Here is a 97,908-nt window from a genome sequence, read left to right as displayed (position 1 = left end):
TGCCTTGATTGACGCTTTTTCAGCTCACAACAGAGGAGGAAATGAGAGATAAACACGCCCTAGGGTCTGTTGACCTTTGTAAATCCAGTAATTATTGCCGGCAATCCTGGTTCAGGATTGTCGGCATTAATTTATTCAGTAGTTACCTGCCATCCTGTTGATGCTTCCACACTACCGCCTCCAAACGTGAAGTAAGATTCAGTTTGCGCAGGATATTTTTGATATGCACTTTGACAGTGGTATCACGAATGTCCAATTTTCGGGCAATGGTTTTATTATTCATCCCCTCAGCCAGACATTCCAGAATTTCGTTTTCACGCACCGTCAGATTGACCTCATCCGCACTCACTTTATGCTGCGGGTCTATGAATGCTTTCTTTAATATTTCGGTCATGCTGTCCTGTAACACGGTGACGCCTACAGCGGCTTTAAGCAAATGATTCCTTAAATCCTCTGGTTCCATATCCTTAAGCAAATAACCATCAGCGCCTATTCGCAATGCCTCAAGCAGATTCTCTTCCGCATCCGAGACCGTCAGAACGACATAATGAGCATCCAAGTCTGTCTCTTTGAAACGTCGTAATGTTTCCAGCCCATCCATGCCTTTCATATTAAGGTCCAATAAAACCAGATCCGGTTTAACCTCAAGGGCCAGATCTATCCCTTCCTGACCTGAAGCTGCTTCACCCACAATTTCAAAACTCGGATCATCCGAAATGATCTGTCCAACACCCTTACGAAATAACGGATGGTCATCAATCAGAAGTACTCTTATTTTCTCAGTCATGTTTTTCTCTCGCTATAATTATTGTACTGACTTTGGTGTAAACACCAATCGAACTCGAGTGCCTCCATGGCGTTTGGCCATCACTTCAAGATCCCCTCCCAGGCTATTGGCACGTTCCTTCATGATGATCTGACCATGATGATCATAGGTGTTGGTATTAGCCGTAAAACCTATACCGTCATCTTCTATGGTTAATACAACATTTCCATTTTTACGTAGCTCCAGGAATATCGCTACATTCTTTGCTTTAGAGTGCCGCACGATATTGGATAGTGCCTCCCGGAGCACGTGTAACATATGAAATTCTTCATTGACCGTCAGACGGCAGTTAACAAGTCGATAATCAAGATTGATGTTGATACTGGAACGCTGTGAAAACTCATCAATCGTGGTTTGAATAGCATAACCCAATCCCCGTAAGTCCATATGCACCCGGAAGGTGGTAAGCAGTTCACGTAGCTCGCGATAAGCCGAATCAAGACCTTGCCGAAGCTCACCTATCATCTCTGCACTTTTTATCTTGTTATCGCCAGCCGACTGAAGCCGAGCCAGTTGGATCTTCATAAAGGATAAGGATTGTGCCAGGGAGTCATGCAGTTCTCGGGCAATGGCGGCACGTTCCTCCAAGACAGCCAGTCGACGTCCCTCTTCATCATGACTGTGAAATTTGGTGGCCATCGTCAGTAGTTTTGCAGTAATTTCCAGTACCTGGATTTCGGTATTTTCCAGAAATCTGTCTTTTTCTGTCTCAATCAACAAGATCCCAAGTGCTGACGCGGGCCCACTGAATGTCACTCCCACACAGCGAATTTCTTCACCTTCCGAATTCTGTTCCATATAACTGGACATGTTGTTACGGTGCAATTCATCGAATCTTTGATTATCCAGTTTTGGCGGCGGATGATGCGAAAAAATGATTTGTTCACTGGAAATAACCGCGGCGTCATCGGTGTAAATAATCGCAACATTAGAAAAATTCATCGCTCGTTCAAGTGAATAAATCACTTTGAGCAACGTTTTTTCACTTAGAATTTCATGACTGGTCGTCTCAATGAAATTAAGAATAAACTCATGAGAACGCAATAAAATAAGCAGTTTTTCATTGGTACGTTCGGCCCATGCAACCTGTGAGGCATAGCCTTCTATTTTGGCTGTCATTTCAAAAATACGTTGCTCAAGGCGAGTAAATTCATCAGCATTTGGTTCCTGCTTTTGAGCAGGGAACTTGAACATCAGGAAGGTCTGTAACCTATCCATGCGTTCAACCAGAAAATTTTTCGCTCCCAACATAATGGCAATGATGCAGCTATAGAGAAATAGCAGGCTGATGATATTAAGCAAAGCGATCACTGAAATTTTGATTTCACTATCCCGATGCAAAGCATCCGCCAGCTCTTTATAAGAATCCAAAACATTTTCAGCCAATCTGAGCTGAGTGGCCATACGAATGTTCAGTTCTGCTACGCCATCAAAGTTTTTCTGGGCTTGTTTAATATCCTCAAGCGCCACTTTTAATGCATCATTTTCCTGATTAAGCATCCAGGCAACAGATTCATCCTCAATATCCAGGTAATTTTTTTTCATTTGAGCCAATGTTTTCTGTGCATCAGACGGTCGCAGGCTATTCAAATAAAATAAATGTTTATCCCAATAAATCTTATGTACATTAACCTTTTCAATTGCACGCTGGCTTGAAATCATATAATCCAACAAAAATAAAGTTCCTGCCTGAATTAAAAGCACTGTCATTGCAATACATAAAAGCAACGTAATCAGCTTGGAAAAAACAGCTCTTTGGCGTATGCTTTTAAAAATATATTTCAGGTCAAATTTCTTCAAAACCGGGCTTCCCGATAAAGCTGTTCTCAAGGGTCAGAACAATGGGTCTCATTATATTTACCATGATCATGTTAAGCATGATCACAGCCATCGTATTTGGTACATGGTGGGACAGCACAGCCCCATTCAAAATACATTTTGCGGTGGCGGCAGCCATATTTGCAGCATTATTTTCTGCTGTACTTACCATTGCCTTTTATCCTCGTAGCCAACGGAAACTGATGCTGGCTGGCAATCAGCCATCAGACAAGAATCTCGGTTGGGCAAATGATGTTGCAAAACGGCTATCAACACCCTCTGCCGTTATTGATGGTTTTAATATCATTTTTGCCAATAATGCCTTCCTACGTGAGCTGGGAATGAATGGTATGCGCGAACTGGTCACTAATATGCCACTGACCAATATGGTGCACCCCAGTAATCATGCTGCGTTGACTAATTTCATGCGACATATGAAAACCAACCATGAACCACATCAGACACTTACGCTACGTATGCTATATGTCGATGGCACGACCATACCCGTACATATATCACTGTCACCACTCAACTCCGAGGGTCAATCAAACCTTAATTTGCTCCAATTTTCTTCCATCACACAAGCGCAAAATGATTCAGAATTAAAATCAGAAAAATTCAATTTCCCAAGCCTCTTAAATAATATCAGACAAATCATTTTTATAAACAATGTCGATCAGGATATTATATATGCAAATACGGCCTGGGAAATACTGACTGACTTTAGTGTTTCAGAATCAATAAACAAACCTTTTTTAAGTTTTATACACCCTGAAGATATTTTACTTGTTGAATCAAGAATGAATTCACTTATTCAGGGAAAACGTCAATATTTTCAAATCGAATGTCGTGTCATTACTAAAAACGGTTCATATCGATGGATCGAAATCCGTGCTTCCCGCAGTTCCAATTTTAAAGGTGAACGTTCCAGTGTCATTGGCACGTTGACCGATATCACTCAGCTCAAGCAACTTGAAGCAGCGCAGAAACATAATCGTCACTCACCCGTAGATATGATTATGACCAATATTCCCAGCATGGTTTACCGTTGTAAAAATGATCGTGACTGGACGTTTGAATTTGTCAGCGATAGTTGCCTTGAAGTCACTGAATATCAGCCTTACGAGCTGATAAACTCAAACAATGTCACCTATATGCAGCTGATTCATTCCGAAGATCGACCTCGTTGTTGGGAACACGTACAGGAACAAATAGCCAAACAGCGAAAATTCCAGATGATCTATCGTATCTGTACTCGCACCAACAAAACCCGTTGGGTGATGGAACAAGGTGAAGGTATCTTTTCTGCCAGTGGTGAATTGCTAGCCCTGGAAGGTGTTGTTATCGATCTGAGTAACGATACTTCCTCTCAACTTGAGTTTGGACTACGTGAAATGCTTGAAAACAGACCCGATTTAATAAAATAACAGCCCCCCTTAATTAAGGGGAGCTGTGACTGTGATACATTTAGTAAGCTAAATCAGAAACTGCGTGAGATATATCCGATAAATTGGTCATCCCCACGATCGCCCCACCAATCTTCATCAGCGTTGGTATCGGTATAGTTCACACCTACAGTCCAACCTTCAGAACCAGCAATCGTTAGGTCTTTACTCAGACCAATCAGGTAGTCTGTGTAATCATATTCACTGTAATTTTCGACATCCAGACGACCAACGTGCGCTGATAAATTGAAGCCCATTGGCAAACCGTAAGCGAAATTCAATTCATAGTAACCTGTGCCTTTGGAATCACCATTTGCGTCAGCGCCCATAGTATTGTTATTGACACCGCCCCAATCTGTCAGCGTACGACTATATTTAGCAGTAAACCATTTCCAAGTCCCAGCCACATAGGCTTCTGTGGTATCAAAATCTTCATCACTACCACCGGCCAAGCCTGGTACTTTCTCACGATCAGGATAGTAGAACTGCAATATACCCACATCGACACTAAAGTCATCGGTAAACTGATGGTAATAACCACCATAAAAGTCTACTTCAAGACTGTTACCCACATTAAGATCTTCTTCCAGACTGGAAGCCCATACGCCCGCATACCAGCCACTGGTATGAGCATAGTCAAAGCCACCCTGCAGAGCCACGTCTTCATCACTAAAATCAATACCACGGAAATTGTATTGACTGAACAGACCGACATTGGCACTGACACTATGTGGCGAGGTTGTTTCGGCAAATACTGATGCGCTCGTCATTAAGCTCATCCCGGCCAACCCGGATACCACCATATTTCTCATTTTCATTTTTGTTTCCTTCTGGGTTTTTAAAGGTAATGCGAACCGCTGGCCGGCATTAGCCAGCGGCCAGTGCTATGGACGAAAGCCCATATTCTTTGAAAGGAAATTTATTCCGGCTGGGTACCCAATCCCAGTTCGGCTCCGTCTTCTAATGGTTCCAAATAATCGATGACGGTTTGTCGATAAAGATCCAGGCCCTTATATTCGGAGAGATCAGGATGCAGATTAGTCAGCACCCGACGTAGCCGTTTTGCCCATTTTGGATAAGTGATCAATTCATCGAGGCTGATAAGATAACCACGCACACTGAAGGCAATCGCATTACTACGTGGCAGACGGAATAGCGCCTGCAATTCAACACGAAGGTGCACTTTCTCTCCGACATTTTCCGGAGTAACAGAAGCGTTATCCGGTCCCCATAATGGAAACTCTTCAGGAGAAGTATCAAGACGTGGATTCACCGTCATGGTCCAGTTAAGTCGGCGCACCGGACTGCCATATTGCAGATGCAGCAAATATTTCAGTGCCCGGTCAAAAATGCCGATTTCATTCGCTTGTGGAACCGGGCCATGCCACTCTTTGAAAGACATTCCGGCATCAAAAGCGATTGACCAGTCGGCCTGACTGGTGACCATACCCATATCAGCAAACAAGTCGTCGTCGCGATGATCCATGATGATCCAGTCACCCTGCACCTGACGGCTGATGTATTCAAACGGCTCCATTGGCAATGTACTGGTATCACCAAAAGTAAAGGTCTGATCAATTTCCAGTGGTTTGTTAATCCAATGCCATTGATTGCCATTTTTGGTCAGTTCAAACCATTGGGGATAATCTGTCGACAATGAATCCATGATCAGTTCGACCATGTCCCATTGAGCGTCCATCATGTGTGGCAATGCAATATAACGCGTAGGATCGCGTTCAAGAGTCAGACGTCGATCCTCACATTCGGCGATGTAATGCTCATCAATATCGATGGCATATTCAAAAACCGATCCCGGGTTGGTTGATACATGCTGCTCGATATTGACGCTGTACATGTATTCATCTTCGGCAAACGGAAATGGAAAACGCCGTATTGCCTCAGGTGAATTACGGAAAGTGTAATCGTCACGGAAAGTTTCTTTTTTAAAGGCTGGAGTATTCATAAGACGTCCTCAGATATTGAGTAATAATTTCTGACAGCGGGCCCTGGAGACGCAGGGCATGATTTTGTTGCCAGACGCTTTCTCGGCATCAGACAGATAATGATCGTTATGCATCAGTGCACCATCGCACTCCAGAACTTCCACTTCACAGCGCCCACATGCACCGCCACGGCAGAGAAAATCAGGTTCCAGACCAGCCTCTTCCATTGCTTCGAGCATGCTCATATCACCAGGGACTTCAATTTCCATATTGGACTTGACGAGTTGCACTCGAAACGAATCACCGATAGGTGGTGCCAGGAACTGCTCGCTATGAACATGCGTTTTTGGCCAGCCTAAATCTTTGGCTGTCAGTAATAATGCATTGACCATCGGCTCTGGACCACACACATAAATATGGGTACCAAGAGGTTGGTTGGATAGAAGGTTATGGAAATTAATTCGCTGTCCTTCACTTTCAATATGCAGATGCAATCGATCACCACACATTTGTTGTAGTTGTTCTACAAAAGCACCATGCTCAGCTGAACGGAAGGCGTAATGCATTTCATAGTCATCACCGAGTCGGTTTAAATCAGCGATTTGCGACATAAAGGGCGTAATACCGATACCGCCGGCAACCAGAATGTGTTTTTTTCCTAACTTGGAAAGACTGAACAGATTGACGGGATAGGTTATCTGCAACGTGGATCCTACTTCGACGCCGTCATGCATGAATACCGAACCACCACGCGAATTTTCCTGTCGACGCACTGAAATATGATAACTATCAGTATTTTCCGGAGATCCCATCAGTGAATAAGGATTACGATGGATTCGACCATTGATGTTCATCGACACTACTACATGACTGCCACCGGAAAACCTCGGTAACGGCTGGCCATTTTCTTGAACCAGCGTGAAATGTTTCACCATATCGGTGACCTGTTCGACATCGGCCACTTTTACGTTCAGGATACTCATGGATAAACCTCTTCAATCTGTGGAATGTTGCCAGGCTCCTCTGCATCCACCATCACCCCCATGTACGCACCAAGACGCCGGGAAAAATGGTCACGGACAAACAGATGTCGACCACAATTGCTACATGGGAAGACATTGTGATGAACATCACGTGTAATGGTTTTGCAATGAACGCAATACACCGGCCTTGCCAATGTGCCGCACAACTCTTTCTGCACATCAACATCTTGAACACCAGCAGCACGGGTTTTCTGCAAAACTTGCCACATAAAAGCTTCGCTGCCTGCCACATAAAAGTGGGTTCCCATCGTGCAGTCTTTTAGTCGTTGTTCCAGATTTGCCAGCAAGCTTTCTTCTGAATCACAAATATCAAGCTCCTCCAGTACGATTTGCTGCAGGATGTCTGAATAATTTTTTTTGGCCGTTGGTAAATCTGCATAAAGCACCTGAATAGGCTCTTTGGGGTACATCTGCTGAAATAATTTAAGAACAGCAATACCACCCTCGCCCCCGGCTACCACCAGATGTGCAACCGCAGGGGTTTGCCATACCAGTGAGTCGTACAGTGGTTTGCTTCTTATCCAGTAACCTCTTTGCATAATGATTTCCTCATTAAATCTGGCTAAGCGCGACCAGATTCCTGGCTGGCGCTGTGCAGACTATTTACTTTTGTTGTTCCGGATGAGTACGCAGGCGCATCGGATCATAGAAAGGCATTTTGGCAACATAGGCTTTGACCGGTTGTTTGCCTTCCACCATCACTTGAGTCCCTATCGCGAGATGATCAGGATGCAAATGCACCAGCGCCAGAGATTGCATCAGGTAATTGCTGTAACTGGAACTGGTCACCACCCCAATATCTTTACCGTCATGGGTAATACGAGAACCAGGCTCAACAGCCTCGGCGGTCATACAGGTAATACCGGCCTGCTTGAAGCGTTCTTTGCCTTTAGAGGCCAATACAGCTGCTTTGCCGATATAATCGCCAGGTTTATCCAGATCGACACCCCAGCCCATATTGACTTCCCAGGGGGTGGTATCGCCCTCAGGCATCTCATAGGGGAAAAACAGCAGACCTGCTTCTACACGGGTAAGATCAAGCGAATCCCAGGAGGCGGCAATCACACCAAATGGTTTGCCTTTTTCCAGAATCATGTCCCAGATATGAATGGCATCATCGGCACTGCAGTAGACTTCATAACCACGCTCGCCAGAATAGCCGCCACGGGCAATTTTGATAGCACAGCCAAACAGTTTCGCGTCAACATGACGGAAATAAGGCAGCGTTTCCAAATCAAAGTCCAGATGAGGATTCAGCACTTCCAAGGATTTTGGTCCCTGCAATGACAGGATATGTACATCCAAGTCCGCTGCGATCTGAACATTTTTACCCTGAGAGAGCTTCTCCAGCTGCTGTGGGGTGGCACCGCTGCCATGTGACAGGCGGAATTGATTCGGCGCATCGCAAATTACCATAATGTCATCACATAACGCACCAGTCTCATCCACTTCAGCTGCCAGCCTTGAGGTACCTGGTTCCATTTTGGTGACATCAATGGTGACCAGTTGGTCCACTACTGCCGTTGCATCAGGACCGCTCACATTCAGAATATTCAAAGCAGATACGTCATACAGACCTGCCCGAGTACGAACAGCAATCACCTCTTCATCAGCATCCGATTTATAGCTCCACGGAATCGGCATATTGTTCCAGGTGTCCCCATTCAATAACGAACCGAGTTCCTTATGACGTACATTCAGGATTGAATTTCTAAGCATTGCGATCTCCACAGTCATTAAAATTTATGGCATAGACAAACCATAGCCCAGCAAGCAATGCTCGAAAATTCCCAAGATGGCGTACTCCCAATGGAGTAAATAGCCATACTCGAATTTGAACTCGTTGAGATCTTCTACAAGATCAAGAATATTTATTAAGCCGATATAGATTTTGGGAGTTGCTGTAATCGTTGCAGGGTTTGAATCATTTCCAGCACAACCTGGGCTGACTCTTTGCCTTTGACACGAGCTCGGGTACTCGCCTGTTCTTCGTTTTCGGTCGTCAGAATGGCATTGGCAATAGGGACACGGTAATGCTGCTGTATTTCCGTAATGGCCCGAGCTGATTCATTGCAAACCACCTCAAAATGGTAGGTTTCACCGCGAATCACACAGCCTAACGCTATCAGACCATCAAATTTTCCGCTCTCCGACAGTTCTGATAAAACCAATGATATTTCTAGTGCGCCTGGTACGGTAAACAGCACAATATCGTTGCTGGCTACCGCCGCTCGATTAAGTTCATCGATACAGCCGCTGACCAAGGCGCTGCCAATGGCCGGATTAAAGCGGGACTGAACGATACCGATCCGTAGACCTTTGCCATTCAAACCAGCTTTCGTTGCTGACACTTTTAGATCATCTGTCATACCGATTTTCCTTCATATAGATCGCGAAACCAACGGGGATGTCTGCCAAGGCAGACACTGCCAGTAACCCCGCCAGCCCACGAATTTAGGAGGGTCAATTGTTATTCCATCACTAATTGTTGAATGTTCTGAGAGAACAACAATCCCTATAAATCCAGCCTATTCAAAATGGCTGCGCAACTCTTCTTCGATTTCGAAAATATCGCCGACAATGCCGTATTTGGCGATAGTAAAAATCGAAGCGCCTGGATCACTGTTTACAGCAACAATAGTCGGCACATGTTTCATGCCCGCCATATGCTGAATCGAACCGGAAATGCCCATCGCTACATACAGTTTGCAGGATCCAACCACCTTGCCTGACTGACCGACCTGACGGGATTTTGGTAACCAACCGGAATCGGCAATAGGTCTTGAGCAACACAAAGTGGCATCAGCCATCTCAGCCAGCTCACGGAACTGTTCAACATTGGCTTCTTCGGCAATACCCCGGCCTATCGACATAATGAAATCGACCGTGGTGATATCAATATCATCTGCCCCACCAGCCTCAACAAATTCCAGGTTAGTACTGCGTGATTCGATATTGGTCATATCTTCTGACGATACCGATGGAGAAGCTTTTTCCTCAGTCGGTTTGAAAACGCTTGGACGAATGGTCAACAACACACATTGCTTGCCTGGAAAATCCAGCTCTACATTGACCTTCTGGTCATAGCCGGATCGTGTCGCCACCAGTTCATCGCCATCATATTGCAGTCCATATACATCGGTAGCAAAGCCATAATTACCCTTGCGTGCCAGAGTGGCTGCGTAGCCTAGAGAATCGACACTATGAGGGAGCAGAACCACTTCGGGATCCAGCTTTTCCATCAGCGAAGTGATTGCAGCTTCAAAGATATCCGGATCAAACTCGACAGTGGCCGTTTTTACCGTGATGATTTCATCTACACCGGCCACTGACAGATCGGCAACATAATTTTCAGCCTGTTCGCCAATCACAGCTACCACAACCTTGTCATCAGCCTGTCTTAGTTCCTGTGCCGCAGCAATAACTTCCAGTGAGATAGGTCGCAGTTCGCCACGACGGTGTTCAGCAATTAATAAGAATGTTTTCATGGTTATTCCCCTTTGAACTCACGAATAATTTCAGCCAGTTTTGCTGCCTGTTCAGCAGGTGTACCTTCAATCATTGAGGCCATCCCTTTTTCAGGAATATACATGCGCCGTACACGTGATAAAGCAGCATCAACACCAACATCACTCTCACTCAAACCCAAATCACTCAGGCTGATTTCATCTACAGGTTTGGCAGCTGCCTGCTTGATGCCACGTAATGAGGCGTAACGCGGGGTATTGATACCAAGCTGGATGGTGAGCACTGATGGGCAGTCAATTTCCACTTCCTGTGAAAGTCCGCCTTCCAGTTCCCGGGTGATTTTGGCTTTATTACTGCCAGGCTGATATTCAAGTCCTGCAACCACTGCCGCATGAGGCCAATTAAGGCTGGCTGCCAGTGAAATACCGGTTGAACCAGCTGCTTCATCTGATGACTGCACACCAGCAAATACCATATCCGGTTTTTCTTTTTCGACGACAGCGGACAGGATGCGACCAATCGTGACAGAATCAGAACCTTCCATTGCATCATCCCAGACTCGAATAGCGCGATCAGCACCTTTAGCCAGGCATTTTCTCAGGACGTCATCGACCCTTTCCGGTCCGACCGATACCACCACCACTTCAACTTCGGTGTCAGATGATTCTTTGATAACCATCGCTTCTTCAAGTGAAAAATCATCCCACTCGTTGAGGTCGTAAAGCAGAAAATCCTCATCGACATCAAGTTGATCATCACGAATTTCGAAGTCTTCATCTAATGCAGCGACTTCTTTAACTGCAACCAGTATTTTCATCAGATTTATCTCCTAGTTGACTGTATAAAACAGCATTTCTAATGCAGCTAAGGCTGCAAATATTTTTGTGTAAACCATTTGAACACCATAAAACGGACGGATAGATCAGGATCGTCATGCAGGCTCCAGCGGTCGTGATCATTCAGTGAAGGGTTGGATACCAGCATTAACCGATGCAAGTAATACGGGTCTTCCAGCAGAGGCAGCAGAGTGTCTCGCTCGGCCTTTGGATTAATAATTACGCCACGACGTATATCAGTCTGTTGAGAACCCGACAGTCTTATCAAAATGGCTTGCGGGGTATTAGCGTTGCTGGCCACTCCGCTCAGCACGTCGACATCATCTTCAGCAGACAGCATGCCGAGCACATCTGCAGGGGTGTTCTTTTGATACGCCACACCGGCTCTGACCCAGACGCTGTTATCTACAGAAAGCCGTCTGAGAATATCGATAGATGTCAGTGGGTTTCGCGTTACTGCACGACGAACTTCATCATTCTGGTCCTGGGCCAGTTTATTAAGCAGCATTTCATCTAATTGGGGATGACGGGCTACTCTCTGTCTAACCCAGTGATCTTCATCATTAGCCAGCTGCTGCAAATTTTCATCTGTCAGGTCAGTTCGACTCGCCAAAGCCCGACGCACAATATTGGTACTGTTATGGATCATCTGGTTTGCGAGCTCTTTGCTCAGAGATGGATTACCTGCCAGAGTACGAAGCACGCTGACGTCATCATGTTGCGCCAGAATGGCTAATTTTTCCGGGGATAACCGGGGATTTGCCGCCAGATGTCTTAGAATGTTTATGTCTGTTTCATTAAATGCCAAATCCAGCAAAAACTGTGGACATCGGATATGAGTCACCACAGCGGATCGGATAAAACAGTTACCTCGCTGATAGAGCTTTTCCAGTAATTCAGGGGGTGTTTCAGCATGGACAGCCAGTTCGTTATCAAACATATCGGGATAACGTTGTTCAAGGCGATTCAATGTATTTGCATCGGTATTTGGATGCGCAGCAATGGATTTGAGAATTGGAATGTCATCCTCGCTCATAGCCAGACTGTTCAGTAATGTCGATGAGCTGTGTGCATGCTGAGTCAGCAGGCTGATCAACTGCCGATCATGACCACCTTTTTTATAGATAGTGTTCAATGTGCCGGCACGACTGGATGGATTTTTATCCAATCTTAACCGGATTGTTTCATCCTCGATTTCCGCCAGCATTTGCAGCACTGCTGCAGGTGTATGCTCCCAGCGAGCCAACAGAAGTGTGTTGCGACGCTCCTTACAAAGTATGTCGCTCAACTGCTGTTTTTGCTCACCCTCAGCCAGTTCATACACTGCTGCTGCACTATGCAGATCGCCACTGCTTATCGCACAGTTAATCAGTGCATCGGCAGTCTCCGGCAGGCAGATATCAGGCGGAAACAACATCGGCATCGATGACCTCAACTTCATCAAACTCGACACATTCATTGACCAGCTCAATTAACTCTTTCACGACGAATTTGCCTTCATATCCAGCGGTTTTGAGTGCATCTTCAAACATGGTCAGATCTTTCGGGCATGACACGATAAAGACATCAAGCTCTTCAATTTCTGCTGCCTCACGCATCCGGTTCTCAGACGGTTTTTCAATACCGACCGGATCCGGAATCCAGATACGACCACCACCGGCACCACAGCAGAAGGAGTTGTCACGATTACGATCCATTTCGATCAGTTCACATCCCAGCAACTTGATCAGTTCACGAGGTGCGTCATAGCCTTTGTTATAGCGTCCAAGATGACATGGGTCATGGAATGTCACGCGGTAATCGAGTTTTTTGTTGAGCTTGAGTTTGCCCTCTTCAAATAACTGCTTGAGCAAGGTGGTGTAATGCTGAATTTCAAATTCACCACCGAAATCCGGATACTCATTACGAATCGTGTTGAATGAGTGAGGGTCGGTGGTTACAATCGAATTGAAATCACATTTTTCAAGGGTGCTAATGTTGGCATTCGCCAGGAACTCGTAGAGCCCTTCCTCACCGACTCGACGCACATCATTACCGGCATTCATTTCTGCTTCGTAAAGCAAGCCGAAATCAACGCCTGCCTGTTTCATCAACTTGGCAAAAGAGCGGGTCACTACCTGGTTTCGGGGATCAAAAGAAGCGTAGTCGCCGACAAACCACATCACATCAACCGGTTCTTTACGTGCATCTTTAATGGTGAACGGTAATTCTTTGGTCCAACGTGGACGTTTACGCTTCGATTCATTCATCGAGTTGCCGTTTTTATGGATTGACTGCATGGTTTTCTGCAGAATCGGTTCCATATTGCCTTCATCTACCAGCTTGCGACGCATCTGCACAATGATCGGAACATGCTCGATCGCTACCGGACAAATCTCCACACAGGCCATACAAGTTCGACATGACCAAAGTGTTTCCATGAATACCTGACCGACATCCTTGCCATGAACATCCAGCTCGGCCTGTTCTGGCAGCTCCTTGGATTGCAATGATTTATTGGCAAATTCACGTAATGACAGGATCACATCACGCGGTGATAACGGTGCACCTACAGCAGTTGCCGGACAAGCTTCATGGCAACGGCCACACTTGGTACAGGAATCCAGATGCAGCAACTGTTTCCAGGTAAGGTCAGTAATGGTTTTGATACCAATATCTTCCTGATCTTCCGGCACACTCGGCAACCGCTTACCGGCCATCGGATCACGGAACATCAAAGACGCTGATGCGGTGAAGATATGTTTTACTTTGGTGTATGGAATCAGTGCGACAAAGGCCAAAGCCAACACACCATGGAACCACCACAGTCCAGTGCGGAAATTGCCTGCTGCTTCTGCCCCCATGCCCAGGCCAGCCATTACATGTGCCATCAGTGCTCCGATGGGTGACCACCAGCGATAATCCCAGACAGTTGCAGTTTCACTTAACCAGACCAGACGTGCGGCTTCCAGTAAAAAGCCTGTGAAGCCAATCAGGATAAGCGCCCATAAAAAAGCCCAGTCTTCGCGGCGGTAACCACTGCGATCATAATCGGGGTCGCCGGGCTCACGATCCGGGCGAGCATAGTCAAGTTTGGGCAGCTTTAACCATTTTCTGCGGTACATCATATAAAGCAGTCCCCCAATCAGGCCGACACCAGCCAAATCCAGGACCAAGGAGAACCACAGATAAAAATCGCCATACCAGAACGTGATACCAAACAGGGGTTCCAGAATGTCGTATTCGAGGGTAATCGTGGCTGTGCCGATAAACAGCAGCACAAAGCCAAAAAATATCAGTGCATGGGCACGACCAGCTGACTTATCACGCCGTTTAAGGGTGCGATGCGTAGCCATGGTCTTGCACATGTCTTTAAAGCGTGCAAAAAACTCACCCCAAGAAGCATCAGGCTTGCCGCGACGATACTTGCGGATCTGCACATAAACACCGTAAAGAAATATACCGATAGCGGTATAGCCAATTACGTAGAAAAGATAAATTGACCAGTTTGAAAAGCCTTCAAACAGAATTCGAGTAATTTCATGTGCTTCATTCATGACACACCTACTTTCCTGGGAAATTCATAATGATTGAGCAAACGGTAGGTGTGCTGCCACAATTGACAGCACACAACCGGTTCCTGCTATTTAGATCTTGTACTCGATCTCATGGTTACCACCCGGCATATGCGGTGTGCCCCAGGCAATCGTTTCGCGTTTGTATGGCAGCGGGAATTGAGGATTTTCAGACTCAATCTCACGTGCCACACGATGACCGGTAAAGGTGGCATCAGCGATATAACGAGGCGCTTCAGCATCACCAATCAGGTACACGCCTTTGATATCGTTCTCAGCCCATTCACTTTCACGAGCCTTGAGTTCCTGATAAAGCTTGTTATCAGATTTACGACCTGTGACCAGTACCAGAGAATCAAACTCCAGCCAGCGATGCGTTTTGTTCTCGTCACGTGGCAATTTGCCAGGGCCACGGTAGCTGCGACGTGAGCCATCACCCCACATGTTGTAAATTTCCAGACGTCCGGTTTCAATGCGGCTGCAGAAATGATTGCCAATTTCTTCGATATTCAATTCGTGCAAACGACGCATCATATTTGGATATTCCAGGGTGAATTCCATATATTTCGCCAGGTGGACACCCGTAACGATGGTGACTTCATGACCGTCATTAACCAGTTTTTCAGCCAGACTTGGCGCCATGAAATAACTGTCAGCATTGAGAATAACGACACGCTTACCGATTTTCTTTTCACCTGACATAACTTGTTCAGGTGTTAATTGATCCGGTAATGACGCATCAGCCCCGGGAATGGCATCATGAGTCAGACAGTTATCCCCATTGGTATGCCATTTGGCACCGGTAGCGATAATGACTTTTTCTGCACCATATTCCAGTACATCATCGGCAGTGAGCGCTTTTTGCCCCAGCGCCAACACACTGTTTTTGTTTTTCTTGACCAGTTTCTGCAACTGGGTTTCACGATAATCACGGTGATATCCCCATTCACCCAGGCCTGGTAAAGATGCAATCTGGTTCAAATGGCCACCGACTTTTTCAGCGGTATCGTAAACGTGAACCACATAGCCTTGCTCCATCAGTACACGCGCAGCCTCAGCACCTGAAGGTCCTGCACCAACAACCAATACTGAATCAGAGGAAGTGGCTTTCTTGAATTTTTCCGGATGCCAACCGCGGCGATACTCTTCACCCGCTGTCGCATTCTGCGTACAGATCATTGGCGGGCCACCAATTTCCCAACGGGAAATACAGACATTACAACCAATACATACTCGAATATCGTCGTAACGCCCTTCTTCGATTTTCTTCGGTAAGAACGGATCTGAAATAGATGGACGTGCCGCACCAATAATATCGGCATAGCCTTTGGTGACGATTTCAGTCATTTTTTCCGGATCGGTAAAACGGCCTACGCCGAGTACTGGTTTTTTGGAAACTTCTTTAACAAACTTGGTCCACGGAACCTGATGACCTTGCTGATAGAAGCGTGATGGACCGGCATCTTCACCCCACTCAGCGATATCACCGACATCCACATCCCATAAATCAACCAGAGGATCAGCCATCTGAATGAACTTCATACCATCTTCTTCAACTTCGATTTGGCCCGGCCCATACAGGGTATCAACGGCAAATCGAGTCGCAATGGCACAATCACTGCCAACTGCATTACGTACTTTTTCTAATGTTTCAAGCCAAAAACGTGCCCGGTTTTCCAGTGAACCACCATATTGGTCAGTTCTTTTATTGTAATAAGGATTTAAAAATTGCAGTGGCAGGTATGAGTGCGCGCCGTAAACATAAATAATGTCAAAACCGGCATCACGTGAGCGATAAGCTGCATCAACGTAGTATTGCTGGACCCGTTGGATATCGCTCAGATCCATCTCTTTACAATAACTAAGAGTTTCAAATTCTGAAGCAATCTGACTTGGGCCCATCGGGGTTGCCCGACTTTCCAGACAAGGCGCATGAGCACCGCCGTACCAAAGTTCCACACCGGCTAACGCGCCAAATTTATGGACTTCATCGGTCATGGCTTTTAGATTACGTACGTCGCCTTCATCCCAGATACGGGCAGACAACCGCATGGTGTCGTCAGATTCAGGGTGGATCGAGCAATATTCAGTATTCATTGCAGCCCAGCCACCCTCAGCTTTCAATGAGCGATGAGCGGCCTGGAAGCCAGGTTTATCTGAACCGGCACCAATACAATGTGGTACCTGATAAAAACGATTTCGAAGGGTTTTGGGACCGATTTGAATCGGTTCAAATAATATATCGTGCTTAGGATCGCGTGCCATATTCTGTTCTCCATTATTGTGAGTTCGGGCAAGCTTATTTTCAGCCTTGCCAAAGACCACAACAATTCTCCTGATGTGTTACCACCTAGGAAGTACGTGAGGCTTGAGCGAAGTGGTTACTATGTCGGAGAGAGTATATGGGCTGTCAGATATGACTTAATGAGCACAAATTCCGCCATGCGTTGAAATTGATTCGAATACATGAATTTTGAAAGAAAAAATGCTGGGAGTTGGCACTACAGATCAGCCACCAGCAAACTGCTGTAAAAGACAATAAGAATGCCCGTCAGCACGACCAGATAAGGCAGAATACCGGCACGGCAAATAATATCGCCTCCATTTTCATCCAGTGACATGTCTTCACGCATGGCTTTGGGAAATACGCCTTTATCTACCAGGTAATGTCGCCAGATAAAAATCGGAATCACCAGCAATGCCAGCAGAATGCCACTCATCAATGTTCCCTTTCCCCAGACATTCGCCCCCATGCCCATCAGCACCATATTTACGTATGACAATAGCGTACCAATAGCAATCAGCACTGTTGGCGCACGGTATGGTCGTTCCCAATTTGGTCGATCCAGTCGATGAATCCAACCAGCATTGAGATTGAGAAAATTAAAAATGATATATCCCACATTGGAAGCAGCAAGCAGGAATACATAATCAGACATGCTAAGCAGCACCAGATTGACAATCAGGTTGGTCCACATTGCTGCAGTCGGCGCTCCCTGTTCATTTACCTTGGATAGATAACCGGGCAACATACCGTCAATAGATCCCTGATAAAGAGTGCGTGATGAACCGGCCATAGTGGTCATCACTGACAACAGCAACGCCAGCACCAGCATCACCACAAACACATTGGCAAACATACTATCCCCACCCAGAATACCGGCCAGCACATTCGCCACCCCCATACCACTGTAGATTTCTGCCGATAACATTCCATCATAAACTGCCGGCGCCACAACCTGACCGGCACTATTGAGCGTTTCCCGCTCTACAAGCTGTCCAAGTCCCAGGTGACCCTGAAATGCCAGTGGTACCAGTGAAAACACTGCAATACACAATAAACCTGAAAAGAAAATGGCCTTGAAAGTATCGCTTTTGGGATTTTTGAATTCCCGCGTGTAACAAACCGCCGTTTCAAATCCATAAGTTGACCAGGCTGCGATAAACAGCCCTCCGGCCATCAGTTTCCAGCCTTCAAGGTTCCATTCACCATCGATCACCTGACCGATTGAATCATAGGCCAGAGGTGTCAGAGGGGTAATATTGGATAATGGTAAATCCCCGGTAATCAGTGGCACCAGGCCGACCAATATTAATGGCAACAAACCGGTCAAACCAAAGATCATGGTGGCACGTGCCGATCGAAGTATGCCGCCATTCTGTATAGCAAACACCACCAGCATCAGGGCACTACCGATGATAAATGTCGCGTTGATTCGCAAACTCAAACCGTCTTTCAGGTAGGACAGATCGACCAGCGTGATTTGCCAACTATTGATGACGGCATCAGGGGCAAACAGGGCGGAGAGAATATACCCTGCTGCCAACCCCGATCCGATAGCGAGTACCGGCCCCCAGGCTATCCAGTTGCACCATACTGATATCGGCGCAACAATCTTGATATATCGAATCCAGGCTACCGCACCATAAACCGATGCTCCGCCTGTTTTATGTGGAAATAATCCGGCGATTTCAGCATAGGTAAACGCTTGCAGAAAACCAAAACTGATAGAAATGATCCAAATCAGCCAGGCTGGCTGGCCGACTGTTGCTGCTACCGCCCCCATGGAAAACAGCACAAGTGCCGGTACGCCACTTGCTACCCAGAAGGCTCCGGTCCAGTTAATTCTACGGTGCAAAGTTGATGGATCTGCCCGATTTTCGGCCAGCAAATCAACGGCTGCCACATTGGCAATTACTGAAGGCTCACTCACCCGTTTACCCCTGTAGTTACAGCTCTTTGGCCGTATTATTTAGTTGTTATTGCTTACATTATCACGCATTGAAGAGGGTCAAAATACAATTCACAAACAGCTCAAAGCTGGGTATCTGACAATATGATTGTTATAGACATGGTATGGCAACACACCTTTAGGCGTACTTCCAAGGTGGTAGATGAATAGCTGACGTGAGTTATAGAGACTTAATACGTTTTGACAAATATTCTTGCACACACTAAAGCCACAAGGCTTAGCCCAAATATAATTACAAAAGCCAGCACATCGGCGTAAGGATATCCCCAGAATTCAGTCATTGGTTGTTACTCCATCTAATAGACCGGTATCCAACATGCGTTGTCGACCAAAGTCAGACAAAGCAAACTCAAACAATAAACGATCCTTCGCAATCGCTTCACCATCATCAAGCCGATACCCGATACGGTTAATGAGTCCGGCTGAGGCCAGCTCATCCAAAGCAATACTAAAATGATTAATCCAGTAATGGCCCTGCAGCTCATATTCAACCATTGCCCGTTGAATCAGTTCAAAATCCCACAAACTCGGGGACTGATTTAACGTGATCAGCAAAAAACCCTTTTGTGGTGGTTTCATGATTTCACCTCACGAAGAGTAGAAATGTTCTCAGCCGGTTCACGATACATAACAAAGCTGCCGGTTACGGTCAGAATCAGGCCCAACACGAAATACCATTCGGGTAGTTCCAGCGTGAATGCCATAACAAACAAGACAGCAAACACCCCGTATAAATTACCGATAGCCTCACCCCGGCCCACACCAATCAGTGAAAAACTCTTATAAAATGAGGTATAACAATATGCATGAGCAATCGAAGCCAACACCATCCAGATCATCACCATAGGGCTGGTCAGCATATCTACCAGTAATGTAATAATGGGTAAATCTGTCAGCAGGTAGATCATTGGCAATACCAGAATGCCCCAAAACAGAATTTCAAAGCTGAAGCGACATTGAATACCAACATCAGGATCAGTAACGTCCATTGCACGCGACGCTACTGCCCCCTCAGCCCCCCAACCAATCGCTGACATGATGCCACCCACATACCCAAGCCAGGCATAGTTTTCGCTTATATCAATTTCCCCAAACAATCCTGGACCATAAATGACCATGCCGCCCATGATAATAATTGCCATGCCAAGTGCAGCACGGCCGGAGATTTTTTCGTGATACCAGAGTCGCGCAATTATTGCTCCGACAACGGGATAAAATAGCGAGGTAATCGCTGCAAACACAGGGCCGACATAGCCCATCGCCATATATGAACCGAAAATGGCCATCGGACCACCACACAAAGAAGCGAGTGCATACCATTTAGAGATTCGTCTGAAACGCACAATAGTGCGTCCATAATCACGTAACTTGCCCAGCATTCCGTTCCAGATAACTAGAAACAGTAATACTACAACAGCGTGGATCCAGGTCATCACAGCCGTGGCAGCCAGACGCATGCCATGATCTCCGCTATGAATACTGACAAAGGGTTCTTCATACCACATTGCTGTACCGGGTACATACCAGGCACCCCACAGCACAGCGGTCCATAAAGCCCAGGTAAAACCCCAACGCTGACTGCGTTGGAAATGATTGTGCAGTGCTTTATCCAACGATAATGACATTAAATTTCCCTACAACGCCTGTATCAGTTCTGCAAGAGCAGCATCCATCCCCTTTTCCGACTTTTCAGGTAATACATAGTCTTCCACTACCAGACCAAACCCCGTCATATTGTGGATTTTGCGTGGGCGTGTCATCAGACGCATACGTCTGATTCCGAGATCCAGCAGAATTTGAGCACCGATGCCATAATCCTTCAACTCAATACTGGCGACAGGCAAAGAATCCGGACTGCTGATTTGCCTGAGAATGTCCTGTTCGGACTCATCACGTCGTAACAACACAATCACACCGGCCCCCTCGCTGGCGATTTTCTGCATTGCAGCATGAATACTCCAGCTATGGGAGTGTTGCTTGGCATCAAGTAATTCAATGACTGATAACGGTTCATGAACTCTGACTAACGTGCTGGCAGATTTTGTTGGATCTCCATACAGCATGACCAGATGCGTTTTATCCGTTGTAATATCCCGGTAACCGATCAACTCAAAATCACCAAACACCGTATTGATCAGACGACTGCTTTTGCGTTCAATCAATGTTTCTGTCTGATGCCGATAGGCAATCAGATCAGCGATGGTGCCGATTTTCAGGCCATGCTCACGGGCAAATCCCTGCAGATCAGGCAATCTCGCCATGCTACCGTCCTCATTCATGATCTCGCAGATCACTGCGGCCGGGGTTCTATCAGCCATTGCTGCAATATCGCAACCGGCTTCAGTATGGCCTGCCCGTGCCAGCACACCGCCAGGTTGTGCCATTAACGGAAAAATATGCCCTGGCCGAACAATATCGGTTGGAGTGGCATTCGCTGCCACTGCAGCCTGAACAGTTCGAGCACGGTCTGCAGCAGAAATACCAGTGGTCACGCCTTCTGCGGCTTCAATGGATACCGTAAAGTTGGTGCTTAACTGCGCTCGATTATGTTTGACCATCAAGGGCAGTTCCAACTGACGACAACGTGCTTCGGTCAATGTCAGACAAATCAGTCCCCGGGCATAACGGGCCATGAAGTTGATATGTTCTGCTGTGACGGCATCGGCTGCTATCACGATATCCCCCTCATTTTCCCGATCCTCATCATCAATCAGAATAACCATTCTGCCCTGGCGTATTTCATCAATGATTTCTTCTACCGGAGAGATTACTGTCGATTCAGAAAGCGGAAAACTGGGTGGCTGTAATGGATAGTTCATAGCGATCCCCTGCTTTTCTGCAACATGGCATAAGCCGAATGGTTATGTATCGACTCGAAGTTTTCACATTCAATAATGTAATCGACAATGGCTTCACAGCTATTTAACGAGGCAGCCACATCACGCACCAGATCTTCGACAAATTTTGGATTATCGTATGCATATTCGGTGACGAACTTTTCATCTGGGCGTTTGAGCAAGCCGTAAAGCTCACTGGAAGCCTGTTTTTCAATCTTCTCAATCAGAGATTTTAGACTGATAATCTGTCCCAATTCCGCAGTCACGGTAATCATTGAACGCTGATTGTGAGCACCATATTCGGAGATTTTTTTCGAGCAGGGACATAGACTGGTTACTGGAATCGCTACTTTGAGTTTAAGACTGAGCGTTTCCTGCATATTGGCAATCAGCGTGATATCGTAATCCATCATACTGCTGACGCCGGAAACCGGTGCCTGCTTACGAATAAAAAAAGGAAACTGCATTTCCAGGTGACCGCTATCTGCTTCAAGCTGAGTCAGCATAGTTTCCATGAAATCGCCGATAGTATCCGATGACATCACCAGATCAGGCGTTTCCAGCAGCTCGATGAAGCGTGACATATGCGTGCCTTTCACATCATGGGGCAACTTCACATACATATTGAAGTCAGCTACCACACGAATAGGCGCTTCATCAGCATCACTCTGAAAAAATATGGGATAACGCAGAGATTTTATACCAACTCTATCGATGATTAGGCAGCGTTTATCTGGCGTATTCTGAACATCTTCCAGTTGAATATGCAGGGGTAGGTTCATCGATCTATCCTTCTGTTTTTAGATTGCTGGTTAATCACCTGCTGTATTCCTCAAAAAAAAGGTGGATCAGCCTTTGATAACAAAAAACTGCTAATTTTGTTATCTGGCCTGATCCACCCAACGCCTCAACGAGAGAACGGATCGAGGAAATTAAATGAAGCTGAATTTAAGCTGTAACTCAGCAACGATTACATTATTACGTCGAGCAAGGGCACTAACAATTCCAAAGAAGGATTACTCCCAAGTAGTTAGAAAATCACTGTAAATTTGTGATCAAAATTACACTTCATTAGAACTGCAAAGTTCCCATTTTTACTATATGACCCGACGACTTTATTAATCTCCCGCTGCAGCATTTACAACGATCTCTGGCTGCGAGCGTGCTTCATATTGAGTGTAAAGCCAGATAGGCAGATACATTCCCAGAACAATAAAACCAACCCATGTAGAAAACCAACCCACTTCAAGACTGTTCAGATACACCACACCGATCAGGCAAAGCGGAATATTGAACAAACCGAATAGCAGAGCAACGTTCTTCCAACCTTTTGGCGCTTTGAATGGTCTGTCCAGATTGGCAAAGTTAGGATTATTTTTAGCTTTGACATAAGCAAACAGGCTGATGCCATTGGCACAGGTATAACCAATAGCTGAAGCAGCTAAGATGGCCGCCGGTGTACCCATCGAAATTAATATCAGGTTAAAAAGACCGATAACCACCATTGCCACAACGGGTGTTCCTCGTGAATTCAATTTGCCAAATACTCTCGGTAAATTTCCTTCACTCGCCATTGAGTGCATAGCTCTGGCAGAGCCAAGATAGGCTGTTTGAATAATCAGAATCATTGCAGCAATCAGCATAATAATGGCAATCATTGCACCCGCCTTACCAAAGGCAGCTTCAGCAACTGGAATCATTGGTGACAAGGGTTCAGCAAGAACACCATCAACTCCTAAAACGCCGATAACAGCCGCCTGGACCAGTACAAAGGAAAATAAACAGATTGCCCCACAGACAAACAATGCCTTGGGAACGTCCGTGCCTGGTTTTTTATATTCAGGACCATAAATCGCTGCGGTTTCCCATGCACAGGCACTCCACTGGGCAATCGCAAACAAACCGAATAAAATCAATATATGGTGCATATCCCAGGACCAATCTGCAGGCAACCAGCTGTTTGTGATATTACTGATTTCCACTGCCCCGGTAGCAAAAGGGGTAACAGTCATTACCACCAGTGGTATCAACGAAATGGCTGCCAGGATGTAACCTAAAATCGCACTGTCTTTAAGACCAAAGCTGTTGATGATAAGCAGTACACTAAAAATCACACCTCCTGATATCAAAGAGAGCTGATATTCGGTAAACATCGTTCCCAGCACCGGAAATAGTCCATGCAGATAACTACCGACAAGTATGGCAAAAATCGCCAGTACTGGATTCCATGCAAACCAGTAACTCCAGGCACTGAAACCACCGATAAGCTTTCCTTTGTCATAATTTCCATCGTAATTCTGGGTTTTGAATACATTTTGGGCAAAACCAGGTAAACCCGAGGCTTTAGGAAAGGTAGTGGCCAATTCAGCATAGGCAAGATTTTGCATAAAGCCCTGCAGTACCGATAAACCCCAGATAAGGATTGCTGCAGAGGCGACCCAGAGGGGAAAGTAACCCAATGAAGGTAAAATCAGTAACGGTACGCCGGACGCAATAGCCAGCCCCTGCTTCCAGTCTATGGAGCGTTCAAGGTCATTAGAATGCTCTCCTGTGACGGAGGCACTTGTAGTGCTCATGTTATTTTCTCTCATAAGAATCATCTCCAGCTTATTAAGCGTGTAATTTCTTGTAGTTATTATTTTGATAAGTAATTTAAAAAAAACATTTAACATGTTGAATACAGGTTCATTTCAAACCCGCTTTGAACTTAGCTTAATAATGAGGGATTGATAATTCTCCTCAATAAGTACTCCTTTAGGTGTACCTGTCAGCCGATATGCAATGCAAACTATTAAGAAAAATGTCCAGCTCCATCGCTCTATAAACTATTTCTGCTTTGCCATAGTCCAGTGCAACCGCGCCCACATATACGCATCCATGATAGATATGGCATAAATAAAAACCCCACCGGCAAACTTGCCAACCAGCGAAATATCCGGCGCAGCCAGATTGAAAGTAATGACCCCCAGAACCATCATAAAAAACACCATCATCAGACCTCTTATAGGTGCATGATTCAGTACCTGACCTACCCCGGGCAATAAAATAGCGACGAGCAGTACGAGGTATGGATGAACGGGGCGGAATGGTTTTCGCAAAGTCTCGCTCATGCGTTTTTGCCTCCAGTTAAATGCTGTTGTAAACGCTGTAGTTGACGCGTCAATGCTGCTATCTGATCAGAATCGATCGGTTCGTCATCAAATTGCACCGATCGCAAAAGTAAATAATTACCCCTGTCAGCCTGACGAATCAGATATGTCAGTCGAACTGCATCGGGGGTTATAAGAAGTTCTTTGACTTTTTGATCGGCAAATATCGTCCTGACATCAGCGTCAATTGCCTGTAGTTCTGGCGTCACACCCCGACTCATATAACGGGCATGTTCCGGCCAGCCAGACAATGGCTTAATCGGTTGAGACCATTGCCATGACGGACTGTAAAACTCGGTATTCTGTGGTCGTACCAGAATATCGAGACTGCCGTTTATGGCAGGAGTGTTAGGCAGTTGAATATGCAACCACATCACCGGAATCTTACGGGCAGTAAGGTTATCCACCTCAACCCTTAAACTCAGCGGTGTCTGATTAAAAACACCTTTTAATGAGGCATAACCGGCAGTATTAAAGTGAGTTTCACTTACATTCATGACCTTTGCGAAACCATTAAGCAAATTCGCACGCGATTGAATCACCTGTCGATGATGTTGTTTATATAGCCACCACAGGGAAAAACTAAACACAATGACCAGCGTAAAAACACCGAGCTCAGACATAATATCCTCCCCACCCTAGGGCTTGTTGATCTTTCATATACACCTCTGTTGTGAGCTGAAAAAGCGTCAATCAAGGCACGAGGAGCGCCTTTTAGTTATTCTAAATAAGCGACGAGCAACGCAGAGTGGCGCTTTTTCAGTCACAACCCGAAGGGCTGGGACTATTTTTGCGACCACCTGCGTTGTCAATCACTTGTGTAGGCAGCTACACGGCGTGCTTTCCGCCTTGTTGGACACAAAAATAGCCGCCAGCAGTGGTGGATATGAAAGATCAACAAGCCCTAATACAAAAAATAATTGACTGAACATTGAGAAATCCTCTGCAAAACAGTAAAAAATCGTGAAAAAAGACCCCGCAGTCAGCTTTTCACTCACTGCGGGGTCAACGATTAACGCACCACCGTTACCGGGCAATGCGCCTTACTGATAACCTGCTCGGCAATAGAACCAAGCAGTACCTTAGAGACACCGGTGCGGCCCACAGACCCGGTTATCACATGGTCATAATGATTTACATCAGCAAAATGGATAATTGCTGCTGCCACATTATGTCCCTGTACCGTGGTGCAGGACACCGATCCGAGCCCCTTCTGTTGGGCCTTATCAAAAGCTTGCTGCAACTCCCTCTGTATCTGCTCATCAGCTGCTCTGAGCATAGTAGAGTCCCAGAAGTAGGTTTTAGTAACATCTTCTCCAGTCGGCCTGATCACATGAATAAATGTCAGTTCAGCCTTCGCCAGAAGTGCCATTTCAACGGCAAACTCAACGGCTTTTTCAGCACTGTGAGAACCATCTGTTGCACATAGTATTTTTTTCATTTCCGCCTCCTCCTTTAATAACCTTTCGGCCGTGGCCAAGGCATGGTGAACTGATCACCGCGTTTCACAAACTGATAACGACGTTTTACAAACCACACTGAAGCAACAATGTAGAACGCCATAATTGACAGCAATGAAGCGCCGTAACCGAGGAAAGTAGCAAAATAAACCACCGAACAAAGCGCTAGCAGTGTAAATGCCGGAATAGGATGAAACGGATGAATGTAGCCACGCTTAATCACATCCAAAGGCCACATTTTTCTGAATCGCATCATATTGAAGGACATAAAGGTATAGCCCAACAAACCTGACAGAATCGAGAATGTAATGACCTGATCCAACAGACCGGTGAATGCAAATGAAACAGCTATTGGGATCAGGAAGATGATGGCCCGGAATGGCGTTCGGTAATGAGGATGAATGGCTCCGAACCAGGTTGGCATATAACGGTCACGCCCCATTGAAAACCAGGCTCTTGCCGCATCATTGATACATCCGTTAGCAGAAGCAATCGCCGCAAACATGGTGCCGATAAACAACACTATCTGCAGCGATGGATTACCAATAATGGATGCCGCATCATACAAAGGAGTAGTTGCCTGTCCCAGATATTGCCATGGCATCAGACCCGTGGAAACATACCAGGTTAAAGTCGCAGCCACCAGCAGGGTTAGAATTCCACCAATAGTACCTAATGGAATAGCTCTTCCAGCACTACGTACCTCTTCTGCAGCCTGACAGGTTCCTTCAATCCCCAGGTAATACCACATGCCGAACTGCAATGCCGCAACCACCCCAATCCAGCCATAGGGTAACTCAGTTAATAAATCACTATGCTTGAGAATATTGCCAGGATTCAGTGGATCACTGCCAATAAACAAAGCAATAATGGCCAGAAAAGCAAACAGCGTAATGACAAAATTTACCGTCAGGGTCATAAACACCCCCCGGTAATTCAGCCAGGCCAGAAAAGCGATGGTCAACACCACAAACGGCTGGGGATTCAGATCGGCATAACCTGTGGCTGAAGCCACCGCAGCCATCAAATCTCCAACAATCAGTGCATCGGCAGCTTCCAGCATGGTATAAGCCATGACCAGATACAGACCCACATTAAAGGCCATAAGCGGCCCAATAATGTGTTTGGCCTGAGTATACTGCCCACCCGCTGCTGCCACAGTTGATGTCACTTCAGAGTCGATCATCGCCACGCAACTGTATAACAACCCAATTACCCAGCATGCAATCAAAGCACCATATGCACCACCTTTGGCAACTGAAAAGTTCCAGCCCATAAACTCACCGACCAGTACGATACCGACGCCAAGTGCCCAGACATGAAATGGATTCAACACTTTCAGCATTGAAATACGTTTTTGATCTCCACCAGTAGAAGTAGATTGGCTCATTTGTCTTCTCCCTCGTGTTTGATTTGCTCCAATAATTCATCAGAGCCTTCTCGAGAACTGACCAGTAGCTCCTCATCAAACTGACGAGAGACGCTCACGGCATCGACTACAATCCATAACAGCAGCCCGGCAGAAATGATCCAGGCGGCATAGCTCAATAAATCCCAATAAATCATCTCGCGTCCCCCTGTTCGTTATTTGCCTGGCTACCAGCAGTACCGAATTTTTCCGCAATCACCTCGCGGTATTGCCTGTCTGAAACTCGGAGAACAAAAAAGAAGTAACCGATAATGACTAACGCCGTGATAATCAGCATGACCGGGTCGATGGTGTAATCAAATCGGTCGTTAATGATCTCAGCAGCAGCTACCTCATCAAAGCCTAGCTTTTGCCACTGTTCCTGTTCCACGGGTGAGACATCAAGAGACTCCCAGGTGATTACCTGGGCAGACGTTGTTTCATCGGCTGATTTGGTATCAGACTCCAGAAACAAAGGGATATAAAGACTTACGTAAACTAAAAATAGAATAAATAAACTGTCAAATAGTTGACCGCGTTTATGCTGAGTTTTGGGGATATAGTTAGTCATAGCCTTTCCTCATTAGTAGACTCTTGCATTAATTTTTTCGCTTCTCGATTTTCATCAAGATGCTTAATGTCTAATTCGTAAATGAAATTCTTATCTTCAGCGTAGTGTTTGGTCATTGCTGCCACTGACGCCGTATTGAAAATCACTAACAATGCACTGGAAATTATCAACACCACTCGGATGAAGGGATCTTCCACAATGCTCAAGATACTAATGAGGACAAAGCCTATTGCCAGCCAGAGTAAAACGATATCTGACCAGGCCATAACACAGTCCCTTTTGTACATACTTTCTATACGTTTTTTTAAATTATTATTCATAGTTATGTCTCTCTCTGATTTAAAGATAGTTAATGACTACACTTTTGCCTCCTCTGTGAAATGAAAAAAAAAGGGCTGATGCCATCATGAATAAACTGACTTAAATTGACGGGGTAAGGATCTCTTTAAGTAGGTTTAATCAAAACAGCATCAGCCCTTGTCTCGATTACTCTTAGTAATGCGTTATCAGAACTGCTGTTGGCCTGGTATCCAGTTAGTACCAGCGAGTGGTACTCTGGCCATTGCAGCGGATTCCACTGTTAAGGCCACCAAATCTTCAGGTTCAAGGTTACGCATATCATTTTTGCCACAGGCACGTGCCAGTGTCTGTGCTTCCAGTGTCAGCACACGAAGATAATTGGCCAGACGACGTCCACCTTCAACTGGATCCAGCCGTTTGCTGAGCTCCGGATCCTGGGTTGAAATACCTGCCGGATCACGACCTTCATGATAATCATCATAAAAACCGGCAGCTGAACCAATCGCTTTGAACTCTTCATCATATTTAGGATCGTTACATCCCAATGCGATCAAGGCTGCTGTACCGATGGCAACTGCATCAGCACCCAATGCCATACATTTAGCTACGTCAGCGCCGTTACGAATACCACCGGAAACGATCAGCTGTACTTTACGATGCATGCCCATTTCCTGCAGCGCCTGAACGGCCTGTGGAATAGCGGCCATAGTTGGAATACCAACATGTTCGATAAAGACTTCCTGGGTTGCCGCCGTACCGCCCTGCATACCATCAACAACGATGACATCAGCACCGGCTTTAACCGCAAGCTTCACATCGTAGTAAGTACGTGTGGCACCGACTTTGATATAGATAGGCACCTGCCAGTCTGTAATTTCACGCAATTCAAGGATCTTGATTGCCAGATCATCCGGACCCGTCCAGTCTGGATGACGGCAGGCACTGCGTTGATCAACGCCCATCGGCAAGGTACGCATTTTGGCGACCCGCTCAGTAATTTTCTGGCCCAACAACATGCCACCACCACCTGGTTTAGCACCTTGTCCCAACACCACTTCGATAGCATCTGCCTTACGCAGATCATCCGGATTCATCCCATAACGCGATGGCAGGTATTGATAGACCAGTTTGGTTGATTGACCACGTTCTTCAGGCGTCATACCACCGTCACCGGTTGTGGTTGAAGTGCCTACTGCAGACGCACCACGGCCCAGAGCTTCTTTTGCATTGGCCGATAAGGCACCAAAACTCATACCGGCTATGGTTACCGGTGTTTCGATAACGATCGGTTTTTTGGCAAAACGGGTGCCCAATGTCACTTGGGTATTACATTTTTCACGATAACCTTCCAACGGATAACGAGACATACTCGCACCCAGAAATAACAAGTCATCAAAATGTGGCAACTTACGCTTGGCACCCCAGCCACGGATATCATAGATACCAGTTTCCGCTGCCCGACGAATTTCGGACATGGTCGACCGATCAAATGTCGCTGACTCACGGAGCTCGGTAATGTATTTCTTTTTTTCACTCATAATAGATTCCTCGTAAAATCAGCATTAATACGCAGAAGCGTTATCGACTTTGAAATTGTATAGTTGACGGGCTGAACCATAACGTTTGAAGGCATGGGGATCTTCATCCACCCCGGCACGCTTGAGTAAATGACTCAGTTCCTGGATGTGTTCATCACGCATTTCTTTGGCAATGCAATCCGCACCCAATGATTTCACTTCGCCTTTGACGTAAATGTGAACTTCATACAGTGAATCACCCAACGCATCTCCGGCGTCACCACAAACCACGAGGGTACCGGCCTGTCCCATAAAGCAGCTCATATGGCCAACATTGCCTGTTACGACTATGTCCGAGCCTTTCATTGAAATGCCACAGCGTGAACCAGCGTCACCTTCTATAACCAACAGCCCACCGATAGAGGTAGCGCCTGCAGAAGATGAAGCATTACCTTTAACGCGGACACTGCCAGACATCATGTTCTCTGCTACGCCTTGACCCGCACTACCGTGAACCACGATATCGGCTTCTTTGTTCATGCCCCCACAGTAATAACCGGCATGTCCCTTGATATCGACTCTGAGTTTCTGATCAAGACCTACGGCCAGGTTGTGCTGTCCTTTTGGATTAAGCACTTCCCACTCTGTTTCAGTACATGCAGCAGCCTGGTCATGTAACGCCTGATTTAAATCACGCACTGTTTGTTTTGCTAAATCAATAGTTTTCATTGTGTTCCCCTTAAGCACTTCTGGTCAGTTACTGCCACGTTCCCAGGCATAGATAGTTGACGGTTCAGGTTCCCAAACCTTGGCATTTTCGATTCCTGGCAAAGTGGTTAATGCCTGATATTCAGAGGCCATCGCCACATAATCATCGGTTTCTGCAATAACAGCCGGTTTGCAGGCGATCGGATCACGAACTACTGCAAAACCATCTTTGGTGCCAATAGTAAAGGTGTAAAAACCATCTAACTCTTTTAAAGCGTGTTCCAGGGCTTGATGCAAAGAATCACCTTGCTGCAAGCGATAGGTCAGAAAACCCGCCGCTACTTCAGTGTCATTATCGGTATCAAAGTGAATACCATTACGTTTCAATTCCTGACGCATACGGTTGTGATTCGATAGAGAACCGTTATGTACCAGACACAGATCCATTCCGGTTGAGAATGGATGACTACCCGCCATAGTCACCGCAGATTCAGTCGCCATACGGGTATGGCCAATGATGTGAGTTCCCTGCATTTTGTCCAGGTTGAACATATTCACGATACGTTCTGGCAGGCCAACTTCCTTGAGGATCTCAATCGAAGTACCGGCACTCATGATCAACACATCAGGATGATTTTCATGCAAATAGTTTTCGACAAAGTCAGCATCAGTTTTAACTTTAAAAATGGCTACCTTGCTGTTTTTAAACCAATCGACCTTGGTAACCAGTGCTTCTTCAATATCTTTTGCCAATTTTTCCCAGTCATAATTTTCATCTTCATGACGCAGGGTAAATTTGATACCGCTATCGACGGCATCGCCATAGATGGCAAAGCCGGCACTATCAGGCCCACGTTCTGTCATCGCAATCATCATTGGGGAAAACAGTTCACCCAAACGACTTTGATACTTATCATTTTTTAAATAAAGACCAACAATTCCACACATTAGATTTCTCCTAAAAATTCCGACTAGTCGGCTGCTTAATAAAATTCAGCGTAACGATCAATTTCCCAGTCAGAGACGTGCCGCATGTATTCCACCCATTCCATGTGTTTCAGTTCCAAAAACTCATTTGCCAGACCATCGCCTAAAGCGCCTTTTACAACAGTGTCTTTTTCAAGTGCCAGCAATGCTTCATGCAGGTTCTGAGGTAAGATATTGATACCCTTTTCTCTCAACTCCATCGGGCTGAGGTCATAAAGGTTGGTGTTATGACCCTCGCCGGGATCGAGCTCTCTTTCAACACCATCAAGGCCTGCAGCGATAATCGCCGCAGTGGTCAGGTAAGGATTGCATGAACCGTCCGGGAGTCGCATTTCAATACGTCCGTAAGGAATGCGAACCATAGTTGAGCGATTGTTATCGCCATAAGTGATGTACGCAGGTGCCCAGGTAGCTCCAGATAAAGAACGACCCACTACCAGACGTTTGTATGAGTTAACGGTAGGTGCTGCCAAAGCGCACAATGCCGGAGCATGTGCCAGCAGACCGGCCATAAAGTGATAAGCCAACTTGCTCAGGCCATGCCCTGCCGGATCACTGTCATCATGGAACAGGCATTTTTCGCCATCACCGATCGAAATATGCAAATGCATGCCATTGCCGGGACGGTTACTGAACGGTTTAGGCATATAAGTACAAATCATGCCTAATTCATTGGCGATCTCGCTGGCCGCCATCTTGAACATAATGAAATCATCGGCACTTTTCAGGCAGTCTGCGTAGGTATAGTTAATCTCGAACTGGCCATTAGCGTCTTCGTGGTCAATTTGATAAACATCCAGACCGACTTCAATCAGCGATTCCGTTAATTTTTCCAGGAAGACACTCTGACGCGTAATCCCTTTATAGTCGTAGCAAGGTTTTTGTAATGTATCGCTATCTTCAAACGGATGAATATGACCATATTCATCTTTTTTGAGCAGCGAAAATTCAGGCTCAAGGCCGGTAAACATGGTCCAGCCCTTTTCTTCAAGACGCTTTATCTGGTTTTTCAATACAACACGAGAATCGAAGTTATAGGGTTCGCCGTTGACATGTCCGTTACAGATAATTCTTGCATAACCAGGTTGCCATGGGATCAGTGACAATGTCGACAAATCGCCCATCGCCATGTAATCAGGGCCGTTTGGCTGAATGCCCATGCCACAGATAGCACCACCAGCAAAACCGGCACCGGTTTTAATGATGTCTTTAAGATGTGCAGAAGGGACCGATTTAACCTTGGCCACACCATGAATATCGACAAACTGTGCTAAAACATATTTGACGTTGTTGTCTTTAATAAATTGTTCTGCCTGTTCTAAAGTTTTCATCACTTTTGCTCCTGGTTATCGGTGATAGGCTCACTTAGGTTTGTTTCTGGCTCAAATTTCATTGCCTGACCTATGGATTAATTTATTCAGCGCCGGATGGCTTAATTACTATTGAAAAACTGGTTGATACCAACCGGTCCGCCGCCTAGCTCTTTAATAATATTCAACAGGGTCTCCCACAAATAAACGCCAAAAGTGCCATCGCACCAGAGACGCAATAGAGATTGACCTGCCACTTCCTGTCTGAGAACAACCACAGAGACACCTGCAATTGAGGTCATCGCCAGTTGATTGTCTGCCAACATTGGCCCGCTCAGATTAATTGCACATACCTGGGCCAGTAACTCTTCAAGCAACTCGCCACTTAAAATAAAAGACGCATCATTACGCAGCACGACATGAACACCGTCACCACTTTGCAACTGTTCAGTTAATTCTTTGCACTGCTGTACGCCAATCGGGTCTTCCAGCAGAAATTCACTATTTCCAAGACGCATGACCAGCGTTGCATCATGACGACTCCAGCTGTTTGCTGAACCGGGTAATTCAATCCCTTTTGCTTTTAAAGAATCAGTTGCTGCAGGGCCTTTGATAGCGAAACGTGTCAGGCAACTGACATCGCAAATGGCCAGTGTTGCAGCATGACGACTTTCCACATCCGGATCGGAATAGCGATTAACAATCGCCATGCCGTTAATAAAACCCATTTCCGGTTTCAGAGACGTCTGGGCAAACGCAACTGGACTTTGTAATACAACATTTTGCATATGCTGGCTCCTTAGCCCTGATTCAAACTTAGAAAAGAGTGCTCAACTACTTCAGCCATTTCGATCCGTCCACTATCCGTGCGAATCGCAAAGCGATGACCAGCCTTGGCTTGTTCTGGCAGGACAAAGGCAAAGCCAATGACCCGATTTACATATTCACTGAAAGAAATACTGGTCACCCGACCGGCAATCTCACCCTTTTCTATTACCAGATTGCATTCCTTGGGCAGTTCACCAAAATCCGCATCCAATACAAAGGTAACCAGTTTTTTCTTAACAGGTTTCTTCTGCAGGATTTTCAGGCTGCGTTGACCAATGAAAAAGGCTTTATCCATTGCCACCAGTGATTCAGCATGTGCTTCAAACGGATTCGTTAAACCATCAGTATCGTGACTAATCAGATGATGTCCCATTTCCAAACGCAGCAGACGCTGGGCATCAGTACCAAAAGGCCGTAGTCCATAGGTTTTGCCTGCTTCCATAATTTTCTGCCATACATGCAGACCGGCACTCGATGGAACATGAATTTCAAAAGCCAGATCCGAAACAAATGCCACTCGCATCACTCTGGCTTTGACACCGGCCACTAAAGCCTCGCGATATGCCCCTTGTGGAAAAGCTTCTTCCAAAAGGTCCAGATCAGTCAGTTCACTGAGTATTGAACGGGATGAAGGACCAGCCAATGTCATGGCAGACATCACACCAGTCAGATTCACCAGAGTGACCTGCATGCCCCAAAGCTGCAGATTACGTTGCATTTCACGATATACCGTGGCTGCATTGGAGGAATTGGTCGACACGTAAAACTTGTCTTGATCCAGACGGACTGCTACGCCGTCATCAACAATTACGCCGGCTTCATCAAGTAACATGGCGATACGGCTATTGCCGACTTTCTGACTGGCAAATTTACCGGTATAGAAACGTTCCAGAAACGCAGCAGCATCTTTGCCAAAGACTTCGATTTTGCCCAACGTACTGCCATCAATCATGCCAGCAGATTTACGAACAGCCATCGCTTCCTGTTGCACTGCCTGCTGACTGGTTAAATTAATACCCAGTGGCAGGTAATAAGCAGGTCGCAACCACACACCAGCTTCCATCATCACCCCGCCTTCTTTCACATGCCATTCATGCATCGCTGTATGACGATGTGGATGAAAACCGCGTCCGCCTAAATGACCGATCGGAGTTGGATGAAAAAACGGTCTTGCTGTAGTGGAGCCAATTTTTTCAACTGGTAAATCCCGTATGCGAGCCAGAATACGAATAGCATTCATATTGGAATGCTTACCCTGGCTTGGTCCCATACCAACAGTGGTAAAGCGTTTCATTAACTCAATGTTGTCAAAACCTTCCTTGGCAGCATTGATAAAATCTTTTACCTGAATATCTTCATCAAAATCGACAAAGTTTTTGCCTTTTGGATGATTCACAATTGGGTAAGGATGACTGGGCGAGTTACCACGATGTGCCATAACAGCAACGGGATCAGCAGTACTCTTGCCAAGATAGCGTGCAGCTTCAGCACCGGCCCGTTTTCCGTCCAGCAACCGTTGCTCAAGTTCAAAGATGCCATTGACTTTACCGGCAGCAAATACCCCTTCTGGCAGCTGATTCGGCACAAACTGCTGAACCGCCTGGTCATAGCGCATCTGAGTACCAGCCTGATAAAGCAAAGCTGCAGCCGGGGCCCAGCCAGCGCTCATCGCAACACCATCACAATTCAATACGACTTGCTGATGCAGGTCAGCCTCGGCAGTAGCCTCATTATAAGGACATACAATAACGGCACTGACACCCAGTTTGTCGGATGAAGGCACTACTTCATAAATACAGCTGCCCAGATGAACGGCGATACCAGCCTGTTTAACCTTTTCAGTCAAATCACCTTCGGCACCAGTTTGACGCATATCAATGACGGCAACTATTTCGACTTTGGCTGCAGCCAGATCCAGTGCCGCCCGATAGCCATAATCATTCGCAGTGACCAATACACCTTTTGTAAAGGGTTTAACCGAGTAACGATTCACCAGACGTTGTGCAGCTGAGCTCAGCATCACTCCTGGTAAATCGTTATAACGAAATACTGGAGGTTGTTCAAAAGCACCGCTGGCAACAATTACTGTACCCGCACGAACTTTAGTAATGCCACGTTTTTCAACAATTGGCACCAGATGATCAGTGTAATAACCACCGGCATAGGCATCAGCAATCACCTGAATATTGGCGTGATTGAGTACATTTTCTGTTAGCTGTTTCAGCAAAGAACCGGTATTCACATCAGTGGCCATGTCATAGGTCAGACTACCGCCAATTTTGCGATTTTCATCCACCAGAATGACCTGGCTGCCAGCTTCGGCTGCTTCGAGTGCTGCAGAAAGTCCTGACGCACCCGCCCCGACAACCAGCACATCACAATGTGCATAGCGTTTGGCACGGGTGATTCGTGGATAGTTGAAATTGACTTCACCCAAGCCGGCCGCCTTACGGATCTTGTCTTCCCAGAAGGGAAACATCCATTTAGGTTTATGGAAAGTTTTGTAATAAAAGCCCACCGGCAGAAACGCCGATATCTTATCGATATAACGACCTTTATCTTTTATTACACCACCATCGGTATTGACTGCTGTCAGCTGCATATTATGAGTAACCGGGATCACATCAGCACGGATATTGGTGTCAACACCATCCGTCATCAACGCATTGACATCATGATTGGCAAAACTCAATAAACCACGCGCACGGTGATATTTGAAACTACGACCCAAAACCTTAATGTCCGCAGCCCAGAGTGCACTACTAATGGTATCGCCTTCATATGCTTCGATTTGTTGGCCTTCATATTCGAAGGTCAAAGGCATATCACGGTTGATCCATTCATTCTCTTGTTCAGCGATACGCAATGTCATGCCTTATTCTCCTGACCGTAAAGATAGGTCCGGCTGACTTTATCTGTCAGCGTGTTTCTTTCTGCGATAAACCAGGTGCCGCTCGGACCGTGGTACCACCACTCTTTTTTCAAACCCGGCGCCCCATGCCGGTAATGCACATAACCAGCCCACTCTTTATCACTGCAGGTATCTGGGTCGGGCATCTCTCTGTATTCCCCACCGTAGGTAAATTCACTCACCGGGCGGATGCCGTTAACGGGGCATTGAAGTAATTTCATCTTGCTATCCCTAAATTAGTGGCCGACCGAGGCTGCGCCTTTTTCACCGGTCAGCTCATAATCTTCAAATCGTGATAGACGGAATGATTTGATCATATCCGGGGCCATATCTCGGGCGATGGTTTCAGCCATTGTCTTGCCGCTAATGGGAGTGGCTTTAAAGCCCCAGGTACCCCAACCGGCATCAATGTAAAATCCTTCGACTTCAGTTTTGCCCATGATCGGAGCAAAGTCCGGCGTCAAATCAGCCATCCCTGCCCATTGCCGTACGACTTTCACATTACCGAGGAATGGAAACATATCAGTGATATGCGACGTCAGGCCTTCAACAAAATCCAGTGATGAACGGGTTGAATGAATTTCGTAAGGATCCAGTGATGACCCCATAACCAATTCACCGCGAGAGGACTGGCTGACATAAACATGCAAGCTGCCGGAAACCAGGATAGTGTCTAACCAGGGTTTCATTGGCTCAGTCACACATGCCTGCAGCGGATGGATCACAATGGGTGTTTCAATATCGACCATTTCGCAAATGCGTGGCGTAAAACCAGCGACTGCTGATAACACGCGGTTGGTACTGATATAACCCTTGTTAGTCTGCACACCAACGACCTTGCCGCTTTTCACATCAATACTGGTTACTTCAGTGCTCTGGAATATTTCCACGCCCATGCGATCAGCTTCCTTTGCATAGCCCCAGGCAACAGCATCGTGACGGGCAACTGAACCTGGTGCGTGATATAACGCGCCAAGAATAGGTGCCTGACCACTGCAGGAAATATCCAGTTGTGGGCATGCTTTTGAAATCTCATCAGGGCCAACCACATAGCTTTCAACGCCTACATGTTTGTTGACTTCTGCACGCCAGCGCATGGTACGCATGGCAGAATCGGTATGCGCCAAAGTGAAATGGCCACGGTTAGAATAAAACAGGTTGAGATCGAGCTCTTCTGAGAGATCTTCAAACAACTTGACACTGGCATTGTAAAAATTGACACCTTCCGGAGTCAGGTAGTTGGAACGAACAATAGTGGTATTGCGTCCGGTATTACCGCCACCGATATAACCTTTTTCCAGCACTGCAACATTAGTGATGCCGTGATCTTTAGCCAGATAATAGGCTGCAGCCAGACCATGCCCGCCGCCGCCAATAATGACCGCATCATAGGTTTTTTTCGGTTCAGTACAGTCCCGGAAAAAACGGGGAGCCGGATGTTCTCGACTGACTGCATATTTCAAAAGTCTTAATGGCATTTTTGCCCCTCATTAATATGTTTGCCATTCCATCTACTACCTAATAGGTATAGAGAACTACCACCTTTTAGGTAAACTTTGTTTCACATGATGAAACCATGGGTTCATTTACTCACGTGAGAAATCGGATGTCAACACCTCAAAGAAACTTTTTTTCATCATATGAATCTTTCGTGACCTTCCACAAAAAAAATTCGTGTATGATCAAGGTTCTATTAAGGGAAAAGGCAGGGAGATTTAAACGGCGTGAACGATAAACTAGACATGAATGGAATCGAAAGCACTATAAAATCGCTGGACAAGCACCTTGGCAACACGCTGCGCCATATTCGTCTTGATAACGGACTGACTATTGCCGAAGTTGCCAAACGGGCCAGCCTGAGTCGGGGGATGCTTAGTAAAATTGAAAATGGCTTAACGTCACCGAGCCTGGAAAAACTGGAACATTTAGCGAATGCGCTAGGCGTTACCCTGTCCAAACTGTTTCATGATTACGATACCCCCAGAGGTGGTGCGCAATATGTTAAAAATGGTGAAGGGATGGAAGTGGTCAGACGTGGCACAAAATCCGGCCACACCTATCATTTGCTCGCCTACGATCAGGGGCCAAAAAAGTTATTTGAGCCTTTTTTAATTTCGCTGGAAGAAGAAAGCGAAGTATTTGCCCCATTTGAACACTCTGGAGTCGAATTTATCTTCATGCTGGAAGGAAGGCTTGAATACACTGTCGGTGATGAACGCTATATTCTGAATCCAGGCGATTCACTGACATTCAATGCTGAACAACCACATCGTCCTGAAGCCAAGTTAAAAATGCCTATCCGCTATCTGGCGATCATTTATTACGACAGTTTGGATGCTATGGAGCATGAGCAGGATTAACCAGATTTAAGGGGCAACAGCCCCTAGTTGTTTAGTCTCACCTAGTGCTTGACCAATAAACCGGCCATGCGCTCAAAGTTTTCCATTAGAAGTTGTTTCATCTCGGGGTCGTAATTCAGTTTTTCGATGGCCAGTTGCATGGAAGCTAACCAGGCATCCTTGTGTGCTTCGGTGATTTCAACATGCTCATGGATTTGTCGCACATTGGAATGCCCCCACTTCTCAGCATAAAGCTTCGGCCCGCCAAACATACCCGAGAAAAAATTGAACTGTTCCATACGGGCGTGTGCCATACCATGACCGCGTAAATGCAGCAGATGAATCGGCCGTCCGACTTCTGTTGTTTCCAATACATCACAAAAGGTATTAACCAGCTTTCGAATACCCTCAGCTCCCCCCAAATTATCGTATATTGAGGGTTTTCTACGCTCAGCCGTCAGTGTCATTATGCGACTCCACAATACTTATCTGTATCATCGAGTCTAGCGCCAGAACATCTAATAAGTTAATACACAGGACTAAGTACTACTTAGATAGTAATACGCCGTCACAATCGCTAAGGATTAAACCAGGCTTTAAGCCAGCCAAAAAAAAAGTGTTAACCAATTTCGATCAGCACCTCTCCAGGTGTCACCCGATCCCCTTTAGTGACATGGATCGCTTTGACTTCCCCATCGATATTAGCCAGCAACTCGGATTCCATTTTCATGGCTTCGATAATCATCGTCGATTGTCCGGAGTTCACTTTGTCGCCAACATTGACAAGGACTTCAACCACATTACCTGGTAATGGTGTGGTGACATGACCAGGATCGCTGGCTTTTTTGCGGCCTTGCTGAGCACCACCAGAAACAAATTCGCTGATGGTTTCAAATACGACTTCTTCGGGCATACCATCGACTGACACATACATTTTGCGTTTGCCGCCACCAACGTCGCCGACACCGGTAATGGCAACATCATATGTTTCACCATGCACATCGACTTTAAACTCGGTTGATACCGTGCCTGGTGCTTTACCTTTACTCTCAGGAATCAAAGGCTCTGGTTGCAAGGTTCCATCCAGGCGTTGCTGCAGGAATTCACGGCCGATATCGGGGAACATGGCAAACGTTAATACATCTTCTTCGCAGGTTGCCAAATCCCCTACCTTGGCACGTAATTTATCCATTTCAGGGGCAATGGAATCGGCTGGACGTGATTCCATCACGGTTTCATTGCCAATGGCTTTGCGTTGTAATTCGGCATTAATCGGTGCCGGTGGCTGGCCATAGCCACCCAGTAAATAACGTTTCACTTCATTAGTGATGGTTTTATAACGCTCACCACTTAATACGTTATAAACCGCCTGAGTACCGACAATCTGTGAGGTTGGCGTGACCAATGGTGGAAAGCCCAGATCTTCACGGACTCTTGGGATCTCGGCAAATACTTCACGGATACGATCCAAAGCATTCTGCTCTTTCAGCTGATTGGCCAGATTGGACATCATGCCACCGGGCACCTGATTGATTTGAACCGAAACATCTTCACACGTGAATTCGCTTTCGAACTGATGGTATTTTTTACGCACTTCACGGAAATAATCGGCAATTTCCGACAATAAATTCAAATCCAGACCGGTATCCCATTCGGTTCCATTTAACGCCGCCACCTGGCTTTCCGTGGCAGGATGACTGGTGCCGCCAGCAAAGGCTGATATGGCGGTATCAATCCGGTCAACGCCCGCCTCAATGGCTTTCAACTGACACAACGGTGCCAAACCAGAGGTGGAATGACTATGAATCACTAATGGTAAATCCACAGCGGATTTAATGGCTTTGACCAGCTCATAAGTGGGATACGGAGCCAGCAGACCGGCCATATCTTTTATCGCAATGGAATCCGCGCCCATATCACGCAGCGTTTTAGCCTGTTCAACAAACAATTCAGGTGTGTGTACCGGACTGGTGGTATAAGCGATAGTGCCTTGAGCATGTTTACCGGCATCCTTCACCGCTTTTATTGCGGTTTCCAGATTACGCATATCATTCAACGCATCAAAAATCCGGAACACATCAATGCCATTCTCAGCGGCTTTGGCCACAAAAGCCTGCACCACATCATCCGCATAGTGACGATATCCCAAAAGATTCTGACCACGTAACAGCATTTGCAATCGTGTGTTGGGTAACATGCCACGTAACAACCGCAACCGTTGCCATGGATCTTCTTTCAGGTAACGCACGCAGGCATCAAAAGTCGCCCCGCCCCATACTTCCAACGACCAGTAACCCACCCGATCCAGCTTTTCGCAGATCGGTAACATGTCATCAGTACGCATGCGGGTGGCAATCAATGATTGATGTGCATCACGCAGCGTCACATCAGTAACTTGAATTTGTTTCATTACAATTCTCCGGCTAACTTGTTTTACCAGCCTGCATGCGCGGCGATGGCCGTAGCCAATACCAGTGCCAATGCGGTGGGATGACGTTTATCTGAATAGGTCAGTAATTCGGGATGAGCAGCTACAAAGCTGGTATCAAATTTTCCTGCTCTGAAATCGGGATGTTTGAGGATCTGTTGATAGTAACTGGCCGTGGTTTTAATGCCATGCAAACGCATATCATCCAGAGCACGACGACCGCGATCGACTGCATCTTCCCAATCCAGTGCCCATACCACCAGCTTCAAACACATCGAGTCAAAATAAGGCGGGATTTCATAGCCGGTATAAATCGCGGTATCGACACGAACACCCGGGCCACCCGGTGCATAGTAATGTGTGATGCGACCGAAACTGGGCAGGAAATCATTTTTCGGATCTTCAGCATTGATCCGGAACTGCAGGGCAAAACCCCGGTAATGAATATCTTCCTGACGATATCGCAAGGTTTCACCGGCGGCGATGCGCAATTGTTCGCGAACAATATCAATACCGGTGATCTGTTCGGTAATGGTGTGTTCGACCTGGATCCGGGTATTCATCTCCATGAAATACACCTGATTTCCGGTCAGCAAAAATTCAACGGTTCCGGCATTTTCATAACCAACGGCTTCAGTGGCTTTCACCGCCAACCCACCAATATAGTTACGTTGTTCTGGTGTTAACTGAGGACTTGGAGCAATTTCAATCAATTTTTGGTTTCGGCGTTGGATGGAACAATCACGTTCGTATAAATGCACCACATTGCCATGACTGTCTGCCAACACCTGTACTTCAATATGCCGTGGGTTAACGATGCACTTTTCCATAAACACTTCAGCTGAGCCAAAGGCTTTGGTCGCTTCAGAAATAACCCGCGGAAACTGTTGTTTCAGTTCAGCCGGTGTATCACAACGGCGAATACCTCGACCACCACCACCGGAAGTGGCTTTGATCATGATGGGGTAACCAATCTCGTCAGCAACCGTTAATGCTTCTTCAATATTTTCAAGGTTACCGTCAGAGCCTGGCGTAATAGGAACACCGGCTTTACGCATGCTATCGCGAGCGGCAGTTTTATCGCCCATCTTTTCAATGACTGAGGCTTTAGGGCCAATAAAGATAATGCCGTTTTGTTCGCACAAGCGGGCGAAACGAGCATTTTCAGACAAGAAACCATAACCAGGATGAATCGCATCACAGCCGGTTTCGACGGCCAGATTTACCAGCCGGACCGGGTCCAGATAACCTTCCAGCGGGTCGTCGCCAAGTGAATAGGATTCATCAGCGCGTTTCACGTGTAAGGCATAACGATCCGGTTCAGTATAAATTGCCACTGAACGAATCCCCATTTCCGAGCAGGCCCGGACAATTCGAACAGCAATTTCGCCGCGATTGGCGATCAGGATTTTTTTCAACATAGCTCAGCCTCGGCCAGATTTGTTGGCAAAGCGTAAAACAAATTACTGATAAACAAAAATCAATTAAATATAATTCACCGATAAGTAAAAACTTATCACTCAATATACAGGTGCAGTAAATGGCGCTCAGTCTTCAACAATTAGTATCCCGTTTGTCATTCAGACAAATGCAGGTTTTTCAGGCGGTCTACCAACATAAAGGTTATCGCAAAGCAGCGGAATATCTGGGTCTTACCCAACCTGCGGTCAGCTCACAAATGCGGCATCTGGAAAATGCACTTGAGCAGCCACTGTTTGAATATATCGGACGCCAACTGTATTGCACCGAAGCAGGTGAACGGGTGGCAGTGTTTATAGAACGTTTATTTGGTCAAATGAGTGAACTACAAAGCGAATTGAATTTATTGCGGGAAGCGCTCTCAGGCGATTTACGCTTAAGTATTGTCAGTTCATCGCAAACTGTCGTGCCCTATTTACTAAGCAGCTTTCTGAAAGAATTCCCAGCGGTAAATGTTCATATCGACGTTGTAAACCGTACCCAGGCCTTGGAAAGATTAAAACTGAATATTGATGATGTGGTCATTATGGCAATGGTCCCTGAAGGACGCTCATTAAGCACATTACCTTTCCTGGATAATGAACTCATTGCTGTAATCAACAACCAACATCCTTTGAACAAACAAAATCAGGTCTCAGCAAAGCAGTTTTTTGCCGAGCCCATGTTGATACGAGAAAATGGTTCAGGAACTCGGTTTGCCGTTGAACATCACTGTCAGCAACATCGTCTGCAAATTAAACCGACTATGGAATTAAGTTCCAATGAAAGCATTAAACACGCTGTTATTGCCGGTCTTGGAGTAGCCATCCTGCCAAGGTTAAGTGTGATTGCTGAGTTACGAACCGGACAATTGAAGATGTTGGAAATTCAAGACTTTCCCATTCGCCGTTCATGGTGTCTGGTTCACCCAATGGGCAAATATCCGTCACGTGTAGCCCAGTCTTTTATTGATCATGTGTATGAACGACTGGAACAGATCCACACGCATTTTCAAGAGGTCTGATAATGCAAAGTTGATAACGAAGGCCTAATCATAATCTCTTAATAAACACTTAAACTTGCCGCTCATATACTAGGGCTTGTTTATCTTTCATCTCCGCCTCTGTTGTGAGCTGAAAAAGCGCCAATCAAGGCACAAGGAGCGCCTTTTGTGAGATACATCCATGTATCTCACCCCATTGGGGCTTACGCTCAAAAACGCTCCCGGCGTTTTTGTAGTTGTTCTAAATAAGCGACAAGAAACGCAGACCGGCGCGCGCCTCCCTGGCGCGCCGGCATACCGTCCGTCCGTGGACATAAGTGGCGCTTTTTCAGTCACAACCCAAAGGGCTGGGACTATTTTTGCGCCCGCCAGCGTTGTATGAAATACATCCCTGTATTTCACCGCTACGCGGCCAGCTAAGCTGTTCAAATGAGTTCCAGACTCATTTGTCAATCACTTATGTAGGAAGACTACACTGCGTGCTTTACGCCTTGTCGGACACAAAAATAGTCTCCAGCAGTGGTGGATATGAAAGAAAAACAAGCCCTAAGCGAGATAACGTTCTCGTAAATATAAAAAATGATGGCAAACAAAGGAGAGAGAAATGTTACATGACGATAACCAACGCTATGGCTCCATCACGCGTTTTTTTCATTGGGTAATCGCCGTATTGGTGTTGCAGCAGTTTTTTAAATTTGCTGATCGGATTAATGAAGGTGAACATTGGCTGGGTGATACCTTTGGTCCATGGCATGTCTCCATGGGTGCCATTATTCTGATTCTCACAATCGCGCGCCTATTGTGGACGATGAAACAAAAACCTCAGCGCCCAACTAACCCGGGAATGGACGGCACTATGGCCAAACTGGCACATCGTCTGATGTATCTATCCATGCTTGTTATGCCTTTCCTTGGGGCCTTATATATTTACGGTAAAGGCTATCCGGTCAAAGTGTTTGGTGTTGAACTGATTGGCAAACCTGCTGGTGAAGTTCCGTGGGCACTTTCCCTTGGTGAGTGGCACTCTCCTTTTGCATTTTTATTAGTCTTTCTGGTGATCGCCCATATTACCGGGGCGCTATATCATCACTTCATCCGAAAAGACGATGTTTTAAAACGCATGGCAGGTTAAAACTTCGCATAAAAAAGCCCTGTAGATTAAGTTCTGCAAGGCTTTTTTTAATTTAACACTAGGGCTTGTTGATCTTTCATATCTACCACTTCTGGCGGCTTTTTTTGTGGCCGACAAGGCGGAAAGCACGCAGTGTAGCCACCCTACATAAGTGATTGACAAATGAGTCTGGAACTCATTTGAACAGCTTAGCTGGCCGCGAAGCGGTGAAGTACAGGGATGTATTTCATACAACAGAGGCGGAGATGAAAGAGCCACAAGCCTAACGCTCTAGGCGTATTGTTTTTCCATCACTTCAATAAGCTGATCAAGCTGATTCATTGGAAGAGCATTAATCCCTGCGGCCGCTTTACGTCCACCACCGGTTGGAAATTGACCGGCAATCTCATCAGCGCCACTCCGGTTAGAGTTCGGTGCCCGTAGACTTACCAGATAGTGATCAGCATCTTTTACTGAAACAATCGCATGTGCTCGGTCGGGAAACTGGTTTGCCAATTCATTACCCAATACCCCACTGACACGACGCGCCCACTTTTCATCAGGCAAACAGATAACGGCTAGCTTGTCTGTTTGATACTTTGGGGAAATGGTTAAGCCAGAACGCATATCTTCGTTATAACCGGTTGAAAGCTTTTCATAAGCCGCACGATTATCATGAATAAAATCAAAGGGGGAAGTGTAAGCAACGCACTGTTTAAATAACTCGGCCGGATGGAATAACAAATCATCCGTATTGGCACCATAGCCGTTGTAATTAAGATAAATCCCCAGCGAGGATAACTCTTCACGTTGGGCATCGCTCATTCCGGCTTCGTCAGCAAGTTTATCTGCCACAGCAGTCAGATTATCACCATACGCAGCAGTAATAGCCCACTGATGAAATTGTCCATCAAGATAGTTATCAACGATGAGTGAGGTACAGGTAGTTGCGGCCATATCGATATAAGCAGATAAGCCGGCATGTTGTGGAATATCACCGGGTTGATGATGATCGGCATAAAACACATCGGCTCCTGCATCAAGCAAACGCATTAAATCAACGGCATTTTTTTCCATTGAGATATCCAGCACTGTCAGCTTGTCACCTGCATCAGCCAGTACGTTCTTAAGCAGGTTAATATCACGCTTAATGCCTGTAACTAACTCGGAGTCCCTCGGTTCGGCAAGTCGCAATTGCACCAGCGCGCAAATGCCATCGGCATCGCCATTAAATACATCAATAAACCGCATCTTAAGCCTTACTATGGATGATATTGTTTGTCCGTAAATACTCAATTACCTGTGCCACGCACTCGGCAATATCACATTCGGCCGTATTCAAAGTGACTTCAGCCGCTTCTGGAGCTTCGTATTCGGAATCAATCCCCGTAAAGTTCTTAATCTCACCCCGACGGGCTTTTTGATAAAGACCTTTTGGATCTCGCTGCTCACACACACTAAGTGGTGTATCCATATAGACTTCGACAAATTCATCTGCTTCGACCAAGTCACGTACCAAACGGCGATCAGAGCGAAAAGGTGAAATAAAAGCGGTTAAAACAATTAATCCAGCATCGGCAAACAACTTAGCCATTTCACCGATACGGCGAATATTTTCAATTCGGTCATCATCAGAAAAACCAAGATCTTTATTCAGCCCATGTCTGACATTATCACCATCCAGCAAATACGTATGATGTCCTAACTCAAATAAAGCCTGTTCTACTGCACCGGCAATAGTGGATTTGCCTGAAGCACTTAAGCCGGTAAACCATAAAATAGCAGAGCGCTGTTTTTTTTGCTGACTACGATCCGCTTTGCTGACTTTGTGCATGTGCCAGACAACATTCTCCCTTTCCACAGGCAAAACTCCTTAAATTTAGCTTCAATTAGATTTAGATGAGACTATTAAGAAAACAACTCTGTATTCCAGCTCACCAGGTTGGTTAGCTTTTAAAACCCTATTGCCTGCACATTTACTAGGACAGCTAAGCAAAAATAAAAGTAAGTGCGTTTATTTTATCTCGGACTCAATCAAATCAACCTATGCAAAACGGATTAAAGTTAACAGTTTATTTTTTTACAAAAACTACGCTCTTTAATCCGTTATCAATGCATAGAGTTTACTAACAAAAATGTACTACGTTACAACTGACTTAATTGTTCAGTAATTTTAGCCACCAACGCCTCATCATTCTCTTCATTTGCCATACGTTGAGCGCGCTCAAATGATTGGCGGGCCTCTTCAGGCATACTCAAGGCAACATAAACACGGCCAAGATGATAATGGAATAAAGCAATTGCATCATCACTTGAAGCTGCTGTCTCCAATGCAGGTCTGGCATCTTCATAATTACCCATTTTGTAGTTTACCCAGCCAAAGGTATCGGCAAAATAAGGTTGTTCAGAATCCCGAAAACGGCTGGACAATGTTAATGCCCGCTGCAGATTTTCTGGCGATTCAAATTGATCCGTCAGCAAACTGGCGAGATTGTTGGCAGCAACATCAATTGAAGGATCTCGGGAAATAACTTCTTCATATAAATCCCGGGCCTTTTGAAACTCTCCCATAGATTCATATGTTGAGGCCAGCTGTAAAGTAAGAACGTTATCTTCAGGTAATTTTTCCAGACCTTGCTGATAAGTTGAAACGGCCTGTTCCATATCACCTTTTTGATGATACATACCAGCCATCATGCCATAGCCTCCACCCCACTGAGGATTCGTCTGAATTCCTTTTTTAGTGACATCTATCGCAGCATCCCAGTCGTTCTGCGACACATAGTAATTACTTAATACTGAGTACCCATTCAACTGTTGAGGATGATCCGCAATGTGTTGATTAAGGTATTCAATCATCTTTTCTTGCTGTTCAAGACGTACATAGCTTTGGGCCAGCTCCTGCAAGGCACGAGTAAGACCAGGATCAATCTGTAAGGCCCGATCATATTCAGATATGGCCAATGTATAATCTTCAAGCCCTTGATACATCTGAGCACTTAAAAGGTGCGTCAAAGCCGACTCAGAATCCCCTAAAGACTCCAATGTTTTCTGGGTGCCAGCCCAGTCACGTTTAAGAATTCGGACTTGTGCTAAAGCCTGTAATAACTCTTCAGAATCCGGATTACCTTCCAAAGCACCAATCAATACATTTTCAGTTCGCTCCAGATCATTGCTACGCATAAGGCTACTGGCAACTGACATGGCAGCCTGAGGATTACGTGGATTGACAGATAACGCCTGCCTGAAGCTATTCTCAGCTAATTGTGCTGAACCGGTTTTCATATAGACTTGAGCAAGCAAAACCATCGCCTCATCGGCTTCAGGATTATTACGGATTATTGTGCGAAGATTACTTATCGCAGAATCAAAATCCTCATTACGAATTTGTAATTTTGATTTGATCAATAACGCCTGTTCATTTTGTGAATCAATGGCAAGAACTTCATCGGCCATTTTTTCAGCCTGGTCAAAGTTTTGCTTGCTGGCTTCAAGGCCAGCTAATGTCGCCTTTGCTCTCAAACCACTATCGGTATCAGGTTCAGCAGCAATAATAGCTTCCAATTCAGCCACCATATCATCGGTTTTACCCTGTCTCTGCAACATTTCCAGTTTGGCAAAGCGTAATTCCTGATTATCAGGGTTTTCTGCTAAATATTGATCAAGCTTCGCTACCGCAGCATCGGCATCAGAATTATTTAAAAAACCGACATAAGCCAGTTTGGTTTCAATATCATCAGGATTAGCAGCAATATAATCTTCCATAACCTTACGTGCTTCCTGAGGACGGTTTAATCCATCATTGAGCAATTTAGTACGAGAAATCGCAATCCAGCTTTCATCAGGCATTTCTTCTGATAGCGATGCGAGCAATGACTCCATTGCATTAAAATCTTTTTGTGCTTCGTAAATACTCAACTTAATCATTTTTACTGGCAATGAATCTGGATGAGAAGCTAATGCTTCGTCAGCAGCAGAGATTGCTGCGTCATATTGTTCAGTTTCTTTGTAGAGCATTATTCTGGCTGACAACGCCTCCATAGACTTACTATCTATAGATAAAGCCTGATTAATTTGCTTTTCTGCTTCGTCAAATTTTTCCTGTTTGATATACACAGTTGCCTGAAGCAATATGGCTTCGATATTTTCCGGCTCAAGGGAAAGCGCTTTTTCAGCCCGCTCCATTGCTTCTTCAAGCCGTCCAGATAGCAATTGTATTTGACCCAGTTTAACAATGGCATTGACATGATTTGGCTCCAGGGACTCTACCGTGGATAAATTGGCATACATCCCTTTCCAGTTCTGATTCTTTTCATCAATCAACGCCAGTTGGTAATAGCCTTCGGCTTCTAACGGATTAATTTGCAAGGCATTGCGGAACTCTAACCGGGCTTTGTCATAATCCCCCTCATTCATAAGCTCTTTACCGCTTTCAATGAACTTTTCAGAAGATTCCTCGGCAGAACCACAGCCTGAAATAACACCAACCAATAAGGCTGTAAGAACGGTACGTTTTAAATTTTTCATAGCCATATTCCTAAACTTATTCTGCAAGATAACGTTTAATTTCCGGTGAAGTATTCTTCATAAGCGACTGGATTCTGGCATCAGCATCCTGATGACTCTCACCTGGAAGCACAGGCGTGACATAGCGAACCAGTGCGCCATCTGTTCTGTTTTCCATTAAAGCATCTTTGAATAAAAACCACTTATTCAAATATTCATTAGCAATCTGTCTGCCGCGCCCCTGGAACCAGTAATAAACCAACTGTTCCTGATCACCATTTTTGATAATAACGCGGTTAATTGGCTCACCCATGACTTCGGTTCGGCGAAAATCTGCAATCTCCCAACCACCACCCGGGATACATACTCGCGGCGAATGGGGTGACTGACCTTTACGTTGTGATTCATAGTAAGCCACATAAAGGTTAACAATAGTACTGTCCATTCCCGTGAAATTAACAAACAGATAATCTGTCATCCCCAGCTTATCAACCACACGTTCATCTAACTTTTCGTGCTGTCCGATCCAATCGTTAAACTGTAATGGGAAACTAATAAATTCCTGATGCTCAGGAACTGCTTCAACACGGTTATCGAAAAATTTGGTAGCAAACAGAGCTGTAATTAAAATCAGCAGAACGACTATAAATGGTTTGTAGGAATACCCAAGCGAATCCCCACTGAACATTTTATTCGCAGGTGCATGATCCACTACACCAAAAAGCTGTGACAGTGTTTTGCGACTAGGTGCAATTTTCTCCAGCAACACCACCAGTAAGAAAAGCAAAGCCGCGCAGGCCATAAAGATAATCCAGCCCTCAAAATCATGCAGAAAGCCTTCTGCCATTGAGATGCCCCAATTATCGACCATGACGCCAATAGCACCGATCCGGAAACTGTTCATCAAAATGGTAATTGGAATTGTCATCAGAAAAACGGTGGCACGCTTCCAGAAAGCCGCTTGATAAAAATACGCAGCAATAAATCCCAAACTCATTAATGGAAAGAGATAACGCAGACCACTGCAGGCCTCAACTACCTGAAGTTGATAAACACCCAGGTCAATAATATTGCCTTCCAGGAATACCGGAATCTGGAATAATCGAATGACCTGAACACCTAACCACGAGGAAAATAACTGAAGCTTGGCAGTAAGAACGACTTCTATAACGTAGGGTAAGGGAATCGCAAATAAAAGTAACAGTATTGGAGCAAAGGTATATTTAGTTGCTTTGCCGACGGTTACCATCGAAAGCCCAAGCAGAACCATTACAAAGGAATATTGAATAAGTAAAAACAGCGCGCTGATTTCGCCCACAATAAAAATAATTATGGCAACCAGTATCACGAACACCCCAGACCACAGAGGGGGCCCTTTTGCAGCATTAATTAAATTACGTTTTTCCCATAGAATAAAGAGAGTAACTAATGGGATTAAAAAACCATGGCTGTATTCTTCCTGGTTGCTCCATCTTGAAACAGCTTCAGCAAGCCCCGCCCAATAGGCTATTATGGCTATTGTGAGTGCAAGGATAAACATCCCTGTCGTCTTTATATTAAACAAAGTCTACCCCTCTTCCCTATTTTTATTTATTTGTCCAGATTAGCCTGAATCTGGGTAAAACGCCAGACAAGCGTAGCAGTGTAACAATCTTGTCAGGAAAATCTTTTAAGAACATTTGTTTATTGCAATTTCTCAGTTTGCCTTGATAGATCATTATCCTGGCGAGGACATCCATTGATACGTTTTGAATATCTTCCCCATCAATAATAATATTTTTATTTTTTTCCAAGGCGGTTTTAAAAGCCGAGTCTAATTCGGGTAACTGTTCAGCAGAGATATTCCCTTTTAGGCTTACTATGAAATCTTCATGATGCGGTAATGTATCAGCTAAGACTTCTGAGTTGCTAGGGTCTATGTTTCGTTCAAGCTTCTTTTTATATATAGATAGAGGCAATGTTTGTGTCAGCAACATCTGTATGAATCGCAAACCATCACCAAAGTAGCGTTTATATAGCTTCGGTTCCTGTTTAATTCGCCATAACCATTCAATACCAAAACGTTGCCATTTTTCAGGGGCACGTTGAACACTACCTGCAACAAAATTAATCACAGCTCCCAAATGACTAATAACTGGGGCATTTAAGCTGTCTCGATTTTGCATAATCCAGCGCTGTCCTTTTTTCGCGCCTAGCGCAACAACAATAAAATCAGGCGCACAAGCATTGATATGCTCAATAATGCTCTCTTTACTCATGGCTTCAATCGAAACAAACCCCGGATCATAGAATCCACAACTATCCATACCTGGACTGATTTTATTCAATTCATGATGCGCTTTTTCAGCAATGCCGCTTTCACCACCAAAGAAAAAAACCCGAATTTTTCGCTCTCTTGGTTGATCTGATAAATAAGCAAACAGATCTGATCCGGCAACTCGTTCTTCAATTGGTAGGTTAAGTAGCTTAGCGACCCAAATAAGAGGCATGCCATCTGCAACAACCAGATCACTTTCAATCACCGAGTTATAAAATTCAGGATCATCCTGTGCCATGACGGTGAAATTAAGATTAGGCGTAGAGACAAAACAGGGAGTCTGTTGTTCAATAGATTCTGAGATAATCGCTGCAGCATCTTTAAGTGATACGGCATCAAAAGGCAGCCCCAATAAACAATACTGATTCCTAACAAAACTCAACGGAGGTGTTGAAGCTGTTAATTTCATTTTTTTATTCTGCTATTTATTGAGGTCTGAATTAACTTTATAAGCTTTGCCACATTTTTATTTAACAAGAACTCATCCTCAACTCGTTGCTTGCCTCCTGAAATCAAACGTAATCTGGTATCAGGTGAATCCATAAGTTGGCTTATCACCCTAGTTAATTCAATATCATTATCAGGAGATATCGTTAGACCGGAAATATTATTTACCACTAATTCTGGAATACCTGAAAGCTCAGTTGAAATTACCGGTATCTGGCAAAGCATGGCTTCCATTAACACCACGGGGATACCGTCCATATCACCGTTACTGTCTTTTTTACACGGCAACACAAACACATCCAAACCGCTTATAAACTCAGCCACCTGATCATGGGGTAAGGCGCCGACAAACTGGACTGACTCGTCTGTTAATCCGAGTGAAACTGCCTGATTTTTTAAGGCAGATTCCAGCGGACCATTACCCGCAATTTTCAGACATACTTTTCGATCACTTTTAACCAGTGTGGAAATAGCATCGATAAGCGTGTCTATTCCTTTTTTTTCAACCAATCGGCCGACTGTACCAATAGTGAATATCTCATTCTTTTGGGTGGGTTTAGCAGGAGGCTGCCATCCCTGGTCAACACCACATCGAATAATTTTAATTTTTTTAAAATCGGCGTCTAAATTCTCAAGAAATCGTTGATTAAATTCTGAGATGGTGGCAAAAAATGCAGAGCGAGCTACCTTTTTTTTGAGTAACCAGCCTCTTTCAAATAAATCATTGGCATGTGCCTGGACACTAAAGCCAATGCCTGCCATCGGCGCAGCATACATAGCAATATCCGTAGGGATATGAGCAAAATGCACATGCAAGTGTTGAATTTTTTCTTGTTTTAACTGTTTTGCCAAAGTTGCAGCATAAAAAAAACGATAACCAAGACCCAAGGCAGAACGGGCAATCAGACCTTGATTGAAAACATCACTTATTAATCTTCCAGCAGCGTGAAAATACCCACTCGGACGAGTAACTAACATAATCAGGTTATCCAATAAAACCTGAAACTTAGCTGTCTCGTACAAATGAAAAACGTTATTTCTTAACTGACTAAGAGATGATTCAGTGGCTAGATGCCCCGGCCGATGAACCGAAAAAGGCTTTACTTCAACCCCAAGTTTATTGAGTTCTAATATTTCGTTATAAACAAATGTTGCTGATAGTGCTGGAATCTCGGGTGCCAGATAAGCTATTCGCAATGAAGAATCGGCCTTATCAGGCATATTGTTGATCCCACACCTTTGCCTGCTGAGCATTTAGCTCTTCAGTTGCTTTGGTTTTACCTTTTAATAAACACTGCCATTGATATTTATTAATAAATCGAACCAGTTCTTTATCATCAAATCGAGGCTTACCTTGCATCATACTTTTCACATATCCCCACCACATGGCAGCACCGCCAAGGAAATAAGGAGGATGTAACATGCGAAAGATCGATGATGCTGTCATGTAGGTAAGGCCGGTTCCCATAAAATACTGGCCAAATCCATGACGCATGCGTCCAGTCACAATACCTTGCTGGCTTGAACCCATTGGCCGCAAATGAATAAAGCGTAAATCGGGTTCATCCCAACTTACTGCAATCCAACCCATTTGCCTACATTTATGACAATCAATGCCATCCCACATAACCTGACGTACAAATCCACCAATCGCTTCAAAACAAGTGCGTCGATAAAACTTGGTCATACCCACCGACATTTCATCACCACATTTTTCGCTTATCAGTTCACCAGTTTTTTTATCTCTAAAATAGGCCTTACCGCTGCAAGTCCCAATCCGAGGATTCTGTTGCATCCGCTCGATTAAAATTTCAAAATATTTAGGGGGTAAGTCCAGATCCAAATCAAACTTACAGACATAATCAAATTGAGAAACATCAACTTGATCGTAGCCATGATAAAAAGCTTCGATCACACCAGGCCCTACACTACGATGCCCACGGTTTTCACGAGTGATGATTTTGATAAATGGATATTTTTCTGCATATTCAGCCAGAATCTTCGGGGTTTCATCGGTCGATCCATCATCCACAATAACCCACGAATCTGGCTGCACCGATTGGTTCACCACACTATCCAGCGTAATACGCATATAAGCTGATTCATTTCGGCAGGGTGATACTAAAAGGTATTTATTGTTCATAAAATTCCATCAAAAATTATTGAAAGCTGACCGCATGTATTTTTCTAAACATTAAATAACTCACAATGAAAAAAACTGTCATAGGCAGAAGCAAAGCCACTATTTCTGAAACGTTATAGCTCACTAATATAGCTTTCATTGGCATTACCATTTCATGTAGAACGAATAAAGGAAATGCCAACATTCCAATTACTGACAGAGTCTGCAATAAAAACCGACTTAATTTGTTCATATGTTGATATTTAGTCAAACTAAATTCAAAGATTGCTAAAAGGATAAATATAACGCCTATGTATAGTAACCACCGCCAAAAATATATTTCCTTAATTGGCCATATATTCCATCTATCATCAATTCCACTATAAAACCAAATTATAATCGCACAGATAATAATTGCTGGACCTGAAATACTTAAAAGAGCAAAACTTTTTTTCTGCTGAACTAGGCCATTAAGCCAGATTCCTGTTGCTACACCTATCAGGGCACCAGAAAGTAATAAAAAATATGCATATTTAGCAGTGAATAATAGTTTGACGAACTCTACCAATCCTGTCGTTGCCATCACCCCGAATTTATCAATTACAAACACATGCAATGAATATGAAAGCACAGCAAACAATAGTGCTAAAGCAATCGGATTCTTAGACTTATTTAATAATTTAAACCAGAAAAAGAGTGTGGCAGAGATTAATAAATAAAAAGTAAGAACTGAGAAAAATGAGTTCGTAAAATCTGTAAGATTTACCCCGCCCTCTCGGGTAGCTATTTTTTTCCAAAACTGTACTCCGGCCAGAAGACATATTCCTAAAAATAGAAAAACAGAGGTTTTGAGAAATATATTTTTCAAACGTTTAGGGTCTCGTTCCATTAAAGGAAATAGAGAGTAACCAGCACCTATACCATAAATCAACACGAAACCCGGTGTGCCCATAGCAAGAACTGGTCCCATCATGGCAGTGAAACCTTCAGCATTAAAACCTGGGATCCGCTCAAGAAAACCTTGATGCCAATGCGCAAAAATAACAATTATGACCATCAATCCTCGAACAATATTGATTGTCATACTGTTTCGAATGACTGGCGATCTTATTTGATGCACTTCTACTACTGATGAGGTGGTTTCGAGTCGTGCAGCAATCTCCCGGATTGTCATACCTTGAAGCATACCTTTTGAAATGTTGCTTGGCACACCTTTGCTTTCCATGGCAATCAATGCACCAATGGCTGAGAGAGAATCGCCTCCAAGATCATAAAAACTTGAGTTTACATCTATATTCTCGAGCTTAAGTACATCACACCATATAGCAGCAATATTGCTTTCTTCTTCAGTGACAGGCTGTTTTGTTGCTTCAGATGATTGACTTAAAGGTTGTGCTTCCACCGTTTCAAGATACTCTTGGTACAACGCTGCTAATTCCTTTCTTTTTACTTTATTCGTTGAAGTGACAGGAAATGTATCAACTGCAAACAACTTAATAGCACGTCGATTATTCAATCCAAATGATGCAACCACATCCTGTGCAGCTTTTGTTAAAAGCGACTCATCTAACGAAGCATCTTTCAAAAATCCCACCAGAACAGCATGCCCAGTTAATTCATCATCAACTGCTGCAACCGCTATCCCTTCTTTAATACCTAAAGCTTGCCGTAACTCACGCTCTAAAGCATCTGGGGATAATTTTGTACCCCCACAGTTAATCAAATCATCAGCACGACCAAGATAATAAAGAAAATCTGATTCCAATCGACCTAAGTCACTAGTATGAAACCATCCAGCATCATCCACGTTACTAACATATTCACCACTCTTTAATAAGGTAGTAGCAACATGGGGACCGCGTATACAAATACGACCTATATCTGAAATTTTAAACTCTGTTTTCCCATACGCTTTACCAACTGATTCGAGGTGATCGCCTTCAGTTTGATCAATCCTCAAAAAACTACTTCTTGATGCCTCAGTCAAACCATAATGTTGAGCGATTTTGGCATTGGTAAATAACCCTTTTAATTCTTCTTTTTCTAATCGGCTCATATATTGACTACCGATCTCAATCCATTTTAATTTTTGAGCTTCTTTACCAAAAATTTGCTTATTTTTTAAAAGAACTCGCCATAGACTTGGCACGGCAGACACCGCATTAATCTCATCTGCCGCCAACATATCGCGTATCTCAAGTGGATCAAAACCTTGCTCAGGCAGAAATGCCTCTCCACCGGCGGCAGAGACAGCTCTAAAACGGCCCAATCCAAATGAAAAGTTTGCAGGGATACCAACGTATTCTCTTATGGAACTATCAACCTCCATAATGTCATTCAGTCTCTCAGTGACATCTGACAAGGCTTCGTGAGTTAACAAAACACCTTTAGGTTCACCTTCAGTACCAGAGGTAAAAGCAATTTGCGCTAGCGTATTATCATTTCTGAACTCATAGTGTTTTTTATACCAGCCAGTTTGATTTTCTGGCTCGATAACCTTAGATACACCAGTAATTTCTATTCGCTTGTCGTTTGCATCGCGTAACAAAACCACTGTCTGATTATTTGCATAGCTTTCAAAAATGGCCTCAATATATGCAATCGAGTTTTTTGCCACGACACCAACTACTTGTTTATCACTCATACAAATCCCTATTTATAGTGAACGTGAGGCGACTTTATTTATATTCGATTAGGTGACTGCGAATACCACGTAAACTATTTACCTTAAATTCCACCATCCCCATAAACTGTGGCCATTTGCCAAAAATATTTGACACCGAATATAAGATGGATTGTTTTAAACTTTGAAATCGACGTTGATATCGAAGGGTCAATCTGGCAATTTGTAGTGGATAGACCAGAAAAAGCACTGATAACGAAGGCTCCCAGAGGCTTAGACCTATAATGAACATCGGCAATAAAGCTGCCCAGAACAAAATACTTTTACACTCTGATCTACGAAACTTTTCAGTAGATTGACCATGTATAGCATAAGCCTCCGCGAAAGCATGTCCCGCTCTTTGATTGCGTTTCCACCACTGTCCTATTCGCGTCATTGCAGCATCGTGCAATGTCATTTCAACATTTAAACGCATAATTTTCCAGCCCAATTGGCGCATCCGAAAACACATTTCGGGCTCTTCACCAGCAATTAGGCTCTCTCGATACCCATTCACAGCATGTAATGCTGATAACCTGAATACTGCATCACCACCGCAGGCTTTTGCCTCACCTACAGGTGTATCCCACTCAATATCACACAAAAGATTATAAAAGCTTGCATCAGGATATCTCTCACGTCGACGTCCACATACGGCAGCAAAATCAGGATGATTTTCTAAAAAATCCATGGCGTTTCCTAACCAACCAGGTTGAACTTCACAATCTCCATCAACAAACTGCACATAATTGATTGCAGAATAATTTGCTACCAACTTAGCCAAACCGGCATTACGGGCTCGGGCTGCTGTGAATGGTTGAGATAAATCTAATGAAACAACTTCAACGTCTAATGATAGGGCCAATTCGACACTGCCATCTGTCGAACCAGAATCGACATATACGATGTGCTTGATACCTTTGCATAAAGAATTAAGACACAGTTTCAAGCGCTCTCCCTCATTGCGTCCTATTACTACGGCGCCAAGTTGAGAAATATTTTGATTATCAAAGACTTTATCAGACAATTTCTACATCCTCGGCGGTGGTACCAATAATTTTAGCTGGAATACCTGCAACTATCGCATATGCAGGAACATCTTTAACTACAACGGCATTAGCGCCTATAAGAGCATGTTCGCCAATCGTAATATCGCCAATTATTTTCGCTCCTGCACCAATATCCACATGTCCTTGGATAATTGGTGCTTTATTGCTTTTACGGCTTACCCCTATTGTCACTTGCTGGTGTATTAAACAATTAACTCCGATTTTTGCTTTTGGATGTATCACTATTCCATTTGGATGTGGAATAGACAATCCTCCTCCAATAGAACCATTAATCGGAATATCCGCCCCCGTAATGACCGTCCAAAAACGGTAACAAATTACGGCTAACTTTTTATTCAAATTCGCTTGTAGGCCTTTTTTACCTGCGCATTTCTGATAACGACGGATACTCTTTAACAACTGTCTTGCAGGCGACCAAAAGGTCTTTATGCGTTCACGCTCCCAATCAGCGATTTCAGATGAAATCATCAAGACATACCCATCGTCGATTTATTGGAGGTTAAACGAACATCCAGCGTTTGAGCTTTTTCTTTGTAGTTCTGCAGCGTGAGCTCTACGTTAAGCATTTGACCCAATAATGCCAAATCTTCGTTAAAAATTCGTGTCAACTTTTGCTTATGGAGCTCATCAATTTCAGGCCGCATTTTTAATGTGAGACGATTTTTGACTTTATCGCGAAGGCTTTGTGGAATAAATTTACGCCGGATCCAAGCTAGAATCGGATTGTCTACGATTAGTTTGTAACCATTAAATCGACGAACACGCTGACTTGACACATTTTGTTCAGGCAAGTCGTCGTACCAAATGACAGGATTGTTGTAACCTAAAAAAGTAGCCACTTTTTCAAGTTCATATTGTGGCCTTACTCGCAAAGCTTCGGAAAAAACAATATGAATGTTTTCAGCCCCATACTGATCAATAAAGGGGGCAATTTGCATCGAATAACGACTATAGTTGATAAGCTCATCAAATTGATCAATCGCCTGGTTGATATCAGTTTTAATGACATTTTGAGACCACTGATGCATGTAATGGGAAATCAAGCGATCAATTGGATGTCTCACCACATAAATCAATTTTAATGAAGGTAAGTAGGCCTGCATCCTTTTAAGCGTCAGTGGATAATCTGGCAGCTTTGTGTAATGTGTGCTGGACTCCCCACAGAGATCTCCAGTCTCGGCTTTTAAAAAAAGATTAGAATACCATTCAAATCCCAGATTGTAGATGCCATCATCGCTGAAGAAGTTAGGTTCTTTGGGCGTTGACATAAAAAAACCTGGCTGTAATGCCAATTGTTCATGCAACGTACTTGTGGCACTTTTCATAGCACCAATAATAATAAAATCAGGTTTTGGCATAAAAGTCTGGATGAATGTAGGGTTTATTAGGAGTGAAAAAATTAATCCAAATATCGCGCCATTGATCTTTAGCGATATTGGATTGATATCGTTTTGAAAAAAGCACTCTGATTGCAGCAACCAAGGCGCCAATCGTCCAAAGTATATTCGCGGCTAACAATCCACTTCGACCATAAAGTAAATAAAAATAGCGTGTGCGCGACTCATAAAAATACCTTGGTAGACGCTTTCTAAGCTTGGCTTGAGACTTTAGAGGCGAGCTTCCCCCTCGAAGATGAACCACGTGAGCATAAGGAATATTTAATATTTTCCATCCCGCCCTGACTGTCCGATAACTGAATTCAACATCCTCAAAATACATGAAAAACTCGTCATCCAACAATCCGACTTGCTCTAAAACTTCTGCCCGGATTAACACACAAGCAAAACTTGTCCATTGATAAAAGTCCGCAACCTCAACAACAGGTTGAGCCACTACATATTTTGAAAACAACTTTGTAACAACACTGGTACTCGCCGATGAAATTAACTCACTGATTGGCGTATGAAAACGGAAACAGCTCTTTTGTGGTGTTGCATCCTCCCATTCCAATCTAGGACTAATCATACCTGCATCAGGATTTTGATTCGCTGCATCCAAAAGGGATTGAATTGCACCAGGACGCACAATAGTGTCGCTGTTCAGTAGCAAATAATGATCGGCTTTTACAGATCGAATCCCAAGATTATTACCGCCAGAAAAGCCGGTATTATGGCCTGCATCAATAAGTTTTATCCAAGTTGCAGCATGGTTTTCCTGCACCCATTTGTTTAAAAGTATTAACGAGTTATCTCCTGAGTCATTGTCTACGATGATAACTTGCATCGACGTCTTAACGACTTCCCTTTTTAGTGACTCCAAAACATCAACAACTAAGTCAGGTGTTTTGTAATTTATGATGACTATGGCGAGGTTGTATTTAGTCATTACCGAAAAAACTTTTGATTCTTAATGCTTTCAATGCTGGCTCGAGTTTTGGATCGAAACTCCCTTCTCTTTGTTTTATGAGTGATGCCCATGGAAGATTAGCTGTTTCTCTTTCAAGCTTGTCAACTAAATCATCAACTCTACCAATGACACGAGCGGGTATGCCGGCGACAATGGTTCCTTCTGGCACGTTTTTACTAACCACCGCTCCAGCGGCTACAATAGCGTTAGGCCCTATGGTGACGTTTGGCAAAATTATTGCTCCATGCCCCACAAAAACATTGTCTCTAAAATCAACTTTCCCCACTCTATCCAGTTTTTTGTTGTATGCCTTATTGAGTACAGCAATCGATCCATCATGGCCAAGGACGGTACAGTTGGTTAACATGACATTATTTCCCAATCTTGTGTATTCAGGATTTGTCACATTAGTGTATGGCCAGATAGCACAATCCTCTCCAATTGCGTGATAGTTACCCCACTTTCTCTCAAAGCTAGCAAATTCATATCCCGATGGATTGCATAGACGTAAATAAAGCTTTTTAAATCTGCCGGTTTTGAATGCGATTTTTTTTACGATATTTTTTAACATAAGAAACTCTTCACAAGCGAGAGGATAAAGTTAGTGACTTATTGAGCATGAATTGCTTTTTCGAGACTTTCCAGACAGATTTCAAAATTTTCTAATGAATACTGTCTAACCTTTGTCTCTTCACACTCATACGCTTGCTTGATAAGTTTAGGCCAAACCTTTCCTCTTACGCCAATCCAACTTCCATTTATTTGATGCATAACAATCCTGTAAACGTTGGTCATATGGGCTGGTGAGAATATTTCCACCAATTTTAAAGGTTTTATGTCAAACACTCCCCTAAAAATTAAAGGACCTAATGCTGCCCCATGTATTGCAACAATTTTTTCTGCTAAAGAAACTATAGCCAGTTGCTGTAATACGGAATAATCTTCCATATAGATTTTTTCATAGCCTTTTTTTACTAAAAAAGCTTCCACCTCCCGCTCATTGATAAGTTTTCTGGTATCCCTACGAGATATAAAAATATTTTTAGGTAACCCCTGATGAGCTTGAATCAATTTATTCCGGAGATCCGATTGGAAAAGTGTTGATTTAATAATCTCTGGCAAGGCACTTCTGATACAAATTAATGACTCAAGATCATAAATGCATTGAGTTCCTTTTATAGCAGTGTCAGTACAAACAATCTCAAACCCTATTGTTTCGAATAAAGATCGAATGTGTTTTGGTAAGGTTGCAGGAAAAATTAATATTATTTCGTTTTTATTTTCAGAGTGTAAATATTCTTTTGCGCAAAGTGCTATTGGCAAATGAATCGTTATAGCATGCGCAAGATTGCTTGGATAATGCTGCCTGAGGTCAATGAAGACCTTCTCTAAATTTAGTGGCTTACTGGCATTTTTCAGGAAAAGGTTTTTAATTTTTCTTAATTTTGTTTGTACTGGTAAAAAGCAAGCTTGTGATTTTTCTTGTAATTCAAATTGTAATCGACCAGGTTTGGTTGCTACCTCTGGTAGATAAATCTCTTCCACAAATGGTTCAAATGAATCAACTAGATAGGTTCGAGGAGCATAAAGCCAATCGCGATCAATTTTATATTCTGAAAAATTCCAAGTCTGTTTCTGATTGGGCATAGATGAATCCTATTGATTTTTAGACTGGATAATCGGCTCATAAAACTGCTTTAACGATAATTGGGTATTTGCTAAACAATATGACTGAGAAATTCTAAAGCCATTTTGTCTGAGTATTTCTTTTTCTGTGCTGTTGGTAAGTAAGTAATGGAGTTTTTCGATGATAGTTTCACAATCACCATCCTCTGCTACCAAAGCAGTTTCATCAGGGATCATAAATTCATCCCCACCACCACCAGTAAAACCTACAACTACACATCCACATGCCATCGCTTCTATAGGTGGCAAGGAGAAACCTTCTGGATATCCCGTAGCTAAAAAAATATCAGCCTTTTGGTACTCATTTATCAACTCAGCCTGAGTGAGTCCATCAACGACTTTTATCTCATAAGATGTGTTATGCAGATGTTGAATAATTTTTTCTAAATCTTTTGGGTTTTTACGAGACATCGCTAAAATTCTATTATTAATGCGCTTAGTTGGGATTTGTTTAAATTGCTCTAAATCAATCCCATTAGTAATCGTTTTTGCCTCTATCCCCATATGTTCTTTTACATAGCGACTGCAATAATCACTACAGGTAATAACATCGTCATATCCTAAATCTCTATAGGATTTATGTTTGTCATCCTCATCTAATCGTACTCTTAATCCTATCCAGTTTTGCAAAAACAAAACCTTATGAGCCTTTTCAAATAACAAACCTTGATAAGGTGCAAATTCAGTAGCAACTACAATATCATTAGGCTGAACAGAAGCACTAACTTCTGCGTAAGTTTTGTACTCAACGTTATAGCCAAAAAAATTTCCTTTGTAATTTCCCATTAGGACCGGATAAGCATCAAACCCAAGTTCTCGCAACAAAAGACAATGTTGATAAATCACCTTTATTCCACCGACAGGTTTATGAACCGTAAAGAAACAACGTTTGATATATTTAGTCGCCGTCCCATCTAAAATATTTCTGAGGAATGTTTTTAAGGAAAATTTCTTTTTCGTATATAGATCAGGTATCAAATAATATATTTTCGACATTTAGCTTCTACAATTTGTTTATGTTAAGCGTAATAGGAACAACTCATTCAGGTCAGCAAGGTAGATGAATTGCTGACTGACTCTTTGTCTTCTTTTTCTTCCTGCTCGATATTAATTGCCTGTTCCTTCAGATCATACACCCGGCCCAGCAATGCTCCAGCTACCAACCAATATAGTGGATTTAGAGAGGCATTTGGCATTTGATCCAGAAGAATTAATGAAACAATAAGTACATGTGAAGCTAAAAAAATGCTTTCTTTTTTAGAGATATGCTTAGCCTTGGAACGAATTCTAAATGATAACCATATTGGGACGACTATAAATAAAAATTCGGAAATATATCCAAACCAACCTCTTACCCCAAGAGTAATGATCCATTTACCATCTGTAGTACTCGTATCCTGCCCAGTCATCTCATCACGAACTCTATTTCGGCCCCACCCCCCCCAACCGAATAATGACTTACTATTTGCATGTTTAAGTAGTTTTTCCTCATGCTCAAAACGATAACCAAGTGACTCAGCTCGTTCTGGACTAATCGCATTTGCATAGTTCATGATTGTTCGGTGTGGAAACAGGTTCATTGAGCTCATTATGGGATATGAAAGAAACATCGCGGCGATTGCCAATGCAGCAAAATGCATCAGTTTATTACCCATAAAGGTAATCATTAGAAAAGCGAACAGACCGAATACTAAAGCAGCCAAACTTTTTGATAAAATGAGTGTAGCCATGATAAAAAGCAACAATGCAAAGTTATTCACTCGCATACTTTTGGTACGAGTTTTATTCATTGCACTGACAAACGCCAAACCTAAGGCCAAAAAGAAAGCGACCAGTAGCCCATGGCCCATGAAAACTATCGCTCTGAATCCCCCTCCCCGGTATTGCTGTAACCAAGAATGCGGAAAATAACCGTATAAAGTACTGTGAAGTTGGGGACTCATTCGTATTTCCCATAATGCCAATACAGCATAAATCGCTGCAGCAATAACGAAATACTTGAAGATAAGCTGCTGACTCTCAAAGCTTCGGAAGTATTTCACCCCGATAAGAAATGGAAAGATATATAAGAAATTATGAATTGAATCAGATAAGCCATCATATAAACTCAGCCCTGGCAGGTAAAAATATCTCTCGGTATTGGTTACCGAAGTTAAAAAGGGCGAAATTAAGAATGCTAAAAAAACCAATCTCATAGCTTTACTTAAGCCAAGATATCCAAAAGGTTTTTTGTGTAATACTAAATACGCAATCAGCGTAATGACAGTAATTGAAAATTTATCAAATGCCGGTAGACCCGGCAAATCGATGTCAAAACCAGCGGGTAAAAACATATAGGCCCCTAACAAGCCCATTAAAACACCCGATTCAAACCCATAGCGCCGAATCATGTAAAAAACGGCAATTGGCCATATCCCTACAGCTGCATATGCTATTAAGTTAGGCATAACGCTATACCTGTCTGGCTTTTAGAAAAGCCTCGACTGTAGCTCCTATGCCACTCTCAATATCTACTTCAGGTTTCCATTTAAACGTTTTTCCAGCTAGTTGATTATCAAGAATAATGGTCGGTATATCGAAATTCCTTTTGTTCTTAAATTCTGTTTGTATAGTCTTTTGGGTATATTTTTCGACATACGAAATAATTTCATTTAATGAGAATCCTTCTCCACTACTAATATTAAACGTACCTGATTGCAATTTTTTGACGGCCATACTCGTGGCATTAACAACATCAGAAATAAAAATATAATCTCTGATAACAGAGCCATCTCCCCAAATGGATAATTTTGTATCATTTAAAACGCTGCTGATACACGTCCCGATAAAGCCTTGAACCCCCATATGTTTTTGCCCTGGACCATACGGATTGGAAGGTCTGAGTATTGTTGAAGTGAATCCATACAATTCCGAATACATATTTAAATACTTTTCGATAGCAAGTTTTACGATCCCATAACTGCAAATTGGATTGGTAGGATGCAGTTCAGTCATAGGGACTTGCTGGGGATGTCCGTAAACTGTACCACCGGAAGAAAAATAAATTATCTTATTCACATCGGATTGATGCATAACATCTAATAATTTAAGCGTATTAATTAAATTTCCATTAACGTCGCTAATCGGATCTTTGTTTGAGGTACTTGGTACAGAGGTGCTGATTAAATGGACAACAACATCCACCCCAATTAACGCCTCTGATAATGCCATCACATCACCGAGATCCGCCTGAATATTCTCAACGCCAGATTTATAAATTAATGGTGCTCTATCGAATACACGCAACTGATGTCCATCTGCAAGTAATCCATCGACGATATGTGCTCCAATAAATCCGGAACCACCTAATACTAATATTTTCAAATTACATTATTCCTAATCTGTTACGTAATTCATCAATCCGACGCCTAGCCACTACTGGCCACAAGAAATGTTCGGCATGACTTCTAACTGATTTTGAGAATTCTAATCTTAGCTCATTACTACGAGCTAATTTTTGTAGTGCCTCTATCCAAGCCTCTTTATCATGGGGAGGAACAACATAACCATCAACATTATCTCTTACCACACCATCACCTGCCATGGGTGAGACCAAACAAGGTAAACCAGCTCCAGCCGCCAAATAGGTTACCAGAGGACTCCCCTCTTCAAGACTTGGCATCATAAACAAATCCGCTGAACGATAATGTGATGTTAAATCGTTTGTAAACGAAATAAATTCAATCGATGGGTCGTCTTTGTATAAATCTACAATGGATTGAGCTGATTCATCGACTTTACCAATTACTTTAAGCTGCCCTTTGACCTTGGCAGCGGTCCAATAATCAAGCAATAAATGAATACCTTTTCTTGGAATCACGCTACCAACAAAGATAGCTTTGAAAGAATCTTGACTCTTAGAATTGTTATGGCTTATTTCGAATAAGTCACTCTCATCGAGTCCATAAGAAGACTCAACAATCTTATTTTTAGGAACATTCATCTCCAACAAAGACATTGTTACCTGGGGGCTAGGACTAAATACATAATCAGCAAGCATTAACTTTTGATCTTCATCAGCAATACTTTCATCTGTAATCAAATGAATATTGCGTAGTCCTAACGACTTTGCTTCAGTATCTAATATTTTTTTAGATATTCCTTGATGACAATTTATATTCTCAATAATGATTTTTTTGCCAATTGCTTTGAGATATCTATACGTCTCCAATGAACATCCGGGCCATAGGTAGGCCACGTCGTATTGCTTTACAAGTCTTCTGAACTTATTTTCAGTATAGCGGGTAACCCATTGGTTCCCGATAAACTTAGCGGTTAGCTTATAAGTAATTTTGCTATTTATTGCTTGTTTGACGTGAGGTGATTGATTCGCCATTTCCGAATGAATCGAAAACATATCAGACACCACATTTTCGTCGTTCATACCCAAAGACAAAGAATGTGCTGCATAACCGATGCCATACGTATGGATATAGTGCGGTAGATAGGTCAATATTTTGAGGCTTTCCATAGTTGAATCTTATTTATTTGATCATAGAATTTTTATTGTATATATTTAAAAAAATTTATGTTTATACAGAATGAGAGTTGAGTAACTCCATCATGACATTTCAAGTATACTTTCAATACATAGATAATTCCTATGATTCCAGAATATAAAGTTTGTTCGGTTTTTATCACGAGCCAAAAAGCACGAATGACAAGCTCTTGTAGAAATACAGCATGATATAGGATAATTTTTTGTGCCTAGCATGCTTTTTTATGTGAGCTTATTCCTTATCTAGGGAAATTATAGCTAACAATCCTAAGTAGTAAACATGCTCAAATACTCGAAGACAGAATATATTGTGGGAGAACATTTAGACCGTTATTGCTAAGCTCATTATTACAATAGTTTATTTTCATAAAAATAATTTGAACACCTAATTTAAATATTTTGACAATTCCTTAAAATAAGCTTTCAACATTACTCAGGTCTTAAGATGTCTAAAAACTCATTAGTTAGCGTAGTAATACCTTGTTTTAATCGTCAAGAGTATATTGAGCAGGCAATAAATAGTGCATTATCACAAACATATGCTGACATTGAAATTATTGTTGTTGATGATGGCTCAACAGATAGTTCTATCAAAGTCATAGAAAGATATGGTGAGCGGGTTAAGCTAATCACCCAATCAAACAAGGGAGTGAGTGCAGCGCGAAACACAGGATTTTCGTCTGCACGTGGAGAATTCATTATATTTCTGGATTCTGATGACTGGCTTTCTGAAGATATTGTAGAAAAGCATATTCTTACAGCACATAAATATCCTGAAGCCGATATTTACTGTACTGATTCCACGACTGTTAATAGTAAAGGTGAATTAAATCCTATCAATAAAAGTAATTGGCCTGAATCTCCAGATACACCTCTAGAATTATTTCTTCTTACCCCCCCCTCCATTTCCTGCTTGTGAAATGTATCGAGCTCAAACAATAAAAAAACATAATGGTTATGATGAAGATATGCGTGCTTTCGCAGACTCAAGTTTGAGGTTAAAGATAATTTTATCTGGAGGTAAAGTTGTTCGTACTGTAGGGGGTTACGCAGTTTATCGACCTGTTGCTAACTCCATCACAAAAAATGCGTTTAAGTTACATTTCTATGCTATCAAGCTTATCAAAAAGTTGAAGAGATATCCTTTAGTTAAAGGTGATCCATATATTAAGAAATTGATTGAAAAAAGATTGATGAAGCATCGTCTAAGGTGGTGGAGAAATGTTCTATCCCATCATCTTAAGCTTGATCCATTATCAGTCTTAAAGTTTTTTTATTACTTGCTCAGACTTAGCAAAGTAGATCCAGGTTATATTATCTTTTTAGTGCGTGATAAACCATGGAAATTAAATAATCTATCTGTATTTTAATATTTATATACTAATAACAATCAAATAAATATTTATAACAAATTTATGATATTTTTAATACGATATTATATATACTGAACAGATCATAGATAATGTATGCTACCAAAATAAAAAATTAACAATATATTTAATGCACTTATTAATCTATTTCTCACCTTTCATTCTAGAGATAAGCTAATAATGTCTTTACTGGAAAGGAATTTAGCTTATTAAAAAACACCTTTGAAGGAAGTACATGAATATCAAAATACCGGGTGTTCATCATTTATTACGCCGATAAGGAGACGATTTGACTTAAAAGGAAACTTATCGGCAAAGCTATACTAGCTATTCGTAAATACACATGTCGGAAGTGTCCCGGTTGAGCATAAGGTTATTCTGACGAACAGACCAAACCTAACCTAATAACCAGTTATTTATTATTGTGGACGCACTGATCAAGATTTTGGGCAATGTCTGCCTGATGATTATAGATGACTCTAACAGGGAATGTCCGGGGTATTTCGATTGTAACGATACCGTTCGAAAGCTTTTGCCATAATTTAATCCTCGAGTTTCCAAAGTTGTCTTAGATCTCATAGTACTGATCAATCAGTAGTGAATTTTCTTAGATGAAGATCTACTGCATTTCTTATCAGGTTATCCAACGTCACTGAAATTTGCTGCAGGTACTGGCAAATTCACACGGGCTATACTTAAATTTATTGTGGACTAGAGATTAAGGTCAAGGAAGAACATCCACTAAGTAGTATTATTTGATAATGATAAAATTTAAAGATAACATCCTCTATAGAAAATATGGATAGGATACAAGCAACAAAGATATAAATAGACAAAACCGTTGTAATAAAATAACAACTTATCTCTTCAAATATTTTTATCTACGTTAATTCTTTCTAAGAAATTTAATTAACAATTCAAAATCCATCATAAATAAAGAAACCATGCAAATTCAACCTATTAGAAGCCGCGCAATAAATTCGACTTATTGGGTCACAGCAGGCTATGCAACTAGTCAATTACTTCGCTTGTTAAGCAATTTAATAATGACAAGGCTATTAGTGCCTGAGATGTTTGGTGTAATGGCACTGGTAGCTGTTTTCATGAGTGGTATTTCAATGTTTTCAGACATTGGCCTTCAGCAAAATATTGTCCAAAGCAAAAAGGGGGAGCAAAGAGTTTATTTAAACACCGCATGGACAATACAAATATTACGAGGATTTTGTATATTTATTATAGCTTTGCTATTTAGCATTACACTCAATAATTTAAACAAAAATAATCTCTTACCTACAGATTCAGTCTATACAGATTCCAATTTACCTTTTTTGTTAGCATTCATGTCAATAACAGCTTTGATTGGTGGTTTTAACTCAATAAACCTACAACTTTTAAACAGAAAGCTAATGATCTCAAAAATAACTATTATTGAGATACTTAGCCAAGTCGTTGGTTTGTCTTCAATGTTACTAGTTGCATACTATTGGAGAGAGGTATGGGTGTTAGTGATTGCTGGAATAGTATCATCTTTAGTAAAAATGATTCTTTCACATCATCGCTCTCTTGGCCAGAGACCCAATTTTGCACTTGATAAAAATAGTGTGAAAGAAATAGTTGGTTTTGGAAAATGGATTTTTTTAGGATCGATACTAGGATTTCTTTTATCACAAGGGGATCGATTGCTATTAGGGGGGTTCATTAATTCTGAATTACTGGGCATTTATAGTATTGCCTTTTTTATGGCCAATGCCTTAAAAGGAGCACTAAAGAAATTAATAAGTGCCGTTTTTTACCCTATGCTAAGTGAAATAGTAAGAAATAATCCAGATAAACTCAAACAAACATACTATAGATTAAGATTACGTATAGATTTAATCACTATGACAATTGGAGGAATATTAGCAAGTTCAGGTAGCCACATAATCAATTTTCTATATGATGATAGATATGAGCAAGCAGGCTGGATGTTTGAGATGCTTTCAATTTCGTTAATATTTGTTGGCTTTAGCCTTGCGGGTGCTTGCCTTATGGCAAGGGGAAATGCTAAAAGTCACGCATTATTAATCTTTTTCGTTGTTATTTTTCTTTATATTGGATTGCCAATAGGTTTTTACCTTTATGGAATTGTTGGCGCTATATTTGTCATAGCTATAAATTATATTGTTGATATTCCATCAACATTTTATATGATGCACAAAGAAAAACTACTAGATCTGAAAAGGGAATTTATTATGTTACCTTTATTCCCAATTACCTATTATTTATCATCTTACATTCTCCAATATTGGATTTAAACATGAAAGAACCTCTTGTTTCTGTATTAATGCCAGTATTTAATGCTCAACGTTTTTTATATGAAGCTGTTCAATCAATATTATCTCAAACGTTAGTCAACTTTGAATTAATTATTATTGATGATGGCTCAAAAGATGATTCCTATAAAATTGTTGAAACCCTCTCAAATATAGATAAACGAATTAGACTTTATAGACAAAATAATTGTGGTATCTCATACACGCGCAATAAATTATTATCCTTAGCTAAAGCTGATTTAATTGCTTGGATGGACGCAGATGATATCTCTCATCCCACAAGGCTAGAAAAACAATACACTTATTTACAAGCTAATAAAGAGTATGTTGCTATTGGGACTTCTACGATTATGATTGATGAGGATGGTGATGAAATATTTGATTGGAAAGCCCCCCTGAAACATAGTGAAATAGATAGCTTTCATATGAAAGGTAATGGAGGCGCTATTATATTTCCTTCTTCAATGATGCGAAAAGAAAATGTTACTGCATTGGGTGGCTTTAACGAAAATTTAATTGGGGCCGAAGATCTGTGTCTTTTTTTAAGACTCGCTGAAATAGGCAGACTAGCTAACTTAAAGGAAAACCTATTTTACTATCGGCAACATATTGAAAGTATTTGCCATTCCCAAAAGCCTAATATAACTGAGAATAAGTTATCTGTTATCAATAATTGTAAATTGCGTCGCGGGATTGTTCCAAACAACAATCTAACTCCAATAAAATCATTATCAATAATATCTTTTAATGATATTTATTTAAAATGGGGATGGTGGGCAATTAAAGGGAAAAGATTTCATACAGCAAAAAAGTATGGCTTTAAGGTGATACGAAATAATTTTTTTTCACGCCAAGCATGGTTAATCGTTTATTTTTCTATATTAAAAAAAAATATATCTTAATACTCTATAGTTTAGGATTTATGAATCGTAACTAGAAAAAGAAGCCAGTTGCTTTGTTTGCAACTGGCTATAGCCGAACTAATGATAAAAGTCTAACTTAATCATTTTTTGTTATCTTAATAAACATCTTCTGCCACTGTATGCTCGACACTGGGTGACTTCAACTTCAGAATAATCTGACCGTGCAGCTTCTGTAACGTCTTTAACTGTAATGGAGTTAGTATTACCTAATGGTCTGGTGTAGCTAGAAGTTTCATTAATCTCCACATTTTCAGGAACCACTTCAATAATAGGTTCTGTTATTAGTAATTGGCGCTCATGTGAAACTGTAATGTTAGCAATATTTTCTGATACATCATCATTTAGTGAATTAAATCTTTCAGAGTCTCCAGCTGGGGAACTTCCCGTGCTAGTTACAGTTGATTCCTCACCAAAAGAAACCGAAGCATTATCATCAATAACTTCAACTTGTTCTGTGGTAGTTATTGTGGGACGTGAATAAGAAGTATCGTTTGTAACATTCGCCTCTTGAACAACAGGATTTTGTGTACGAATACTTGGCAAGCTAACATCTTGAACATCAATTTCCTGTGATGGTGGGGAAACTATATTATCTGCCACTTCGCTATCTAAATTTAATGAATCCTCATTGATAGAAACACCGTTGTGATTCGAACAAATATTTTGTGATACATCAGTTGTCACATTAGCAAGAAAACGCTCAAAGCAAGTCTTGCTTGTGGTTGTAGAGGGTAGTGAAATGTCATTCCCCCTAACTACAATAGGATTCTCCCCACCAATTGATATACCTACAGCAGATTCATTATTTAAGATAACACGATTATTTCTGATGTAAACATTTGACGATTTAATAGAGTTTTCCTCTCTAACTGGAACTTTTACACCCGCTCTGAGGACGTTCCCTTCGTCAATAATCTCATTATTTTCAATGATTGCACCTTCACAAGATGCGCACCCTATTCCAATCATACCAACGTTTATTAATTTATTATTTCTTATAACAATATTTTTAAAAGATTCATCTACTTTATTATAACCGGGGTCAATACTAATACCCCAACATCCCCCACTAACCTTCCCAACATCTTCTTTAATGATATTATTTTCAATTAATATATTCTCAAGCAAACCGTGCCCAACTAAAGATACACCTTGGCATTTTCCATCAACAATGGCTGATCTGTATAAGGTATTATTTCGAACAGTTATACCCTTTTTATGTTTGTTTGAACCAGTTAGATAAATGTTATGGTCTAAACTTGGATGCGTTCCGTTACCTTCAAAATTATTACCCTCAATCAAACAGTCGTTACATGAACCTAAAAAACCAATTTTACGATTATTGATGACATTGGAATTTTTGACTACAAGCCGATCATTTGCTTCATTAGAACCGGCTCCTTCTTGGGGCGCATTATTACCGGCGGCATAAATACCAACATTAAAGCCTTCAATATGCACGTTCGAAATTGTTACATCATCCACATCATTAAATAACCTTATTCCAGCACCACTTTTTGATACTGCCATTATTGTTAGATTCTCAACATTATAACCACCGTCAGGTTTAGCAGCCCCGCCGTTTTCAAAATTAATAGCGTGGATTCCATCAGCACCTATTACTGGACGCTCAAGATCTGCATTACCATATGCACCAATAGTGCAAGGCTTTTCAGCAGTACAATTAGAGTTATAAAGACGTGCGAATTTAGTCGCAGGAAATTTTCCTCCGCGACAAAATAATAGTTTTCCACCAGCCTCAAGTTTGTTAAAACTCCAAATTGCGTGATCATATGTCTTAAATGGTCTTTGTTCGCTTAGGCCATCAGCACTATCATCACCATTTGTGTCGCAAACATAAAAACTATTAGCTTGAGCAAACGCACTAAATGTTGAGATTAAAAATATTGAAAACAGAAAAATTGTTTTTTTCATGATCATCGCCCCCCCTTATGAAATAGATGATACGTGTCGAATAATATGTACATACTACACAAATAAAGGTGATCAAATTCACACATTCACAATTGGTTGATTTTTGAACAAGAACTTGTGAGCTTGTAAGCAAAAAATTCTTGCTTTCAGTAACTATCAGTTGACCAATTTACCCATTGATAAGCTCCAAAAAAAACCCGACCTTTCGATCGGGCCAAAAAGCCTCTGGGGGGCAGAGGATTTTTAAAGGATTTTGTTTCGATGGCTTCATCTCCTTTATTATGGAGATGGTTGAATATTAATAATTTAGTAAGAGCTTAATCGTGATATTTATCACAAAAAGAAATAATTTCGGCTACAAGTGAGAAACTCCCGATAAAAGATCAGACTATCTGAATATTATGCTGCTCTAACAACCAGCTTTTAACGCGCTTTACATCCGGGTTCTCTGAAGCCTTGGCCTCCACAATACGAGAAGATTTTTTGTCCCGCATCATATCTTGTATTAGGGCGACATCAATTTCTTTTTTATCATCAGCAAAGGCATAAACCAAAGCAAAATCGCACAGGTTATTAATACGTCTGGGGATTCCCTCGCTATAACAATAAATTACGGCACAGGCTTCATTGCTGAAAATTTTGTGTTTAGCTCCCGCTACTTCCAAACGGTATTCAATGTAATTTTGTGTTTCAGGATAGCTAAGCGCCTTAAGATGGAACTCTACCCCAATGCGCTGGGCAAATTGCACAAGTTCTGGTCGGTTCAGTTTTTCGATTAATTCAGGCTGACCGGTTAATACGAGTTGCAGGAAGATATCCGAGTCAATATTGACATTGGATAAAAGTCGTAATTCTTCTAATGCCTGAACCGACAAGTTTTGCGCTTCATCGACAATTAATACTACCCTTCTCCCCTGAGCATGCTGCTCAACCACAAAGTTAATATAATCCCGATAACGGCCAGCATTATCTGTAGCACTAGACTCTATTTCAAGCGAATCCAGCACCCAGACCATCAACTCACCAAATGATTCATGAGTGTTATTGATAAGGCCAATAACACAATCATCATCAATCTTTCCTAGCAAAGCCCGTATAAGCGTTGTTTTACCCGCGCCAATTTCGCCTGTCACCACCGTGAACCCAGCATGACTCATCAAACCATATTCCAACATGGTGAGCGCTTTCTTATGATTGGGACTCATATAGAGAAACTGAGGATCGGGTACCAGGTTAAAGGGCTTATGCGTAAGACCAAAGTGTTCTGTATACATAGATTAATAATTTTGATGTTCAGGGGGGCTGGCGGATTTATTTACCACTGTACCTAGCAAGTGTGATCCTTCAAGCATCTGCAAAGATTTAGTAATATTCGATTCAGTATTTTTACCATCCTCGAGGACAAGTAATGTACTGTCAAAATAGCTTGCTGCGAGTGACACATCATCGGTTTGCAAAACAGGCGGCACATCAAAAATAATGACCCGGGAATCATATTGAGATTTAATATCAGCTACCAGACTGGCCATTTTGGGGCTGGAAAGCAATTCAGCAGAATCTTCCGCTCTGCCGACGCCCGGTAAGATAACCAATCGTTTGATACCCGGATTGATTAAAACCTCTGAGAGTTTTAAGTCACCTGAAAGATAATCTTTGAGACCCACCTGAGCATTGAGACCAAAATAATTACTGATACTCGGATTACGCAAGTCCATATCTACCAGCAAAACGGTTTGATTGAGCTCCATTGCAATTGCCATAGCAAGGTTAGCAGCCACAACTGATTTACCTTCACCGGCAGTTGGAGAGGTCACTGCCAGCGTTTGCCAGCGATTACTGCGCATTTTTTTCAGTACCTGGGTCCGTAACATTCTGAACACGGCTGATTGCGGATTATTGTAGAAACCGGCAATGATTCGTTTGCGCTCAAGATGTTGATTTGGAACGTTCACCACTTTTGTCTGAGAATACGATATCGACTCTATTGGCGCGGCCAGTGGATCTTCGGCTTGTGAAACACTCTTCTCCGCTTTAGTTGGTTCTACTCTGATGGGTTCAGGTTTCTGAGCATGCCGCTGTTTAGCTTTTTCAAGCGCTTTCTGAATTCTATCCATAATTAAACTACCGTATTAATTGTTGATACTGTTGTTACAGCAAGCTCAGCTTATTAAGTACTTTGAACCATAATACTTCTAGGTTCATTACAAAGAAATGAAACAATATGACAGCACCTAGGCCAAGGATAATTCCTAAAACGATCAAACTATAAATGATTCGTCTCTTACGGCGTTTTTCATGATCGGTTTTAATAAGCGGGATGACAACAATCGGTGGTTTTCCGACAATTCTTGAAATTTGTGTATAACCACGCACGCCACCAAATAACATTTCAACGAGGAGCCCAAGCCCAACGCCTGCGCCAATTGATCCAGCAAATCCCATTACTATAAGTTTCTTGCGATTTGGCTTTTCAGCGGTATTGGAAATTTGAGGCGGTTCGATCAGGGTAAAGTTTTCACCCTTGTTTTCAGTTTCGAGTGTTTGTGCCAGTTCTGCTTCTAATTGTTTGGCTCTTAACTCTTGATACTTAGCCAATTTATTTTCACGGTCACGGGTCAGATCCCGGTAAGCACGCTGTACCTGATTAGTCTGATAGACACGGTTTTCATACTCTGCCAGCTTCTCTCGCAGCTCTGCCTGCCTTTGTCGCATACGGCCAATCTCTCGTTCTGTTGCATCAATCTTGGCGCTGACTTCTATATATACTGGATTGGTGGAGCCGCTGGCGGTTGGTGCTTCAGTATTCGTATTCTCTACAGGGAGATCCGCTAAACGCTGTTCCAGGCGGGTAATTTCTGCTTCAGCCGATTTAACATCAGGATGCTCTGCAGAATAACGTTGTTTAAGTGTTTGCAAATTACTTCTGGCTGAAGTCAATTGCATTTCTACATCTTCACGAGGAGACGCATTAACTCCAACTTCCGCTTCAAGAGCATCTATCTCACGTTTTACGCGTTGTAAATCAGGGTGGTTAGCTGAATATTTACTTTGCATTGAACGATATTGCGCGCGCAGCTCTTGTAACGCGACCATAGATGCTGAGGGTTGACCTGAAGCATTGCTGATTGTACCAGTGGCTTGCTTGGGAATCATCGAAAGCTGTAACCCCATGGTGGTCATTTGGTCGCTCAACACCATGATCTGATTTTGTATTGACGAGATTTCTTCCTGGATATTCTGAACCGTAGTCAGATTGTAATCGAGCATATCAGGAAGGCTGTCACTGTATTGATCACGAAATTCAGCAATTTCTTTTTCGGTTTGCTGAATTTCTTTCTGCATTCTGTCACCTTCCAGTTTCAAAAACTGGGTGGTGTCCTCTGCTCGATCGGTTCTTGCTCTGGCATTTTCATTTAAGAACTCGGTAACCAGCTCGTTAGCAACTTGTTGTGCTTTTTGTGGTGACTGATCCATAAACGATACTGTAAAGGCGATGCTGGCTCTTTTAGCACGTCCACTGGCGGGATCGGTAACATTTGCCTGAATGATATCCACACTGACATTGTTCTTAAATAACTCCACTATCGGCGCGGAAATGGGAGAGCGTTTTCTTTGTTCAGGGTAAAGGTTATGCTTTTCAACCACCTCCATAATCCGATTGGTAGTAAGAAGTCGTTGCTTGATAACCTCAATACGCTGATCCGCGTAACTGGTCACGGTGGTGCGAATCAAATCTTGTGGGATTTCCTGAGATTCGATCAAAATCAAACCCTGGGATTTAAAGCTCTCGGGAAGTGAGTATGTGAATACTACTGTGCCTATCATCAGAACTATAGCTGGAATCACAATCCAATATTTACGCCTCCACAGGATATCCAGATAATCCCGTAGACCTTTAACTTCTTCTTCCATTATGTACTCTTAAATTTATCGCGATAAACGCAGGCCATCCCAATCATAGTTTACCGTGAGGAAAACCATATTACTGTCGACTTTGTCACCAGTTGTATTAAAGCCACCAAAACTGGTGCCTTTTTGTTGGCGATACTGATACCCCATCTTCAGGGCAAGATTTCTCTGGAGTTGCCAGTTGAGCGATGGCGAAAAAGTAAAAAACTCTCTATCTGTATTGGTGAGATCATCAGCAGAACTTGTTTCCTGGTAGGCGGTATTCACAGAAAACGACAAGGTTTCTGCAATATTTCTGATCCAAGTAAAGGATAGTCGGTCCGTTTCATTTACCACACCTTCACCGGAAGGATTAAGAGAACGAGACAACGAAAAGGTTAACGTATTCAGTTCGCCGAGATAATTAGCAGTAAAATCAAATAATGATCCTGCACTACGGTCAGTTTGGTTAGGCCCACCAAGAAGCGATTGTGTTTCACTTTCCGTAGTACGGTATCCTACCTGTCCTGAAAACGACCAGCGTTCACTCATCATGTATGTACTAGTGACACTTAAATTATAACTGTCATATTGAGACTCGATTCTTTCGGATTCAGATTCGTACTCTGAATATGTCATTGCCAGACCGCCAGTCAAACGTTCTGAAAGATTTCTGCGCCAGCCACCTGTTAACGATATGGATTCATTATCACTAAAACCGCCGGTATCATATGTACGTTCACTGTAATTTAAACTGGTATAAGCAAAATCACGTTCTGTAAATTGATATTGGTAGCTTGGTGCTAGTGATTTTGATGTTACCGTCGCATTAGACGAAAAATCACCGGTATCTTCATCAGCGATTGAACGTTGTGCTCTTTCAGAATAACCCGCATTCAATCCGTAATTACTTCGTTCTGTATTATAGCTAGTCGAAAAATTTGCAAATGGATCCTGACGATCAAGCTCGCTTAAACTGGCATACCTTTCTACCCTATAGCCGGTATTCAGTGCAATTGAACCATTTTCAACTGAACGTGATAACAATAAAGTAGGGGTAATTTTGGTAACAAAACTACCCTCTTCTTCTTCACGTAATTCAACATTATCATCATAACTAAACGTTGGCGAAAAATCGGCACCAATAATATATTCGGCTGCGTTGGCAAAAGGTGATTGAAATAAAGTTGCAGTTAAAACCGCCGTAATAATGTTAATTTTCATGCTGACTCCATCTTGGTGTCGATCATTATTATCCGTAAATTAAGGAATAATAATGACATCACCGCTTTCAAGCAGCACGTTAGATTCAAGTGATTTACCTTGTTTAATATCAGCATAATAGACAGGAATAATTTGCTGTTTCATTCCATCTCTACGCAAAATGATAATGTCATTTTCTTTCGCATAAGTAGTGAGCCCACCAGCTAAACTTAAAGCCTGCATTGCGTCAAGCGGTTGACTCATTCCAAAGGAGCCAGGGGTTAGAACTTTGCCGAGGATATGAATGGTGTTACCTGAAACCTGATTGACGGTAACGTTAACGACTGGATCCGAGATATATTCTGAAAGTTTTTCTTTAAGCTCAGTTTCTACATCAACTACTGTTTTATCTTTGGCGTTTATTTGGCCAGCTAATGGAAACGAAATAGTACCATCGGGAAGAATAACGACCTCTTTCTGCAAAGCATCTTCATTCCAAACTGAAATGCTTAACATGTCACCTGCATTAAGTGTGTAGGGTTCTGAAGCATGAACAACTGTTCCAATCGAAAGTGTCGCTAATAGCAACACTGCATTTACCAATTTATTCATTATTCTTCTCCATGTTTATAATTTACATTCGCTTCGGATGATAACACGTTATTTAAGCATAAAAAAAGGGAGCATTTCTGCTCCCTTATTTTAACTGGGTATTATTGTTGAATTAATCAGTTTTACGCTTTTGATTTAGCACGTAAACGCAGTCCCAATAGGCCTAATAAGGCAGGTGCGAAGAGAAAAAGCGCTGCTGGAATAGGCACAGCCGATACTGAAACATCATATTTCAGCTCATCAGAAGAAGCACTAAAGATATCCAAACCATAGTTTATACCAGTCATAAGCGTGGCGGTAAATGAGTAATCTGAGATGAGATTAAACTGATCAATAACAGCACCACCCATCTCAAATAACGATACGGTAGCTGAACTTAGATTTGCTTCTGGATTAAATGACCATACAATTTTAACGGGTGTATTTTGATCTGTAGATAGATCAAAAAATGATGACCAGTTGGTGTTTGGCTCATCTACCGTTCCGTGACCTAATACAACATCGTTGTTATTTAAGCTAACTTCTTGCGTAGCACCTGATGATCCGGCGGTGGTCAAATTTAAGGTTGCTGCATTTGCACTAATTGAGAAAAATAACGTCATAAAGAAAAGCATCGCTTTTTTCATAAGTCGCTCCTTTAAGGGGTTTGATTTATAGATTCAGTTAAGCAATGCAACCCGGCGATCTTACAGGGTAAGACCCGTGGCTTTCCGCCCCCGCCTCACAACAGGTTTGGCTATTGATAGGAAAGAAGAAATCCTTTCCATTGTGAAAACTTCCCAGCTTTTTAAGGAAGTTAATTTAACCGTAACGTTTTTTATTCAGTTTGTACAGAGTCTTTTCTGACAAAAAATATATAAAAAAGGGAGCTTCAAGCTCCCTTTTTCTTTCTCCTACCCGTTTTAGCCTGCAGTCATCTTGGCTCTACGACGCAATCCAATCAATCCTAATAAGGCGGGAGCGAATAAAAATAATGCGGCTGGTACAGGCACTTCTGATAATGAGGTAACTGACACATCGTATTTTAATGCATGTGATGTAGCATCTAAAATATCCAAACCGTAAGTTTTACCTGCTGACAATATGGCCGAAAAAGTAAAATCGCCCGTTATATCGTACGTTTCTGTAAAACTACCATCTAATGCAAAAATTGCTACAGTAGCAGAAACCAGATTTCTCACTGGGTTAAATGACCATTCAACATCAACAGCAGTATTTGTATCTGCTGTGACGTTAAACATTGAACTCCAATTTGATCTGGAGCTTTCAACAACACCACCACCTAAAACAACATTGTTCTTATTTAAGGTGACTTGCTGTTGGGATGCCCCATTTGAGCCCTCAGCTGTTAAATTAAGAGTTGCTGAGTTTGCACCAGCAGAGAATAAAAAGGCTATACATAATAGCATCGCTTTTTTCATAGCAATTTCCTTCTAAGTGAAAAAATAAGCAATGCAGCCCGGCCATCTTTAGTCAATTAAAGATCCGTAGCTTTCCGACCCTGCCTCACGACAAGTTTGGCTTTATATTGAAGATAGAAACAGAATTGTTTCTAAAATTGAGACTTTCTTATATTCGTGAAAGTTCAGTTACAGACTAACAGTTTTTGTGGATTTTTCAAATCATGTAGGTAAATCGCAGATGCAAAACTTTAGAGTCTTTTGATGATATTGAGCCCCACAAAGAAAAGGGAGCCGAAGCCCCCTTTCCTTGAACCAACAATATTGTTAACTCATTTGTTACTATGCAGCAGCTGTTTTCAGTGCTTTACGACGTAAACCGAAAAAGCCCATCAATGCTGGAGCAAATAACCATAATGCAGCTGGTACTGGTACTGCAGAAATTGACAGGTCGTATTTCAGAACATCTGATGTGGCATTAAAAATATCAACACCAAAGAATGATCCCGCTGTCAAAATAGCAGTAAAGATAAAATCACCAGTGATGTTAAAAATAGTTGGCGCACCAACATAACCACCACCAGGTCCAGTCAACAGACCAAAGGCCAATTGAGCATTACTCAAGCTGTTAGTTGGGTTAAATGACCACTCCACTTTTACTGGTGTATCAACATCAGTAGTAACATCAAACAATGATTCCCAAACTCCTGAATTAGCAACAGTACCACCAGCAAGAACTGTACTGTTGTTATTCAGATCAATACTTTGAGTAGCACCTGAAGAACCAACTGTTGATAATGTCAGTGTAGCGGCATTAGCACCAACTGAGAACAATAAAGCTATACAAAATAGCATCGCATTTTTCATAATAATTTCCTTTAATTGAAAAATTAAGCAATGCAACCCGGCCATCTTCAAAACCCAGCCAGAAGATCCGTGGCTTTCCGACCTTACCTCACGGTAAGTTTGGCAACAAAAACAGAAACAACATTGTCTCTGAACTTTTTATCTCCAAGAAATATCTCGGTGATGATTAAACACTACTACTTCATTTGCATGATTGAAATTGTACTATGGTACTAGTGACAAATTTATTGCAAAAAAATTAAATATTTCAGGCTGATTATAGCTGATTTTCTTTTTCTCACAATATCCATATTTAATGAACTTTATAACAATATTCTATTGGTTGTCCCACTTCATGCTGTGAATAATAGCTAACTGAATCAAGTACATAACTGCAAAAAAAAAGGGAGCCGAAGCTCCCTTTTCTTAAAACTAACAATATTGTTAACTCATTTTGTGTTATGCAACCACTGTTTTCCGTGCTTGACGGCGTATACCGAAGAAGCCTAACAGTGCTGGTGCAAACAACCACAATGCAGCTGGTACTGGTACTGCAGAGATTGACAGGTCATATTTCAAAATACCTGAAGTGGCATTAAGAATATCTACTGCAAAATATGAACCTGCAGTCAAAATGGCAGTAAAGATAAAGTCACCAGTGATATTAAAAATAGTTGGAAAACCAACATAATTACCACCAGGGCCAGAAACCAGACCAAAAGCCAATTGAGCTGAATCCAAGCTTGTTGAAGGATTAAATGACCACTCAACTCTTACAGGAGTATCAACATCAGTTGTAACATCAAACAATGATTCCCAAGAACCTGAATTAGCAACAGTACCACCAGCAAGCACAGTGCTGTTGTTATTTAAACTGATTTCTTGAGTCGCACCATTTGATCCGACAGTTGATAAACTCAATGTAGCCGCATTAGCACTAACTGAGAACAATAAAGCTATACAAAATAGCATCGCATTTTTCATCGTAATTTCCTTTAATTGAAAAATTAAGCAATGCAACCCAGCCATCTTCAAATAATACCTGAAGACCCGTGGCTTTCCGACCTTGCCTCACGACAAGTTTGGCGATTTAAAATAGGAACCATTTCCGTTCCCAACAAATAAAGCCACTTAGAAACAGCTCTCAAGTGACGGTTGAACAATACTGTTAATTTGTTACAAATAATGAGCCCTGCAACACAAAATTTAGCTGGATTAACTCAAATCTTTAATCAAATGTGAATTGATTCACAGTGTTTACAATGGTTTTGCAATTTAAGGAAAGGAACAAAGCTCCTTTCCTCAAGTAAGCAGGAATTCAATACGTTTAAAATTAAGCTGTAGCAGATTTAAGTGCTCTACGACGTAAGCCGAAAAAACCCATTAATGCTGGAGCCATTAACCACAATGCAGCTGGAATCGGAACAGCTGATGGTGAAATTGACAGGTCATACTTCAATATATTTGAGGTTGCGTTCAAAATAGCAACAAGATATGTCGTACCAGCTGTCATGGAAGCATTGAAAATAAAGTCACTACTAATATTAAACATTTGTAATGGGCCACCAACTTCACCAAAAGCAAGTTGGGCGGAACCAAGGCTAGTAGTAGGGTTGAATGACCATTCAATAACTACGGGTGTATCAGCATCTGTAGTTGCATTAAAAGCTGAACTCCAAAGGCCGCGAGCAGCAACAAAACCACCAGCAAGCACAGTGCTGTTATTGTTTAGATCGACGTTTTGGGTTGCTCCAATAGAACCAGTACCTGTTAACGATAAGGTAGCTGCATTGACGTTAATCGAGAACAACAAGGCTGCAAAAAATAGCATTGATTTTTTCATAATTTTTTCCTTTTGATGAAAAAATGAAACAATGCAACCTGGCGATCTTAACTTTAAAGACCCATGGCTTTCCGACCTCACCTCACGGTAAGTTAGGCTAGATTGTCGGGAACAACATTGAACCCGAAATGATTGACTCCCAGATGTTTCTCTCAGCCGACATTTCTGATATGCGCATTACCTATCGTGTTGATAGATAACTCAGTCAAAGGAATTGCAAGTGAGTTTTAATCTTAGGAACGAGTTTAAATTTTTTGTTGGCTAGACAGCGATGTCATACCGAAAATTTAACTCTGGACATTAATATACATCCTTTCCAACAAAACCTCTAGTGATCGTTAATAAAATAATTTTCAGATCAAGAAGCAATGTCCAGGTTTGAATATACTGTAGATCATATTTGATACGCCCTTCCATTTTATCCAGCGTATCCGTCTCTCCACGAAAACCATTTATCTGGGCAAGACCGGTAATACCCGGCTTAACCTTATGCCGAAGCATATACCCTTGGATTTTCGCTCTATATTCTTCATTGTGCGCTACAGCATGTGGCCTTGGGCCAACGATTGACATAGAACCGCCTAACGAATTGAAGAATTGTGGTAATTCATCAAGTGAAGTTCTTCGTAAAATTTTGCCAAAATGTGTGACCCTTTGATCGTTCTTTTGGGCTTGAATGACCTTATCCCCATCTTCAGCAACTGTCATGGTACGAAACTTCCAGACTTTTATTTTTTCACCATCCATTCCATAACGTGTCTGTTTAAAAAACACAGGACCTTTGGAAGTCGCTTTAATGCCAATGGCTATCAATAACATCGGAATGGCTATCAGACACAGTATCAAAAAACTCAAAACAATATCTTCAATGCGTTTGATTGCACTATCAATACCGGCAAAGGGTGTCTCATAAATGCTGATTGCCGTTATTCCCTGATAATCCACCCATCTGGAGTTAAGCAGATTAAAAGTAAACAAATCGGGTACCAAATAAACCGAAGCGGTAGTATCAGCAAGCTTTTCAGTAATCAAACGAATACGGGCTTCAGCTGCCAAAGATAATGTAATAAAGACAATGTCGATTTTTCCTGTACGGCAATCTCTTATTAAGTCTTCGATACTGCCAAGGACAGTCGCTGCATTTTCTTCTAAACGACGATTTGGGGCAGGTTTACGATCATCGTAGAAACCACTGAAACGGTAACCTGTCCATTCCATTTCATCAAAGGATTTTTCCAGTCGATAACCAAGCTTCGTCGCTCCTACAATAGCCACGCGTCGGGTATTTAACCCCTTGGATCGCATTATTCCAAGCACCATTCGAACGATGGCATGCCAGGAAATCAACTCGATAGGTGTAGCGATTATCCAGATTAATATGAAAGGTGTTGCATAGGTTTGTTCATTAATGACAATCAGTTCGATAGCCACCAATACCGCGATACTCGTACCCCAGGAAAATAATACTGCAGTAACCTCGTCCCTTAGATACGTCCCGCGCCATGAACGATAGGCATCCTGTGATTCGGCAAAGAAGTGAAAAAGAATAATTGAAAATAATAAAGACCAGACATGCTTTGGTTGCCATTCAATAGCAAACAAATCCATTAAAGCCAGAAAGGTTACTAATATAATGGCACTATCAATTAGCCTTGAAATAGCATTAATTTTTGAGTCGTAATGTCTGATTTTTCCTTGCGCCATAATTGTCCTTAGGCCATCTCTTATTCTGTTATTTACGGTTATAGGTATCTTGAAGCCTGATAATGTCATCTTCTTCAAGGTAGGCGCCGGATTGTACCTCAATGATTTCCAAAGGGACTCGTCCAGGATTACGTAAACGATGCACACTTCCAAGAGGAATAAATGTTGATTCGTTTTCGCCCAGTAACATGACCTCATCATCCCGTGTGACTTCAGCGGTTCCACTTACCACTACCCAGTGTTCAGCACGATGGTAATGCATTTGCAATGACAAAGATGCGCCCGGGTTCACCAATATGCGCTTCACTTGAAATCGGTCACCCATATCAACAGAGTCGTAATTACCCCATGGGCGATAACATTTACGATGGGTTATAACTTCTTTACGGTTTTGTCGGGTCAGTTCTTCAACGATTGTTTTAACTTTTTGTGCCTGATCTTTATGCGCCACCATGACAGCATCATGTGTTTCAACAACAATCACATCGTCCAGGCCTAACACCGTCACCAGACGATTTTCGCTATGAATATAGGCGTTATGAACATTTTCAACCAGAACATCGCCGATCAACACATTCTGATCAGCATCACGGGTGAAAGCTTCCCATAAAGAAGACCATGAACCGACATCACTCCAGCCCGCATCGAGTGGAACAACCATAGCTTTATCGGTTTTTTCCATAACCGCGTAATCAATTGAGTCACTCGGACTTTGCTCAAAAAGCTCGGGATCAACACGGACAAAATCAAGATCGATAACCGCTTTTTCAAGGGATTGTTTACAGGAAGACAACATCTCAGGCGAAAAGCGTGCGAGCTCTTTAATATATGCGGAGGCTTTAAACAAAAACATTCCACTGTTCCAGAAAAAGTTTCCGGCAGACAGGTAGGACTCTGCTGTAGCCAAATCCGGTTTTTCGATAAAACGTTTTACTGAACTGGGTTTCGACTTTTCTTCTGCTTCAATATAGCCATAGCCGGTGTGAGCAGATTGTGGCTGAATACCAAAAGTAACCAGTTTATCTTGTTCAGCCAGTATTTGTGCTTGTTCAATAGCCTTATGAAAAGCAGTGACATCCGAAATAAGATGATCTGCAGCTAATATTAACAGTAACGGATCTTCGCCGTTATCCATGGCCTTTAATGCTGCCAGAGCAATCGCTGGAGCGGTATTACGAGCACAGGGTTCAAGAATAATGCCTTTAGCATCCAGACCAATCTCCTGAAGCTGTTCAGCTACCATAAAACGATGCTCGTTATTGCAAACAATTAACGGAGCTTCCAGAGAATCCAAGCCATTTAAACGAGTAAGCGTGCTTTGAAACATCGATGAATCGTTAAACAAGGTCAAAAACTGTTTAGGCTTATTTTTTCGTGATAATGGCCATAAACGGCTTCCGGAACCACCGGATAAAATTACTGGAATCATCTCAAGTCTTCCTCACAAGGATTTGTTTATCTTTCATAGCCACCGCTGCTGGAGGCTATTTTTTTGTCCAACAAGGCGGAAATGATGCGATGCAGTTGTTCTACATAAGTCATTTCCAACGCAGTGGGACGGAAAAATAGTCCCAGCCCTTTGGGTTGAGGCTGAAAATGCACCACTCTTCGTTGCTCGTCGTTTATTTAGAGTCACTAAACTGCTCTCCTCGCGCCTTGATTGGTACATTTTCAGTCACAACAGAGGTGGCTATGAAAAATAAACAATTCTAGGGTCTTTTTATCTTTCATAGCCACCACTGCTGGAGGCTGTTTTTTTGTCCAACAAGGCGGAAATGATGCGATGTAGTTGTTCTACATAAATCATTTCCAACGCAGTGGGACGGAAAAATAGTCCCAGCCCTTCGGGTTGAGGCTGAAAATACACCACTCTTCGTTGCTCGTCGTTTATTTAGAGTCACTAAACTGCTCTCCTCGCGCCTTGAGTGGTGTATTTTCAGTCACAACAGAGGTGGCTATGAAAGATAAAAAGACCCTAAAATCTTTCATTTTGATGCCAAGCCCATGCTGTTTCGATAATTGATTCAATGTCCGTAAATGCAGGCTGCCATCCCAGAGCTTTTCTTGCCACTGATGAATCTGCTACCAGAACTGATGGATCGCCAGCTCTTGGGGGTTCAATCGTAAAAGCGATATCGTGCTGAACTACTTGCTTGGCTGCTTCAATTACTTGCAGAACACTAAAGCCATTACCATTGCCCAGATTGAAAGCAAAGGCACCATCATGCTGTTGTAAATATTCTCCTGCCAGAATATGGGCTGAAGCCAAATCGTTTACATGAATATAATCCCGAATGCAGGTGCCATCAGGTGTTGGATAATTATCACCAAACACTTTTAATGTTGATGCTTTGCCGGCAATGGCAGATTTAAGAATATTAGGAATTAAATGTGTTTCAGGTTCATGACGTTCGCCGATTTCGCCGTCTGGATCTGCGCCACAGGCATTAAAATAGCGTAATGCCACAGACTTTATACCATATGCATGATGATAATCCCCCAACACATCCTCAATCATTTTCTTTGATTGGCCATAAGGATTTATCGGCATACGGGAGTGCTGCTCATCTATTAATTCTTGCTCAGGCATGCCAAATACGGCGGCAGTAGACGAGAACACAAGTTTATCGTGTCCGGTTGCTACCATTGCATCCAACAGGTTTAAGGTACCAGCAACATTATTTCGGTAATATAACGCCGGATTTTGTACTGATTCACCAACCAGTGACTTGGCACAAAAATGCATTATCAGATCAAATGGTCCTTCATCCTGCAAAATACTGAGCAATGCTTCGGCATCCAGAATATCGGCTTCAATGAATTGACTCCAGCGAACCGCTTCTCGATGACCAGTGCTAAGGTTATCTAATACCAGCGTTTGATGATTCATCAAGGCCAATGCCTTGCAAATATGCGATCCAATGTAACCTGCACCGCCCAGTACTAAAACTTTCATTTTTATTCCTTGTTGCACCCAAAAACATTGAAATCCACCTAGGCAGAATTCATAGACCTCTTTGCCCGAACTTTAAAAAGGATTTTTTTGAGCGAAACTAAATAGTAATGTTTAACCTTTACAATATATCAGTCCAACTATGACTTATCTAATGTTGTTTAACTATGGAGTTCTTGAACTTCACAGGCAATTACTTTAGCTTAACGTCATCTCTTTTTTCCACAACAGTTTGATAAGGATCTCGTCAATGGCTGTAAAAAGTCTTATAAGAAAATGTTTATTCCCTGCGGCAGGTTATGGCACACGATTTCTTCCTGCAACGAAAGCAATGCCCAAAGAAATGTTACCCATTGTCAGTAAGCCTTTGATTCAATATGGTGTTGAAGAAGCCATGGAGGCAGGCATTTCACAAATTGGTTTTATAACTGGCCGTGGTAAACGAGCCATTGCTGATCATTTCGACACCAGTTTTGAACTGGAACATCAAATTAAAGGCACCTCAAAAGAAAAATTTCTCGATGATATTCGTTATCTGATGGATAACTGTGAATTTGTATTTATGCGCCAACGGGAAATGTTAGGTTTGGGTCATGCCATCCTTACCGGCGAACCGATGATTGGCAATGAACCATTTGCAGTTATTCTGGCTGACGATTTATGCGCCAAACCAACGGAAGGTGGTGAACGTGCATTGAGTCAATTGGTTGCGTTATATGAACGTTATCAGTGCAGCATCGTCGCGATTGAGGAAGTCCCTGCTGATGAAACCCATAGCTATGGTGTCATTTCCGGTGATGAAATCGCTCCGGGTATTTATCAAATTAAAGACATGGTTGAAAAACCCAAACCTGAAGAGGCCCCCAGCAATCTGGCGATTATCGGACGCTATATTCTGACGCCGGAGATTTTTGAATATCTGCGTAAAACCAAACCCGGCACCAATGGTGAAGTTCAAATAACGGATGCCTTGCGCTTGCTGGCACAGGACCGTCTAGTATTAGCCGTAAAATTCAAAGGTCAACGTTTTGATTGTGGCAGCGTAGAAGGTTTTGTTGAAGCCACCAATTATTACTACGAACATGAGCATTTGAATAAATCAGCGTAAGGTAGGGTCTGTTTATCTTTCAGAGCCACCACTGCTGGCGGCTATTTTTTTGTTCAACAAGGCGGAAATGATTTGATGTAGTTGTTCTACATAAATCATTTTCAACGAAGTTGGGCGGAAAAATAGCCCCAGCCCTTCGCGTTGGGGCTGAAAATGCATCACTCAGTGTTGCTCGTCGTTTATTTAGAATGACTACAAAAACGCCGGGACAAGCAATGTTCCAGACATTGCTATTGCATACACTCCATCCATGGAGATAAACGTTTTTGAGCGTAAGCCCCAAAGGGGTGAGATACATGGATGTATCTCACAAACTGCTCTCCTCGCGCCTTGATTGGTGCATTTTCAGTCACAACAGAGGCGGAGATGAAGGCTCAATAAGCCCTAATAAATCTCCATCATCACTGCTTATATAAAGTATTCCATTATCTACAAACGGTGATGCAAATATGGCCCATCCTGAATCTAGACGCCATTTTTGCTCACCGTTATTTATATCAAGCGCATAAAGATATCCATCCATTGCACCAATATAGACTTGGTCACCTGCGATAGCTGGCGATGAAAAGACCGTTGCCTGAGCATCAAATTGCCAGAATGGTTCACCACTTTCTTTATTCAAGGCGAACACCCGGCCATCAGTGGCAGCGAAGATGATTTGCTGATCTTTCAAAGCGGCTGAGGCAAATAGTCGTGAACCCGATTCAAAGTTCCATACCGACTGACCTGTTTCAAGATCAACAGCAAACAACACCCCGGCATCGTTGCCAACATAGAGCATGTTGTCATCGCTAGCGATCACTGGAGAAGCATCAATCGGAGCACCGGTATCCAGAGTCCATAGCACCTCCCCGTCCATGGATACGGCATATAACAGACCATCATCACTACCGAAATAAAGCGTATCGCCATGTCTTGCCGCTGACGAATCAACATGACCGCCGGTTTTAATGCGCCATTTCAATTCGCCACTATGCTTGTCGATGGCATAAAAGAAATGATCCAGGCTGCCAACAAGCACTAGGTCGTTGGTAATTAAAGGAGAAGCAAACACCTTATCCTGTGTTTCAAAAGCCCACAGGAAACTGCCGCTGTATTTATTGAGGGCATAGATATTCTTATCATCACTTCCAAATATGATTTGTTCCTCAGCAACGGCCGGTGTTGAAAAGATCCCCGCCTGAGTGACAAATCGCCATTTTTCTTCGCCCGTCTGATTATTCAACGCCAGCATCAAGCCATCAAAACGTCCGGAAAATATCAGGTTACCGCTACTGACTGGCGAGGATGAGGCACCTACTTCTGCATGATAACGCCAGAGAATTTCGGGTTTTGTCTGTGGTCCTGTCGTTTGGAAATTTCCGCTGCGCTGTATATCAGCTCTGAACATGGCTGAAGATTCGGTTTCCGTTTTTTCCGAACACGCTGACAGGATAAACAATAGGCATAGCCCAATGAAAGGTAATGAAACGTTTGAAAAAAAGGTTCGGCGCATTGTTCAGTGTTCTTGAATTAAAAATTATGAGTAACCATACCAACACTTCAACCACTAAATGGCTAGCGTTTTGGATTAATTAAAAGATTATAGCCTATGCTCTAGGGCTTGTTATTCGGATAAACGGTCTGATCCGATTGGATAACCAGTTCGATCCTTCACCTGCAGAATACGTTGCTTCATGTCTTCTTTAGTGGCGGTAAAAACGTATGGTGCCAGTTCTCGAAGACCTCCCTGAATATAGGGAGAAATCTCTTGATCCTCCAGAAAGAGTTCTGTTCGGACTTCACAAATTCGCATAATTCCATCACGGAAGCCGGCTACACTGTCAGCGGGTCGACGATCTTCACCTAATGTCCAGCCACGACTTTGCCACTCCTGATAACAATCTTTGATCAGACTTTGAGAGTTTTGCATATCGGCAGCAATGACTGGCGATGAAACCATTAAAAAGAGATAAACACTGATTCGATTCATTCGGACAAACTCGCTTTGTTACTCAAACGTATTAGGGCTTGTTTATCTTTCATAACCACCACTGCTGGCCGAGATGAAAGACAAACAAGCCCTAGTATTGACCAACAATGAGTCAGGAAAAATTCCTTTGTTGAGCACTTGGGTCAGTTGATCTTTCAGAGATACTTTTTCTGGAGTTTAATTTTGTACAACGTGGTTAGAAAAGATCTACAGCCCTGGAGATGCGCTGCTGAGGTGCACGACTGCTGTTTTGTGGTGCGAAAAATGGACTTAAATTTTTTGATAAATTCATAAGTCATTGTTTTTATTGTAACTACAATCTTGGCATCCTTCATGCAATAACACAATTGTAGTTTTCTTCAGTGCATGTTCGTTCTCTCTCGCTGCGTGCTGAGCTTTGGGTAAACCTTCGGGTTTACCCTTTTTTTTTGCCCTTTTGTTATTCTCTAAAGTTTTAATGGTTTTAAAATGTTTCATCACAAAACCAAGTAAATTTTTCCACTCAAAGCTGTCTTTGTGGAAAAACTTCTAATAATTCTTCATAACAATCATCTGATCTAGGAAGTTTACATTTATCTTAGCCTTCGGCTTTAGTTCATCAAGATGGCTTTATCGTTAGGGTTGAGGCTGAAAATGCACCACTCTGCGTTTATTTAGAATGACCATAAAAACGCCGGGAGTGTTTTTGGGCTCAAGCCCCAAAAGGGTGAGATACATGGATGTATCTCACAAAATGCTCTGCTCGCGACTTAATTGGCACATTTTCAGTCATAACAGAGGTGGCTATGAAAGAGCAACAGGCCCTAGTGTGAATGGAGTTTTTCACTATCCCGGTATGAAACTTGCGTCAGGCTGATTTAATATCGATTGGAACAGGCAATGGTGATGGTCAATCCCTCTACAAACATTCAGAATTTCCTGAGCGCGCATCAGCTCTCAGCTAAATATGCTCAACAGATTGATCACTGGTTTTCAGACATTACTGATGATTTTATATTGCACCAAAAAAGAGCGAAGCGCCCTATAATCATCGGCATTCATGGTGCGCAAGGGTCCGGAAAAAGTACCTTAGCCGAATGTCTGGTGCAGTTACTCATCACTAAACACCATCAGACTGCCATTGCCCTCTCTCTCGATGACTTTTATCTCACCCATCAGCAACGCATTGATTTAGCGAATTCAGTTCATCCTTTATTAGCGACTCGTGGGGTGCCGGGAACACATGATATTGAACTGGCATTGACGACCCTCGATAAATTGCTCTCGGAAAGAAAAAACATTGCGATTCCACGGTTTGATAAAGCGCATGATGATCGATTTCCTGTAGAACAATGGCCGGTATTAGAGGCTGCGCCCAAGTTTATTATTCTGGAAGGCTGGTGCATGGGGGCCTGTCCACAATCGGATGAATTGTTAACGCTGCCGGTAAATGCTTTGGAACATAATGATGATCCAGATGCCTATTGGCGACGTTATGTGAATCAAAAGCTGGAACAGGACTACCCTGCCCTTTTTCAGCGCGTTGATAGCTGGATCATGCTTAAGGCCCCTAATTTTGATTGCGTTTATAACTGGCGACTGGAACAGGAAGAAAAACTGCAACAAACAGCAGCTACAGTAAGCAACAAAATTATGACTGCTGAGGATATTTCGCGTTTTATTCAGTATTACCAACGTATCACTCAACATTGTCTGGAAACTTTACCGGAGCAAATGGATTATGTTTTTGAACTCAATATGGAAAGAGAAATTGTGGCCTTGAAACGTCCGAAAAAATCGCCTCCTTCAGTTACCTGCCCCAAAGCATCCTTACTGGTTTTTACTGATTTGGATGGCAGTCTTCTGGATCATCATAACTACCGGCATGATGAGGCGGATCCCGTGTTACAAAATCTCAAACAGTTACAAATCCCGCTGATTCCGGTCAGTAGCAAAACCCAGTCGGAAATTGAACAGATAAATGTTTCTCTGGATAACCCTCATCCTTTTATCTGTGAAAATGGCGCCGCTATTTTTATTCCGGTTGATTATTTTCCTGAGCAACCAGCCGATACCAAAACAAGTGGTCAATATTGGGTAAAAGAATTTGTTCAGCCCCGCGCACATTGGCAGTCGATTATCAAATCAGTGAAACCTTTATTTAGTGATGATTTCACTACATTTGCGCAGGCAGGTATAGATGGCATCATTGCCATGACCGGCCTGGATGTTCATGCAGCTGCGCGTGCTGCCAGAAGACAATATGGCGAAGCGCTGGCCTGGCATGGCAATCCCGGTAAACAAAAACAATTTATTGAAGAAGTCCGTAAACGGGGCGCCCAGGTATTAATCGGTGGCCGCTTTTTACACGTTTCTGGTCAGTGCGACAAAGGTCGTGCTATCGAATGGCTTAAACAGGTTTACGAACATTTTTGCCCGGATAAACGCTTTACCAGCCTGGCGATTGGAGACAGTCAAAATGATGTGGCCATGCTGGAAACAGCCGACATGGCCCTCTTGATCCCTTCACCGGTAAATTCATTACCCAAATTAACTCGCCATCATGATGTTATGAAGGCAACACATTGCGGCCCAAGAGGTTGGGCTGAAGGCGTACAACAAGTCTTGAAGCAGCTCCATATAAGCACAGCAATAGTGCATTAAAATCACAAGAGGCTCACATGGCAGATTTTCATCAGAACGGTATTATCACAACATTACATAATCTTACGCATCGTCATCTGGCTGATTTAGAGCAGGATCTTGTACATTTCAGTCAACAGCGTCCAATGGGATTATTGCTACCCTCATTATTTTCAGAACTGCAGGGAGAGGCGCTTCCAGCAATTGTTCAACAATTGAAAACAGTGCCATATTTATCAGAAATTGTGATTGGACTGGATAGAGCCAGTGCTGATGAGTATAAACATGCGTTGAGCTTTTTCGCGGATCTCCCACAACATCATCGAATCATGTGGCACGATGGACCACGGTTAAGTGCTATTGATGCAGAGTTACAGGCCCTGAATCTTGCCCCTCATCAGGCCGGTAAGGGGCGTAATGTCTGGTATTGCATGGGTTATATTTTAGCTTCTGGAAAAGCAGAATCAATTGCCCTGCATGATTGCGACATTACCACCTACAGTACCGAACTGTTGGCTCGACTGATTTATCCTGTTGCCAATCCCATGTTTAATTATGAGTTCTGTAAAGGTTATTATGCGCGGGTCGCCGGCGGGAAAATGAATGGCCGGGTGAATCGTCTATTAATTACCCCCCTGTTACGTGCTCTCAAATCGGTCATGGGACCAAGTGATTATCTGGATTACATGGACAGTTTTCGCTATTCATTGGCCGGTGAGTTTTCGTTTCGCCGTGATGTATTAAACGATATTCGTATTCCCAGCGACTGGGGTCTGGAAATTGGCGTGCTATCAGAAATGCACCGTAATTATGCGAACAACCGTCTATGTCAGGTGGATATTGCTGATATTTACGATCACAAACATCAGGATCTCTCATCCGATGATCAACACAGCGGTTTGTCGAAAATGTCGATAGATATTTCCAAGGCATTATTTCGAAAACTCGCGACCAAAGGCACCGTATTCAGTCCCGAGCATTTCCGCAGTATTAAAGCGACCTATTATCGGATTGCTCTGGATTTCGTGGAAACCTATCGAAATGATGCGGTGATGAACGGTTTGCAATTTGATATTCATCAGGAAGAAGCCTCTGTGGAAATGTTTGCCCGTAACATCATGGATGCTGGTCAGGCTTTTCTGGACAACCCGATGGAGACGCCATTTATTCCTAGCTGGAATCGTGTGCAAAGTGCCTTACCGGATATCTTCGAGCGAATTTATCAAGCCGTTGAAGAAGACTATCAGGAATTTTCTGCATAAGAATGGTTATGACACAAACATCTGAACGCCCGGCAGTTTTCCAAAATGTGCTTTATCACCTGAACAAGGTGTATGGCGATTTTATTGAACCCAAAGTACTAGCCTCTTTAGCACATGAATTACTGGCTACTATGCGGGTAAATCCAGATGCACCAGCGCCACAACCGCATCAGAATAAATGGCATGCCTCTGATATCACTATGATTACCTATGGTAATAGCATATTGAAGAATGATGAACCGCCCTTGCAGACACTCAAGCGGTTTCTGGATGATTATTTTGCTGGCTACATTAATAGTGTGCATATCCTGCCGTTTTTTCCTTTTTGCAGTGACGATGGTTTTGCAGTTAAGGATTTTTTCCAGGTAAATCCCGAGTTGGGTGACTGGGAAGATATCAAGGCTATCGCCAAAGATTATCGATTGATGGCGGATCTGGTCATTAATCATGGTTCAAGCAGCAGTCAGTGGTTTAAGAACTTTATTGCCGGGCATGGTGAGGGCCATGATTATTTTTATACCTGTGAGTCTGATACCCCTATTTCTTCAGTGGTTCGTCCACGTACCTCGCCGTTGTTGAGAGAGACTGAGACTGCAGACGGGATTAAAAATGTCTGGTGCACTTTCAGTCATGAGCAAGTGGATTTTGATTTTCGTAACACCGAGGTACTCAAAACCTTTGTAAAGATTATTCGGTTTTATCTGGATCAGGGGATCTGTCTGTTTCGTCTGGATGCTGTGGCTTTTTTATGGAAACAGGCTGGGACCAATTGTCTTAATTTGCCCCAGACACATGAATTGGTCAGGCTATTACGTTTACTGATCGAACAGGCTAAAAGTGATGCCGTCATTATCACGGAAACCAATATCCCAAATCGGGAAAACCTCAGTTATTTCGGTAATGCCAATGAAGCACACTGGATTTATAACTTTTCGTTACCACCGCTTTTATTGAATACACTTTTAACCGGAAATTGCAGTTATTTACGTCAATGGTTAATGAGTATGCCGCCGGCTCAAAACGGCACAGCCTATTTTAACTTTATTGCATCACATGATGGCATTGGTTTAAGACCCGCCGAGGGTTTATTGACCGATAGTGAAATAGCCTCATTGATTTCCACTATGCAGGGGTTCGGGGGGGAAATCTCCTGGCGCGCGGCTGAAAACAATATCAAGAAACCTTATGAAATAAATATTGCGCTATTTGATGCACTACAAGGAACCGTTAAAGGTCCTGATAAATGGCAACAAGAACGGTTTATCTGTGCCCATGCGATTATGCTCGCTCTGGAAGGTATTCCCGGAATCTATATTCATAGCCTGCTAGCCACAGGAAACGACTACAAACGACTTGAACAACATCAACATAACCGCGCCATTAACCGTCATCAATGGGATGATGCGGCCATTCGTGCAGCATTAACGCATACCGCCAATAACCATTATCAGATTTATCATAAAATGACCGAACTGATTAAGCTGCGTATGGAGCAGCCAGCTTTTCATCCCAATGCAACGCAATTTACCTTGCAACTCGGTGATACATTATTTGGCTTCTGGCGACAAAGTATTGATCGTCATCAAAGCATCTTCTGTATATTTAATATCAGTGATCAGCCACAAACATTACGCGTTGCCGATCTCAATCTGGTTGCGACAGATGAATGGCATGATCTCATCAGTGGTCGTGCAACTGACTCCTGGCAAAGTGAAATTCAGCTAACGCCTTATCAGTGCGTATGGTTGAGTAATCGCTGATTTATGCCACCTAATAAAACATAAGGATTATTATTCATGACAGCAAACGTTTCTATCCGTAAATGTCTGTTTCCCGTCGCCGGATATGGGACACGTTTTTTGCCTGCAACCAAGGCAATGCCTAAAGAAATGCTGCCCATAGTTGATAAACCATTAATTCAATATGGTGTTGAAGAAGCGATGGAGGCTGGCCTGCGCAGTATGGGATTTATTACTGGGCGAGGTAAAAGAGCTATTGCAGATCACTTTGATACCAGCTTTGAACTTGAACATCAGATTCAGGGAACCAGTAAAGAATCACATCTGGATGACATTCGTAATGTGATGGATTCCTGTGATTTTATTTTTATGCGTCAACGCGCGATGTTGGGGTTGGGCCATGCCATTTTGACCGGTGAACCAATTATCGGTAATGAAGCTTTCGCAGTCTTGTTGGCAGATGACCTATGTGCAACACCAGAATCAGGTGGCAAACGGGCATTGGGCCAACTGGTTGATCTGTTTCAGAAACACCAGTGTTCCATTGTGGCAATTGAAGAAGTTCCGGCCGAGGCAACAGGTAGCTACGGTGTGATTTCAGGCGATGAAATTGAACCGGATGTATATCGCATTACCGATATGGTAGAAAAACCAAAACCTGAAGATGCGCCCAGTAATCTGGCGATTATCGGCCGTTATGTTCTGACTCCAGATATTTTCGATTATTTACGTAAAACGCCCCCAGGTGCTAACGGTGAAGTGCAAATAACCGATGCTATTCGGGCCATGGCGCAGGATAAACCGGTCCTGGCAGTTAAATTTAAAGGACACCGTTTTGATTGCGGCAGCATCGCCGGTTATGTTGAAGCTACCAATTATTACTTTAATAAGCAGTATGGTTCGTAATTAATTAGTAAACTAGGCCGCTGTTTTTAGCCAGCGGCCCAGGGCTTGTTGATCTTTCATCTCCGCCTCTGTTGTGAGCTGAAAAAGCGTCAATCAAGGCACGAGG

The 97,908-nt window shown here is 42.8% G+C and carries 86 protein-coding genes and 5 riboswitches; of the genes, 13 read left to right on the top strand and 73 right to left on the bottom strand.

Annotation, left to right across the window (positions count from 1 at the left end; translation table 11 throughout):
- Positions 1 to 142 precede the first annotated feature (142 nt).
- Positions 143 to 787, bottom strand: coding sequence for a two-component system response regulator NarL (gene narL / locus B3S93_RS11735; RefSeq protein WP_292355707.1), 645 nt, complete (start codon positions 785 to 787; stop codon positions 143 to 145).
- Between the two features lie 18 nt (positions 788 to 805).
- Positions 806 to 2,371 (bottom strand): histidine kinase, encoded by a 1,566-nt coding sequence (locus B3S93_RS11730; protein WP_292355705.1) that lies wholly within the window; start codon positions 2,369 to 2,371, stop codon positions 806 to 808.
- Between the two features lie 296 nt (positions 2,372 to 2,667).
- Between B3S93_RS11730 and B3S93_RS11725 the strand changes: the two genes are divergently transcribed.
- Complete coding sequence (locus tag B3S93_RS11725; protein WP_292402362.1) at positions 2,668 to 4,071, top strand: PAS domain-containing protein; 1,404 nt, start codon at positions 2,668 to 2,670, stop codon at positions 4,069 to 4,071.
- A 53-nt stretch (positions 4,072 to 4,124) separates the two neighbouring features.
- Here the strand turns inward: B3S93_RS11725 and B3S93_RS11720 are convergent, their stop codons facing one another.
- The 32 genes from B3S93_RS11720 to B3S93_RS11565 all read right to left on the bottom strand — a co-directional run bounded on the left by B3S93_RS11720 (position 4,125) and on the right by B3S93_RS11565 (position 38,650).
- Entirely contained in the window at positions 4,125 to 4,907 is a 783-nt protein-coding gene (locus tag B3S93_RS11720; protein WP_292402359.1) for a TorF family putative porin, read from the bottom strand.
- Between the two features lie 101 nt (positions 4,908 to 5,008).
- A complete protein-coding gene (locus B3S93_RS11715) occupies positions 5,009 to 6,052 on the bottom strand; it encodes a heme-dependent oxidative N-demethylase family protein (protein WP_292355699.1) in 1,044 nt (347 codons plus the stop codon).
- A 9-nt stretch (positions 6,053 to 6,061) separates the two neighbouring features.
- On the bottom strand, positions 6,062 to 7,015 hold the full coding sequence (locus B3S93_RS11710; RefSeq protein WP_292402355.1) for a PDR/VanB family oxidoreductase: 954 nt from the start codon (positions 7,013 to 7,015) through the stop codon (positions 6,062 to 6,064).
- Positions 7,012 to 7,614: a dimethylamine monooxygenase subunit DmmA family protein gene (locus tag B3S93_RS11705; RefSeq protein ID WP_292355695.1), complete on the bottom strand. Its 603-nt coding sequence runs from the start codon at positions 7,612 to 7,614 to the stop codon at positions 7,012 to 7,014. Before B3S93_RS11705 ends, B3S93_RS11710 begins: the two co-directional genes overlap by 4 nt.
- Before the next feature lie 64 nt (positions 7,615 to 7,678).
- Entirely contained in the window at positions 7,679 to 8,794 is a 1,116-nt protein-coding gene (locus B3S93_RS11700) for an aminomethyltransferase family protein (RefSeq protein WP_292355694.1), read from the bottom strand.
- A gap of 155 nt (positions 8,795 to 8,949) precedes the next feature.
- The gene (ribH, locus tag B3S93_RS11695; RefSeq protein ID WP_292355693.1) at positions 8,950 to 9,444 is read right to left on the bottom strand and encodes a 6,7-dimethyl-8-ribityllumazine synthase; all 495 of its coding nucleotides are present in this window, start codon (positions 9,442 to 9,444) and stop codon (positions 8,950 to 8,952) included.
- A gap of 159 nt (positions 9,445 to 9,603) precedes the next feature.
- On the bottom strand, positions 9,604 to 10,563 hold the full coding sequence (locus B3S93_RS11690) for an electron transfer flavoprotein subunit alpha/FixB family protein (protein WP_292355692.1): 960 nt from the start codon (positions 10,561 to 10,563) through the stop codon (positions 9,604 to 9,606).
- Positions 10,564 to 10,565: 2 nt separating this feature from the next.
- Positions 10,566 to 11,360 (bottom strand): electron transfer flavoprotein subunit beta/FixA family protein, encoded by a 795-nt coding sequence (locus B3S93_RS11685; protein WP_292355691.1) that lies wholly within the window; start codon positions 11,358 to 11,360, stop codon positions 10,566 to 10,568.
- Positions 11,361 to 11,407: 47 nt separating this feature from the next.
- Entirely contained in the window at positions 11,408 to 12,802 is a 1,395-nt protein-coding gene (locus B3S93_RS11680) for a hypothetical protein (RefSeq protein ID WP_292402352.1), read from the bottom strand.
- Positions 12,780 to 14,915 carry a heterodisulfide reductase-related iron-sulfur binding cluster gene (locus B3S93_RS11675; protein ID WP_292402349.1) on the bottom strand — a complete coding sequence of 712 codons (2,136 nt, stop codon included), beginning with the start codon at positions 14,913 to 14,915 and terminating at the stop codon, positions 12,780 to 12,782. Before B3S93_RS11675 ends, B3S93_RS11680 begins: the two co-directional genes overlap by 23 nt.
- Before the next feature lie 90 nt (positions 14,916 to 15,005).
- Positions 15,006 to 17,198: an FAD-dependent oxidoreductase gene (locus B3S93_RS11670; protein ID WP_292748864.1), complete on the bottom strand. Its 2,193-nt coding sequence runs from the start codon at positions 17,196 to 17,198 to the stop codon at positions 15,006 to 15,008.
- Between the two features lie 236 nt (positions 17,199 to 17,434).
- Positions 17,435 to 19,147 (bottom strand): APC family permease, encoded by a 1,713-nt coding sequence (locus B3S93_RS11665; RefSeq protein ID WP_292402344.1) that lies wholly within the window; start codon positions 19,145 to 19,147, stop codon positions 17,435 to 17,437.
- Between the two features lie 312 nt (positions 19,148 to 19,459).
- Entirely contained in the window at positions 19,460 to 19,765 is a 306-nt protein-coding gene (locus B3S93_RS11660; RefSeq protein WP_292402341.1) for a hypothetical protein, read from the bottom strand.
- Positions 19,762 to 20,811, bottom strand: coding sequence for a DMT family transporter (locus B3S93_RS11655; protein ID WP_292355678.1), 1,050 nt, complete (start codon positions 20,809 to 20,811; stop codon positions 19,762 to 19,764). Before B3S93_RS11655 ends, B3S93_RS11660 begins: the two co-directional genes overlap by 4 nt.
- A gap of 9 nt (positions 20,812 to 20,820) precedes the next feature.
- Positions 20,821 to 22,005: a bifunctional 3,4-dihydroxy-2-butanone-4-phosphate synthase/GTP cyclohydrolase II gene (ribBA, locus tag B3S93_RS11650; protein WP_292355676.1), complete on the bottom strand. Its 1,185-nt coding sequence runs from the start codon at positions 22,003 to 22,005 to the stop codon at positions 20,821 to 20,823.
- Complete coding sequence (folE2, locus tag B3S93_RS11645) at positions 22,002 to 22,805, bottom strand: GTP cyclohydrolase FolE2 (RefSeq protein WP_292402338.1); 804 nt, start codon at positions 22,803 to 22,805, stop codon at positions 22,002 to 22,004. Before folE2 ends, ribBA begins: the two co-directional genes overlap by 4 nt.
- A gap of 336 nt (positions 22,806 to 23,141) precedes the next feature.
- Positions 23,142 to 24,599: an APC family permease gene (locus B3S93_RS11640; protein WP_292355672.1), complete on the bottom strand. Its 1,458-nt coding sequence runs from the start codon at positions 24,597 to 24,599 to the stop codon at positions 23,142 to 23,144.
- Positions 24,600 to 24,848: 249 nt separating this feature from the next.
- A complete protein-coding gene (locus tag B3S93_RS11635) occupies positions 24,849 to 25,133 on the bottom strand; it encodes a hypothetical protein (RefSeq protein WP_292355670.1) in 285 nt (94 codons plus the stop codon).
- Positions 25,130 to 25,795 (bottom strand): hypothetical protein, encoded by a 666-nt coding sequence (locus B3S93_RS11630; protein WP_292402336.1) that lies wholly within the window; start codon positions 25,793 to 25,795, stop codon positions 25,130 to 25,132. Before B3S93_RS11630 ends, B3S93_RS11635 begins: the two co-directional genes overlap by 4 nt.
- A gap of 389 nt (positions 25,796 to 26,184) precedes the next feature.
- Complete coding sequence (locus B3S93_RS11625; RefSeq protein ID WP_292355666.1) at positions 26,185 to 26,613, bottom strand: universal stress protein; 429 nt, start codon at positions 26,611 to 26,613, stop codon at positions 26,185 to 26,187.
- Between the two features lie 14 nt (positions 26,614 to 26,627).
- Positions 26,628 to 28,022 carry an APC family permease gene (locus tag B3S93_RS11620; protein ID WP_292355664.1) on the bottom strand — a complete coding sequence of 465 codons (1,395 nt, stop codon included), beginning with the start codon at positions 28,020 to 28,022 and terminating at the stop codon, positions 26,628 to 26,630.
- Positions 28,019 to 28,198 (bottom strand): hypothetical protein, encoded by a 180-nt coding sequence (locus tag B3S93_RS11615; RefSeq protein ID WP_292355662.1) that lies wholly within the window; start codon positions 28,196 to 28,198, stop codon positions 28,019 to 28,021. Before B3S93_RS11615 ends, B3S93_RS11620 begins: the two co-directional genes overlap by 4 nt.
- A complete protein-coding gene (locus B3S93_RS11610) occupies positions 28,195 to 28,611 on the bottom strand; it encodes a hypothetical protein (protein WP_292402333.1) in 417 nt (138 codons plus the stop codon). Before B3S93_RS11610 ends, B3S93_RS11615 begins: the two co-directional genes overlap by 4 nt.
- On the bottom strand, positions 28,608 to 28,931 hold the full coding sequence (locus tag B3S93_RS11605; RefSeq protein ID WP_292402331.1) for a hypothetical protein: 324 nt from the start codon (positions 28,929 to 28,931) through the stop codon (positions 28,608 to 28,610). Before B3S93_RS11605 ends, B3S93_RS11610 begins: the two co-directional genes overlap by 4 nt.
- A 186-nt stretch (positions 28,932 to 29,117) precedes the next feature.
- Positions 29,118 to 30,449, bottom strand: a complete 1,332-nt coding sequence (locus tag B3S93_RS11600; RefSeq protein WP_292402328.1) for an FMN-binding glutamate synthase family protein — start codon at positions 30,447 to 30,449, stop codon at positions 29,118 to 29,120.
- A 24-nt stretch (positions 30,450 to 30,473) separates the two neighbouring features.
- Entirely contained in the window at positions 30,474 to 31,157 is a 684-nt protein-coding gene (locus B3S93_RS11595) for a protein glxC (protein WP_292355654.1), read from the bottom strand.
- A 24-nt stretch (positions 31,158 to 31,181) separates the two neighbouring features.
- Complete coding sequence (locus B3S93_RS11590) at positions 31,182 to 32,084, bottom strand: class II glutamine amidotransferase (RefSeq protein WP_292402324.1); 903 nt, start codon at positions 32,082 to 32,084, stop codon at positions 31,182 to 31,184.
- A 35-nt stretch (positions 32,085 to 32,119) separates the two neighbouring features.
- Positions 32,120 to 33,454 (bottom strand): type III glutamate--ammonia ligase, encoded by a 1,335-nt coding sequence (glnT, locus tag B3S93_RS11585; RefSeq protein WP_292402321.1) that lies wholly within the window; start codon positions 33,452 to 33,454, stop codon positions 32,120 to 32,122.
- A gap of 101 nt (positions 33,455 to 33,555) precedes the next feature.
- The gene (locus B3S93_RS11580; RefSeq protein WP_292402318.1) at positions 33,556 to 34,221 is read right to left on the bottom strand and encodes a sarcosine oxidase subunit gamma; all 666 of its coding nucleotides are present in this window, start codon (positions 34,219 to 34,221) and stop codon (positions 33,556 to 33,558) included.
- Positions 34,222 to 34,232: 11 nt separating this feature from the next.
- Positions 34,233 to 37,133, bottom strand: a complete 2,901-nt coding sequence (locus B3S93_RS11575) for an FAD-dependent oxidoreductase (protein ID WP_292402315.1) — start codon at positions 37,131 to 37,133, stop codon at positions 34,233 to 34,235.
- Positions 37,130 to 37,393 carry a sarcosine oxidase subunit delta gene (locus B3S93_RS11570; protein ID WP_292355646.1) on the bottom strand — a complete coding sequence of 88 codons (264 nt, stop codon included), beginning with the start codon at positions 37,391 to 37,393 and terminating at the stop codon, positions 37,130 to 37,132. The genes B3S93_RS11575 and B3S93_RS11570 overlap by 4 nt, the downstream gene beginning before the upstream one ends.
- 15 nt (positions 37,394 to 37,408) lie before the next feature.
- Positions 37,409 to 38,650 carry an FAD-dependent oxidoreductase gene (locus tag B3S93_RS11565; RefSeq protein WP_292355644.1) on the bottom strand — a complete coding sequence of 414 codons (1,242 nt, stop codon included), beginning with the start codon at positions 38,648 to 38,650 and terminating at the stop codon, positions 37,409 to 37,411.
- Between the two features lie 246 nt (positions 38,651 to 38,896).
- Here B3S93_RS11565 and B3S93_RS11560 point away from each other — a divergent pair, with 246 nt between their 5' ends.
- On the top strand, positions 38,897 to 39,532 hold the full coding sequence (locus B3S93_RS11560) for a helix-turn-helix domain-containing protein (RefSeq protein WP_292402311.1): 636 nt from the start codon (positions 38,897 to 38,899) through the stop codon (positions 39,530 to 39,532).
- 41 nt (positions 39,533 to 39,573) lie between these two features.
- Here B3S93_RS11560 and B3S93_RS11555 read toward each other — a convergent pair whose 3' ends face one another.
- The 3 genes from B3S93_RS11555 to B3S93_RS11545 all read right to left on the bottom strand — a co-directional run bounded on the left by B3S93_RS11555 (position 39,574) and on the right by B3S93_RS11545 (position 43,360).
- Positions 39,574 to 39,978 carry a group II truncated hemoglobin gene (locus tag B3S93_RS11555; protein WP_292402309.1) on the bottom strand — a complete coding sequence of 135 codons (405 nt, stop codon included), beginning with the start codon at positions 39,976 to 39,978 and terminating at the stop codon, positions 39,574 to 39,576.
- Positions 39,979 to 40,130: 152 nt separating this feature from the next.
- Positions 40,131 to 41,921 (bottom strand): sodium-extruding oxaloacetate decarboxylase subunit alpha, encoded by a 1,791-nt coding sequence (gene oadA, locus B3S93_RS11550; RefSeq protein ID WP_292402306.1) that lies wholly within the window; start codon positions 41,919 to 41,921, stop codon positions 40,131 to 40,133.
- A 23-nt stretch (positions 41,922 to 41,944) separates the two neighbouring features.
- A complete protein-coding gene (locus tag B3S93_RS11545) occupies positions 41,945 to 43,360 on the bottom strand; it encodes an acetyl-CoA carboxylase biotin carboxylase subunit (RefSeq protein ID WP_292355636.1) in 1,416 nt (471 codons plus the stop codon).
- 119 nt (positions 43,361 to 43,479) lie between these two features.
- On the opposite strand from B3S93_RS11545, the gene B3S93_RS11540 reads away from it, so the two are divergent.
- Both B3S93_RS11540 and B3S93_RS11535 read left to right on the top strand, forming a co-directional pair.
- Positions 43,480 to 44,421 carry a LysR family transcriptional regulator gene (locus tag B3S93_RS11540; RefSeq protein WP_292402302.1) on the top strand — a complete coding sequence of 314 codons (942 nt, stop codon included), beginning with the start codon at positions 43,480 to 43,482 and terminating at the stop codon, positions 44,419 to 44,421.
- Positions 44,422 to 45,004: 583 nt separating this feature from the next.
- Entirely contained in the window at positions 45,005 to 45,532 is a 528-nt protein-coding gene (locus B3S93_RS11535) for a cytochrome b (RefSeq protein WP_292402299.1), read from the top strand.
- 270 nt (positions 45,533 to 45,802) lie between these two features.
- Here B3S93_RS11535 and B3S93_RS11530 read toward each other — a convergent pair whose 3' ends face one another.
- The 18 genes from B3S93_RS11530 to B3S93_RS11445 form a co-directional block, all read right to left on the bottom strand.
- Positions 45,803 to 46,762 (bottom strand): DHH family phosphoesterase, encoded by a 960-nt coding sequence (locus tag B3S93_RS11530; RefSeq protein WP_292402296.1) that lies wholly within the window; start codon positions 46,760 to 46,762, stop codon positions 45,803 to 45,805.
- Position 46,763: 1 nt separating this feature from the next.
- Positions 46,764 to 47,378, bottom strand: coding sequence for an adenylyl-sulfate kinase (cysC, locus tag B3S93_RS11525; protein WP_414673862.1), 615 nt, complete (start codon positions 47,376 to 47,378; stop codon positions 46,764 to 46,766).
- A gap of 278 nt (positions 47,379 to 47,656) precedes the next feature.
- A complete protein-coding gene (locus B3S93_RS11520) occupies positions 47,657 to 50,038 on the bottom strand; it encodes a tetratricopeptide repeat protein (protein WP_292402291.1) in 2,382 nt (793 codons plus the stop codon).
- A gap of 16 nt (positions 50,039 to 50,054) precedes the next feature.
- Positions 50,055 to 51,557 carry a VPLPA-CTERM-specific exosortase XrtD gene (gene xrtD, locus B3S93_RS11515; protein WP_292402288.1) on the bottom strand — a complete coding sequence of 501 codons (1,503 nt, stop codon included), beginning with the start codon at positions 51,555 to 51,557 and terminating at the stop codon, positions 50,055 to 50,057.
- A 46-nt stretch (positions 51,558 to 51,603) separates the two neighbouring features.
- Positions 51,604 to 52,743: a WecB/TagA/CpsF family glycosyltransferase gene (locus B3S93_RS11510; protein WP_292402285.1), complete on the bottom strand. Its 1,140-nt coding sequence runs from the start codon at positions 52,741 to 52,743 to the stop codon at positions 51,604 to 51,606.
- Positions 52,740 to 54,002, bottom strand: a complete 1,263-nt coding sequence (locus tag B3S93_RS11505) for a glycosyltransferase (protein ID WP_292402282.1) — start codon at positions 54,000 to 54,002, stop codon at positions 52,740 to 52,742. Before B3S93_RS11505 ends, B3S93_RS11510 begins: the two co-directional genes overlap by 4 nt.
- Positions 53,995 to 54,924 carry a glycosyltransferase family 2 protein gene (locus B3S93_RS11500; RefSeq protein WP_292402280.1) on the bottom strand — a complete coding sequence of 310 codons (930 nt, stop codon included), beginning with the start codon at positions 54,922 to 54,924 and terminating at the stop codon, positions 53,995 to 53,997. Before B3S93_RS11500 ends, B3S93_RS11505 begins: the two co-directional genes overlap by 8 nt.
- A 16-nt stretch (positions 54,925 to 54,940) precedes the next feature.
- Positions 54,941 to 57,547 carry an AMP-binding protein gene (locus tag B3S93_RS11495; protein ID WP_292402277.1) on the bottom strand — a complete coding sequence of 869 codons (2,607 nt, stop codon included), beginning with the start codon at positions 57,545 to 57,547 and terminating at the stop codon, positions 54,941 to 54,943.
- Between the two features lie 34 nt (positions 57,548 to 57,581).
- Positions 57,582 to 58,592, bottom strand: a complete 1,011-nt coding sequence (locus B3S93_RS11490; RefSeq protein ID WP_292402274.1) for a glycosyltransferase — start codon at positions 58,590 to 58,592, stop codon at positions 57,582 to 57,584.
- Positions 58,585 to 59,103, bottom strand: coding sequence for a serine O-acetyltransferase (locus B3S93_RS11485; protein ID WP_292402271.1), 519 nt, complete (start codon positions 59,101 to 59,103; stop codon positions 58,585 to 58,587). Before B3S93_RS11485 ends, B3S93_RS11490 begins: the two co-directional genes overlap by 8 nt.
- Complete coding sequence (locus B3S93_RS11480; RefSeq protein WP_292402387.1) at positions 59,103 to 59,960, bottom strand: sulfotransferase domain-containing protein; 858 nt, start codon at positions 59,958 to 59,960, stop codon at positions 59,103 to 59,105. Before B3S93_RS11480 ends, B3S93_RS11485 begins: the two co-directional genes overlap by 1 nt.
- Positions 59,961 to 59,979: 19 nt before the next feature.
- A complete protein-coding gene (locus tag B3S93_RS11475; RefSeq protein ID WP_292402268.1) occupies positions 59,980 to 60,960 on the bottom strand; it encodes a glycosyltransferase family 2 protein in 981 nt (326 codons plus the stop codon).
- Entirely contained in the window at positions 60,953 to 61,552 is a 600-nt protein-coding gene (locus B3S93_RS11470) for an acyltransferase (protein WP_292402265.1), read from the bottom strand. The genes B3S93_RS11475 and B3S93_RS11470 overlap by 8 nt, the downstream gene beginning before the upstream one ends.
- Positions 61,553 to 61,590: 38 nt before the next feature.
- Complete coding sequence (locus tag B3S93_RS11465) at positions 61,591 to 62,628, bottom strand: glycosyltransferase family 61 protein (RefSeq protein ID WP_292402262.1); 1,038 nt, start codon at positions 62,626 to 62,628, stop codon at positions 61,591 to 61,593.
- Positions 62,629 to 62,637: 9 nt separating this feature from the next.
- Positions 62,638 to 63,663: a glycosyltransferase family 4 protein gene (locus tag B3S93_RS11460; RefSeq protein ID WP_292402260.1), complete on the bottom strand. Its 1,026-nt coding sequence runs from the start codon at positions 63,661 to 63,663 to the stop codon at positions 62,638 to 62,640.
- A gap of 47 nt (positions 63,664 to 63,710) precedes the next feature.
- Positions 63,711 to 65,114 carry a hypothetical protein gene (locus B3S93_RS11455; RefSeq protein WP_292402256.1) on the bottom strand — a complete coding sequence of 468 codons (1,404 nt, stop codon included), beginning with the start codon at positions 65,112 to 65,114 and terminating at the stop codon, positions 63,711 to 63,713.
- Positions 65,115 to 65,118: 4 nt separating this feature from the next.
- Positions 65,119 to 66,030 carry an NAD-dependent epimerase/dehydratase family protein gene (locus tag B3S93_RS11450; protein ID WP_292402252.1) on the bottom strand — a complete coding sequence of 304 codons (912 nt, stop codon included), beginning with the start codon at positions 66,028 to 66,030 and terminating at the stop codon, positions 65,119 to 65,121.
- 1 nt (position 66,031) lies between these two features.
- Complete coding sequence (locus tag B3S93_RS11445) at positions 66,032 to 67,177, bottom strand: glycosyltransferase family 4 protein (protein ID WP_292402249.1); 1,146 nt, start codon at positions 67,175 to 67,177, stop codon at positions 66,032 to 66,034.
- A gap of 472 nt (positions 67,178 to 67,649) precedes the next feature.
- Here B3S93_RS11445 and B3S93_RS11440 point away from each other — a divergent pair, with 472 nt between their 5' ends.
- The 4 genes from B3S93_RS11440 to B3S93_RS11425 all read left to right on the top strand — a co-directional run bounded on the left by B3S93_RS11440 (position 67,650) and on the right by B3S93_RS11425 (position 71,788).
- Positions 67,650 to 68,123: a glycosyltransferase family 2 protein gene (locus tag B3S93_RS11440; RefSeq protein ID WP_292402246.1), complete on the top strand. Its 474-nt coding sequence runs from the start codon at positions 67,650 to 67,652 to the stop codon at positions 68,121 to 68,123.
- A gap of 1 nt (position 68,124) precedes the next feature.
- Positions 68,125 to 68,574 (top strand): hypothetical protein, encoded by a 450-nt coding sequence (locus B3S93_RS11435; protein WP_292402243.1) that lies wholly within the window; start codon positions 68,125 to 68,127, stop codon positions 68,572 to 68,574.
- 944 nt (positions 68,575 to 69,518) lie between these two features.
- Positions 69,519 to 70,868: an oligosaccharide flippase family protein gene (locus B3S93_RS11430; RefSeq protein WP_292402241.1), complete on the top strand. Its 1,350-nt coding sequence runs from the start codon at positions 69,519 to 69,521 to the stop codon at positions 70,866 to 70,868.
- A gap of 2 nt (positions 70,869 to 70,870) precedes the next feature.
- Positions 70,871 to 71,788 (top strand): glycosyltransferase family 2 protein, encoded by a 918-nt coding sequence (locus tag B3S93_RS11425; RefSeq protein WP_292402238.1) that lies wholly within the window; start codon positions 70,871 to 70,873, stop codon positions 71,786 to 71,788.
- 111 nt (positions 71,789 to 71,899) lie between these two features.
- On the opposite strand, the gene B3S93_RS11420 is transcribed toward B3S93_RS11425, so the two are convergent.
- From B3S93_RS11420 to galE, 16 genes are all read right to left on the bottom strand, one after another.
- Complete coding sequence (locus B3S93_RS11420; RefSeq protein ID WP_292402235.1) at positions 71,900 to 73,744, bottom strand: right-handed parallel beta-helix repeat-containing protein; 1,845 nt, start codon at positions 73,742 to 73,744, stop codon at positions 71,900 to 71,902.
- Positions 73,745 to 74,127: 383 nt separating this feature from the next.
- On the bottom strand, positions 74,128 to 74,949 hold the full coding sequence (locus tag B3S93_RS11415) for an ExeA family protein (RefSeq protein WP_292402232.1): 822 nt from the start codon (positions 74,947 to 74,949) through the stop codon (positions 74,128 to 74,130).
- Positions 74,950 to 75,021: 72 nt separating this feature from the next.
- Positions 75,022 to 75,858, bottom strand: a complete 837-nt coding sequence (locus tag B3S93_RS11410) for a polysaccharide biosynthesis tyrosine autokinase (protein ID WP_292402229.1) — start codon at positions 75,856 to 75,858, stop codon at positions 75,022 to 75,024.
- A gap of 34 nt (positions 75,859 to 75,892) precedes the next feature.
- On the bottom strand, positions 75,893 to 77,656 hold the full coding sequence (locus B3S93_RS11405) for a GumC family protein (RefSeq protein WP_292402226.1): 1,764 nt from the start codon (positions 77,654 to 77,656) through the stop codon (positions 75,893 to 75,895).
- A 15-nt stretch (positions 77,657 to 77,671) separates the two neighbouring features.
- The gene (locus B3S93_RS11400; protein ID WP_292402224.1) at positions 77,672 to 78,856 is read right to left on the bottom strand and encodes a hypothetical protein; all 1,185 of its coding nucleotides are present in this window, start codon (positions 78,854 to 78,856) and stop codon (positions 77,672 to 77,674) included.
- Positions 78,857 to 78,895: 39 nt separating this feature from the next.
- Positions 78,896 to 79,447, bottom strand: coding sequence for a polysaccharide biosynthesis/export family protein (locus tag B3S93_RS11395; RefSeq protein ID WP_292402220.1), 552 nt, complete (start codon positions 79,445 to 79,447; stop codon positions 78,896 to 78,898).
- Between the two features lie 122 nt (positions 79,448 to 79,569).
- Positions 79,570 to 80,073: a hypothetical protein gene (locus tag B3S93_RS11390; protein ID WP_292402218.1), complete on the bottom strand. Its 504-nt coding sequence runs from the start codon at positions 80,071 to 80,073 to the stop codon at positions 79,570 to 79,572.
- A 42-nt stretch (positions 80,074 to 80,115) separates the two neighbouring features.
- A riboswitch (cyclic di-GMP riboswitch) is annotated at positions 80,116 to 80,194 on the bottom strand.
- 155 nt (positions 80,195 to 80,349) lie between these two features.
- Positions 80,350 to 80,868: a hypothetical protein gene (locus tag B3S93_RS11385; protein WP_292355573.1), complete on the bottom strand. Its 519-nt coding sequence runs from the start codon at positions 80,866 to 80,868 to the stop codon at positions 80,350 to 80,352.
- 29 nt (positions 80,869 to 80,897) lie between these two features.
- Positions 80,898 to 80,979: riboswitch (cyclic di-GMP riboswitch) on the bottom strand.
- A gap of 210 nt (positions 80,980 to 81,189) precedes the next feature.
- Positions 81,190 to 81,714 carry a hypothetical protein gene (locus tag B3S93_RS11380; protein WP_292402215.1) on the bottom strand — a complete coding sequence of 175 codons (525 nt, stop codon included), beginning with the start codon at positions 81,712 to 81,714 and terminating at the stop codon, positions 81,190 to 81,192.
- 28 nt (positions 81,715 to 81,742) lie between these two features.
- Positions 81,743 to 81,828, bottom strand: a riboswitch (cyclic di-GMP riboswitch).
- Positions 81,829 to 82,152: 324 nt separating this feature from the next.
- Positions 82,153 to 82,677 (bottom strand): hypothetical protein, encoded by a 525-nt coding sequence (locus tag B3S93_RS11375; RefSeq protein WP_292402212.1) that lies wholly within the window; start codon positions 82,675 to 82,677, stop codon positions 82,153 to 82,155.
- A gap of 28 nt (positions 82,678 to 82,705) precedes the next feature.
- A riboswitch (cyclic di-GMP riboswitch) is annotated at positions 82,706 to 82,790 on the bottom strand.
- Between the two features lie 236 nt (positions 82,791 to 83,026).
- On the bottom strand, positions 83,027 to 83,536 hold the full coding sequence (locus tag B3S93_RS11370) for a hypothetical protein (protein WP_292402210.1): 510 nt from the start codon (positions 83,534 to 83,536) through the stop codon (positions 83,027 to 83,029).
- A 29-nt stretch (positions 83,537 to 83,565) separates the two neighbouring features.
- A riboswitch (cyclic di-GMP riboswitch) is annotated at positions 83,566 to 83,644 on the bottom strand.
- Between the two features lie 192 nt (positions 83,645 to 83,836).
- Entirely contained in the window at positions 83,837 to 85,240 is a 1,404-nt protein-coding gene (locus tag B3S93_RS11365; RefSeq protein WP_292402207.1) for an undecaprenyl-phosphate glucose phosphotransferase, read from the bottom strand.
- 28 nt (positions 85,241 to 85,268) lie between these two features.
- Complete coding sequence (locus tag B3S93_RS11360; RefSeq protein ID WP_292402202.1) at positions 85,269 to 86,669, bottom strand: mannose-1-phosphate guanylyltransferase/mannose-6-phosphate isomerase; 1,401 nt, start codon at positions 86,667 to 86,669, stop codon at positions 85,269 to 85,271.
- Between the two features lie 26 nt (positions 86,670 to 86,695).
- Positions 86,696 to 86,845 carry a hypothetical protein gene (locus B3S93_RS11355; protein WP_292402199.1) on the bottom strand — a complete coding sequence of 50 codons (150 nt, stop codon included), beginning with the start codon at positions 86,843 to 86,845 and terminating at the stop codon, positions 86,696 to 86,698.
- Positions 86,846 to 86,960: 115 nt separating this feature from the next.
- On the bottom strand, positions 86,961 to 87,110 hold the full coding sequence (locus tag B3S93_RS11350) for a hypothetical protein (RefSeq protein ID WP_292355559.1): 150 nt from the start codon (positions 87,108 to 87,110) through the stop codon (positions 86,961 to 86,963).
- Positions 87,111 to 87,215: 105 nt separating this feature from the next.
- The gene (galE, locus tag B3S93_RS11345) at positions 87,216 to 88,196 is read right to left on the bottom strand and encodes a UDP-glucose 4-epimerase GalE (protein WP_292402197.1); all 981 of its coding nucleotides are present in this window, start codon (positions 88,194 to 88,196) and stop codon (positions 87,216 to 87,218) included.
- Positions 88,197 to 88,443: 247 nt separating this feature from the next.
- Here galE and galU (B3S93_RS11340) point away from each other — a divergent pair, with 247 nt between their 5' ends.
- Positions 88,444 to 89,301 carry a UTP--glucose-1-phosphate uridylyltransferase GalU gene (gene galU, locus B3S93_RS11340; protein WP_292355556.1) on the top strand — a complete coding sequence of 286 codons (858 nt, stop codon included), beginning with the start codon at positions 88,444 to 88,446 and terminating at the stop codon, positions 89,299 to 89,301.
- A 349-nt stretch (positions 89,302 to 89,650) separates the two neighbouring features.
- On the opposite strand, the gene B3S93_RS11335 is transcribed toward galU (B3S93_RS11340), so the two are convergent.
- A complete protein-coding gene (locus B3S93_RS11335; protein WP_292748841.1) occupies positions 89,651 to 90,691 on the bottom strand; it encodes a PQQ-binding-like beta-propeller repeat protein in 1,041 nt (346 codons plus the stop codon).
- A 216-nt stretch (positions 90,692 to 90,907) separates the two neighbouring features.
- A complete protein-coding gene (locus B3S93_RS11330) occupies positions 90,908 to 91,273 on the bottom strand; it encodes a hypothetical protein (RefSeq protein ID WP_292402187.1) in 366 nt (121 codons plus the stop codon).
- An 879-nt stretch (positions 91,274 to 92,152) separates the two neighbouring features.
- On the opposite strand from B3S93_RS11330, the gene B3S93_RS11325 reads away from it, so the two are divergent.
- The 4 genes from B3S93_RS11325 to galU (B3S93_RS11310) are packed head-to-tail and all read left to right on the top strand — an operon-like array spanning position 92,153 to position 97,802.
- Positions 92,153 to 93,916 carry an HAD-IIB family hydrolase gene (locus B3S93_RS11325; protein WP_292402184.1) on the top strand — a complete coding sequence of 588 codons (1,764 nt, stop codon included), beginning with the start codon at positions 92,153 to 92,155 and terminating at the stop codon, positions 93,914 to 93,916.
- 17 nt (positions 93,917 to 93,933) lie between these two features.
- The gene (locus B3S93_RS11320; protein ID WP_292355549.1) at positions 93,934 to 95,157 is read left to right on the top strand and encodes a glycosyl transferase; all 1,224 of its coding nucleotides are present in this window, start codon (positions 93,934 to 93,936) and stop codon (positions 95,155 to 95,157) included.
- 8 nt (positions 95,158 to 95,165) lie between these two features.
- Positions 95,166 to 96,917, top strand: a complete 1,752-nt coding sequence (locus B3S93_RS11315; RefSeq protein WP_292355547.1) for a sugar phosphorylase — start codon at positions 95,166 to 95,168, stop codon at positions 96,915 to 96,917.
- A gap of 36 nt (positions 96,918 to 96,953) precedes the next feature.
- Positions 96,954 to 97,802 carry a UTP--glucose-1-phosphate uridylyltransferase GalU gene (gene galU, locus B3S93_RS11310; RefSeq protein ID WP_292355545.1) on the top strand — a complete coding sequence of 283 codons (849 nt, stop codon included), beginning with the start codon at positions 96,954 to 96,956 and terminating at the stop codon, positions 97,800 to 97,802.
- The last annotated feature ends 106 nt before the right edge of the window (positions 97,803 to 97,908 follow it).

It is taken from the genome of Methylophaga sp. UBA3613, from assembly GCF_002375415.1.
Lineage (GTDB): Bacteria > Pseudomonadota > Gammaproteobacteria > Nitrosococcales > Methylophagaceae > Methylophaga.
This window is presented reverse-complemented; position numbering and strand designations above follow the sequence as displayed.

What these genes read in the sequence shown, in the direction of transcription:
- B3S93_RS11475 (WP_292402268.1), bottom strand. Translation starts at nt 60,960, where the DNA reads ATGACTAAATACAACCTCGCCATAGTCATCATAAATTACAAAACACCT.
- B3S93_RS11700 (WP_292355694.1), bottom strand. Translation starts at nt 8,794, where the DNA reads ATGCTTAGAAATTCAATCCTGAATGTACGTCATAAGGAACTCGGTTCG.
- galU (WP_292355556.1), top strand. Translation starts at nt 88,444, where the DNA reads ATGGCTGTAAAAAGTCTTATAAGAAAATGTTTATTCCCTGCGGCAGGT.
- ribH (WP_292355693.1), bottom strand. Translation starts at nt 9,444, where the DNA reads ATGACAGATGATCTAAAAGTGTCAGCAACGAAAGCTGGTTTGAATGGC.
- B3S93_RS11570 (WP_292355646.1), bottom strand. Translation starts at nt 37,393, where the DNA reads ATGAAATTACTTCAATGCCCCGTTAACGGCATCCGCCCGGTGAGTGAA.
- B3S93_RS11415 (WP_292402232.1), bottom strand. Translation starts at nt 74,949, where the DNA reads ATGAGTCCCAATCATAAGAAAGCGCTCACCATGTTGGAATATGGTTTG.
- B3S93_RS11420 (WP_292402235.1), bottom strand. Translation starts at nt 73,744, where the DNA reads ATGAAAAAAACAATTTTTCTGTTTTCAATATTTTTAATCTCAACATTT.
- B3S93_RS11510 (WP_292402285.1), bottom strand. Translation starts at nt 52,743, where the DNA reads ATGAAATTAACAGCTTCAACACCTCCGTTGAGTTTTGTTAGGAATCAG.
- B3S93_RS11445 (WP_292402249.1), bottom strand. Translation starts at nt 67,177, where the DNA reads ATGGAAAGCCTCAAAATATTGACCTATCTACCGCACTATATCCATACG.
- B3S93_RS11685 (WP_292355691.1), bottom strand. Translation starts at nt 11,360, where the DNA reads ATGAAAATACTGGTTGCAGTTAAAGAAGTCGCTGCATTAGATGAAGAC.
- B3S93_RS11610 (WP_292402333.1), bottom strand. Translation starts at nt 28,611, where the DNA reads ATGACTAACTATATCCCCAAAACTCAGCATAAACGCGGTCAACTATTT.
- B3S93_RS11335 (WP_292748841.1), bottom strand. Translation starts at nt 90,691, where the DNA reads ATGTTCAGAGCTGATATACAGCGCAGCGGAAATTTCCAAACGACAGGA.
- narL (WP_292355707.1), bottom strand. Translation starts at nt 787, where the DNA reads ATGACTGAGAAAATAAGAGTACTTCTGATTGATGACCATCCGTTATTT.
- B3S93_RS11710 (WP_292402355.1), bottom strand. Translation starts at nt 7,015, where the DNA reads ATGAGTATCCTGAACGTAAAAGTGGCCGATGTCGAACAGGTCACCGAT.
- B3S93_RS11440 (WP_292402246.1), top strand. Translation starts at nt 67,650, where the DNA reads ATGTCTAAAAACTCATTAGTTAGCGTAGTAATACCTTGTTTTAATCGT.
- B3S93_RS11575 (WP_292402315.1), bottom strand. Translation starts at nt 37,133, where the DNA reads ATGACATTGCGTATCGCTGAACAAGAGAATGAATGGATCAACCGTGAT.
- B3S93_RS11365 (WP_292402207.1), bottom strand. Translation starts at nt 85,240, where the DNA reads ATGGCGCAAGGAAAAATCAGACATTACGACTCAAAAATTAATGCTATT.
- B3S93_RS11620 (WP_292355664.1), bottom strand. Translation starts at nt 28,022, where the DNA reads ATGAGCCAATCTACTTCTACTGGTGGAGATCAAAAACGTATTTCAATG.
- B3S93_RS11395 (WP_292402220.1), bottom strand. Translation starts at nt 79,447, where the DNA reads ATGAATAAATTGGTAAATGCAGTGTTGCTATTAGCGACACTTTCGATT.
- B3S93_RS11545 (WP_292355636.1), bottom strand. Translation starts at nt 43,360, where the DNA reads ATGTTGAAAAAAATCCTGATCGCCAATCGCGGCGAAATTGCTGTTCGA.
- galE (WP_292402197.1), bottom strand. Translation starts at nt 88,196, where the DNA reads ATGAAAGTTTTAGTACTGGGCGGTGCAGGTTACATTGGATCGCATATT.
- B3S93_RS11720 (WP_292402359.1), bottom strand. Translation starts at nt 4,907, where the DNA reads ATGAAAATGAGAAATATGGTGGTATCCGGGTTGGCCGGGATGAGCTTA.
- B3S93_RS11530 (WP_292402296.1), bottom strand. Translation starts at nt 46,762, where the DNA reads ATGCGGTTTATTGATGTATTTAATGGCGATGCCGATGGCATTTGCGCG.
- B3S93_RS11470 (WP_292402265.1), bottom strand. Translation starts at nt 61,552, where the DNA reads ATGTTAAAAAATATCGTAAAAAAAATCGCATTCAAAACCGGCAGATTT.
- B3S93_RS11495 (WP_292402277.1), bottom strand. Translation starts at nt 57,547, where the DNA reads ATGAGTGATAAACAAGTAGTTGGTGTCGTGGCAAAAAACTCGATTGCA.
- B3S93_RS11640 (WP_292355672.1), bottom strand. Translation starts at nt 24,599, where the DNA reads ATGAGCACTACAAGTGCCTCCGTCACAGGAGAGCATTCTAATGACCTT.
- B3S93_RS11480 (WP_292402387.1), bottom strand. Translation starts at nt 59,960, where the DNA reads ATGAAAAGTGCCACAAGTACGTTGCATGAACAATTGGCATTACAGCCA.
- oadA (WP_292402306.1), bottom strand. Translation starts at nt 41,921, where the DNA reads ATGAAACAAATTCAAGTTACTGATGTGACGCTGCGTGATGCACATCAA.
- B3S93_RS11425 (WP_292402238.1), top strand. Translation starts at nt 70,871, where the DNA reads ATGAAAGAACCTCTTGTTTCTGTATTAATGCCAGTATTTAATGCTCAA.
- B3S93_RS11485 (WP_292402271.1), bottom strand. Translation starts at nt 59,103, where the DNA reads ATGATTTCATCTGAAATCGCTGATTGGGAGCGTGAACGCATAAAGACC.
- glnT (WP_292402321.1), bottom strand. Translation starts at nt 33,454, where the DNA reads ATGAAAACTTTAGAACAGGCAGAACAATTTATTAAAGACAACAACGTC.
- B3S93_RS11315 (WP_292355547.1), top strand. Translation starts at nt 95,166, where the DNA reads ATGACACAAACATCTGAACGCCCGGCAGTTTTCCAAAATGTGCTTTAT.
- galU (WP_292355545.1), top strand. Translation starts at nt 96,954, where the DNA reads ATGACAGCAAACGTTTCTATCCGTAAATGTCTGTTTCCCGTCGCCGGA.
- B3S93_RS11465 (WP_292402262.1), bottom strand. Translation starts at nt 62,628, where the DNA reads ATGCCCAATCAGAAACAGACTTGGAATTTTTCAGAATATAAAATTGAT.
- B3S93_RS11435 (WP_292402243.1), top strand. Translation starts at nt 68,125, where the DNA reads ATGTATCGAGCTCAAACAATAAAAAAACATAATGGTTATGATGAAGAT.
- B3S93_RS11390 (WP_292402218.1), bottom strand. Translation starts at nt 80,073, where the DNA reads ATGAAAAAAGCGATGCTTTTCTTTATGACGTTATTTTTCTCAATTAGT.
- folE2 (WP_292402338.1), bottom strand. Translation starts at nt 22,805, where the DNA reads ATGAACCTACCCCTGCATATTCAACTGGAAGATGTTCAGAATACGCCA.
- B3S93_RS11690 (WP_292355692.1), bottom strand. Translation starts at nt 10,563, where the DNA reads ATGAAAACATTCTTATTAATTGCTGAACACCGTCGTGGCGAACTGCGA.
- B3S93_RS11680 (WP_292402352.1), bottom strand. Translation starts at nt 12,802, where the DNA reads ATGCCGATGTTGTTTCCGCCTGATATCTGCCTGCCGGAGACTGCCGAT.
- B3S93_RS11595 (WP_292355654.1), bottom strand. Translation starts at nt 31,157, where the DNA reads ATGAAAACTATTGATTTAGCAAAACAAACAGTGCGTGATTTAAATCAG.
- B3S93_RS11520 (WP_292402291.1), bottom strand. Translation starts at nt 50,038, where the DNA reads ATGAAAAATTTAAAACGTACCGTTCTTACAGCCTTATTGGTTGGTGTT.
- B3S93_RS11705 (WP_292355695.1), bottom strand. Translation starts at nt 7,614, where the DNA reads ATGCAAAGAGGTTACTGGATAAGAAGCAAACCACTGTACGACTCACTG.
- B3S93_RS11535 (WP_292402299.1), top strand. Translation starts at nt 45,005, where the DNA reads ATGTTACATGACGATAACCAACGCTATGGCTCCATCACGCGTTTTTTT.
- xrtD (WP_292402288.1), bottom strand. Translation starts at nt 51,557, where the DNA reads ATGTTTATCCTTGCACTCACAATAGCCATAATAGCCTATTGGGCGGGG.
- B3S93_RS11460 (WP_292402260.1), bottom strand. Translation starts at nt 63,663, where the DNA reads ATGTCGAAAATATATTATTTGATACCTGATCTATATACGAAAAAGAAA.
- B3S93_RS11635 (WP_292355670.1), bottom strand. Translation starts at nt 25,133, where the DNA reads ATGAGCGAGACTTTGCGAAAACCATTCCGCCCCGTTCATCCATACCTC.
- B3S93_RS11590 (WP_292402324.1), bottom strand. Translation starts at nt 32,084, where the DNA reads ATGTGTGGAATTGTTGGTCTTTATTTAAAAAATGATAAGTATCAAAGT.
- B3S93_RS11320 (WP_292355549.1), top strand. Translation starts at nt 93,934, where the DNA reads ATGGCAGATTTTCATCAGAACGGTATTATCACAACATTACATAATCTT.
- B3S93_RS11380 (WP_292402215.1), bottom strand. Translation starts at nt 81,714, where the DNA reads ATGAAAAATGCGATGCTATTTTGTATAGCTTTATTGTTCTCAGTTGGT.
- B3S93_RS11615 (WP_292355662.1), bottom strand. Translation starts at nt 28,198, where the DNA reads ATGATTTATTGGGATTTATTGAGCTATGCCGCCTGGATCATTTCTGCC.
- ribBA (WP_292355676.1), bottom strand. Translation starts at nt 22,005, where the DNA reads ATGAACTATCCATTACAGCCACCCAGTTTTCCGCTTTCTGAATCGACA.
- B3S93_RS11325 (WP_292402184.1), top strand. Translation starts at nt 92,153, where the DNA reads ATGGTGATGGTCAATCCCTCTACAAACATTCAGAATTTCCTGAGCGCG.
- B3S93_RS11330 (WP_292402187.1), bottom strand. Translation starts at nt 91,273, where the DNA reads ATGAATCGAATCAGTGTTTATCTCTTTTTAATGGTTTCATCGCCAGTC.
- B3S93_RS11565 (WP_292355644.1), bottom strand. Translation starts at nt 38,650, where the DNA reads ATGCCATTAAGACTTTTGAAATATGCAGTCAGTCGAGAACATCCGGCT.
- B3S93_RS11675 (WP_292402349.1), bottom strand. Translation starts at nt 14,915, where the DNA reads ATGAATGAAGCACATGAAATTACTCGAATTCTGTTTGAAGGCTTTTCA.
- B3S93_RS11600 (WP_292402328.1), bottom strand. Translation starts at nt 30,449, where the DNA reads ATGAGTGAAAAAAAGAAATACATTACCGAGCTCCGTGAGTCAGCGACA.
- B3S93_RS11670 (WP_292748864.1), bottom strand. Translation starts at nt 17,198, where the DNA reads ATGGCACGCGATCCTAAGCACGATATATTATTTGAACCGATTCAAATC.
- B3S93_RS11660 (WP_292402341.1), bottom strand. Translation starts at nt 19,765, where the DNA reads ATGAAACCACCACAAAAGGGTTTTTTGCTGATCACGTTAAATCAGTCC.
- B3S93_RS11400 (WP_292402224.1), bottom strand. Translation starts at nt 78,856, where the DNA reads ATGAAAATTAACATTATTACGGCGGTTTTAACTGCAACTTTATTTCAA.
- B3S93_RS11375 (WP_292402212.1), bottom strand. Translation starts at nt 82,677, where the DNA reads ATGAAAAATGCGATGCTATTTTGTATAGCTTTATTGTTCTCAGTTAGT.
- B3S93_RS11360 (WP_292402202.1), bottom strand. Translation starts at nt 86,669, where the DNA reads ATGATTCCAGTAATTTTATCCGGTGGTTCCGGAAGCCGTTTATGGCCA.
- B3S93_RS11410 (WP_292402229.1), bottom strand. Translation starts at nt 75,858, where the DNA reads ATGGATAGAATTCAGAAAGCGCTTGAAAAAGCTAAACAGCGGCATGCT.
- B3S93_RS11405 (WP_292402226.1), bottom strand. Translation starts at nt 77,656, where the DNA reads ATGGAAGAAGAAGTTAAAGGTCTACGGGATTATCTGGATATCCTGTGG.
- B3S93_RS11725 (WP_292402362.1), top strand. Translation starts at nt 2,668, where the DNA reads ATGGGTCTCATTATATTTACCATGATCATGTTAAGCATGATCACAGCC.
- B3S93_RS11580 (WP_292402318.1), bottom strand. Translation starts at nt 34,221, where the DNA reads ATGCAAAATGTTGTATTACAAAGTCCAGTTGCGTTTGCCCAGACGTCT.
- B3S93_RS11715 (WP_292355699.1), bottom strand. Translation starts at nt 6,052, where the DNA reads ATGAATACTCCAGCCTTTAAAAAAGAAACTTTCCGTGACGATTACACT.
- B3S93_RS11555 (WP_292402309.1), bottom strand. Translation starts at nt 39,978, where the DNA reads ATGACACTGACGGCTGAGCGTAGAAAACCCTCAATATACGATAATTTG.
- B3S93_RS11605 (WP_292402331.1), bottom strand. Translation starts at nt 28,931, where the DNA reads ATGAATAATAATTTAAAAAAACGTATAGAAAGTATGTACAAAAGGGAC.
- B3S93_RS11500 (WP_292402280.1), bottom strand. Translation starts at nt 54,924, where the DNA reads ATGAACAATAAATACCTTTTAGTATCACCCTGCCGAAATGAATCAGCT.
- B3S93_RS11625 (WP_292355666.1), bottom strand. Translation starts at nt 26,613, where the DNA reads ATGAAAAAAATACTATGTGCAACAGATGGTTCTCACAGTGCTGAAAAA.
- B3S93_RS11370 (WP_292402210.1), bottom strand. Translation starts at nt 83,536, where the DNA reads ATGAAAAAATCAATGCTATTTTTTGCAGCCTTGTTGTTCTCGATTAAC.
- B3S93_RS11730 (WP_292355705.1), bottom strand. Translation starts at nt 2,371, where the DNA reads ATGAAAAAAAATTACCTGGATATTGAGGATGAATCTGTTGCCTGGATG.
- B3S93_RS11630 (WP_292402336.1), bottom strand. Translation starts at nt 25,795, where the DNA reads ATGTCTGAGCTCGGTGTTTTTACGCTGGTCATTGTGTTTAGTTTTTCC.
- B3S93_RS11430 (WP_292402241.1), top strand. Translation starts at nt 69,519, where the DNA reads ATGCAAATTCAACCTATTAGAAGCCGCGCAATAAATTCGACTTATTGG.
- B3S93_RS11655 (WP_292355678.1), bottom strand. Translation starts at nt 20,811, where the DNA reads ATGTCATTATCGTTGGATAAAGCACTGCACAATCATTTCCAACGCAGT.
- B3S93_RS11455 (WP_292402256.1), bottom strand. Translation starts at nt 65,114, where the DNA reads ATGCCTAACTTAATAGCATATGCAGCTGTAGGGATATGGCCAATTGCC.
- B3S93_RS11505 (WP_292402282.1), bottom strand. Translation starts at nt 54,002, where the DNA reads ATGCCTGATAAGGCCGATTCTTCATTGCGAATAGCTTATCTGGCACCC.
- B3S93_RS11385 (WP_292355573.1), bottom strand. Translation starts at nt 80,868, where the DNA reads ATGAAAAAAGCGATGCTATTATGTATAGCCTTTTTATTCTCTGCTGGT.
- B3S93_RS11540 (WP_292402302.1), top strand. Translation starts at nt 43,480, where the DNA reads ATGGCGCTCAGTCTTCAACAATTAGTATCCCGTTTGTCATTCAGACAA.